Below are 115,343 nucleotides of genomic sequence, written 5' to 3'. Positions count from 1 at the left end.
GGCGGCGAGCACGAGCAGCACCAGCCCGAGGAACCAGAGCCGCTCCAGCGCGCCCAGCGGCACGTTGAAGACCACCAGCTCCGGTGAGTCGTCGAAGACGATCCCGGGCAGTTCCAGCGGCGGCACGTTCCGGCCGTTGAAGCCGCCGGTGACGCTCTCGGCGTTGAACAGCACGTGCTGCCCGATGAAGATCAGGGCGAGCGACGCGATGCCGAGATAGGTGCCGCGCAGCCGTCCCGCGATCGGGCTGAACAACCCTCCCGCGATCCCGGCCATCACCACCGCGCCGACGAACGCGACCGGTGTGGGCAGCCCGAGCCCGGTGAGCTTGGTGTCGGAGTCCGCCGCCAGGAACACGTATCCGTACGCGCCGACCGCGAGGAAGAACGCGTGGCCCAGGGACAGCTGGCCGGTGGCTCCGGTCAGCAGGTTGAGCCCGATCGCGCCGATCGCCGCGGAGATCGCGAACAGACCGGTCTGCAGCCAGAACGAGTCGAGGTAGAACGGGAAGGCGAGCAGGACCGCCGCACCCACCACCGCGAGCGGGAAGGCAGGCCTGCGGAGGGCCGCCAGCCGGTCAGGTGAGGCCGGCCCTGCCTGTGCAGCGTCAGACACGGGTCAGCTCCCTCGTCCCGAAGAGCCCGGCGGGCCGGATGAGCAGGATCGCGAGCATCACCAGGAACGGCGCGACCTCGCCGATGCCGCGGCCCATGAAGGCCAGGTCACCCTGGTAGCCGGTGACCAGCGACTCGGTGAGCCCGATGATCAGGCCGCCCGCCAGCGCCCCGGTGGTGGAGTCGAGCCCGCCGAGGATCGCGGCCGGGAAGGCCTTCATCGCCGCGAACGACGTGCTGCGGTCCAGGCCGGGTGTCGGGAAGACGGTCAGGAACAGCGCGGCCACGGCGGCCAGGGCACCCGCCACCGCCCAGGCGCCCAGCGACACGCGGGAGAGCCGGATGCCCATCAGCGCCGCCGTCTCGCTGTCCTCGGCCGCCGCGCGCATCGCCACGCCCCACGAGGTGTAGCGGAACGCGAGCAGGAATGCCGAGATCAGCACGGCCGCGGTGACCAGTGCCGCGATCCGGGTGTGCGCGATGCTGACCCCGCCGACGGTGTAGATCCCGTTCTGCCAGGGATCGCCCAGCGTGAGGACCTCGGTGCCGATGCGCCGGGTCAGCTCGGTGGTGAGCATGATGTCGACGCCGATCGTGACGATCGCCAGCACGGCGTGGTTCTCGACCGCGGCGCGGCGCAGCACCAGGAACTCCACCAGAGCGCCCACGACGGCCGCGGTCGCGATTCCGGCGACCAGCGCGAGCAGGAACCCGATGTCGTCGTGCAGGATCGCCGTCACGTATCCGCCGACCAGCAGCAACGACGCGTGCGCGAAGTTCACCACCTCGGTGGCCTTGAAGATGATCACGAACCCGAGGGCGATCAGCGCGTACACCGATCCCACCGACAGCCCGTTGACCACCAGCTCAATGAAGGTCGTCAAGCCCGTTCCTCTGCTTTCTCCTGCTCGGCGCCTGGTTTCCGCTGCCCGGCGCCGGCCGTCAGGTCCGCTGCGTCCGCCGTCAGGTCCGCGGCGTCGACGGTGTGCGCGGCGCCGAGATAGGCGCGGATCACCGCCGGGTCACGCTGGACCTCGTCCGGCGTGCCGTCGGCGATACGACGGCCGAAGTCCAGGACCGTCACCCGGTCGGCGAGCTTCATGACCATGCCCATGTCGTGCTCGACGAGCAGGATCGACAGGCCGAGGTCGGCCCGCGCGGCGACGATGACCTCGGCCATCCGGCGCCGCTCGTCGCCGTTCATCCCGGCGACCGGCTCGTCCAGCAGGAGAAGCCGCGGTTCCATGGCCAGCGCCCGGGCCAGCTCGACCCGCTTTTGCACGCCGTACGGGAGCATCCCGACCGGGGCGTCCAGATACTCGCTCACACCGACGAACCGGGCAATCTCCCGGACCCGTCCCCGGTGCCGGGCGTCCTCGCGCCGCGCATGGGGCAGCCGCAGTCCCGCCGAGGCGAACCCCGCCCGGGTCAGCCGATGGCGCCCGAGCATGAGGTTGTTCTCCACGTTCTGCAGTGACGACAGCGCGATGTTCTGGAACGTGCGGGCCACACCCAGCGCCGCGATCTTGTGCGGCGGCAGCGTGGTCAGCTCGGCATCTCCGAACCGCACGCTGCCCTCGGTGGCGCGGTAGACGCCGGACAGCACGTTGAAGCAGGTCGACTTGCCCGCCCCGTTCGGCCCGATGACCGCGTGCACGCTGCCCTCCGGCACCGTAAAATCGACCGCGTCCAGCGCCGTGAGCCCGGCGAACCGGACGGTCAGCCCGTCAACGATGAGCTCGCTCACCCGACCCACCTCTCCAGCGTGGGCGGCCGTTCGAGCCGCAGCTTTTCGCCGGCATCCCCGTCGCCGCCTTCTCCTCCGATGGCGACGCCGAGGTAGCGGCGCCGGATCTCGTCGCTGGCTGCCAGCTCGGCGGCCTCGCCGTGCAGGGTCACCTCGCCGACCTCCAGGACGTGCGCGGTGGTCGCCAGCTCCAGGGCGAGCGCCGCGTTCTGCTCGATGAGCAGCACGGCGGTGCCCTGCCGGTTGATCTCAGTGATCGTCTCGCTGATCCGTTCGGCCATCAGCGGCGCCAGCCCGAGCGTCGGCTCGTCCAGGAGCAGCACCTTCGGCCGGGCCATGAGCGCCCGGCCGATGGCCAGCATCTGCTGCTCCCCGCCGGAGAGCAGTCCGGCCCGCTGCTTGGCGCGTTCGCCCAGCACCGGGAACAGCTCCAGCACCCGTCCGCGCGATTCGGCCACACCCGACCGGTCCGGTGCGCCCAGCGCTCCCGCCTTGAGGTTCTCCTCGACGGAGAGCCGCCCGAACACCCGCCGACCCTCGGGCACCTGCACCACCCCGGCCGCCACCACCGCCGCCGGGCGCAGTCCGCTCAGGGGGCGGTCGCCCAAGCTGATCCCGCCGCTGTCCACCGTGCCGCGATGGAAGGGCAGCGTGCCCGAAATGGCCCTGAGCAACGTGGTCTTGCCTGCTCCGTTGGCCCCGAGCACGGCCGTCACCGACCCTTCGGGCACCTCCAGGGACACCCGGCTCAGCGCCCGGACGGCCTTGCCATAGCTGACCGAAAGATCGCGGACAGCGAGCGCTCCGCTCGCCATAGGCGCCTCCCATCGTCGTGTGGCAGGCACCACAACATGGGACACCGGACACCGTCCATGGGGCGGAGCCAAGTCGGGGCGGGCGTCCAATGGAACGGCATTCGGGTTGTGCGGAGCGCACAGCATGTGGGCGAATCCGCCCTGACACCTAGTGATTTCACGGCAACTCATGCCACAGTGATGCGGATCACTCATGGGAGGACGTCATGCCGCCTACCAGCACCGATGCCCTCGCACCGCGCGTCCAGGACCCGGGTCTCAAGGCCGCCAACGCCCTCGCGGCCTCGGCCACCGGCGCCCTCCTGCTGCGCGTGCCCGACCTCACCGACCGCCTGGTCGCGGAGGTCCTGGCGGAGGACCCGGCCTACGGGGAGTTCGTGCCCAAGGACGAGTTCTGGGAGTCGGTCCGCGACAGTCTGGAAGCCGGCATCGAGCAGATGCGGCGGAAGGCCGCCGGTGAGCGCGAGGACCTCTCAGTGGCCGAACGCACCGGACGGCGCCGCTGCGAGCAAGGGCTCCCGCTGGAATCCCTCCTGCGCAGCTACCGGATGGGCGGCCGCATCATCTGGGAGGCCCTGATCCAGGTCGTCTCCGAAGAGGACCCCGACTCCCTTCAGGTGCTGCTCCGCTACGCGAGCACCGTCTGGCACACGATCGAGCTGCAGTCCACCGTCGTCGCCGAGTCGTACCGCCGCACGGAGTCCGAACTCCTCAGGCGCAGCAGCGAACGCGTCCAGGCACTCCTGGATGCCCTTCTCGACGGCCGTGGCGCCGATCCCGGCCTGGCCAAGGCCGCCTCAGCGGCGCTCGACCTCCCCGAACACGGCCGCTACGCCGTCGTCGTCCTGCGGGTGTCCACGCGCGACAGCGGCTTCGAACGCCCCGAGGAGATCGGCGGGCTGCGCTTCGTCTGGCGGATGCGCACCGACGCCGAGGTGGGGGTGGTGTCCCTTGGAGAACACGACGTCGAGGACGTCGTCACCGCCCTCCAGCCCCTGGTACGCGGCGAGGCAGGGGTCAGCGCGGTCATCGACGGCCTGGCCGGACTCGGCCGGGGCCGCTGGCTGGCGGAGGTCGCCCTCGGCACCTGCCGTCCGGGCGATCATCGGATCGTCCGGCTCGACGGCAACCTCCCGGCGGCCCTCGTCGTCGCCCAGCCCGAGCTCGGCGACCTGCTGGGCTCCCAGGTCCTCGGCCCACTGGCCGACCTCGACCCGACCGACCGGGAGATCCTGCTGGAGACCCTCGCCACCTGGCTGGACTCCGAGGGCTCGGCCATCCACACGGCGGGCCGCCTCTACTGCCACCGCAACACGGTCTTCAACCGCCTCCGCCGCCTGGAGCAGCTGACCTCGCGCTCGCTGCACCGCCCGAGGGACGTCGTGGAGCTGGCCCTGGCCCTGGACGCGGCCCGCCTGGTCCTCCCGCGCCAAGGGTGATGTAGCGGGCTTGGCGGGCGGCCGGATCGGCGCCCGGAACGCCGAGGAGCGCGCGTTCGAGGGCGGCGGCGGCACGGCGGCAGAACCGCTCGGGTTCGTCGGCTGCGTCCGGATGTTCGCCGACCAGCTCGTCGACGATGCCCTCACGGAGCAGGTCGGCCGAACGGACGCCCTGAGCCTCTGCCATTTCCGGGGCACGGCCGGGCGTCCGGTGCACGATGATCGAGGCTCCTTCGGGCGGCAGCGGCGACAGCCAGGCGTGGCGGGCGGCCAGCACCCGGTCGGCGGGGAGGAGGGCGAGCGCGGCGCCGCCCGTTCCCTCCCCCAGGAGAAGGCACAGGCTGCGGGCAGGAAGCGTGATCATGTCGGCCAGGCAGCGCGCGATCTCGCCTGCCAGCCCGCCCTCCTCGGCCTCCGCGGAGAGCACCGCGCCGGGGGTGTCGACCACGGTGACGAGCGGGAGGCCCAGCTCGGCCGCGAGGCTCATGCCGCGGCGTGCGACGCGAAGCCCGGCGGGGCCAAGCGGGTGGCCCGTGCGCTGGCTGTGGCGATCCTGGCCGACCAGGACGCAGGGCACCGAGCCGAACCTGGCCAGAGCGAGGAGCAGACCCGGATCCGCTTCGCCCTGGCCCGTGCCGGAGAGGGGCGTGACCCTGGTGGCCCCGTACCGGAGGAGCTCCCGGACACCCGGCCGGCCTGGCTTGCGGGAACGTTCGATGGAGTCCCAGGCCGAGGTCTCCACCGGTTGGGCGGGCGCCTCGGCGATCAGCTCGGGATCGGCGAGCGGACGGGTGCAGAGGACGTCCAGGGCGTCGGCCGCGATGTCCGCCAGCTCGTCCACCCCGACGACGGCGTCGACCAGGCCTTTTGCCGCGAGGTTCTCAGCGGTCTGGACACCGGCCGGGAACGGCTCCCCATGCAGCCCTTCATAGACGCGGGGGCCGAGGAACCCGATCAACGCGCCGGGCTCGGCCGCGGTGACATGGCCGAGGGACCCCCAGGATGCGAAGACGCCGCCGGTCGTGGGGTGTCGCAAATAGACGAGATAGGGCAGTCCGGCGGCGCGGTGCCGCGTCACGGCGGCAGTGATGCGGGCCATCTGCACGAACGCGATCGTGCCCTCCTGCATCCGCGTCCCGCCGGAGGAGGGCGCGGCGAGAAGCGGCAGGCCGGCGGCGGTGGCGCGTTCGATGGCGGCGACGATCCGATCGGCGGTCGCGAGCCCGATCGACCCGGCGAGGAAGCGGAACTCCGACACCACGCAGGCCACGCGGCGACCCCGCAACAGGCCCTCGCCGGTGAGGACGGCCTCGTCGCATCCACTGCGTTCGCGGGCGGCGGCGAGGGCGGCGGCGTACGCGGACCCCGGCGCGGCGACGTCGGCGAGGTCGGTGTCCCAAGACGTCCAGCCGTCCTCGTCCAGTACGCGGCGCAGCAGGTCACGCGCACCCACCCGGTCCGCCCCTCCGGTCATGCCCACATCCTGTCAGCGGGCGCGCACACCTTGGCACCCCGGTCGGAGACAATGACCATGACACCTGCTCAAAGCCGTCTCGATCGAGAGGGACGCCCGTGACCGCTGAGCTCCACTTCGCCTCCGCCCGTGACCTCGTCCGCCGGATCCGCGCCCGGGAACTGTCAGCACGCGAGGTGACCGAGGCGCATCTGGCCCAGATCGAACGCACCAACCCGCAAGTGAACGCGATCGTCACGCTGCTCGCGGAGCAGGCTCTGGAGCAGGCGCGGGCCGCCGACGAGGCCCTGATGTCCGCAAGCTACGCGGGCCGGTTGCACGGGCTGCCGGTAGCGCACAAGGACACCCACGAGACGGCGGGGATCCGGACCACCTGGGGCTCGCCGCTGCTGGCCGAAAACGTGCCGGTGCGCGACGAGCTGGTGATCGAACGGATGCGCGCCGCCGGGGTCATCACGCTCGGCAAGACCAACGTGCCCGAGTTCGCCGCCGGGTCGCACACGTTCAACCCGATCTTCGGGGCGACGCTCAACCCGTACGACCCGGGCAGGTCCGCGGGCGGGAGCAGCGGGGGCGCGGCAGCCGCCCTGGCCTGCGGCATGCACGCCGTCGCGGACGGCAGTGACTTGGGCGGCTCGCTCCGCAACCCCGCCTCGTTCTGCAACGTGGTCGGGCTGCGCCCGTCGCCCGGGCGCGTTCCGTCGTGGCCCGCCCTGGCGAGCTGGGCCACGATGGGTGTGCAGGGGCCGATGGCCCGCAGCGTCGGCGATGTCGCCCTGTTGTTGTCGGTCCTGGCCGGGCCCGACCCGCGCAGCCCGATCGCGCTGGAGACCCCCGGCGAGGTGTTCACCCGGCCCCTGGAACGTGACATGACCGGTCTGCGTGTGGCCTGGTCACCCGACCTCGGCGGGCTCGCGCCGGCGGACCGGGAGGTCGTCGAGACCCTCGGGGCCGCCGTGAAGGTCTTCGCCGACCTGGGCTGTGTCGTCGAGGAGGACTGCCCGGACCTGGCGGGCGCGGACGAGGTCTTCCGCACACTGCGGGCGTGGCAGTTCGAGCTCGCCCTCGGCACGCTGCCGCAAGCCGGGCTTAAGCGGTCGCTCGTGGACAACATCGAGGTCGGCCGCGCGCTGACCGGGCCCGACATCGGCCGGGCGGAGGTTTTGCACACCCGGCTGTTCCACCGGGTGCGGGAGTTCTTCGAACGGTACGACGCGTTGCTGCTGCCGGTCAGCCAGGTCGTCCCGTTCGACACCGGGCTGGAGTACCCGGCCGAGGTCGCGGGCCATCAGATGCGCGACTACCTGGAGTGGATGGCCTCCTCGTATCTCATCTCGGCGACGGGGTGCCCGGCGCTGGCGGTGCCGGGCGGCTTCACCCCAGGCGGGTTGCCGGTCGGCCTGCAGATCGTCGGCCCGCATCGGGCGGACTTCGCCGTTCTGCAGATCGGCCATGCCTTCGAAGAGGCCACCCACCACGCGGCCCGCCACCCGGCCCTCTCTGAGCAGCACACCTAGCGACACCTAGCGGCCTTTCAGCGGCAACCGCAGAATCAGCCGGGCACCCCCGTTGCTGTCGGCCGCCTCCAGCGTGCCGTCGTGCGCGGTGGCGATCTCCCGGGAGATCGGCAGGCCCAGCCCGGTGCCGCCGCGGTCGCGCTTCCGGCTCTCGTCCAGGCGCTGGAACCGCCGGAACACCCGCTCACGATCCCGGTCGGGGATGCCCGAACCGTCGTCGGCCACCTCCAGCACCGCCATGTCCTCCTCGGCGCGCACCGTCACCCGCACCAGCGTGGCGGCATGCCGTTCGGCGTTGTCGAGCAGGTTGGTGAGCAGCCGGACCAGGTGCATCTGGGTGCCCTCGACGATGATGCCCTCGTCCGCGTCCACCTCGATCGGCACGCGCCGGCGGCGCCGCGCCGCCTCGGTGTGCGCGAGATCGCCCAGATCGACCGGCCGGCGAACCAGTTGCAGCCCGGCCTCCAGCTTGGCCATGATCAGCAGGTCGGTGACGATGTTCTGGAGCCGGTCGGCGTCGGCGAGCGCGGCCCGGGCGACCGCCGGCCAGTCCTCGTCCTCGGGATGTTCCAGCGCCACCTCCAGCTGGGCGCGCAGGCCGGTGAGCGGGCTGCGCAGCTCGTGCGAGACGTCCGCGACGAATCCCTGCTGCCGCTCGACCACACCCTCCAGCCGGCGCAGTGTCCGGTTGATCGATTCGGCCAGCTCGGACACCTCGTCGCGGCTGTCGGGCACCGTCACCCGACGGGGCTGTTCGCCCCCGGTGATCGCCGCCAGCTCCGCGCTCATCACGCATACGGGCCGCGTCGCCCGCCGGACCGAGCGCCGGACGGCCACGCCGACCACTACGGAGATCAGCACGACCGCGACGCCGAGCGCGCCCGTGAAGAATCCCCGTGCATGGTCCAGATCGGCCATCGGGGTGCCGACGTGGATCGTCCGCCAGCCACCCGGGGCCCGCACGCGCTCGCTCACGACATAGACCTGGCTCGACACGCCCGGCACGGTGATGGTCCGCGACAGGCGCTTGTTCGCCTCGGCCGGGCGGTGCGCGGTCATCGCGGGGTGGCCGGCGAGGATCGGGCTCGACGCGACGACCACACCCCGGTCGTCCACCACCTGGATCAGGGAGAATCCCGGCACGTCCGGGGTCAGCACGGCCGGCGGATCGGTCCGATGGAGGTCGTCCTCAAGCAACTTGATGGCCACGGCACCGCGCTCGTGCAGCCCGTCGTAGAGCGCCTGGCGCACTGCGAAGTAGAACGCCGTGACGCCGAGGACCAGCAGGCTGCCCGCGACGGCGATCGACACCGCCGTCACCCTGGTCTGCAGTGACCATTGCGACGGACGCCAGCGCAGCCTCTGGACGGGCATTCCCGCGGCGACCCCCTCCCCGACAGCACGCCATACAGCGTCCACGCGGGGGGCCTGCGCGGATTGAACCTGTAAAACGATCAGCCCAACTGGTTCTTACCGAACGGTGCCGGGCGAAACCTGAGCCGATGTCCGCGCGTGCGGCGCCTCCCACCCCTGGGGTGCCGTCCGCGCGGACATCGCCTTCGGTGCCGCCAACCGTTCCCGGCCCCGCCCGCCGAGGAGGGTCCGGCGGGACCGGCCCGGTTGCCGATCTGCTTAGTACTCTGCACGCCGTCTATGCACAGGGTGAAACATCAAAGTAAAGATCACGTTTCCTGTCGCACGGCGGCGGCTCCGGCGCAGGTCAGTCGAGTGTGACGGTGCCCACAGGCCCGTCCAGGCGGGCGATCAGGGCGATTCCCGGCCCCTGCCGGACGGTCAGCCGGGCCCCGAGTGCGTCCAGCGCGCCGCGCACGGAGTCCGGATCGGGATGGACCGCCTCGAACGAGAGCAACGGCACCACCGGCAGCGCACCCGCCGGATGATCCGTCTCACCCCAGTCGATCAGAAACGGCAGCACGCCCGTCCGCGGCGGGGTGAGCCGCCAGCTCAGCAACTCGCCGTCGGGCCGCAGCCGGGACATGCCGGCGGCCGATCCGGGGTCGTGTCCCGCCGCCCGCGCCCGTTCGATGCTCGCGTCCAGCTCGGTCGTGCCCGCCGCCCACGCCACCAGAGCAGGAGCGGTGAGATCGTCGATCCCGAACGGCCGAGGCCCTGCTTTTCTGGGGGGCGCCCCCCAGACCCCCGCGGTTTCCCCATCACGCCTTGCTTCGCGGCGGCGTGCGGGGCCCCTGGGTTCGGGCTGGTCCGGATCCGGCCCGATGACTTCCAGATACGCGTTGCCGCCGAGTCCGAGCAGGTGGTTGCGGGTGCCGAGACCCGGATGGGGGCCGCCTTCGACCGGCGTCACGCCCGTGCGGGCCGCGATGTCCGACACCGCCGCCTTCAGATCCGGGGTCGCGTAGACAAGGTGGTCAAGGACGAGATCCGTCATCGTTCTCCACTCAGGTACGCCAGATGAACGCTCAGGTAGGCCAGTTGATCGCTCAGGTACGCCAGATGAGGACGAGGGCGCAGTCATCGTCGCGGGCGGCATGCATGCGTTCGACGAGCTCCCTGGCGCCCACGCGGAACCCCTCGGGGACCAGCCGTTCGGCCTCGCCCAGCAGCCGGTCGATGCCCGCGTCCAGGTCGCGGCCCGGAGTCTCGACCAGGCCGTCGGTGTAGAGCAGGAGCGCGTCACCGGGGCGGAGCAGGCCCCGCTCGGGCTCGGAGCGCAGGTCGGGAACGACCCCGAGCACCACGCCCTTGGCGGAACTGACCTGCCATGTGCCGCTGCCCGCATCGAATTGGACGGCGGGAGGGTGCCCGGCGGATTCGACGCTGTACTCGCCGGTGGTCAGATCGATCACCAGGTGCACCGCCGTGACGAAGCCCTCATCCCAGCGCTGCCGCTGCAAATAGGCATTGCACGCCGGAAGGAAACGGTCTCTCTGGATCGATCCAAGCAATCCGCCGAAAGCGCCGGACAACATCAGCGCGCGGGTACCGGCGTCGGTGCCCTTGCCCGAGACGTCCACCAGCGCCACTTCGAGGGTGTCGCCATCGCACGTGGAGACCACGAAGTCGCCGCCGAACGACGACCCACCGGCCTGCAACATCACCACCTGCGCGTCCCAGCCCTCAGGCAGCTCGGGCATCTCGCCCTGCCGCCGTAGCCGGTCGCGCAGCTCAAGCAACATGGAGTCGCCGCGCAGCCCCTGCACCCCGAGCTGCTGCCGGGTGCGGGCGAGCGTGACGGCGAGCACCGTGGTGATGACCAGCGTCGCGATCATCCCCGGCCCGACGGCCGAACGGTCGTCCCATGCGTTGTAGACCACCATGACCAGGACCACGCCGAGCAACGCCAGCAGGGTGCGCACCTTGAGAAGCAGACCGCCGCCGAGCACGGTCAGCACGAGCGCACCGGACGGCGCCCACGCGCTCGACTCCGTGGCGGCGAGCCCCACGACCATCGTGAGCACCGCGAGCGCCACGAACACGTAGCGTTCCCGGGTCAGTTTTCCTTGCCTGAGCCACCTGTAGATGCGCACGAGTATGGGAATCCTGCGCAGGAAGGCACGCACTCGCGGCGGAAGCAGGTGGACCAGACGTTGCAGCATGACTCCGGAACTGTATCGAGCATCCGTGCCGATCGAAGGGCATCCGCGCCACCCATGACTCTTTGCAACGATTCAGCGACGTGAAGTCAGTGATTCGCGACTCGCTCTTGCGCCGGACCCCGCTCCGTAGTGTCCAATGGTGTTCTGAGTGACCGGGAGGTGCGCCACATGGGTCAACCTGGCATGCGGATCACTGTCGACGCGGCGATGCGGGCACGGGATGTGTCCAGGCCGCGCGCCGAGGGCGAGGAACCGCCCCCGAACGCCGCCGGCGCGCCGAAGAACGCCGAAGGCGCCAAACCCGCCAAGCCTCCGAAGGGGGAACGCCGCCGGCTGGGCAAGCGCGGCGCACCTCCTCCGCGCACCTGACCTCTCGCGTCAGCTTTCGCTTGGTAGCGGCGGAAGCTTGCCGGTGTCCTCGTACTCGCTGAGCATCGTGATGCGGCGGGTGTGCCGCGGCTCCTCGGAGTAGGGCGTGCCGAGGAAGATCTGGACGAACCGGGTCGCGGTGTCGTAGTCGTGCTGGCGTGCGCCGAGGCTGATGACGTTGGCGTCGTTGTGCTCGCGGGCGAGCTTCGCGGTCTCCTCGTTCCAGACCAGCGCGGCGCGGACGCCCTTGACCTTGTTGGCGGCGATCTGCTCGCCGTTGCCCGAGCCGCCGATCACGATGCCGAGGCTGCCCGGCTCGGCGGCGACCTTCACCGCGGCCCGCAGCACGAACGGCGGGTAGTCGTCGACGGCGTCGTAGAGGAACGCCCCGCAGTCGACTGCCTCGTGGCCGTTCGCCTTCAGCCAGGAGACCAGGTGCTCCTTCAGCTCGAAACCGGCATGGTCGCATCCAAGAAACACGCGCATGGAGCCGATTCTCCCAGGCGGTCCGGGCGGCCCGGCGCCCGGGTCACCGCGGCGGTTGCAGCCCGTCGTCCGTCCTGGTCTCGGTGCTCAAGGGAGGCGCTTGCCCGGGCGCCTTGGGCTCGTCCTCCGCCGCCTCAGCGCGTTCCGGCGTGTCGTCGGCGGGCTCGGGCTCCGGAGTGTCCTCGGCGGCCTTCTCCGGCTCCGCAGGCGGTGTGGAAGGCGTGGGAGGCATGGGCGGCTCAGCGGCGGGCTGCTGCGGCTGGTAGCCGGGCTGCTGGGCGTATCCAGCATGCCCGGCGGGGGCGGCGGCCTGTCCTGGACCGCCGGCCCACGGCTGCTGCGGCTGGCCGGACGCGTACGGCTGGCCCTGCCCGTAGGGCTGGCCGGGCGCGTAGGGCTGACCAGGCACGCCTGGCTGACCTGGCATCCCAGGCTGACCGGGCACCCCGGGCTGGCCGGGCATGCCCTGCTGACCTGGCGCGTATGGCGACTGAGCGGGCGGCACGTATGGCATCGCGGCGGGATGACCTGCCGGGATCGGTTGCGGTGCTCCCGGCGCGCCGGGAGCACCTGGAGCGGGCTGGCCGAACTGACCCGGCTGCATCGCGCCCGCACCTGCCTTGGGGCGGGTCACCTGGTAGCCCACCAGCGCGCCGGCACCCGCCAACCAGCCGTACAGCAGGCCGAACGTCCCGCCCTGCACCATCATCAGCCAGTAGACGGAGGAGTTGCCGAAGTCGGTCGGGTAGTCGAGCACCATCTTCTGGAGCACGCCGTTCACGAACCCGGAAAAGCCACCGGCGACCACCGTCGCCCACCAGCCCAGCACCACCACGTGCACGGCGCCGCGGTCGGGGTTGAGCGTCCGGGCGGCCCCGAAGACCAGGGCCGCCAGCACCACGAACATCAGCAGGATGCTCAGGTCCTGGACCGCGACCCACGAGAAGTCCCGGAACCGGCCCTGGGTCGTCAGCCGCCAGTGCGGATAGAGCAGCCAGTTCAGCAGCGGGCCGAGCGTGTCGTTGTCGCGTGCCAGGTCGGACCTGAAGATCTTGTCGTAGACCCACTGGTTCCCGAGGAGAAGAGCGATCAGGGCCATCGGGCCCACCGCGCCGATGAGGGTTCCCAGCACCCGCCGCGTCGTCATGGCGCGCAGGTTAATCGGGATCACGCAGCGTCGCTAGACCCCACTCTCACACCAGCAGGCCAGGAAAGCGGAACTCCGGGTCGACCTGTGTCTCCAGATCCTCGCCCACGGCCCGGTTGGCCCAGCTGCGCGCGTTCTTGACGTGGAAATCGACGGCCTGCCGCTGGAACTTGCCCCAGTCCTTCGTGCGGGCGTCCACCGCCTCGCGCATCCGGCCGAGCGCCAGCTCGTTGTCCGCCTCCAGGCCGACGCCCTCGCGTCCCTGTTCGAGGGCGCGGACGGCGCTGGACTGGCCGAGCCAGGTCAGCAGATCGTCGCCGACATGCTCGCGCAGGTACGCGACGTCTTCGTCACTCTGCACCTTGTTGCCGACGACGGCGATGGCGACGTCGTAGTCGCGCGCGTATTCGGTGTACTGCTTGTAGACGCCGACGCCCTTCCGGGTCGGCTCGGCCACCAGGAACATCAGGTCGAACCGCGTGAAGAGCCCGGAGGCGAACGTGTCGGCGCCCGCCGTCATGTCCACAACCACGTACTCCCCGGGCCCGTCGGCGAGGTGGTTGAGGTAGAGCTCCACAGCGCCGGTCTTGGAGTGGTAGCAGGCCACCCCGAGGTCGTCGTCGTTGAACGGGCCGGTCGCCATCAACGTGACGCCGTAGGCGGCGTCGTCGCCGCCACCGCCCACTCCGATGTCCTGGCCGAGGGCGTGGATCGGATCGTCGCCGCCCAGGCTCAGCAGCCGCGAGCCCCTTCCGGCCGGGGTCGTCTTCACCATGCTGGTGGCGGACGCGATACGCGGGTTGTCGCCGCGCAGGTACTCCTTGATCTCGGTGAGCCGCTCACCCATGGCCGGGATCTTGGCCGCGCGCTCCTCGTCGAGGCCGAGCGCCACCCCGAGATGCTGGTTGATGTCGGCGTCGACCGCGACCACCGGCAGCCCCTGGGCGGCCAGATGCCGCACGAAGAGCGACGACAGGGTGGTCTTGCCGCTGCCACCCTTGCCCACGAACGCAACCTTCACGAAAGCCCCCGATTCCGGATATGAAAACCGTTGCCAATTTCAGGAATCACGAGTCTTCCGAAGAGGCGAGATGGAAGCAAGCAGAATCCCCACTTTGCTTTCTTTACACAGTCAGTGGTGGCGGACCGCGGGATCGAACCCGAAGGGCAGCTCCAGCCGGTGCGCGGCCAGCAGATCCTCGTCGGAGAGGAGCCCCAGGGTCGGCCCATCCGCGACGATCACGCCGCCTGAAAGGATCAGCGAGCGGGGGCAGAGCTCCGCCGCGTACGGCAAGTCGTGCGTGACCATCAGGACGGTGACGTCCAGGCCCAGCAGGATCTCGGCGAGCTCGCGGCGGCTGGCCGGGTCGAGGTTGGAGGACGGCTCGTCCAGGACGAGGATCTCCGGCTCCATGGCCAGCACGGTCGCGACGGCCACCCGGCGGCGCTGGCCGAAGCTGAGGTGCTGCGGAGGCCGGTCGGCGACGTCCTGCATGCCGACCCTGCTCAGCGCGCCGGCCACCCGGCGGTCCAGCTCGGCACCGCTTATGCCGAGGTTGGCCGGGCCGAACGCGACGTCCTCGCGGACCGTCGGCATGAAGAGCTGGTCGTCGGGGTCCTGGAAGACGATGCCCACCCGGCGCCGGATCTCCCGCAGGCCCCGCTTGTCCTTGGGGTCCACCGGGAGCCCGCCGACGTGGACGCTGCCGAGGCCGCCGTGCAGGATGCCGTTGAGGTGCAGGACGAGCGTGGTCTTTCCCGCGCCGTTGGGGCCGAGCAGCGCCACCCGCTCGCCGCGCCGGATCGTCACGTCCACGCCGTACAGGGCCTGCGTCCCGTCCGGATAGGCGTAGGCGAGGCCCTTGATCTCAAGCGAGGCGGCGGTCGTCACGGCGCCAGTATCCAGGAGGCTGCGGCGATCAAGGCCGCCGCCCCGGGCAGCACGGCCGCCGCCGTCCACTGGCGGAGCGTGGCCGTGCCCTCGTTGAGGACGGGCATACGGCCGTCGTAGCCACGGCTCACCATCGCGAGATAGACGCGTTCGCCGCGTTCGTACGAGCGCAGGAAGAGGGCGGCGACGGAGCGGGCGAGCACGGTGACGTCCCGGAGGCCTCGCGCCTCGAACCCCCGGGACGCCCGCGCCACCCGCATCCGCCGCATCTCTCCCACGATCACATCGAGGTAGCGGAGCATGAACGTGGCGATCTGGGTGAGCAGGGCGGGCATCCGCAGCCGCTCCAGGCCGAGCAGCAGCGCCCGCGGCTCGGTGGTGGCGCCCACCACGATCATGGCCACGGCACCGAGGCTGGCCTTGGCGAGGATGTTCCACGCCGACCACAGCCCGCTTTGGCTCAGCTCCACGCCGAGCACCTCGACCCGCGGGCCGTGCGCCACGAACGGCAGAAGCAGAGCGAACGCGACGAACGGCAACTCGATCGCCATCCGGCGCAGGACGAAGCCTGGCGGCACCCGGGCGAAGGCGGCGACGAACGCGAGCAACAGCGCGTACAGGCCGAACGCCCACATCTGCTCCTGCGGCGTCGCCACCACGGCGAACACGAACGCGACGACGGCGACGAGTTTGCACTGCGGCGGCAGCCGGTGAACGCCCGATGTGCCCGCGCGATAGAGCGGATGCGCGTGCCCGGCGCCCACTAGTCGGCCGACGACCGGCGGCGGACGACCCAGAACAGGCCACCGCCCACGGCGAGCGTCAGCCCCACGCCGATGACTCCGGCCAGGCCGCCCGACAACCTCTCGTTGTCGACGCCCTTCACGCCGTAGTCACCGAACGGCGAGTCCTTGAGCTGGTGGTCCTTCTCCTGGGACGCGAAACCCTTGTCCTCGGCGACCTTGGTGAGGCCGTCGGGAGAGGCGCTGGCATAGAAGCTGACGAACCCGGCGATGATCACCGCCACCAGCAGGAAGACGAAGAAGAAACGTTTGGTCATGCCGAGACACCTCCGGTGGCGGGCGTGTCCACGGGCGAGCCGGTGTCGTTCCGCAACTGGAGCGGCGCCTCGGACGTGAGGTCGACGCCGTGCACGAGGTCGGGCCGGACAGCCGCGATCGAGCCGACCGTCACGGCTGTGATCACGCCCTCGCCGATGCCGATCAGGACGTGCACGCCGAGCATGGCGGTGGCCACCGCACCCAGCGAGAGATCGGCGGTGCCTCCGAGGGCGAAGAGGCCGACGAAGGCGAGCGCGGACGCGGGCACCGACACCAGGGCGCCGGTGAACGAGGCGATGGTGACGCTGCCCCGGTTCTTCGGCAGGACGGCCATGAGCAGGCGGAAGATCCCGTAGCCGACGGCCACGCTGACGATCCCCATGAGGGTGACGTTGATGCCGTACGCGGTGAGGCCGCCGTCAGCGAAGAACATCTGTATCAGCAGGACCACGGATATACAGAGCACGCCCGTATACGGCCCCACCAGGATGGCCGCCAGCGCGCCGCCCATCAGATGCCCGCTGGTCCCGGCGCCGACCGGGAAATTGATCATCTGCGCGGCGAAGATGAACGCCGCTGTGAGACCCGCCAGCGGAGCCGTGCGGTCGTCGAGTTCGCGGCGGGCACCCTTGAGGCAGAGCCCGATGCCCGCCGCGGCCACGACACCGGCGCCGATCGAGACCGGCGCGTCGAAGAATCCGTTCGGTACGTGCACGCACCTCACCGTCCTACCCGTTTACGTAGATAGGACCAGTTTGAGGGCGCACCCGTCGCAGTTGCAAGTTCGTCGCAACAACAAGGTTGGCGCGAAAAGGCCGAGATCAAATCAATCCAGGGCCTTCGCTCAGTCGAAGCACGCCGCACTCAGTCGAAGCACGGCGCCTTCACTCAGTCGAAGATCGGGTCCCGGGTCCGCGTGCGCTTCAACTCGAAGAAGCCGTCGGTCTGCGCCACCGCGAGCACGCCGTCCCACAGCTTCGCGGCGGCTTCACCGCGCGGGATCGGGGTCACCACGGGGCCGAAGAAGGCGTGCCCGGCCACCGAGATCACGGGCGTGCCGACCTCTTCGCCGACCCGGTCGATGCCGTCCTTGTGGGAGGCGCGCAGGGCCGTGTCGTACTCGGTGGAGTCGGCGGCGTCGGCCAGCGCCGGGTCGAGACCAGCCGCGGTCAAGGCTGCCTCGATGGTCTCGCGGTTGTACTCCTGCTTCTGGTTGTGGCGGCGGGTGCCCAACTCGGTGTAGAGGCGCCCGAGCACCTCCGGGCCGTACTTCTGCTCGGCGGCGATGCAGACCCGCACCGGACCCCAACCCGTAACCAACAGGTCCTTGTACTTCTGCGGCACGTCCTTGCCCTCGTTGAGGACGGACAGGCTCATCACGTGCCAGCGCGTCTCAATCTGCCGGAGCTTCTCGACCTCCAGCACCCACCGCGAGGTGATCCACGCCCAGGGGCACAACGGGTCGAACCAAAAGTCCACTGGCTCACGGGGTTCGTTCGTCAACGCCATCTCTCCTCAGGGCAGATCATCGTTTACCAAGCTCAACCCTGGAAGACAGCTGTCGATTCCCCCTCGAAAACCCTTTCCCGCCAAACCTAAAACCCGTTCCCACCAAACCTATGGCCGTGCCAGCCCCACCTGCCCCCCGGCAGGTTGGTAGACATGGAGGAACCAGGTTTATGACGACCAAGGAGTACATGTGGCAGGCAACCTCACGCGCGACGAGGCGCGGGAAAGGGCCCGGCTGCTCACCGTCGAGTCGTATGCGGTGGAGCTGGACCTGACCACGGGTGAGGAGCGCTTCGGCTCCACTACCCAGATCCGGTTCGGCTGCGCCGAGCCGGGCGCGTCCACTTTCGTCGATCTGCACGGCGCCGTGGTGCGTGAGGTCACGCTCAACGGAACCGCGCTCGACCCGGGCACCTATGACGCCGAGAAAGGCCGCATCCCGCTGCCCTCGCTGGCCGCCGACAACGAGCTGCGCGTCGTCGCCGACGCCACGTACTCCCGCTCCGGCGAGGGCCTGCACCGCTTCGTCGACCCTGTCGATCAGAGCGTGTATCTCTACACGCAGTTCGAGACGGCCGACGCGCACCGGATGTACACCTGCTTCGACCAGCCCGACCTCAAGGCCACGTTCGAGCTGAACGTGACCTCCCCGTCCGGCTGGCAGGTGATCACGAACGAATCCTTCGATGTCAACGGGGTGCGCACGGGGGCGTGGCACTTCCCGCCGACGCCGAAGATGTCGACCTACATCACCGCGTTGATCGCCGGGCCCTACCACGTCGTCACCGACGAGTACCGGCGCTCGGACGGCAGTGTCATCCCGCTGGGTGTCTTCTGCCGGGCCTCGCTGGCCGAGCATCTGGACGCCGACGCGATCATCGACGTCACCCGGCAGGGCTTCGACTTCTTCGAGAAGGTCTTCGACCAGCCGTACCCGTTCAGCAAGTACGACCAGCTCTTCGTGCCCGAGTTCAACACGGGCGCGATGGAGAACGCCGGCGCCGTCACGTTCCTGGAGGACTACGTCTTCCGGTCGCGCGTGACGGACGCGGCGTACGAGCGGCGCGCCGAGACGATCCTGCACGAGATGGCGCACATGTGGTTCGGTGACCTGGTCACCATGCGCTGGTGGGACGACCTGTGGCTGAACGAGTCGTTCGCCACGTACATGAGCGTGCTCTGCCAGTCCGAGGCCACCAAGTGGACCAGTTCCTGGACGACGTTCGCCAACCTGATGAAGGCCTGGGCCTACCGGCAGGACCAGCTGCCGTCCACGCACCCGATCTCAGCCGACATCCCGGACATCCGGGCGGTCGAGGTCAACTTCGACGGGATCACCTACGCCAAGGGCGCCAGCGTCCTGAAGCAGCTGGTCGCCTACGTCGGCCGCGACAACTTCCTGGAAGGCGTGCGGCGCTACTTCCAGCGGCACGCATGGGGCAACACGGTCCTGGCCGACCTGCTGGACGCGCTGGAGGAGACGTCCGGCCGCGATCTGGCCTCCTGGTCGAAGGAATGGCTGGAGACCGCCGGGGTCAACACGCTCCGCCCGGTGTACGAGGTCGACGGAGATGGCAACTTCACCTCGTTCGACGTCCTGCAGGAGGCCAAGGCCGACTACCCGACGCTTCGCTCGCACCGCGTCGCGATCGGCCTCTACGACCGTGTGGGCGATGGGATCATCCGGCGTGAGCGGGTCGAGCTGGACATCATCGGTGCCCGGACCGCCGTCGCCGAGCTCGTCGGCAAGAAGCGCCCGGACCTGGTGCTGGTGAACGACGACGACCTCACCTACGCCAAGATTCGGCTGGACGAGCACTCGCTGCGCACACTGGTCGAGGGCATCGGCGAGATCAAGGACGGGCTGCCGCGGGCGCTGTGCTGGTCGGCCGCGTGGGACATGACCCGGGACGCCGAGATGGCCACCCGCGACTACGTCAAGCTCGTCGTCAGCGGCATCCGCGGCGTCACCGACATCTCGGTGGCGCAGACGCTGCTCCGCCAGTCCCGCACGGCCATCGTGCAGTACGGCGACCCGGCGTGGCAGCCACAGGGCCTGGAGCTGATGGCCGACTCCCTCCTCGAACTGGCACAGCAGGCCGAGGCGGGCTCGGACTTCCAGCTCGCCTACGTGCAGGCCTTTACGGCGGTCGCGACGAACGACGCCCACCTGACCTATGTCGCCGGGCTACTCGACGGCTCCACGGTCCTGAAGGGGCTGAAGGTCGACACCGAGCTGCGCTGGGCGCTGCTCCGCCGTCTGGTCGTCAAGGGCAGGGCGGGCGTTCCGGAGATCGACGCCGAGCTCGCCCGCGACGCGACCGCGGCGGGCGAACGCCACGCGGCGGCCTGCAACGCGGCGATCAACACGGCCGAGGCCAAGGCGGCGGCCTGGGAGAAGATCGTCTCCGGCGACCTGCCGAACGCGGTGTTCCGGGCAACCTTGGGCGGGTTCACCGAGCCCGATCACGTGGAGCTGCTGCGGCCTTACCTGGACGGCTACTTCGCCGAGGTCGGCCGGATCTGGCAGGAGTGGAGCAGCGACATGTCCCAGACGTTCGCCGAAGCCGCCTACCCCTACCTGCTGGTCGAGCAGGGCACGATCGACAGGACCGACGCCTACATCGCCGAGAACACACCGCCGGCCGCATTGCTCCGGCTGCTCTCGGAGGGCCGCGACGGTGTCGCCCGCGCCCTGCGGGCCAGGGCCAAGGACGCGTCGGCCACCTAGTACGCGTCTGGTGACGCTAGGGAAACCCCTGTGATCATGCGATCGTTGCCAAGTCGAGGGCTTGGTCACAGGGGGTCCCGGGTGAAGGGGTGGATGTGGAGACTGCACGGGACGTTCTGAAGGTGCTGGCCGGCCGCTGCGCGTTCGGCGACATCGAGGCCCTCACGCCCTTGGCGTTGCCCAAGGAGCAGGTGGCGCCGCTGGCGGCCCTGTGCGCGTTCGGGCAGCGCGTCCTCGACCTGGACGCCGAGGACTTCGGCATGCCCGAGGACGTCGGCGAGGTGCCCAAGGACCTGCTGGACCGCGCGCGTGCCAGCAGGATGCCGCAGACGCCGAAGGAACAGCCGCGCGGGGCCCTGGCCAGCCTGCGGCCCGCGTACGCGCTCCTGCTGGAGGTCATCGAGATCCGGTGGCGCCGCCGGGAGATGGCCGCGCTCGTCGCGGCCGTCCACATCGCCAGTGAGTACCTGCCCATGCTCGCCTGGGAGCCGGTCCTCGGCCACGCCGGCGACCCGGCGCTGATCGGCGCTGCGGTGACCGGCGAGGGCAGCCGGTTCGGCGTCGCGATCGAGCCCGGGTCGGCACGGCTCTGCGACCACACCCGGCCGGAACGTTCCGCGTGCGAACGGACGCTGCGGGTCTCGAACGAGCCTGGCCCAGGGTGGCGCGCCTATCTGGACCGCCAGCACAGCCAGGTCTCCCAGGCCCTCGGCGACTGCGCCTCCCGCTGCCGTACCCCCTGCTCGGTGATGTCCCGGATCGACGAGCCGGTGCGGGCGCGCCTCACCGCCCGCTGCAAGCTCGCGGCCGACTTCACCGACAGCGCCCTGGTCAGGCTGCGGCATGCGGCTCCGGTCGGGCACGGCTTCGGGGTGCCGTCGCCGGAGGAGGTCGAGACGGCTTGGGCGCGCTCGCGCGCGTCGCTGCGCCATCAGCCCCTCGGGAAGGCGGCGCTCGACGGCGCGGCGGACGGCGGCTACCCGCTGCCCGGGCTGCCCGCGCTCTTCTCGGCGATCGCCGGGGCGGAGATCGTGCCGGACGGGCTGCTGCGCGAGGTCACCACGCGCATCACCGCCAGTCTCTGAGCGGTTCGATCGCGGCCTCGACGGCCGGATGCCCGGCCAGGTCGTCGATGTGGACGGGGTCGCCTCCGGCGCCGGCCAGGGGGACTCGCCAGTTGGGGTACTCGTCGGTCGTGCCGGGCTGGTTCTGGGTGCGGCGTTCCCCCACGGCGTCGGCGAGCGAGATCCCGAGGAGGCGGGCCGGCGTACGGGCCAGGAACCCGTGCAGCGCCGCCACCACCTGCTCGTCGTACTCGGTGGAGTCCTGGTCGAGCGCCTTCATGATCGTGGTGGGCGGCACCCGGAGCAGGCCCTCGGCGTGCAGCAGGCCGAGCCAGTCCGTGAGCCCTCGCCGGTGCTCGTCCTCCTCGACCTCCCGCGCCCTGGTGAGCAGGCCGAGGCGGTCACGGAGATCGAGGTGGTCGCCGTGCAGGATGCCCGTGATCGGCGGCATGTCGTGCGTGCCGACGGTGGCGAGGGAGAGCTCACGCCACCGCTCCGGCCGCCGGGGACGGCCGTCCCCGTCACGTTCGAACCAGAGCAGCGAGGTGCCGAGGATCCCGCGCCGGGCAATGTCCTCACGCAGGCCCGGCTCGACCGTGCCGAGATCCTCCCCGATGATCACGGCGCCGGTCCGGGCCGCCTCGGCGACAAGGCAGGCGAGCAGGGCGTTCCGGTCGTACGAGACGTACGTGCCCTCGGCCGGAGAGCGCCCCTCGGGCACCCACCACAGCCGGGACACCTGCATGGCGTGGTCCAGCCTCAGCCCGCCGCCGTGCCGGAGCGCCGCCGCCAGCATCTCGCGGAACGGGGCGTAGCCCGCTTCCGCGAGCCGCCTGGGATGCCAGGGCGGCTGGCCCCAGTCCTGGCCTCGCTGGTTGAACTCGTCGGGTGGCGCGCCGACGCTGATGCCAGGCGCGAACAGCGACTTGTACATCCACGCGTCTGCGCTGCCCTGGCTGACCCCAACCGCGAGATCGTGCACGATCCCGATCGGCATTCCGGCGGCGCGTGCCGCCTCTTGGGCGCGCCCGAGTTGCTCGTCGAGCTGCCACTGCAGCCACGTGTGGAAGCCGACCCGGCCGGCGAGCCGGTCGGCGGCCATGGTCACGGCCGGGCTGTCCGCGTCGCGCAGCTCTGCGGGCCAGCGGCGCCAGTCGGCCCCTTGCTCCTCGGCCAGCGCGCACCACGTCGCGAAGGCGGTCAGGGATGAGCCCTCACGTTCGCGGAACCGTTCGTACGCCTGCTGCCGGGAGGCAGAACGCGGCAGACCGTAGATCAGTTCGAGCGCCGTCCGCTTGGCCGCCCAGACGGCGTCGCGGTCGATGATCTCGCCGCGTTCGCCCAGGGCGGCTGCCAGGTGCGCGATGCGCTCCCGCTCCGGGGCGGGGAGGGCGCCGTATTCCGGAACGTCCTCCACCCGCAGGTAGAGCGGGCTGGCGAAGCGGCGGCTCATCGGCGAGTAGGGCGACGGGCCGATCGGCGGCGCGGGCTCGGTCGCGTGCAGCGGGTTGACCAGGACGAACCCCGCACCGAGCTCGCCGCTCCACGACGCGAGATCGGCCAGGTCGCGAAGGTCCCCCATCCCCCAGGAGCGGGCGGAACGCACGGAGTAGAGCTGCGCCGTGAACCCCCAGGCGCGCGGGGCCTGAGCAAGGCGTTCGGGCGTGGACGGCGGGGCGCCGGTAGCCGGCAGGGCGAAGGCCGCCGGAGAGGTGGGGGCGGCCGGCGAAGCGGAAGCGGCCGGCGAAGCGGAGGCGGCCGGCGAAGCGGAGGCGGCCGGCGAAGCGGGAGCGGCTCGTTCGTGCGCGGTCAGGCGCGCCAGCTCATCCCGTACTGCCGCCGGGGTCGACGCGTCCACCCCCAGGGCGGCCAGCACGGCCACGAGGGTGTCGCGGGAGACCGCGGTCTTGTCGCCGCGCCAGTCGGTGTAGCGAGTGGAGACGCTGTGCGCCTCGGCCAGGGAGTTCAGATCCTCGTCCACCACGCTCCGACCATTCCCCGAGAAGCCGGACAGATGCCCAGGACTTCAGGCCTCCCACAGTGCGGGTTTGCGGTCGATCCAGGGATGGGCCTCCTCCAGCTGTGCGGCGAGGGAGATCAGCGTGCCCTCGCCGCCGAGGCGCCCGGCGAGCATCACCCCGATCGGAACACCGTCGTTGGTCCAATGCAACGGAACGTTGACGGCGGGCTGGCCGGAGACGTTGTAGAGAGCGCAGAACGGGGTGAAGTGCTTCTGACGTTCGAAGTTCTCAGCGGGCTCCTGATCGTGGAAGTACCCGATGGGGGCGGGCGGCTGGGCGAGGGTCGGGTGCAGGATCGCGTCGTACTCGTCCATGATCGGGAACGCGACGCGGAGGGCGGCCTGGAGCTGGGCGTGCGCCCGGAAGAGATCGGGGGCGGACGTGGCGTTGCCGCGTTCGCGCAGCCAGCGGGTGAGCGGCTGCAGGAGATGCTCGGATTCGGGGGGAACGGGCGTGAGCGTGGCTATGACGCCCCACAGCAGTTCGAAGTGCGGCACGAGGTCGGGTCCGGGCACCGCAGGGAGCTCGACGACCTCGTGGCCGAGCTCGACCAGCAGCGCCGTGGCGGCTTCGTATGCGGCGACGCAGTCCGGATGGACCTCGACACCGGGGACGGCCGGCTCGATACTGCGGGCGATCTTGAGGCGGCCGGGCGGGCGGTCGGCGTACCCGAGGAACGTCCCCTCGGCTTCGGGCGCCCGGTAGAGGTCGCCGGGCATGGGGACGGCCATGACGTCCAGGAGCATGGCGGCGTCGCGGACCGTGCGGGCGATCGGGCCGTTCGTGGCCAGGCCGAACAGGTCCGGGACGATCGGGCCCTGCGAGACCCTGCCGCGGGTGGGCTTGATGCCGAAGAGCCCGCAGGCGCTGCTGGGGATCCTGATGGAGCCGCCGCCGTCGCTGCCCTGCGCGATCGGCGCCAGCCCGGCGGCGACCGCCGCGGCCGCGCCGCCGCTGGAGCCGCCCGCCGACCGGGACAGATCCCAGGGAGTGCGGGCGGGCGGTGCTACCGCATTTTCCGTATAACAGGGCAGACCGAATTCGGGTGTGGAGGTCTTGCCCAAAAGGACAGAGCCCGCTTGCCTGAGCAGTACCACAACATTATCGTCGGCGAAACCGGTCAGATCGGCAAAAACTTCCGATCCAAGGGTAACCCGGACGCCGTTTACCATGTTCAGGTCCTTCACGGGGATCGGCACCCCGTGGAAGGGCGGCAGCGTCGCCGGGTCCGCGGTGTCCATCACCAGCTTCTCGGCCCGGACGGCCTGCTCCCGCGCCAGCTCTGCGGTGACCGTGATGTAGGCCCCGACCTGGGGATTTACTCGCTCAATGCGTTCCAGGTAGTGATCGACGATCTCAACCGGGGAAAGATCCCGTACGCGGACGGCCGCAGCGAGTGCGTGGGCGGTGAGGTCATGGGTATTCGTCACACCGCCGAACGCTAGACGCTGGAAGCGCGAGCATCAAAGATGGCAACCAGAAGGTACGCCGAGGAAGAGGGGATAGAAACAAACCTACCCGGACACCGCACCCGTGAACCACCCAGTCGTGGCGACAAAAGTATTAACCCGACATGACTAGTCGCCAACCGCTGGAATGATTACTCTGCGCACAGAGGATCATGCTTCCCGTACGAAAGGAATACGGAGCGTAGCTCATGGCCATCATGGAGCGGGGCAATAGCCAGGAGGCTCGCGGTCAGCCCCATGAGACACCCCTCAAGCGCGGTGTCGACCAGCAGCCACAAACCTACGGTGACATGCTCAACAACCCCCAGATACGCCGATGGATCGAACGCGGCGTCGTCGCGTTGGTCGTCGGCGTGCTCTTCGCCGTCGTCTTCGACATCCGGATCGGGATCACCGCCGCGATCATGGCGGTCATCGTCGACACGGTCCGCAGGGCCCGCAAAAACTCCAGCGTCACGGCCTGGCAGAAGTCGTCAGCCGCCGAGCGGCGCACGGAGCGGCAGCTCAAGGCCCTGCAGAAGAACGGATACCTCGTCCTGCACGCGCGCGCCGTCCCCATGGACGACGAGGGCGTCAGCGACGGCCGGATCGATCATCTGGTGATCGGCCCGAGCGGCGTCTACGCCATCGACTCGGAGAAATGGGACAAGCGCCTTCCGGTGCGGACCCTCTCGCACCGCAAGCTCTTCCACGGGCCCTTCAACAAGAAGGACCGGCTGGACGAGGCGCGATGGGAGGCCGAGCAGGCGGCCAAGGCGCTCGAGGAGCGAGTCGGCTTCGAGGTGCCGGTGCAGGCGTCCGTGGCGATCTACGGCCCGTCCATCCCGTGGAAGGTCATGCGGGTCCGGGACGTGGACGTCTATGCGGGCAACCGGGCCAAGGGCTACCTGCGCCGGCGGCCCAAGGTCCTGACCGAGACCGACGTTCAGCGGATCTTCAAGGCCGCCGAGACGGCACTGCCCCCGAAATATCCACAAGAACACGAAGAAGCAGCCTGACCCGGCGCGGCCGGGCAGCCTGACGGACACGGCGCCAGCCGCGTCGGACGGCTCAACGACGAGCCCCCAGCGATCGGAACCCTGTGCGGGTACCGGAGCCGGAGGGGCACCTCGCACGGCGAGGTGCCCGCTCCACCTTCCTCGGTATTCGCATCTCCCAAACGCCGGCAGGGCGCGGCTCCCGCCCCCGGCGTTTCTTGTTGCCCCCGGTTGGTAAGCTCGCATGAGTCGACGCCGACCCCTCAGGACCTCTGCCGGGCCGGCTGGCAGCGCCGCGATCCGCCGCTGCGACACCCATCACAACCCCTGATCAGCGCATACGATCTTGGGTACGGCTCGCAGATGTTGGGAGAGGTCCCTATGCCCCCGCTCAAGTCACGTACGGTCACCCACGGCAGGAACATGGCGGGCGCGCGCGCCCTCCTCCGTGCCACCGGCGTAGCGCGGGAGGACTTCGGCAAGCCGATCGTGGCGGTGGCCAACAGCTTTACGCAGTTCGTCCCGGGCCACGTGCACCTGCGCGAGGTCGGCGACGTGGTCGCGGGCGCGGTCCGCGAGGCCGGCGGCATCCCCCGGGAGTTCAACACGATCGCGGTCGACGACGGCATCGCCATGGGCCACGGCGGCATGCTCTACTCGCTGCCCTCGCGCGAGCTGATCGCCGACGCGGTCGAGTACATGGTCAACGCCCACTGCGCCGACGCCCTGATCTGCGTGTCCAACTGCGACAAGATCACCCCCGGCATGCTCCTGGCGGCGCTCCGCCTCAACATCCCCACGGTCTTCGTGTCGGGCGGCCCGATGGAGGCCGGCAAGCCCGTCAGCGGCGTGCACAACGGCAACAAGCTCGACCTGATCGACCCCATGATCGCCGCCGCCGACGAGTCGGTGTCCGAGGAGACGCTCGCCGAGATGGAGGAGAGTGCCTGCCCGACCTGCGGCTCCTGCTCGGGCATGTTCACCGCCAACTCGATGAACTGCCTGACCGAGGCCATCGGCCTGTCCCTCCCCGGCAACGGCACGATCCTGGCGACCCACACCGCCCGCAAGGCGCTCTACCAGGACGCCGGCCGGGCCGTCGTCGACATCGCCCGCCGCTACTACGACCAGGACGACGAGAGCGTCCTCCCGCTCAACATCGCGACCAAGGACGCGTTCGAGAACGCCATGGTCCTCGACATCGCGATGGGCGGATCGACCAACACGATCCTGCACCTGCTGGCCGCCGCCGTCGAGGGCGGCGTCGACTTCGGCCTCAAGGAGATCGACGAGCTCTCCCGGCGCGTGCCGTGCATCTGCAAGCTGGCGCCCGCGACCGGCAAGTACCACGTCGAGGACTGCCACCGCGCCGGCGGCATCCCCGCCCTCCTCGGCGAGCTCGACCGGGCCGGTCTCCTGCACCGCCAGGTCACCTCGATCCACTCGTCCTCGCTCCCCGAATACCTGGCGGCATGGGACGTGCGTTCCCCGGAGACCACCCCCGAGGCCCGCGAGCTCTGGCACGCGGCTCCCGGCGGCGTCCGCAGCACCTCCGCGTTCAGCCAGAGCGCCCGCTGGGACGAACTGGACCTCGACCGCGAGAACGGCTGCATCCGCGACGCCGAGCACGCCTACACCACCGACGGCGGCCTGGCCGTCCTCTACGGCAACATCGCCCCCGAGGGCGCCATCGTGAAGACCGCCGGCGTCGAAGAGGAGCTCTGGACCTTCGAGGGCCCCGCCGTGGTCTTCGAGAGCCAGGACGACGCGGTCGAAGGCATCCTCGGCGACAAGGTCAAAGCAGGAGACGTCGTCGTCATCCGCTACGAGGGCCCCAAGGGCGGCCCGGGCATGCAGGAGATGCTCTACCCGACGAGCTTCCTGAAGGGCCGCGGCCTCGGCAAGGCCTGCGCCCTGATCACCGACGGCCGCTTCTCCGGCGGCACGTCCGGCCTGTCCATCGGCCACGCCTCCCCCGAGGCCGCCGCCGGCGGCATCATCGCCCTGGTCCAGAACGGCGACCGGATCGTCATCGACATCCCCCGCCGCGTCCTGGAGCTGGACGTCCCCCAGGACACCCTCGCCGCCCGCCGCGAGAAGCTCCTGGCCAACGGCGGCTACCGCCCCCAAAACCGCCAGCGCCCCGTCTCCGCCGCCCTCCAGGCCTACGCCGCCATGGCCACCTCAGCCTCAACCGGCGCCGCCAGAGACATCACCCAGCTGTACAAATAACCGAACGGGTGCCGCTGACCGTATCCTGGGCCCGTGCCACGTTATGACTACCGCTGCCGCGCGTGCGGGGCGACCTTCGAGGTGTCCCGCCCGATGATCCAGGCCTCCGACCCGGCGTCCTGCCCGGAAGGTCACGACGACACCGTCAAGCTGCTCTCCACGGTCGCCGTGACCGGCTCAGCAAAGGGAAGCGCGCCCGCGCCACGCCCCAGCTCAGGTGGCGGCGGTGGCTGCTGTGGAGGCGGCTGCTGCAGCTGACCTCAGCCTTCGCCACCCCGCGACGGCCCCAGCCCGCAAGCGAGCGCGCTAACGGGTCGTGAAGCGAGCCGAAGGCGAAGCTTCACGAGAGATCGCGAAGCGATGTCGCGCTCGCCGCTTTTGCGGTTCGGTGGCCGAGCCGCCAGGCGAGGACTCCGAGGCCGCGAAAGCTAGGCGGCAGGCTCAGTGACGTAGGCGGCCCATTGGGGGTCGCCGTCGTGGATGACGCCGATCAGGCGCCAGTGGGCGCCTCTGGGCACGCCAGGGGTGACGCTGAGGGTCCAGCCGAGCTCTTCGAGCAGGCGGTCGGCCTTGCGGTGGTTGCAGGACATGCAGGAGGCGACGCAGTTCTCCCAGACGTGCTTGCCGCCGCGGCTGCGCGGGTGGACGTGGTCGATCGTCTCGGCGCGGCGGCCGCAGTAGGCGCAACGGAAGTTGTCGCGCCGCATGAGGGCGGCCCGGGTGAGGGGGACGCGGGTGCGGTACGGGATGCGGACGTAACGGCGGAGCCGGATGACGGAGGGGACCTCGATCGACACCGTCGCCGCATGGAGGACCGCGCCCGAGATGTCGTGATGAACGACGTCGGCCTTCTCCCGGAGCACGAGGCAGACCGCTCGCCTGAGCGGAAGCGTGGTGAGTGGTTCGTACGTCGCGTTCAGGAGGAGGACTTGTCGCATCAGACGCCCTCCACCGGGGCGTGCTTCCCTTTGGCCTCGGTGGACGCGCTCCTGCGCGCCTCGCACCGAGGCCCGATTATTGTCTCCGGCACCTGCGCACCCGTCATGAGGACCTCCCCAGGGGCGAACCGAACCCGAAATCAGTGTGGCGCCTGAGAAGGCCGTCCGCTACCCCAATAATCCCCAATCGTGCACGAGATCGAACGCACGAGACTCCCTCCACCACAGAAAGTAATGGCGGGATCCCCGAGTGGGTACACAGTACGCGTTCGTGAGGGTCCGCTTCGCGCCCCCTACCTCACTGAGGTGCGGCGACGGGTGCGGGCGTGTTGGGCTGCCCCGCTGGAGGCGGCGTGTTGGGCTGCCCGGCTGGGGGCGGCGTGTTGGGCTGCCCCGCTGGGGGCGGCGTGTTGGTGGCCGGAGCGTCGGCGGGCGGCTGAGTGGCCCCGGTCTTGGGGGTCTGTTCCGCGGCCGGGCCGTGGTGCCAGGTCACGCGGCCGTTGATCTGCACGTTCCCCGAGGCGTCCGGCGGCAGTTCGGCCGCCAGCGTGCCCTGGCGCTTCTGCCCGGCCTTCAGTGTCCCGTACCGGCACCGGATCGAGGTCTCCGTGACCTCGCAAGGCTTTTTTACCGACCGGATCTTCAGTTTCGGCGTAAGCCGGTGCGTGAGCACCACCTTTTCGGCGCTCTCGCCGCCGGTGTTCTTGATGGTCCAGCGCCAGGTGACCGTGTCGCCCGCGTCGGCGACGTCCGGTGCCGAGTAGTTGAACACGATCTTTCCCGTTCCCGCGTCCGCAGGCATGGCGGTGACCAGCAGCGACATACCCGTCGCCGCGCTGACAGCGGCGCGCGCCGACCAGTGGTGCGGCCTGATGATGCCCTTCATCTCAACCCCCGTTTGGAAGAGCTCAATGATCACCGCCACTTCTACCGAAATTGGCCAGCGCGTTCATCTCGCCACACGTGACAACCGGAGACCCCGCTCGCGCGACACGTATCTGATATGGATACTTGCCACTTCATTCCAACCATCCGGAAAGGGCTTCCCGTGCGACGTTTCTCCGCCCTCACGATCGCCGGTCTGGTCGCCGTCTCCCTCACCGCCTGCGGTGGCTCGGACTCGGCGGGCTCGGGCTCGGGAACACCCGGCGCCAAGGCCTCCGCCTCGACCGCTCCGAAGACCCTCGCCCTCGCCGAGGTCGCCGGTCTGGTGCACAACCAGTTGAAAAACAAGAAGTCAGTCAGGATGAACGTCGACTCCGGCGACGGCTCGCCGGCATCCGTTGTGGTCAGCAACGAGAACGGCACGCCCGCGCTCGAAATCAAAATGACCTCCGAAGGTAAGGCGTTGCGGCTGATCAAGATCAAGAACGACGTCTTCATGGAGGAGAAGGACCCCGAGGCGCAGGTGGCTCCCGGCAAGACGTTCACCCGTTTCGCCGCCGACTCCAAGAACCTGCTCGCCAAGCTGATGGTGGCCCTGGTCGGCGCGATGAGCAGCATCGCCGACACCGGGCAGCACAGGGCGCTGATGACCTCCGGTGGCACGCTGGCCGGACCGGTCCCCGACAAGGTCGTCGACACCCCCGCGCAGCGGTACACGGTCAGCATCGACATGGCCAAAGCGCTCGAGACGATCGACCTGCGCAAATATCTCACCTCGAACGTCGCGCTGGCCCGGGAGGTGACCAAGGGGCTGGGCGTCAAGAACGACCCGGCCTTGGACAAGCTGGCCAAAATGAGCGACGCTGATCTCGCCAAGCTGAAGGCCAACATGCTCAAGGCCGTCGAAGGAAGGCCCCTCACCTACGAGGTCTGGGCCGACGCCCAGAACGTACCGGTGAAGTTCAGCGTGGAGGCCCCCACCAAGACGCGCGACAAGACCACCGTCACCCTTTTCGATTGGGGCATCTCGCCAGTCAATGCCCCGCCCGCCGAACTGGTCGCCGACATGCCCGATCTCCCCCTCAACTGACGGGGCTCTTCCGCACCCGCCAAGTCCCTTCGCGGATATCGGGCAGCCGGTAAGGCGCGGCGGGCCGGTACATTGCCTGCCATGAGCCGACCGCAGTACCCGTCCGCGCAGCGCCAGGAAATCGTCGATGACCTCTTCGGCCACCGGGTGCCCGATCCGTACCGGTGGCTGGAGGACCGGCAGGGCGAGGATACCGAGAAGTGGCTGGCGGAGCAGGACGACCTGTTCCACCGTACGGTCGATGAGCTTCCCGGGCGGGATGCGCTGCGCCGCAGGCTCGGTGAGCTGCTCGCGGCGGGCAGCGTGGGCTCGCCGGTGTGGCGGGGCGAGCGGCGGTTCTTCACCCGGCGCACGGCCGACCAGGAGCACCCGGTGCTCTACACGGTGGATCCGGACGGCGCCGAACGACCCCTGCTCGATCCGATGGAGCTCGACCCGGCGGGGACGACCACGTTGGACGGGTGGCAGCCGGACAAGGAGGGCCGGCGGCTGGCCTACCGGGTGTCGCACGGCGGCGATGAGGAGTCGCTGCTGTACGTGATCGACGTCGCTTCTGGTGACGTGGTGGAGGGGCCGATCGACCGGAGCCGCTACTCGTCGACCGCGTGGCTGCCCGGCGGCGAGGCGTACTACTATGTGCGCCGCCTGCCCGCCGACGGGGTGCCCGAGGGCGAGGACCAGTATCACCGGCGGATCTACCTGCACCGCGTCGGCACCGATCCGGACACCGACGACGTGCTGGTCTTCGGCGAGGGGATGGACAAGACCAACTACTACGGCGTCTCGGTGAGCCGGGACGGCCGCTGGCTCACGATCAGCTCGTCCCAGGGCACGGCGCCGCGCAACGATCTGTGGATCGCGGACCTGTCGGCGTCACCGCCCGAACGCCCCGCGCTCCGGGCCGTCCAGGAGGGCGTCGACGCCGAAACCGGTCTCTACGTCGGGCGCGACGGCCGCGCGTACATCTTCACCGACCGCGACGCGCCCCGGTCCCGGCTCTGCGTCGCCGATCCCGCCGACCCGTCGTTCGAGAACTGGCGGGATCTCCTCCCGCAGGATCCCGAGGCGGTGCTCAGCGACTACGCGATCCTCGACGACCTGGACCGGCCGATCCTCCTCGCGGGCTGGACCCGGCACGCGATCAGCGAGATCACCGTGCACGACCTGGCCACGGGCGAACGGATCGGCGAGGTGCCCACGCCCGGTCTCGGCTCGATCGGCGGCATCATCGAACGGCCCGAGGGCGGCCATGAGGCGTGGTTCGGCTACACCGACAACGTGACGCCGTCGTCGGTCATGCACTACGACGCCCGCACCGGCGAGACCACCCTGTGGGCGTCCGCGCCCGGCACGGTCAGCGTTCCCGAGGTCGAGGCCCGGCAGATCACGTACGAGTCGTACGACGGCACCGAGGTCCGCATGCTGGTCCTCGCCCTGCCCGGCGCGTCCGGCCCGCGCCCGACGATCCTCTACGGATACGGCGGCTTCAACGTGCCTCTGACCCCCGCGTACTCCGCGGGCGTCCTCGCCTGGGTGGAGTCCGGCGGCGTATACGCGATCGCCAACCTGCGCGGCGGCTCCGAAGAGGGCGAGGAGTGGCACCGCGCGGGCATGCGCGACAAGAAGCAGAACGTGTTCGACGACTTCCACGCCGCCGCCGAGAAGCTGCGCGCCGACGGCTGGACGAGCAAGCTCGCGATCTCCGGCGGCTCCAACGGCGGCCTGCTCGTCGGCGCGGCCCTGACCCAGCGCCCCGATCTCTACGACGCCGTCGTCTGCTCGGCCCCCCTGCTCGACATGGTCCGGTACGAGAAGTTCGGACTCGGCGAGACCTGGAACGACGAGTACGGCACCGCCACCGACCCCGCCGAACTCGAATGGCTCCTCTCGTACTCCCCGTACCACCACGTCAGCAAGGGAGTCGCCTACCCGGCCACGCTCTTCACGGTCTTCGACAGCGACACCCGCGTCGACCCGCTGCACGCCCGCAAGATGTGCGCGGCACTCCAGCACGCCACCTCCGGCGACGCACCGATCCTTCTCCGCAATGAGGCGGAGGTCGGCCACGACGCCCGCTCAGTCACCCGTTCCATCGGCCTGATGGTGGACACGCTGTCGTTCATGGCCGCCCGGACCGGGCTCGTGCCGTCAGTCACATCCGGACCCTGACCATGGCCGGACCCAATTGACCCGTGGTCGAATAGGCATGTGACCTCAGTGCTGCGTCCCAGCGTCCAGGAACGTGTCCGCGCTCTTCTGGAGTCGCCGCCTGACCCGCACGCTGGCTACCACGACGGCTACCTCGACGTGCTCGGCCCCACCGCCGAGCCCACTCCGACCGTCGCCCAGCGGGTGATGCAGTCGACCTTCCTGCCCCAGATCTATGAACGTGTCTGGCGGCCGGTCGGCTTCAACCTCGCCAAGGGCTGGCCGGTGGGCCCCGACACCGCGGCCGAACACACCCTCGCCCGTGACTGGCTCGGCCTCGCCCAGCCCGGCGACGTGCACAAACCCGCCGCCACCGTCCTCGACGTCGCTTGCGGCCCGGGCAACGTCACCCGTGCCCTGGCCGCCGGCGTCGGTGAGAACGGACTGGTCGTCGGCCTCGACGCGGCCCACGGCATGCTCGCCCGCGCCGCCGGCGACAGCTCCGGAGACGTCGCCTACGTCCGTGGCAACGCCGTCGACCTCCCCTTCCGCGCCGACACGTTCGACGCGGTCTGCTGCTTCGGCGCCCTCTACCTCTTCGACGACCCCTGGGCCGCCGTCGACAGCATGGCGCGCGTACTCAAGCCGGGCGGGCGCCTCATCATCCTCACCACGCGCCGCCCGTCCCTGCCCGTGAGCCGCCTCAGCAGCGAACTCCTCGGTGCCCTCTCCGGTGTCCGCATGTTCGGCGACCGCGAAGTGACCCGCGCCCTCACCGACCGGGGTTTCACCGACGTGAAACAACGCCGCTACCCCCTGATGCAGCTCGTGGCAGCGTCGTACTGATCTGGCGCCGGACACCTGCTGGTGGAGACAATTTGAGCCGCGGTGGACCCCTGCCGGGCCGCGCCGCCGGGTGGGATGACCACCGCGGCTCATCCGCTGTTCCCCTCAGCGGAGTCATTGAGGCCGAAGAGCGTCAGCGCAGCCTTTTCTCCAGGTAGATGTTGACGATGCCGCCGATCACTTCGCGGCGGGTCTCCTCCCAGCCGAACTTGCGGTAGAGCTCAAGCGCCGGGCCTTGAAGCTCGGTGGTGTCGGCTCGGAGGACGCGGTAGCCGAACTCGGCGGCGCGTTGCTCCAGGGCGCGCACGATGGCGGCGCCGAAGCCGCGGCGTTGTACGCCGGGGCGGACGCGTAGGCGGACCATCTCGACGGCGTCGAGGTTGGGTGCGCCAGGGGCGTACCCGCCGAACGCACGTGCGCTGCCCCCAGGAACAAGGTCGGCGCGGCGGAGGCCGCCCATGGCGACGATCGTGCCGTCGAGCTCGCCGACGATGAACTCCCCGTCGTTGCGGAGATAGATGTCCTCCATTCGGAAGAAGTCGTGGTCGTAATAGACGCCGTCGCCGGGGCGCAGGCCCACCTGGGCCAGCCCCTCTCGATGGAGTTCGAGGACGGTGGCGTGGTCGGAGGCAAGGTACCGACGGATGCGCAGGCCGCCGAAGGCCCAGACAGGCGGCTCCTGCTGGAGCCGGACCAGACCTGCGCGGGTGCTGTCCACTCCCCCAGTGGTGAACTCGGGACGGCTTGGCCGGGGGGCGCCGTCCTGCGGTGCCATGACGCCGCTCAGACCTGCTCGGAGGGGGGGACGGCGGGCGTTTGCTTCGTCGGGCTCTTCACCGAGGGTGCGGCGAGCGACTCGTAGAAGTCCTTGAGTGCCGCGATCTCTCCGTGTTTGGCGTTGACGGCCGCACCGAGCTGGCGCGCGCGGTGGACCAGGATGTCGGAGCGGTGCTCGGCGGGCAGCTCCTGGATGGCGTCCCGGCCCGCGTTCAGGGCGGCTTCGGGGTGGCCCGCGTGCAGCTTGCAGGCCGCCCGGTCGAGCCGTACGAGGGTCATGTCGACCCAGTCGGTGGCCGAGTACAACGTGAGGGCGTAGCTCAACACCTCGTCGCCATGTTGGTGGTCGCCGAGATTAGTGAAGGTGTCGCCCTCGTAGAAAGCCATCTGCCGGTCGGTGAACCCGAACGCCAGATCGCTGGTCTGCGTCTTCGAAAGCTGGTCGAAGACGGAACGCCCGCGCACGAGAGCACGCCGGGCGCTGGGGGCGGCATCGCTGCGGCCGCGCAGCGCCAGCTGGCCGAGCGCGCGCGCCTCGACCGCAGGAGCCATCGCCGCCGCCACACCGGGCGTGCGCCCGGCGAGGTCCTGCGCCTTGCGCGCCAGGTGAAGCGCCTCACGCGGGTCGCCGTAGTACATCGGCACCAGGGACTCACGCACCGTCACCCACGCGCGCAGTTGCCGGTCACCCGTCTCGTCTGCGGCGGTACGCGCGGTGCGGAAGAAGGACCGGGCCAGCCGGTGGTCACCCAGATTGATCATGATGAGACCGGACAGCCCCGACAACTGGGCGGCGATCCGGCAGAGCCGTTCCTGGAGCTCGACCGGCTGCCGCTTGTCGCACATGCGGCGTACCTCGCTGAAGTCCAGCAGTACGTCGCACAACATTCGCAGTGACGGAGTGGCCTGGTATTGCTGACCGTAGCCCAGGGTCGTCTCCTCCCACTGATCGAGCATGGTCGGTGACACCGTGGCGCTGACCAGGGTGTCGTCCATCTTGCGACGAAGGTTGTCCACCGCCCCAAGGAACTGCCCGTCGAGCGCCACGCCCGCTCCGGCCAGCAACTGCAGAAGGGTCCTACGAAGCACGATGTCCTCCTCTCCTACATCGACAGAGATGGGGGCTTCGGCGCGGTCATGCCCCCGCATTTCGTTGACTGAGATCCACTGACGGTCGTCCGGCCTGGGCACCACGACCGACCCCACGAGCGGGGCGGGCTCCTCCGGAACCCGCCGGTCGGCCGCCGTCCGATCCGCCGGCCGCGCGGGCCCCGACCCGCCCGGCCGGTCCACCGCACGCCCGTTCGCGCCTGCGGCTGCATCGGGACGGGTCGCATGCCCGTGACCGCAGATGCAGGGACTCCGGTAACCGAGGTCGTCGGGTTCGACCCGGTAGACGGCGCAGAGGTAGTGCAGGTACTCCGGGCCGGGACGCTTGTAGCCGCTTTCGTACGCCGACAGCAGTGTTTCCCCCAGGCGGGGACACGGCTTGCCGTCGACCTCGTACAGCGCCCGGACCTGAGCGACGATGTCGGACAGCGCGACACCATGGGAAAGGCGGTGTGCCTTGACCCGGCTGGTGCCGAAAAGAGGCCCGCACTGATCGTGGATCTCAGCCGCGATCTCCACGGGGCAACGTCCTCGAGCCAGACCATGCGCGCGTATTCTGCGAGCTATGTCCGTTTCTTTCCGAGGGGGGTCCGACATCGGTTCCGGCCTCCTCACCGCTGAGCCCGGAAACAGGCCCTTTTAAAGGGGAAGGGGCCCGCGTCCGGCCACGGCGACCGGTGCTAGATGGACACGACAGATAATCTCTCGCGCACGCAGCGTAACTCTCGCAACGGGGCAGGCCAAGCCATTGTCATCGAAAGGGATGGGCACACCGGGCAGGCTTAGACCTCGGGTAGAGAATCCTCCACCGCAGTGGGGTGAACCTACCCCTGAGGTGGGGCAATCCCGTACTTCAGCGGGCGGACCCCCTCTTGACCCAGCACCGTGAGAGTTGCGATTCTCGCCGCGAGTAACGAAGTGCATTCAGAGAGTTCGATCACGGGAACGTCCGAGCAGTCCTCGCAGCACGATCGACGGAGGGGGTGCGCAGGTGGTCAGCGACAGACGCGTCGGCTACCTCGAGGAGCTGGAGCACGAACTTGACACGCGCGGCCTGGTGGCCCGTGTGGTCAGGACCCGCTCGGGTCCGGCCTTCCTACGGGTCGTCAACCCGGAGGCCGCGAGCCTGGCGGAGGACGTCACGTGCGCCCCCGCTCCGGAATCGCACGACCACTACTTCTGGTGGTCTTGGGGGGAGCGCATGCACCGGGTGGACGACCCGGAGGGCGCCGCGGTCAAGCTGGCGCACGTCCTGCAGGCCTACCGCCGCGAGACGCGCACCCTCGAACACCACGGCGTCGACACCCGCGGCCGCGGCGTGCAGGGTCGCGAGGCCCACGCGCCCATGACCGCGAGACAGCGGCCGCCAGGCCACCGATGAGCCGGGCGTGTCCCGTGGGGTCACGGCCGGAACGGCGCGGCAGCCGGGCCCCACGGGACACGTTCGTCCTCCGGTGCATGCACGGGACACGACCCGCGGCCATCCGGGTCGGTGGAGGATTCACCACCTGTGGATTGAAGGATCCAGTACCGGGTGGTTGAGGGTCGCCAGTACCGGGTGGTTGAGGGTCGAGGGCGGGATTGGTGCGGTGCCCGTGGCGTTTCACCGTTGATCACAACTGAAGGCGGCCGCGGATCCGGGACCCCACGCCCGTGCCCGGATTCGCGGCAAAGGGTCAGTCCCTCCCCGGCCAGGTCCCGCCATCCCGCCGGCGCCGTACGAACCGCTCATCACCGTCCCCTACGATCGGCTCGTACGACCGCCGCAGGTCCACGGCGACATGGCGGACATCCACAGCCGGCCGGGGAGGGTCTGCCACATGCCGCTCGCTCAGACGGCTCTCACCCTTGGGTCATCGCTGCCCTGGCAGCAGCAGGTTACGCCGGAGCAGGCGTGCGACACTCCCAACCCCAGCGTCTCGTGCCGCTTGGTGTGGAACATCACGAACGACGAGCGCTTCACGCTTTTCTTCAAGACGTGGCTGGACACGCCGCTCAACGTCTTCTTCTGGATCGTCGTGACGCTGGTATTCGCGCTGATCCTGCGCAGCATCGCGCTCCGCGCGATCACCAAGGCCACGCTCCGCATGGCCGAGGGCACCATGTCGGAGAAGATCCGTGAGCGGACGCGGACGTCCTTCGAAGGCAGCCCCGCACTGCTCAACCAGCGCCGTGCCCAGCGCGCCAAGACGCTTGGATCGGTGCTGCGGTCGATCGCGTCCATCCTGATCATGGGGACCGCGGCGTTCAGCGTGCTGGGTGAGCTCGGCCTCAACCTGGCTCCCATCCTGGCCAGCGCCAGCGTGATCGGCGTGGCCGTGGGTTTCGGGGCACAGAGCATCGTCAGGGACTTCCTGGCCGGGCTGTTCATGCTGCTGGAGGACCAGTACGGGGTCGGCGACTTCATCGACGTCGGCACCGCCAAGGGCACGGTCGAGGCCGTCACCCTGCGGGTGACGCGCATGCGCGACGTCGACGGCGTGGTCTGGTACGTGCCGAACGGCGAGATCAAGAAGGTCGGCAACGAGTCCCAGAACTGGGGCCGCGCCGTGCTCGACATCCCGGTGGACATCCACGAGGACACCGAGCGGGTCAAGGAGATCCTCCAAGTGACCGCGGACACGATGGCCGCGGACGCCGACTGGAAGGAACTGGTCCTCGAGGAGCCGTCCGTCTGGGGCGTCCAGGCCCTCGCCGGCGACGCCGTGATCGTCCGGGTCGTGATCAAGACGGCGCCGGGCAAGCAGGCCAGCATTGCCCGTGAGTTGCGCGAACGCGTCAAGAAGGCGTTCGACGAGGCGGGCATCTCCGTGGCCACCCCGGGCGCGAACGCCTGACCCTGCCCCGGGCGCGAACGCCCTAACCCGGGTCGTCACTTGATCAAGGTGAGCTGTCACACACCGAGGGCGGCGAGCTCTCGCATAGGGTGGGGAGCGCCATGACACAACAGGTGACCTTCTACGAAGCGGTCGGCGGCGAGGAGACCTTCCGTCGCCTGGTTCACCGCTTCTATCAGGGTGTCGCTGACGACCCCCTGCTCCGCCCGCTCTATCCCGAAGAGGACCTCGGACCCGCCGAAGACCGGCTGCGGCTCTTCCTCATCCAGTATTGGGGCGGCCCCAACACCTACAGCACACAGCGCGGGCACCCCCGATTGCGCATGCGGCACGCCCCGTTCGTCATCGGCGAGGCGGAGCGCGACGCGTGGTTGCGGCACATGCGCGACGCCGTGGACGAGCTTGAGCTTCCGGAGCAGCTCGACACGATGCTCTGGAACTACCTCACGATGGCCGCACAGAGCATGGTGAACGCTCACACCTGAGCGGGTAGATCGCCGGTATGACGCGATCCCCCTGGTGGCGTGATGCCGTCGTCTACGAGGTCTATGTCCGCAGCTTCGCCGACTCCGACGGGGACGGCGAGGGCGATCTGCAGGGCGTCCGCTCCCGGCTCGGCTACCTGCGCGACCTCAGTGTGGACGCGCTGTGGCTCACCCCGTTCTACCGTTCTCCGCTGGCGGACGGCGGATATGACGTGGCCGATTACCGTGACGTGGATCCGCGGTTCGGCGGGCTCGGCGACTTCGACGCGCTGGTCGCCGACGCGCACGCCCTCGGGCTGCGGCTGATCGTCGACATCGTCCCCAACCACACATCCGACCGGCATCCTTGGTTCCGGGAAGCGCTGGCCGCACCGCACGGGTCTCCCGCACGAGAGCGCTATCTCTTCCGCCGGGGCCGTCCAGGTGCAGGATCGTCCTCCAGCGTCACCCTCGGTGGAGGTTCTTCCACCGAGGTGGAGAAAAACCCCGAATCGGTTGAAGGTTCCTCATACCGCGAAGGTGCGGAGGGGCCGCCGAACGACTGGCCGTCGGCGTTCGGAGGACCGGCCTGGACACGCCTGCCCGACGGGGACTGGTATCTCCACCTGTACGCTCCCGAGCAGCCCGATCTCAATTGGCGCAATCCGGAGGTACGGGCGGAGTTCGAGGACATCCTGCGCTTCTGGCTCGACCGCGGCGTCGACGGCTTCCGGATCGACGTCGCCGCCGGTCTCTTCAAGGACGCCGCGTTCGCCGACCTCGCGGGCCGGAGCCGCCATGTCGTCAGCGGCCCCATCTACAGCCGCCCCGAGGTGCACGAGGTCTACCGCGACTGGCGCCGCATCCTCGACGGGTACGCGGGCGAGCGGATGGCGATCGGCGAGGTCTGGACCGAGAGCGCGGAGGACCTGGCGCTGTTCCTGCGACCCGACGAACTCCACCAGGTGTTCCAGTTCGATCTGCAACTCGCCGGGTGGTCCGCGGAGTCGTTCCGCCAGGTGGTCACCACGGCACTGGCCGCCGTCGCGCCCACGGGTTCGGCGCCGACGTGGGTGCTCTCCAGCCACGATTCCGTACGCCACGTCACGCGGTACGCACCGCCTGGCGGCACGCGGAACGTACCGCCTGGCGTCACGCGGTGCGCACGGCCCGGCGGGCCCTATGCTTCCGGGCTGGCCCGGGCCAGGGCCGCGCTGCTGTTCATGCTGGCGTTGCCGGGTTCCGCGTACCTCTACCAGGGCGAGGAACTGGGCCTCCCCGAGGTGGTCGACCTCCCCGATGCGGCCCGCCAGGATCCGGTGTGGACGCGCTCCGGCGGCACGCGACCCGGCCGGGACGGTTGCCGGGTCCCGCTGCCCTGGTCTGGGACGAACGAGCCGTACGGCTTCTCCCCCAACGGCAGCGGCACCGGACCGTGGCTCCCGATGCCCTCGGCGTGGGCACAGTTGACCGTCGAGGCGCAGCAAGCCGACCCCGGCTCGACCCTCTCGTTCTACCGGCGGGCCTTGCAGCATCGCCGCGACCTGCACCTGCCGGAGTCGCTCGATTGGCTTCCGGCGGACCAGGATGTGGTGGCGTTCACCCGCGGGCCGCTCACCTGCGTGCTCAATTGTGGTGAACGGGCCGTGCCGCTGCCCGTCGGCGTCGGCGAGGTCTTGATCAGCAGCGCGTTGGCCGTTCAAGAACCTGCCGTTCAGGAGTCGGCCGTTCAGGATCTGCTGCCCGCCGACACCTCCGCATGGCTGCTGCGCGCTCCGCAGTCGTCCTGATCAGGTGCCCGGAGGCCGCACGTTCCGAAGGTCACCCGAATGCTCAGCCCGCCGTCCGGGTTGGCCTGCGCGACCGCCTCTCCGCCGTGCGCGCGGGCGATCGAGTCGACGATGGACAGTCCAAGACCGGTGCCTTCGCCGCGCGCGTGACGGCGCGGGTGCAGGCGGCGGAACGGTTCGAAGAGGTGCGGTACGACGTCGGAGGGCACCTCCGGGCCGGTGTTCCTGACCTTGAGCCCTTCGTCGTCCAGATGCACGAGGATCTGCCCACCGGGGACGTTGTAGCGGAGGGCGTTCTCCAGGAGATTACGGACCAGATGCCTGAAGAGGGTCGGATCTCCCTCCAGCCGTACGGGCTCGATCTGCGATTCGACCGTCACATCTCGATCGCGGGCCTCGGCGGCATGCTCGGCCACGATGCCCTCCACCATCTCGCCCGCGTCGATCGGCTCGGGCCGGTCCAGCCCCTGATCGCTGGCTGATAGCAGCAGCAGTCCTTCGATGAGCCGCTCGCTGCGGTCCGCCACGTTCAGCAGTTTGGAGCGGACGCGCGCGACCCTCGCCGGGTCGGGGTCGGCGAGGCCGATCTCCAGCGCGGCGCGCTGGACGGCGAGCGGAGTCCGCAGCTCGTGGGCGGCGTTGGCGACGAACCGTCGCTGCGCGGAGACCAGGCTTTGCAGCCGGTCGAGCATGGCGTCGAACGTGTCGGCGAGGTCCTTGAGCTCGCCCGGCGGGGCCGCGAGGGCGATGCGTTCTTCCAGATTCTCGCCGGAGAGGCGCCGGGCGGTGGCGGTGATCGTGTGCACGGGACGCAGCACGCGGCCGGCCATCCACCACGCGAGGAACACCGACACGACGGCGAAGATCGCGAGCGCGATGAGCGAGACGATCAGCAGCTGCTCGTAGGTGGTGTCCTCGGCGGCGGTCGTGGCCCGGACGAGGGTGACGGCTCGGCCGCGCGCCGCCTCCGCCGTCATGCCCGGGACCGCCTCTGTACCCAGGGCCGCCTCTGTATCTGGGACCGTCTCTGTATCGGGGAGCGCCCCTTTGCCCTGGGTCGGCTGCGTGGGCTTCGCCGCCACTGCGGGCGCCCAGCCGGCCGGGACCGCCGTGGTGATCGCAGCGGGCAGGCGGTCGGCAAGGGACTTCCTCATCAGGAAGTAGACCGACGCGACGAGTCCACCGCCGGCGACGAGCAGCAGGCCTCCGTATAGGGCCGTGAGCCGGGCCCGGGCAGTGATCCTCATCCGCTCGCTCTCATCCGCTCGCCCGCATCTCCGTTCGCCCGCATCCGGTAGCCGGAGCCCGACACGGTCTCGACCACGGACGGCTGGCCGAGCTTGGCCCGCAGCTTGCTGACGGTCACCCGTACGGCGTTGGAGTTGTAGCTGATGTGCTCCTCCCAGACCTCTTCGATCAGCTCGTCGGTGCCGACCACCGCGCCGTCCGCGCGCATCAGTGTCTCCAGGACCGCGAACTCCTTGCGCGAGAGGTCGAGGCGGCGGCCGTCGCGATACGCCTGGCGGCGCGGGATGTCGAGGACGACCCCGGCTCGTTTCAGGACCGGCGGCAGCGCGGGGCGAGCCCGCCGCCCCAGTGCCAGCACGCGGGCGACGAGTTCCTCGTAGGAGAACGGCTTGGGCAGGTAGTCGTCCGCCCCCAGCCCGAGGCCCTCGACGCGGTCGCGGACGGTGCCGGACGCGGTCAGCATCAGGATCCGCGTCAACCGCCCGCTGTCCACGATCTGACGGCAGACGTCGTCGCCGTGGACCTCGGGCAGGTCCCGGTCCAGCACGACCACGTCATAGTCCATCGCCTCGAACCGGCGCAGCGCCTCCGCGCCGTCATGGGCGACGTCCGTCGCGATCGCCTGGGACCGGAGGCCCTCGGCGATCAGTTCCGCAAGGTAGTCCTCGTCCTCCACCACCAGCACGCGCATGCTCCTAGGTCTACCTGACCTGCCATTTCGAAAAGATAAGCGCCCAGGCCCCACCCGGATTAAGGAAAGGAAACACCCAGCCCGGCCACCCTCAGGGACATGGCCGGGCCGATCGGGGTCCGACCCCGACCGGGAGGACGTCCCATGATCACCAGTCGCCATCGGCTGCGTGTGCTCACCGCCGCCTCGGCCCTGTCCGCCCTGGCCTTCCTCGTCGCCGCCTGTGGGGGAGATGCGGGCGGCAAGAACGCAGGCGGCGACGGCAAGGGGGGCTCCTCTGCCTCCGGCTCCGCCCCCGGCGGCAAGACCGGAAGCAACCGGGCGCCGTCGATGGACCAGCAGCTCAAGCTCGCCAAGTGCATGCGCGAGCACGGCGTCGACATGCCCGATCCCAAACCCGGCGAGGCCTCCCAAGGCATCGCCATCGGCGGGAACGGCGCGAGCCCGGAGAAGATCGAGAAGGCCCTGAAGAGCTGCCGGAACGTCGCGGGGATCCCGGAGCCGCAGCCGATCTCGCAGGAGCAGAAGGACAGGATGCTCAAGTTCGCCCGGTGCATGCGCCAGCACGGCGTCAACATGCCCGACCCGAAGTTCAACGGCGGCGCAATGGCCGCCCAACGGGCTCCGCGGAGCGAGGCCGAGAAGGAGAAGTTCGAGAAGGCCAACAAGGCCTGCGGCGCCGCGTTCGGATGATCCCCCATCACACGGACGCGAGGGGACGCAGACCATGAAGCGAAAGACGATCATCGGCGCCGCGGCGGCCCTGGTCGTCGCGGCCACCGGAGCGGGGATCACCGTCAACGCGACGGCTGACGGTGGCGGCGGGGACGAGCGGCGCGGTGCGGGGGCCGCCATGACCACCGCCCCGGTGGAACGCGGCGACCTGAGCGACAGCAGCTCCGTCCAGGGAACGCTCGGCTACGGGGGCGAACGCAAGCTGAAGGCGGGCGCCGGCGGGACCGTGACGTGGGTCAAGAGCCCTGGCTCCACCGTCCGTCTGAACGGCAGGCTCTACGAGCTGGACGGACGGCCCGTACGGCTGATGTACGGGACGCGCCCGATGTACCGGACGCTCAAGACAGGCGACGAGGGACCAGACGTACTGCAGCTTGAAAAAAACCTCAGCGCCCTGGGCTACAGCTTGACCGTGGACCAGAAGTACACCGCGGCCACCGCCGACGCGGTCAGGCGCTGGCGGAAGGCCCACGACGACAAGGCCAAGGGAACGGTGGGCCCGGACGCGATCGTCTTCGCACCCGGACCGGTCCGGGTGAAGAGCCGGGACGCGTCGGCGGGCGACCGCGTCGCCCCCGGGAGCCCGGTGGTGACCTCCTCCGGCGCCGAACAGGTCGTCAACCTCAAGCTCGAAGTCGATCAGGCGAGCACCCTCAGGAAGGGCACGAAGGTCACCGTCGAGCTGCCCGGTGGCCGCACCGCGAGGGGCGCCGTACGCAGCATCGGCACCACGGCCGCCAAGGACGGCGGCGGGGGCGAAGGCGGGGGTGACGAGGGTGAAGCCAAGGTCGACGTCGTCATCAAGCTCGACGACCCGAGGAGGGCGGGTGGCCTCGACCAGGCCCCCGTCACCGTGAACATCACGACCCAGACGAGTAAGGACGTTCTCTCCGTCCCCGTCCAGGCTCTGTTGGCATTGCCGGGCGGCGGCTATGGCATCCGGGTGGTCGCCCCGGGCACGCCTCGTACGGTCAAGGTCGAGCTCGGCGTCTTCGGCGAAGGCCGCGTAGAGGTGACCGGCCAAGGCCTGAACGAGGGTATGAAGGTCGAGGTGCCCAAGTCATGACCCCGCGAGTCGTTGAGCTCGTCGGTGTGCGGAAGGAGTATCCGGGGGGTGTCGCCGCGCTGGCCGGTGTCGATCTGACCGTCCAGCGCGGCGAGCTGGTGGCGATCGTCGGGCCGTCCGGGTCGGGCAAGTCCACGTTGCTCCACATCATCGGCAGTCTGGATCGCCCGTCCGCAGGCATGGTCCGGATCGCCGGGCATGAGGTGGCGAACCTCTCCGATCGCGAGCTGTCGGCGCTGCGCGCCCAGCACCTGGGGTTCGTGTTCCAGTCGTTCCACCTGGCCGCCGGGATCTCGGCGCTGGACAATGTGGCGGACGGGCTGCTCTACAGCGGCCAGCCGCTACGCGTCCGCCGCCGCAAGGCGGCGGACGTGCTGGCACGGGTCGGCCTCGCCGACCGGATGACGCACCGGCCGCATGAACTGTCCGGCGGCCAGAAGCAGCGAGTCGCGATCGCCCGCGCGATCATCGGCGAACCCGCGTTGCTGCTGGCCGACGAGCCGACCGGCGCGCTCGACACCACTTCCGGCGACACCGTGCTGGCACTGCTCCGCGATCTGAACGCCGAGGGCGCGACGATCGCCGTGATCACGCACGACAACGAGATCGCCGCGGCACTCCCCCGGCAGATACGCCTCCGCGACGGCCTGATCGTCTCCGACACGCAAACGCCAATGCAGGCAGGCGCCAGATGAGAGGCGGACGTGTGAAAGGGCAGAGGTTGGTGCCGGCGCGGCTCCCGGTTGGTGATGTGCTGCGGGTCGGGGCGGTGGGGTTGCGTACTCGGCCGGTCCGCGTTGTGTTGTCCGCGCTCGGCATTGCGATCGGCATCGCGACGATGATCTCCGTGGTGGGGATCTCGGCGTCCGGCAAGGCCGACGTGTTGCGGCAGCTTGATGAGCTCGGCACCGACTTGCTGGTGGCTGGTCCTGGCGAGTCGATGTTCACCGGGAAGAAGACCAAGCTGCCCAAGGGCGCGGAGAAGATGGTGCAGCGGATCGACGGCGTCGAGCAGGCGGCGGCCACCGGCTCGCTGCGGGACACCGTCCGGCGCTCCGACAAGATCTCCAAGGAGGAAACCGGCGGGATCGTCGCACAGGCGGCCACCGAGGAGCTGCTCAGGACGCTGCGCGGCAAGGTCCGCATCGGTACCTGGCTGAACGCGGCCAACGGGCGCTTCCCGTCCGTCGTCCTCGGCTCAGTGGCGGCGGAACGGCTGGGCATCACCGAGATCGGCCAGCAGGTCTTCGTCGGCGACCGCTACTTCATCGTGATCGGGATCCTCGACCCGCTGCCGCTCGCACCGGAGATCGAACGTTCCGCGTTGACCGGCTGGACGGCGGCGCAGCGGTATCTCGGGTTCGACGGCCATCCGACCTCGATCTACGAACGTTCCACCGACGTGCCGCGAGTGCGCGGGCTCCTGCCGCGCACGATCAACGCGGAGAACCCGCAGGACGTCACGGTCACCGATCCGTCGGCGGCGCTGCAGGCCAAGGCCGCCGCGGCGGGCGCGTTCACCGATCTGCTCCTCGGGCTGGGCGCCGTCGCGCTCCTCGTCGGCGGCGTCGGCGTCGCCAACACGATGATCATTTCGGTGCTGGAACGGCGGCACGAGATCGGGCTCCGCCGTTCACTCGGTGCGACCCGCGGGCACGTCCGGCTGCAGTTCGTGACCGAGTCGCTGCTGCTGTCCGGCCTGGGCGGAGCCGCCGGGGCGGTGCTGGGCACGCTGGCGACGTTCGGGTACGCCACGTCCACCGGCCTGCCTCCCGTGGTGCCCCTCTGGTCGATCGCGGGCGGCCTCGGCGCGACGCTGGTCATCGGCACCATCGCGGGCCTCTACCCGGCCGTCCGGGCCGCCCGTCTCTCGCCCACCATCGCCCTCCAGGCCGTCTGATCGGGTCCCGCGCCGCAGGCAGGCTGCGGCGCGGGACTCGTGCCGGGTTACAGCGGGGGACGGCCCTGGAGGATCAGGGGGTCGATGGCGTCGGACGGCGTGGTGGTCAACGTCTGCGCCTGCGCGGGCACGTTCGCCCAGCGGAACAGGTCCGCGATCGCCTTGGCGCGCTGCGCAGCAGGCAGCTTCTCGATGAGCTTGCCGCTGTGGTTCATGCCGGGGGCGGTGTAGACAGCCGAGTCGCGGGTGCCCTTGCCGAGCCTGAACCGCTCAGAGCCCCACGGGTCGTTCGCCCCGTACAGGAACATCAGCTTGCTGCCGCGCGAACGCACCCAGCTGTCGATGTCACGCATCGCCTTGCCGCCGTCGAACCGCATCCGGATGTTGCGCGGCACGTACGTCCGCGGCTGGTAGCTGCTCTCGTACCGCAGCAACGGCCGCAGGTTCTTGAACTGCGGCGTGGGCCAGCCCAGCTGCGTGCCCGCCTGGTAGTAGTACGGGATGTACGGCTGCAGGCCCTGGTCTGTGTAGAACGAGATGCCCGCGATCGAGTCGAGGCTCTTGTAGAGCACGTCGTCCGAGGCGTTGAGGGCGGGCAGGGACGTGCAGTCGGACTGCAGGGCGTACTGCCAGAAGCCCCATTCGTAGTCCATGACCGAGTTCTCGAACGCGCGGTCCGGTGTGCGCAGGATCGTGAACGTCCAGCCGTTCTTGGCGGCGTCGGCCTTGAAACGCTGCAACATGGCCGGGCGCCGCTTGAGGAGCTCGCGGGCCAGGCGCTTCACGTGCGTCCGGCACAGCGGGTCGGTGCCGACCGTCGCGAAGAACCGGTCGTACCGGCTGTCCTCCTTGTTGTTGACGTCGTTCGGCGCCACATAGACCACGCTGCCGTCGACGTCACGCGGATAGAAGCGCTTGTGGTAGACGACCGTCATGCCGCCCTTGCTGACCCCGGTGGAGATCCAGCGCTTCTTGTAGATCTTCTTGAGCGCCTGGATGATCCGGTGCTCGTCGGTGGCGGCCTGCCAGATCGTGTCCTTCGTCCAGTCCGCCGGCTGCGGCCTGGACGGCGTGAAGTAGCGGTACTCGATCGAGATCTGGTTGCCGTCCACGAGCGCCGTCGGCTCGGTCTTGAACATGACCTCGGGCGTGTTGTAACCGCTGGTGTACCGCACCATCGGCCGGTCGAGCGACGTGTGCTGGAGCATGATCCGCTGCTCGAACCACCGGCCCTTCGGGCGCCGGTGGTCGACCGGCTGCCGGTACTTGAGCCAGAACCAGCGGTAGCCGGGCATGGTGGAGGTCTTCTCCTCCACCGTCATGCCCTTGATCGCCTTGAGCCGCGCCGCGAGGTCCTCCTGCGGTTGAGCGGCGGCCCGCGTGCCCGGGGTCGCTCCGGCCGCGGCCTGCGCGGTGGCGATGGCACCGGTGCTCGCGACCATCCCGGCGGCGAGCAGCAGGGCCATCGACCCTCTGGAAACGTTTACCATCGTCCGCCCTTCGTGTGGGGTCTCCACAATTCGCGAAGGCGACATTAGAGGGATAGATGAGACATAAGTGGATTCATGTTTTGCTTGTTATCCACCCGTGACACCCGGTTTGCCCACCACGTCAACACCCTCGGCGTTGTCATGCGATTCGGATGGGCATAATGTCGGCCCTAGGAGTGTCTTTCCGTAGCCACTCCGTTCCGAACAGTGATCTTCGCGGGGGGATGCAAATGTTCATTCAGATCATCCAGGGCAGGGTCAGCGACGCCGCAGAGGTGAAGGACGCACTGGACCGCTGGGTCCGCGACCTCGCCCCAGGAGCGAACGGCTGGCTCGGCAGCACCGCCGGAGTCACCAACGACGGGACGTTCGTCACGTTCGCCCGGTTCGAGAGCCGGGAGGCGGCGCGGCGGAACAGCGACCGCCCCGAGCAGGGCCAGTGGTGGATCGAGACCTCCAAACTCTTCACCGCCGAAGTGACCTTCCACGACTGCACCGAGACCGCCACCTGGCTCGACGGCGGCTCGGACCAGGCGGGCTTCGTCCAGATCATGCAGAACCGGGTCCGCGACTTCGCGGGTCTCGTCAACTCCATGAGGCAGGAGGACAACACGGCCATACGCACGTTCCGGCCCGAGATCATCGGAAGCGTCATGGCGGTGCACGAGGACGGCATCGGCATCAGCGAAGCCGTCTACTTCACCTCGGAGGCCGAGGCGAGGGCGGGCGAAAGCAAGGAAATGCCCCCTGAGTTGCGGGGCCAGTGGGAGCAGATGATGCGCTTCTACGAGGGCGAGTTCACCTACCTCGACCTGCACACCCCCTGGCTGTACTCGCCCTGAGCACGGATCGGGTGCAGCGCGTACCCGTTCGTCGTGCCAGCGGCCGTCCACATGGATGCGCCGGCCGTGGCGCCACGTGCCAGCACGCGTTGCGACCTGCCGTACGGCCTCGGTCGCAACCCAGTAGCAGCTCTGCAGCGGCCCTTGTTGAGCGTGATCCTCCCGGCGATCTCTCCGTTCTCGAGGATCACGCCCGGCCAGGCTTGGGTCGCGCACGTTCGCCGCTGACCCTCCACCCGGTTGGCCAGATAGAGCCCGGCAAGCTCTTCCGCGTCATCCGACAGTGACCCCGGGTCGATCAGGGTCACCGGTCCGCCGGTGGCATATAGCGCCCGATGAACTCCCGTTCCTCCGGCGTGAAACGGCGCAGCCGATTGCCCTCCACGTCGAACGCGACGAGCGTTGAGGTGGCGGTGGCGTACACGTTCTCGTCGTCCCTCACCTCGTAGGCGAGCTTGAACGAGGCGGCACGCGCCTCGGTGACCCACGTCTCCACGCGCACCGGATACACGGTAGGCAGCAGCGGCAGCTTGTAGTCGATCTCGTGCCGGGAGATCACCATGCCGCGCACGGGCTGCTCCCCCTTGCGCACCGGGTCACCGTGGAACATCTCCAGCCGCGCGTCCTCCAGGTAGCCGAGGAACTTGACGTTGTTAACGTGCCCCTGCGAGTCGATGTCGCCGAACCGGAGATAGAACTCGTACACGTGACGGAAGTCCGCCGGGGGCAGGTTCTTTCGCTGCATGTCCTCGCCTGGGTCGAGTGCGAACGCCGAAGTCCTCCATGCCGACCGCCGGGTCGGATCTGGAACAAGCCGATGCTATCCGCCAGCACCATCCGCCCCGTTCGAGACCCTTGACCCGTAACGAGCACTTTACTCAGACCGCCCCCGCACCTAAGCCCTCAACAGCGGCACGCGGCCGCTCGACACGGCCACCGACCGGATCGGCAAGGCCCCGGGCTGACCGCCGAGCGCACGTGCCAGTTGGAGAGCCGGACACGGGAGCGGTGCGCGACAGACGACGCAGAGCAGCACGGTGCGCGACGGCCGACACGGGTCAGCACCACCCAACAGACATGCACGACGCCCGGCGCGGATGCGACGGCAAGCGGCGCGGATACGACGCGGAGCAGCGCGGATGTGCGGTGGCCGGCACGAGCGTCATCCAGAGATGCGCGCCGCCCGGCGCGGGGTGCGGCGGGCGGCGTGGGTGGGACAGCTGCGGGGGTGGTCAGTCGCGGGTGAGTTTGCGGTGGGTGACGCGGTGCGGGCGGGCGGCGTCGGCGCCTAGGCGCTCGATCTTGTTCTTCTCGTAGTCGGCGAAGTTGCCCTCGTACCAGAACCAGCTGGAGCCCTCTTCCCACGCCAGGATGTGGGTGGCGATGCGGTCGAGGAACCAGCGGTCGTGCGAGGTGATCACGGCGCAGCCGGGGAATTCGAGGAGCGCGTTCTCCAGGCTGGACAGCGTCTCGGTGTCGAGGTCGTTGGTCGGCTCGTCCAGCAGCAGCACGTTGCCGCCCTGCTTCAGGGTGAGCGCCAGGTTGAGCCGGTTGCGCTCACCGCCCGACAACACGCCCGAGGCCTTCTGCTGGTCCGGACCCTTGAAGCCGAACGCCGCCACGTAGGCCCTGGACGGCATCTCGACCTGGCCGACCTTGATGTGGTCGAGCCCGTCGGAGACGACCTCCCAGACGTTCTTCTTCGGGTCGATCCCGCCGCGGCCCTGGTCGACGTACGAGATCTGGACCGTGTCGCCCAGCCGCAACTGCCCGGAGTCGGGCTGCTCGTCGCCGATGATCATCCGGAACAGCGTGGTCTTGCCCACACCGTTCGGGCCGATCACACCGACGATGCCGTTGGGCGGCAGGTTGAACGAGATTTTCTCCATGAGGAGCCGGTCGCCGAAGCCCTTGGTCAGGTTGTCCGACTCGATCACCAGGTTGCCCAGGCGCGGGCCTGGCGGGATCTGGATCTCCTCGAAGTCGAGCTTGCGGGTCTTGGCCGCCTCGGAGGCCATCTCCTCGTACCGCTGCAGACGGGCCTTGCTCTTGGTCTGCCGCGCCTTGGGGTTGGACCGGACCCACTCGAGCTCGTCCTGCAGGCGCTTCTTGCGCTTGGCGTCCTTGTTGCCCTCGACCTTGAGACGCTCGGCCTTCTTCTCGAGGTACGTCGAGTAGTTGCCCTCGTACGGGAACAGGCGCCCGCGGTCGACCTCGCAGATCCAGCCGGCCACATTGTCGAGGAAGTACCGGTCGTGGGTGACCGCCAGCACAGTGCCCTCGTACTTCTCCAGGAACTGCTCCAGCCACTGCACGCTCTCAGCGTCCAGGTGGTTGGTGGGCTCGTCCAGAAGCAGCAGGTCGGGGTGCTCCAGCAGCAGCTTGCACAGCGCCACACGCCGCCGCTCACCACCCGACAGATTGGTCACGGCGAGGTCCCCGGCCGGGCACCTCAGCGCGTCCATCGCCTGCTCAAGCTGGCTTTCGAGATCCCAGGCGTTGCGATGGTCGAGCTGCTCCTGCAGCTTGCCCATCTCCTCCATGAGCTCGTCGGAGTAGTCCGTCGCCATCTTCTCGGCGATCTCGTTGAACCGGTCGAGCATGCCCTTGGTCTCGGCCACGCCCTCCTCGACGTTGCCGAGGACCGTCTTCTCCTCGTTCAACGGGGGTTCCTGCTGCAGCATGCCGACGGTGTAGCCGGGCATGAGGCGGGCTTCACCGTTGGACGGCTGCTCCAGACCGGCCATCATCCGCAGCAGCGTCGACTTGCCCATGCCGTTCGGACCCAGGACACCGATCTTGGCTCCGGGCAGGAAGCTCATGGTGACGTCATCAAGGATGACCTTGTCGCCGTGCGCCTTGCGCACACGCTGAAACGTGAAGATGTACTCCGCCATATCGTCAAGCCTAGGGGACCCGGACCACCATTCGTTGCAGCGTCAGCCGACTGCCTCCGTCCCGCCATGGCAGGAAGCCGGGAAATGGCCCACCCGCCGGACCCAGCAGGAACGCACCAGCCCGCTGGCGGCGGCGGCGCGCGAGAACGCATCCACCCACCCCTAGACCACTAGTTGTCGGTGGGTTTGGGGCCTTCGATCGCTGGGAGGCAGACTCGGTCGCGGCCGGACTCTTTGGCTCGGTAAAGGGCCAGGTCGGCGGCGGCGAGGAGCTCGATGAGGTCCTCTCCGTGCATGCGGAAGAGGGAGACGCCCACGGAGATGGTGACGCCCACGGTGCCTTCTTCGGCGGGGACCGCCAGGCGGCGGACTCGGCCTCGGAGGCGTTCGGCCACGCGGCAGGCCTCCACGGTGTCGGCGCCGGGGAGGAGGACGACGAACTCCTCGCCGCCGAAGCGGCCTACGACGTCGTAGTCGCGGAGCTGACTGCAGAGCGTGCTGGCCACGCCGATGAGGACCTGGTCGCCCACCAGGTGGCCGTGGGTGTCGTTCACCCGCTTGAAGTGGTCGATGTCGATGAGGAGGAGCGCCAGGGGATCATGGGAGCGCTGGGCGCGGGACAGCTCGGTGTCGGCCTCGCGTTGCCAGGCGGCGGCGTTGAGCAGGCCGGTCTTGGCGTCGGTGCGGGCGGCGGCCTGGAGCTGCTGGTGCATCAGGCTGCGCTGGAGGAGGACGACCGGCGGCAGGGCCAGCAGGAGGAGGAACGGGGAGAGGGCGCTCGTGATGGCCACGAGGACGCCGACGCAGAGCTCGACGACGTCCAGCAGCAGGCTCTCGCGGTTCCAGAGGACGTCCCGCCAGTTGCTCTCGGGATTGGCGGCGTGAGCGGCGATGGCGACGATGGCCGTGTTGACCACCGTGAACAGGGCCGCACACGCCACGGCGACCGGGATGCCCGGATAGCCGTCGACCACCCAGGTGGGGTCGCCGCCCAGGGGATCGGGGACCACCAGGTGGAAGACGACCGAGGCGGACGCCCCGGCCAGGCCAAGGGCGGCGGTGACCAGGACCCGGCGGTAGAGCAGGGTGCGGCGGACCCGGAACTGCAGCAATATCTGAAGCGGGATCGGGATGAGGAGGGCGTAGACCGGAGGCAGCAGGAGGGCCACCGGCAGCCACCATGCCGAGAGGAGGTCCCGTGCCACGCCGGCGGGCATGCCGAGCCGTCGGGACGCTTCGATGCAGACCGCGCCACAGGCCAGCAACGCGGCAAATGTCAGTAGATCATTGAGCCGGACCGGGGTGCGCGCCAGGCCGGCCAGGGTCAGCACGAGGTGCAGGGCGCCGACCGCGGGCACGTAGACGGCCAGCAGGGACAGGCGCCCGGGAATGCCACGGCGCCGGGGCCTGCGGGCCAGGTCCCCACCTCGGTCCTCGGCGGACGACTGCACTGCCGTCATCCTTCCCCCTTACGACTCACGTTGTGTAACACGATAGTTGCAACGTGTGCGGAACGGGTCGGAAAACGGTACCTTCGATAGCGCACATGTAGGTGACCGCTCGGTCCCTACGGGCGGGGCCAGCGGACACGCTGTCCTCAGCACCACCGGAGGGGGAAGGAACCATGCGCGGCGTTTCCTGGATATAAGGCGGCCCGCAAACCCCTACGGCCGGGGGCGCCGACCGGCAGGTCGGCCGGCTGCCGACGACGCCCCCGCAACCGATGGGTCCCGGATCAGCCATCGGGGGGCTGGTCCCTGCCCATCACCTTGATCGACAGAGCGTGCACATCCTGGTCGAGCGTTCGCACCTGCTCCTCCACCCGGTTCAACCGGGCATCCACCCGATCCAGCCGGGCATCGACTCGCCCCAGCCGGACATCGACCCCGTCCAGGCCGGCGTCCACCCCGTCCACTCGAGCGTCGAGCTGGTCGAACCGAACGCCCATCTCGCCACGGAGACCCTCGAACAACGCCCGCATCTCGTTGCGCTGGCCCTCGAACAACGCCCGGTACTCCGCCCGCTGGCTTTCGAGCATGACCGCGTTCTGCTCACGGTGCCCCGCCAGCATGGCTGCGTTTTCCGCGCGCTGGCCCTCGAACAACGCGCTGCACTCGGTGCTCTGGCCCTCGAACAACGCCCGGTGCTCGGTGCTCTGGCCCTCGAGGAGGGCCGAGGTCTCCGCGCGCTGGTCCTCGAACAATGCCCGGTATTCGGTGCGCTGACCGGCGAACAACGCGCGGTACTCCGCACGTTGCGTCTCGAACATGGCCGTGTTTTCCGCATGTATGCCATCGAACTGCGCCTGCGTTTCGCTACGGATGCCCTTGAACTGTGCCTGAGTTTCACTACGCATGCCCTCGAACCGAGCCTTCGCCTCGCTGCGAATCCCCTCGAACTGGGCGTTGGTCTCGCTGCGCATGCCCTCGAAGAGCGCCTTCGTCTCGCTGCGCACGCCGTCGAGCGTCGCATTGGTCTCGCTGCGGAATCCGGAGACCTCAGCTTTCATCATCCGGACGGCGAATCCGATCATCGCCATCATCGCGGTAGCGAAGAGGGTGAGCGCGCCCCAGGACTGATTCACAGTCACAGAGAGTACGCCTCCTTCCACTGTGACGGGCGATATCCGCGCACTCTGCGCCTGCGAGCGGACACCTTCCGTGATGGTGGACCTCAGGCAGCCTCCGTCTGGAGATCGAGGCTTTCCTTGGCGTCCTCGCCGTCGTCCTCGCCGCGTTCGGTGCCGTCGACCTCCGTCGTCGACTGGCCCGCAGGCGTGGTCGCCTGGCTCGCAGACACGGTCGCCTGACCCGCAGGCGTGGTCGCCTGGCTCGCAGGCTCGGCGGGCTCAGGGGCGGTGAGGGGGCCTGAGACCGCCCACTGGTCCGCGGCGTCCTGGGCCACCTGGCGATCCTCCTCACTGAGGGCACCGGTTCGCTGAACGGGGCGGAAGTCGGCCGTGCCACGGGACAGATCGTGGCCCAGGGTGCTGGCCTCGATCTCGGCGGAGAACCGGTATTGCCCGTCCTTCTCGTACTGCCGGATGCGCAGCCTGCCGGTGACGACGACGGGGTATCCGCGTTTGAACTCCGACGCGTTGACGTTGTCGGCGAGCTGGCGCCAGCAGTTGACGGTCAGGAAGAGCGCGTCGACGTCCTTCCAGAGCCCGGACTGCCGGTCGAAGCGGCGCGGGGTGCAGCCGACCCGTAATGACAGGAACGGGGTGCCGTTGCCTGTGATCGTGTAGAAGGGCTCCGCGGCGATCCAGCCGACGACGGTGATCTGGGCCTCGTTCACATGTCCTCCACTTCGGTCGTCGCACGGAGCCTTCATCGCTCCGTACGACCACCACGGTGGCCCATGCTCACCCTCCGTGAGAAGCCCCTCACGAAACTGTGGATAACTAGCTGCGGACGGCTTCCACGTTGTCGCGGAACCGCGCGTAGGCGTCGAGCTCGGCGGCCACCGGCGTCAGGACCATCTCCTCGGCGACCACGGCGATGCGCTCCCGCATGTGCTGTTCCATGCGTTCACCGTGCTTGGACGACTGCAGCGCGACCATGTTGCGGCAGGCGGACGAGGTCAGCGCGCCCATGCCCATCGTGCAGACGACGAGGATCGCGACGTACGGGATGAGGCCCGCCTCGCCGATCAGGGCGTCGGGGGCGTCACCGAGGTCGAAGATGCTGTACGCGAGCAGGAGGCCGATCCAGGCGACACCCAGGATGGAGATCAGGACCAGGAAGTACTGCCAGGTCTTGACCAGCCACCACCAGCGCGGGATCTGGTTGAACGTGGGGAGCGCCTCCTTGAGCGACTCGCCGAGGGCCTCGGGGAGCTCGGCCGACCGGGAACGGGCCGCGGCGCGGACCGAGCGGGCCCATGGGCCGGGCAGGTCGGCGACCACCCCGTCGGTGACGCCCTGGAGGGCGGTGTCGACGTCGCCCTGCTGGGCGCCGATGGGGCCGGTGAACGCACCGCGCAGCTCGTCGCGGAGCTCGGTGAGGCGCATGCGGCGCAGGGGGTCCGAACGAAGGCGGGTGATCAGGGCGCTGACCGGCCAGCCCACGAAATCGGCGGCGCGCAGCTCGTACGCGCTCTCCATCGCCTCGGCGACGGCCGGCGCGCCGGCGGCGTCGGTGAGGGCCTGGACGAGCTCGGTACGGCTTGCCTCGTCGACGCCCGTGGGCGGCTCGGCGGCGCCGCGGAACTCGATGAAACGTTCGGAGACCTTGTCGACGTCGGCGGTCAGCCGTTCGGAACGCGCGCGGCGGGCGGCGACGGTGTCGACCAGCACCCCCCGGAAGCCCGCGACGCCCTCCTCGCTGACCGCGGACGTGGTGACGATCCGCGGGTCGGCCAGGCCCTCGGCCTCCAGGAGGCGGCGGAGGTCGGCCACGCAGTCGTCGACCTCGGCGGGCTGCAGCTTGTCGACCTGGTTGAGGACGATCAAAGTGACCCCGGCATGGCGGGCGAACGGGACGATGTAGTTGCGGTGCAGCGCCGCGTCCGCGTACTTCTGCGGGTCGACCACCCACACGAGGAGGTCGGCGATGGTGACGAAACGGTCGACCTCGGCGCGGTGGAGAGCCTGGATGGAGTCGTGGTCGGGCAGGTCGAGCAGGACGAGGCCCTGCAGCGAGCTGTCGGCGCGTTCCAGATCGAGTGCGCTGGCGCGGGCGTAGCGGTGGCGCTTGTCGACGTCGAGCCAGTCGAGGAGCGGGCCCGCGCCGTCGAGGCCCCAGACACAGGCGTGCGCCTTGGAGGTCATGGGCCGCCGCACGCCGGTGGGCGACAGCTCCAGCCCGCAGATGGCGTTGAACAGGGACGACTTGCCGCTTCCCGTTCCGCCGGCGAGCGTGACGACGGTGTGCTCCCCCGATAGGCGCAGCCGCTGCCCGGCTCGGTCGAGGAGCACTGCGGCTTCCGCCAGGATCGGCGCGTCGAGCCGGCCGCTGCCGAGCTCGACCAGCTGGTCGAGCCGGTCGAGCCGGTGGGTGAGCCCGGCGGCGCCGTCGAGGGCGTCCGCCGCGGGGATCGGGATGCCGCCGGTCCCCACCGGGGACTTCGCGGGAATGGCCGAGGTTGTCATCGGGCGACCTCGAGGTTGTACGTGGCTTGGTAAAGCTGGACGGGGGTCGTTTCGTCGGGGATGCCGGCGGCGTCGAGGACCTGCCCGTACCGCAGGGCCTCTTCGTCGAACAGCATGCCGATGCGGCTCCGCAGGTCGGCGCGGGCCTTGGCGCCCATGCCGCGCAGCGACTCCGCGCCGAACAGCGCCTTGAGCAGCCGCTGCGGCACGGCGCTGGTGCCGCCCTCGACGGCGACATCGGAGGTGCCGTAGCCGAGCAGCCCGATCATCAGGACCAGCGACAGCGCCTCCTCGTCGAAGGAGACCAGCTTGGCGACCGAGCGCTTGGTGACGCCCTCGGTGCGGATCAGTTCCTGAACGTGGTCCTGCCAGGAGCTGACGGCCCGGGTGACGCGGCGCGACAGCTCCGGCGACGCCTGCCCGAGGCCGGTGGCCGGGCGGGCGAGGACCTGGCCGCCCGCCGGATGCGCCCGCCACCGGACGAGCACTTGCTCGGCGGCGTGCTCGGCGGACACGGTGATCAACGATTCGAGCCCGCTGCGCAGGGCGCTCTTGAGTGCGCGCACACGGGCTGGGCTGCGGCGCCGGCGGCTGGAGCGCCGTCCCGGCCGCCCGCGTTGAACGTGGAGAGCGCGTAGGAGATCACCCGTTCCGGCGAAGTCCTGCCAGCGGGCCAGCACCTCGCCGCGCAGCAGCGAGCCGTTGCGGGTGTCCTCGTCGAGCTCGGCGAGCGCCGTGCCGTACGCGGCCTCGACCTCCTGGGCCAGCTCGCCGCGCTGCTCGACCTGGACCTCGACCTGCTTGGCCAGCTCAGGCACGCGGATGCGGAGGCTGTCGAGCACACCGCCGAGGGTGTCGCCGATCACGATCTCGCGGTCTTCGGCGTTCTCGGCGACACCGACCAGCCAGGACCGCACGCCCTCGGCGGCCTCCTCCGGCAGCCGGCTGTCCTCGATCTTGGTCTCCGGGATGGTGAACCGGCGGGCGTCACCGACGCCGTGCTCGGTGAGCATCTCGGCGAAGTGGTCGACGACCTCAGAACCCGCGCCCTGCGGCACCCGCGAGAGCACGACCCCGATGGTGGCGCCGTTGTCCTTGGCCCGCTGCAGCATCTGCCACACCTGGGCGTCGGCGTACCGCGCCGCCGTGGTGACGCACAACCACAGGTCGGCGGCGGCCATCAGCTTGGTCGCGAACTCGAAGTGGTCTTCGAAGACCGAGTCGAAGTCCGGGCTGTCCAGCAGCGCCAGCCCCGGCGGGATCGCCTCGCTGGGAATGATCACCAGCTGGTCGCCCGCGATGGCGTCCGGCGCCGGGCCGGGAACGCGTCCCATGCCGGGCAGCAGCGGCCCCTCCAGGAACCAGTCGTTGTGGTCGGGGTGGCACACCAGGATCGGGCTGCTGGTGGTCGGCCGCAGCACGCCGGTGGCACTGACCCGCGACCCCACGAGCGTGTTGACCAGGGTCGACTTGCCCGCCCCGGTCGAACCGCCCAGCACCACGAGCATGGGCGCGCTCGCCGCCTGGATGCGCGGCAGCACGTAGTCGTCAAGCTGCGCCTTGATGTCGAGCTGCGCCGCCCGCGCCTCCTCCACCCCGGGCACGTCGAGCACCAGCTCGAACGCCGCGAGCTGGTCGCGCAACCCGGTCAGGGCCCTGGTGAGCGCCCCCTTGTGCACCGGTCCACGCGCGGTCACCGGCTCCGGCCGGCGCCCCGAGAGCGCCTCCGTCCCGGCAAGATCAACCGCCCCAGGCGGCAACCCGCCCGCCGCCGGCCCACTGGACGGCTGATCACCAGACGACCCCCCGCCAGACGCCCGTTCACTGGACAAAGGATCACCAGCCGACCTCCCGCCAGCCGATGGCACGCCGAACGGCTGCTCGGCGGACGACGGCACGCCAGACGGCCGCTCAGCGGACGAACGCTCACCCGACCCAACGCCAGACGACGACTCAACGAACCATGGCTGTTCGCCAGACGGCCGCCCGACAGATGACGGCGCGCCAGACGGCCGCCCAGCGGACGAGCGCTCGCCGGACGACCCAGCACCAGACGACGACTCTATGAACGATGGCTCTTCGCCAGACGCCCGCCCGACGGATGACGACTCGACAGACGACGGCGCGCCAGACGGCCGCTCAGCAGACGAACGCTCGCCGGACGACCCAGCACCAGATGACGACTCTGCGGACGATGGCTGCTCGCCGGACGTCTGCCCGGCAGATGACGACTCGACAGACGGCCGCTCGCCAGACGGCTGCTCAGCGGACGAACGCTCGCCCGACGACCCAACGCCAGACGACGACTCCGCGGACAATGGCTGCTCGCCAGACGCCCGCTCGCCGGATGACCGCTCTCCAGCCGACGGCGCGCCAGACGACGACTCCGCGGACGACGGCTGCTCGCCGGACGGCCGCTCGGCGGATGACGACTCTGCGGATGAACGCTTACCGGACGGTCGCCCGCCGGAAGATCGCTTGACGGATGACGGCTCACCGGGCGATCGCTTGCCAGACGACCGCTTGCCGGACGGCCCCTGGCTGGACGAGCCCTCGCTGGATGGTGGCCTCTCGGTGGACGACGGCTCTGCGGATGAGCGGTCGCCGGACTGGCCCTTGCCGGACGGTGGTTCGGCGGACGGCCCCTCGCCGGAGGACGCCTCGCTGGCAGACGGCTGGTCCACGGACGGCTCCTCCGCGGACGGCGGCTCGGCGGACGCCCGTTTGGTGGCCGGGCGCTTGCGGGGTGATCGTTTGCTGGCCGGACGCTCGGCGGACGAGCCCTTGCCGGACGATCGTTCACCGGCCGGGCCTTCGCCGGACGGCCGTTCGCTCGACGGCTGCTCGGTGGGGGCCGGTTCCTTCACGGGCCCTGTGGAGGGCCGGGCGGGCTCGGGTACGGCGCCGGTGCCGGCGCGCTCCGGGCCGGCACCCGCCTCCTCGTCATGGACCGCGCTCTGCTCTGCCGGGGGTGTCACGGATCCCGTCCCATGTCCGCTCGAATCATGTCGATCTCTCGTGCCACATTGACCACGTCGCCCACGACCACGATCGCGGGTGGCCGGACTCCGGCGGCCGCCATCTCGTCGACCACAGTGCCCAAGGTGGCCGTCAGCGCCCGCTGTCCCGGGAGGGTGCCGTCCTGAACCACGGCCACCGGCGTGTCAGACGACCGACCATAGCGCATGAGGGTGTCGGCGATGAGGCTCATCCGCTCCACCGCCATGAGCAGCACCAACGTGCCCTCTGACCTGCCAAGAGCTGCCCAGTCGACGGTCGACGCCGGAGTGTCGGGGGCGATGTGGGCCGAGACGACGTGGAAGTCCTGGGCCACGCCCCGGTGGGTCACGGGGATGCCGGCCGCGGCGGGCGCCGCGACCGCGCTGGTGACGCCAGGCACCACGGTCACGGGGATGCCGTGCTTGGCGCAGTGCAGCACCTCTTCGGCACCGCGGCCGAAGACGAACGGGTCGCCGCCCTTGAGCCGCACCACGAACCGGCCCTGCCGCGCGTGCTCGACCAGGTAGTCGTTGATGCGCTCCTGCGTCACCGTGCGCCCGTACGGGATCTTGGCTGCGTCGATCACCTCGACGTCCGCCGGGAGTTCGTCGAGCAGCTCGCGCGGGGCCAGCCGGTCGGTCACGACGACGTCGGCCTGAGCCAGCAGCTGCCGCCCGCGCACCGTGATCAGTGCGGGGTCGCCGGGCCCGCCGCCCACCAGCGCCACGCCCGTCGGCTTGTGCCGTGAGTGCCGTGCTTCCAGGGTCGCGTCACGCAACCCGTCGACGACCGCGTCGCGGATGCCCGCCGCGCGCCGCGGGTCGCCGCCCGCCAGCACGCCCACGGTGGTCTCACCGACCTGCCCGCTCGCGGGGGTCCAGGCTGCGGAGGCGTCGGCGTCATCGGCGCGTACGCACCACACCCGGGCGTTCTCGGCCTCGGCTGCGACCGCCGCGTTGACCTTGCCGTCGTCGCTCACGGCCTGCACGAGCCAGGCCCCCGCGCAGTCGCCGCGTTCGTACTCCCGCTGGAGCCACGTCACCCGGCCGTCGTCGATCAGTCCCTCCAGCGAGGGCGTGACCTCAGGTGCGACGAGCACGACGTCGGCACCTGCCGCGAGCAGCGCCGGTATGCGCCGCTGGGCGACCCGGCCGCCGCCGACGACGAGGACGCGCCGCCCGCTGAGTCGCAGGCCTAGCAGGTACGGGGGCAATGCATTCTCTCGATCAGGACGCGGGTGACTGACATGTGCCTTTGCGGACTAAAGGTACCGGGGTTGCGGAGCCCATGGAGAGTGCTCTCCCCCAGTCGATAGCCGAGCGTGACTCAACCCGTGATCAGCTCGTTACGGAGTCGACTTCCGTTTTACCGCTCACTCCCGCGGAGTCGAAGGTCGCGACCTCGTGCATGACTCGTACCGCGCTCTGGACGAGTGGCAGCGCCAGAAGGGCTCCCGTCCCCTCACCCAGCCGCAGTTCGAGATCGACCAGCGGCCGGAGGCCGAGGTGCTCGACGGCCGCGGTGTGGCCCGGCTCGGCCGACCGGTGCCCGGCCACGCAGGCACCGAGCACGTCCGGGCACATCGCCGCCGCCGCGAGGGCCGCCGCCCCGGCGATCACCCCGTCGAGCACGACCGGCACGTGCAGCGCCGCGCCGCCGAGGATGAATCCGGCCAGCGCTGCGTGTTCCAGCCCCCCGACCGCCGCCAGGACATCCAGCGCCGCCGGGCCGACCAAGCGCCCCGAGCCACTCAGGGGCGCTGGTTCCTCCGAGGGCGCTGGGTCCTGCGAGGGCGAGAGGGCCTCCGAGGGCGAGGGGGCCTCCGAGGGCGCCGGGACTTGCGGTGGCGTTGGGTTGGATGGCAGAAGGTCGTGGCGGGTGAGGGCCGCGCGGACTACGTCGATCTTGTGGGCGTGCGTCGCGTCGTCGATGCCGGTGCCGCGGCCCGTCACCTGCTCGGGAGGCAGGCCGGTGAACGCGGCGATCAGGGCGGCGGACGCCGTCGTGTTGGCGATCCCCATGTCACCGGTGATCAAGCAGCGGGCGCCCGCGGACACCAGGTCGCGGGCGACCTCGATGCCGGTCTCCACGGCCTGGACGACCTGGTCAGGGGTCATCGCCGGGCCCTGTGTCATGTCGGCGGTGCCCGGGGCGACCTTGCGGGGCAGCAGGCCCGGCGCGGGGTCGAGCGCGGCGGCGACGCCGATGTCCACGACGCTGACCTCGGCGCCCACCTGGCCCGCGAACGCGTTGACCACCGCGCCGCCTGCCAGGAAGTTGGCGACCATCTGGGCGGTGACCTCCTGTGGCCACGGAGTCACCCCTTGGGCATGCACGCCTTGGTCCGCAGCGAAGATCGCGACGGCGGCCGGCTCGGGCAGCGGCGGCGGGCTTTGCCCGGCCAGCCCGGCGAGCCGGACCGCCACCTCCTCCAGGACGCCCAGCGAGCCGGGCGGCTTGGTGAGCCGGGCCTGGTGATCGCGGGCGTCCCGCATCGCGGCCTCGTCCAGCGGCTCGATCGCCGTGATGGTCTGCTCGATCAGGTCCACGGGTGCCTCCCCTGGCAGCCTGCGCCGCCCGTACGTCTCGTCGTGGACCGCCCACGCGAGCGGGCGGCGGCGTGCCCATCCCGTCAGCGCCAGCTGCGGCGCGGGCGGGAACTCGGTGACATGGCCCACACACAGGTATGCCACGACTTCGACATGGGCGGGCAGGCCCAGCTCGGCGGCCAGCTCGCGTTCGTCGAAGAAACTCACCCACCCGACGCCCAGTCCCTCCGCGCGGGCCGCAAGCCACAGGTTCTGCACGGCGCAGGCGACCGAGTAGGCCGCCGTCTGCGGCTGGCTGTGCCGGCCGAGGGGATTCCGGCCGCCGCGCGTCGGGTCGCACGTGACGGCGATGTTGACCGGCGCCTCGCGGATCGCCTCGACCTTGAGGTGGTCGAACCGTTCTGCCCTCGGACGCGTCAGGCTCGCGGCATACGCGGCGCGCTGCCGGTCGGCGAGCCCGCGGATCCGGTCCCGCCGGGCCGGATCCCGGATGATCAGGAAGTCCCATGGCTGCGTCAGCCCCACCGACGGCGCCCGATGGGCCGCCTCCAAGATCCGCGTCAGCACCACATCGTCCACCGCATCGGGCAGAAATCCATCGCGCACATCCCGCCGTTCCGCGATCACCCGGTGAACAGCACCCCGCTCCACATCCGTAAACCTCCCAGCGCCCCGGACCACCCCGAACCGCTCGGTGGAATCAGATGCCGAGGTCACTTAGGACCTCCAGTAGGGCGTTGTTGGAGGCGCGGTCGCGGACTGCGACGCGCAGCCAATCCGGGCCCAGACCAGGGAACGTGTCGCCGCGCCTTACGGCGTAGCCTCGCTGGCGCAACAGGGCACGGATGCCCAGACCGTCGGGCACGCGCAGGCAGAGGAACGACGCCCGGGCGCCCGGGACCACGTACACCCCTCGGGACGTCAGCTCCGTCGCCAGGCGGCTGCGCTCCTCTCCCAGCTCGATGGCCCACTGCTCCGCCTCGTTCAGCGCGTCCGGCTCGCAGCAGGCCTCGATCGCGACGAGAGCGGGCGTGGAGAGCGCCCACAGCGGCTGCGCAGCGGCAAGGCGGGCGGTTAGCTTGGCCTCGGCCAGCAGGTATCCGGCCCGCAGGCCCGCCAGACCCCACGTCTTGGTCAGGCTGCGGATCACGACGAGCCCCGGCCCCGGCACCCCCGCCAGGCTCTCCGGCTCGCCCGGTACGCAGTCCATGAACGCCTCGTCCACCACGACCGTGCGGCCGGGGCGGGCCAGCGCGGCGACGGCGGCCTCGGGGTGCAGCACCGAGGTCGGGTTGGTCGGATTGCCGATCATCACCAGGTCGGCGTCCGCCGGCACGGCCTCCGGGTCGAGGGTGAAGTCCTTGTCGAGAACGACCCGTTCGACCTCGTGCCCGGCTGCCCGCAGCGCCGCCTCCGGCTCGGTGAACTGCGGGTGCACGACCACTGCGCGACGCGGTTCCAGCACCCGGGCCAGCAGCACGAACGCCTCGGCGGCACCGGCGGTGAGCAGCACTTCGTCGACCGCCCGGCTGTGCCGGCGCGCCACCGCGCACCGCGCCGCGCCCGGATCCGGGTAGGCGGCCAGGTCCGCGATCGAGGCCCGCAGCCGGGTCGCCAGCCACTCCGGCGGTGTGTTGGAACGCACGTTCACGGCGAAGTCCTCGAGGCCGTCGCCGACCTCGGCGTCACCGTGGTGCAGCAGGTCCGCCTCTTCGATCTCCTGCGGTTCGGTCACAAAACCACTCCCTCGTAGAACGGCGGTGTGAAGGGGGTTCTGGCAGCTCAGTGTGGATGAGCATGTCCGTGGCCGTGCCCGGCCGGATCATCCGGGTGGTGGTGCGGGAGTTGCGGGGCCCCCACGCGGTCCTCGAATCCTGGCATCGCGATCCGGTAGACGCATGTGTCGCAATTCATCCGGATGTCACCCAGGAGAGCCTCCTCGTACCGTTCGACCACCAGCCCGGCCAGCCCGTCGCAGTCGCCGATCACCTCGGCGCAGCGCACGTCCAGCTCACGATGGTCGCCCGCATAGGCGCGCGCCTCCGTCACCACCCGATCCGGCAGAATGCCCGAGAACAGGAAGTACGGCAGCACCACGATCCGCCGCGCGCCCAAGCGCCGGAGCCGGTCCAGGCCCTCTTCGACGCTCGGCCTGGCCAGCGAGATGAACGCCGGCTCCACAGCGGTCAGCCCAAGCCCTTGATCAGGCCCGGACGCCCCGCGCCCTTCCCAGAACAGCCGCGCCACCTTGTGGACCTCGGCGTTCGCGTCGGGATCCGTCGATCCCCGTCCCACCAGCAGGACCGCCGTCTCCCCCGGTTCGGCCCCGAGAGCCGCTCTGAGCCGTTCTTCCAGCAATCCGAGGAGGGTCGGATGAGGTCCCAGGGGCCTGCCATAGGTGTACGAGAGACCCGCGTGCCGCACGAGCTCGCGGGACATCGCACCCGGAATGTCACCTTTGCCGTGCCCGGCCGCGACCAGCACCAGCGGCACGGCGGCGACCCGCCGGTGGCCGGCCGCGTAGAGCTCCGCCACCGCCTCGGTCAGCGGCGGCGGCGACAGTTCGATGAAGCCTCCCGCCACCTGGACGGGCATCCGGGCGCCCAGCCGCGCCACGAACCTGCCGAACTCCGCGACGCCCGGCTCGTCCCGGGTGCCGTGCCCGACCACCAGCAAGGGCGGCTTCAACGTTGATCTCCCTCGTGGTAGAGCAGCGCGTTGCAGGCGGCCGCGGCGACCGCCGACCCGCCCTTCTCGGAGTAGTTGCTGAGCTGCGGCAGCCCGCTGGCGCGCAGCGCCTCCTTGGACTCAGCGGCGTCCACGAAGCCGACCGGCAGCCCGATGACCAGCGCCGGCCGCACCTTCTGCTGGATCAGCTCGAACAGCGCCGTCGGGGCGCAGCCCACCACCCAGACCGCGCCCGGCCCCACCTCCGAGTACGACAGCCGGACCGCCGCCGCCGAACGGGTGATCCCCGCAGCCCGGGCCATCCGCGCCGCCGCCGGGTCGCTCACATGGCAGAGCGTCTCGCGGGCGGTGATCCCGGCCGCGACCATCTCGACGTCGGTGACGATCGGGGCACCCTGTATCAGCGCCGTCCAGCCCTGCCGGAGGGCCTCCTCAGTGGTCACCAGGTCCACCGCGTACTCCAGGTCGGCGCTGGAGTGGATCACGCGCTCGGCCACCGCGCGCCACAGCGGCGGCATCGGCGACAGGTCCACGCGCGACCGGAGGATCTCGTACGACCGCACCTCGATCGGGTGTGGCTGGCGAACGGTCACTTGATCGCGCATGAACTCTCCTCGATCACGCATGGACTCTCCTCGATCGTGCCCGGCTTCTCCTCGATGGCCTTCTCCTCAATGGCATCGACGGGGCACACCTCGATGCACTCCCCACAGCCGGTGCACAGCTCATCGAGGACGAGCAATGGCCGCCCGTGCGGTCGGATCGCGTGTTCGGGGCAGGTCAGCAGGCACGCGCCGCACCCCTGGCACCGGTCGGTGACGATCACATTAAGGTCGGTACGGACCTTGGAGACTATGCCCACCGGTACCCCCGTGGAGTGACAAAGCGCCCAGCCACCGCACGGCTGACACTCGACCCGACCAGGACCACGGTGAACATGTCCACCTGCGCCGGGTCCACCTCCGCGAGCGTGCTCAGCGTCGCCGTCTCGTCCGGGCGGGAGGCGTTCCGCACGAGGCCCACGGGCGTCTCGGGGGGCCGGTGCTCGGCCAGGATGCTCAACGCCTTGGGCAGCTGCCAGTCCCGGGCCTTGCTGCGCGGGTTGTAGAAGCACACCGTGAAATCGCCCTCGGCGGCCGACCGTACACGGCGTTCGATGATCTCCCAGGGGGTGTGCAGGTCGGAGAGGGAGATGTAGGCGTGGTCGTGGCCGAGAGGCGCGCCCAGCAGGTTCGAGGCTGCGATCGCCGCCGTGATCCCCGGCACGCCTTCGACCTCGATGTCGTACGAAGCGAACTCGAGCGCAGGACTCGCCATCGCGTAGACACCGGCATCGCCCGACCCGATCAGCGCGACCGCGTTCCCGCGCCCGGCCTCCTCGACGGCCGTACGAGCGCGCTCCTCCTCCTGGCCCAGCCCGCTCTCCAGGACCCGCGTCCCCGGGCGCAGCAGGTCGCGCACCTGATCCACGTACTGATCAAGCCCGACCACGACCGCCGCCCGCCGCAGCGCCTCGACCGCCCGTGGTGTGACCAGGTCGCGTGCGCCGGGCCCCAGTCCGACGATGCTCAGCCGTCCCTTCGGGGCGAGCCGCGCGACCGCGACCGTCGCGTTCGCCGACTTGCGCTTCTCAGCCACGAGTTCGCCACTCCGCCCGTACGAGCGGGCGGCATGCAGCGCGGACGCCTCGGCGACGCTCGGCGTCCCCACCTCCGCGCGCACCACATCGGAGGGGTTGGGCACCTCGACCTCTGCGAGCACGTCCGCCGGAAACGTGATCACCTCCCAGCCGCGCTCGCGTGCCGCCGCCAGGATCCCCTCCTCGTCCGCCTTGAGATCCACCGTCGCCAGGCACCGCACCGACTCCGGCGCGAGCCCGGCCTCGCCCAACGCCACGTCGATCAGCCTCGAGACCTCCTCCGCCGACACGCCGCGCGCCGACCCCACCCCGACGACCAGCGACGGCGGCCGGTAAACCAGCCGACTCCCAAACCAGCCTTCATGGCACATACACGTGAGCTCAGCCGCGTCCGACACGAGGATCCCTGCCGAGAACTCTCCATCCGAGAACTCTCCGTCCGAGGACCCCGCGTCCGGCCGTACGTTCGGCGGCAGCGCGGGCAGCGGCCAGCCCTCCGCGCCTTCGATCAGCACCGGCTCGCCCGACAACACCGCCGCGCCGACGTGCGCGAGCATCTCGCGGTTGTGGACGGTAAAGCCCAGCTCGGCGCCGTACGAGTCGAGCGGCGTGATGTTGCTCTGGTCGCTCGCGGTCGTCACGACGGGCTCGCACCCGAGCACGCCCGTGAGCCGCCGCGCCAGCAGGTTCGCGCCGTGATGACCGCCGAGGACCGCCACCGCGTACTGCATGCTCTCGTCCACGCACACCACGGCCGGATCTGCGGTCTTGTGCTCCAGCAGCGGCGCCAGCACCCGGACGGTCGCCCCCACCGCGAGGAAGCTCACGATCGCGTCGCAGCTCGCCCACGCCTCGCGCAGGCCGTCGCCCACCTTGCCCTCGGTGAACAGCCGCACCTCGTCCGGCCACACGTCAGCCAGCGTCGCCGCCGCCGTCCGGCCGCTCGCAGTCGCCGCGACAACCCCGATCACTTGGCGCCCCCCACGTTCTCGCCGGGCAGCGGAGCGATCTCCGCTCGCCGCTCGTTCGGCTCCTCCGGTGCCACTGGGAGCGGCGGCTCCTCCCGCATGCCCCACACCAGGTAGACCGGGTTCGTGGCCGCGAACCGGTGGACGTCGCCCGGCATCGGTGAGAGCCGGCTCGCCTGCAGGTGGACGGCGTCGACGATGAGTCCCTCGGCGCGCAGGGCGTCCAGCGTCGGGCGCACCCGTTCCACCGCGATCAACGTGACCACCACGGAGCGCAACGCCCGCGCGGCACACGCCCGGACGACCTCCGGGCCGCCGCCGCCCACGAAGACGGCGTCCGGGTCGGGCAGGTGGTCCAGGGCGCCGGGTGCCTCGCCGCGTGAAACGGCGACCTTGACCCCGTACGCGCGCACGTTGGCACGGATGAGCTTGCACAACGCCTCGTCCCGTTCGAGCGCGACGACGGCGGCTCCGAAGCGGGCGCATTCGATGGCCACGGAACCGCTGCCCGCGCCCACGTCCCACACCATGTCACCGACCCGTGGCCCCAGCTTCGCCAGCGCGAACGCGCGAACCTCCGGCTTGGTGATGAGCGACTCGCGGTGCTTGAACGCCTCCTCAGTGAGCCCCCAGCCCGCCGGACCAGCAGGCGTGCCCGCGATCCAGCCGCGCTCGCCGACGGCGCGCCGGGAGTCCAGCACGAGCACCACGTTCGGGTCTCGCCAGGGCCGTGTCGTTGCCTCTGCTGGGCGAACGTGCACCACCCGCTCGTTCGGCCCGCCCAGGTCCTCACACACGACGAAGGAACGCGGCGTCTGCGGGAAGAGCTCCCGGGCCAGCTCGGCCGGTCCCGCCCCCGGCGCGGTCAGCACCGCGACCTTCGGGAACGCCCGGCAGGCGTTCACGGCTCGTCGCAGCTCACGTCCGTGCGCGGACACCACCACCGCGTCGTCCCATGGCAGCCCGGCGCGCGCGAAGGCCTGCGCCACGGACGACACCGCCGGGATCACTTTCGGCGTGTGACCGCGCTCGCGCAGCGCCCGTACGATCCCGAAGAACCCTGGATCACCGCTCGCCAGGACCACGACATCGCCGCCGCCCTCCATGGCATCGATCTCGTCCAGCGCGGCCGTCACGTTCCCCATCACGATGGCACGGGCGCCCGGCGGCACCGCGACGGCTTCCAGATGCCGCGCTCCGCCCACGACCAGCACCGCCTGCGCCAGGCGTTCGCCCGCCTCACCCGCGAGGGGCGTCCCGTCGTACCCGACCACCGTGATCATGTCAGCGCGCCATCCGGCCGTACATGCCGACCATGCGCTCACCGGTGAAGTCGACGAGCACGACCTGCGCGGCCACCTCACCGCCCGCCTCCTCGACCGCGAAGCGCTCCAGCACGCCCGCGACGCGGCGGCAGAGCTCCCGGCCGCAGGGACCGAGGATCCCAGCGGCCTCCCACAGCTCGTACGCGTGGCGTGCGGTGTTGGCCTGGGCCACTTCGGCGGCCAGCTCCGCGGAGCCGCCCATGTCGGTGGTGATCACGCCGAGCAGTTCGGTGTTCACCTTGGAACGCGTGTAGTGCGTCATCAGCACACCCGCGGCCAGCTTGGTCAGCTTGCCCGCCATGCCGACGAAGACCACCTGCTTGACGCCGTGCTCGACCGCGCGGCGCAGCGCCGCACCGGTGAAGTCACCGACCTCGACGAAGCACACGTCGGGAAGCTTGGGCAACATCTTCATGGCGCCCTTCTCGGTACGGCCACCGGTGCAGAGCACAAGGGTCGTCTCGCCCTGCGCCGCCATGACAGACACGGCCTGCTCCACACTGGCACGCCAGGACGCCGTCGAGAACGGGCGCACGATGCCGGTGGTTCCGAGGATCGAGATGCCGCCCAGGATGCCCAGCCGCTTGTTGGTGGTCTTGCGCGCCATGATCTCGCCATCGGGCACCGAGATGACGACCCGGAGGCCCCGCCCGGATGCCGGGTCGGTGACGTCCGCGGCCTCCGGCGTCTCGTCGAGCGGCGCCTCGAAGACGGCCTCGGCGACCGCATGCGTGATCATCTTGCGCGGTACCGGGTTGATGGCCGGGCCGCCGAGCTCCAGGCCGAGCCCCGGCCTGGTGACCACGCCGACGCCCTCACCGCCGTCGAGCTCCAGCCCGGGCCCGTCCCGCCACGACACGTCGGCCGTGATGTGCGCGCCGTGCGTGACGTCGGGGTCGTCGCCCGCGTCCTTGACGACCACCGCCCGCGCACGGTCGTGTGCGTTGTCGACGACCGTCTCCTCGACCTTGAACGTCACACGGTTGCCCGAGGGCAGCGCGATCTCCACGTATCCCGGCAGGTCCTCACCGCGCAGTAGCAGCGTGGCCGCCTTGGCCGCCGCCGACGCGCAGGAGCCGGTCGTCCAGCCAGTGCGCAGGGCCTTCTGCCGCACCTTCATCGTGCGCGGCAGATCAGGCTCCCGCAGCGGTGTCTCTTCAGCAGCCGGCGGTGTCTCTTCGGTAATCGCCGGTGTCTCTTCGGTAATCGGCGGTGTCTCTTCGGTAATCGGCGGTGTCTCTTCGGTAATCGGCGGTGTCTCTTCGGTAATCGGCGGTGTCTCTTCGGTAATCTCGGGGTCTTCGGTCATCTGGGTGCCTCACTTCCTCGTCGCGTCCTCAAGAAGAGCGACGAGCTTCGCGGAGGCGGCGCCGGGCTGCGGGCTCGGCACGCCGGAAACCGTGGAAGTGACCCGGATGATAGAGATGCGACCGCGTGCCGCCGGCGGCCAGAGCCGGGCCCACCAAGACGAGCGTGTGCTTCCACAGCTTGTGGGTCTTCACGGTCTCCGCCAGCTCACTGAGGGCGCACCGCACGATCAGCTCGTCCGGCCAAGTGCACTGGTACGCGACGACGCACGGGGTGTCTTCGGGATAGCCGCCTTCGAGGAGTTCCTCCTGGAGCTGGCCCGAACGAGCCGCCGACAGGAAGAGCGCCATCGTCGTGCCGTGCCGGGCGAACTCGCGGACCTCCTCGCCCGGCGGCATGGGCGTCTTGCCGCCGCCCAGCCGGGTGAGGATGACCGACTGCGCCACCTCGGGGATCGTCAGCTCGCGTTCGACCGCCGCCGCGACCGCGCTGAAGCTGGAGACGCCCGGCACGACCTCCACGTCCAAGCCCATGTCGCGGCACCGGTCGAGTTGCTCCTGCAACGCGCCCCACAACGCTGGATCACCCGAGTGGATCCGGGCGATGGTCAGGCCCTCGGCGACCGCGCGCTCGTAGTACGGCAGCACGCCCTCCATTGGGAGCTGCGCCGAGTCAACGATCTCCGCGTCCGCGCGGGCGTGCTGGAGCACGTCGGGATGGACCAGGCTGGCCGCCCAGATCACCACGTCGGCGTCGGCGATCGCCTTCGCCGCCCGGAACGTCAGCAGGTCGGCGGCACCCGGCCCGGCCCCCACGAACAACACACGACCCGTCACAGCTTGCCTCCTCGCGTGGTGCGGCGACCCGGCACGATCAGTGTCGACAGGTAGGGCACGGCACCGGTGATCTCCCGGGCCGGCCGCACGTCCTCACCCGCCAGGCCGAGCCGTGCCCCGTAGACCGCCTCCTCGAGCCGTCCCGCGTCCTTGAGCACCTCGACGACCTCTGCCGCCACCGAGCCGACCTTGTACGCGACGACCGTGTCGCCGGTCTCCAGCGCCGCCCGGAAGCCTGACACTCCAGCCGTCAGCGGCACCAGCGCGAGCGACTCGGCGCCCTCGGTGAGGACGGTGCCGGAACGCGCGGCGAGATCCTGCATGGCGGTGATCCCGGGCACGGTCTCCACGGCCACGTCGGCACGACGCTCCCGAACGCTCTGCGCGAGGTAGGTGAACGTCGAGTAGACGTTCGGGTCGCCGATCGTGGCGAAGGCAACCGTGTGAGCACCTTCCTCGAACGCCCGCACGACCCGTTCGGCAGCACCGTCCCAGGCAGCGGCTCGTTTGCCGGTCACGCCGCCCCGGTCGTTCAGCGCGAAGACGACGCGTTCGGCCTTGCCCGTGTACGCGCGCACGACCGACTCGGCGCGGCCCTCCTCGTCCAGCGCCATCACGGGCACCAGCACGACGTCGGCCTCGCGCAGGATCCGGACGGCCTTCGCGGTCACCAGTTCGGGGTCGCCCGGCCCGACACCGATCCCGACCAGTCTCGGCGGACCGGCTTCAGAACGGTCGAGATCGGCGGCGAGGAGACTGAAGACGAACTGGTCGCGGTTGACGCCCTCCTCGCGTTCACCGCCACGCGCGACGCCTTCGCAGACGTAGCCGGCCTTCTCCGCGACACGAACCGACTCGATGGTCGCGGCGCGGAGCTCGATGCGGTGCAGGCCGCAGTCGCGCAACGCCCATCTGGAGATCAACCGCAGCGCTTCGGTCGCATAGCCCCGGCGTCGCGCTCGCGGCCGTGTGCCGTAGCCGACCTCGCAGGTGAGCTGCGTCCAGTCCACCCGGTAGAGCCCGATGGTGCCGACGAAGGCGCCGCTCTCCCGGTCGAGCACCGCGAGATGGATCGCCGCGCCGGACCGCTGCGGCTGGTGGACGCCGGTGTTCAGCCACCAGGCCAGGCGCTCGGCGTCGAGCCTGCGCGGGAAGTTGTCCGGCAGGAAGTCCTCGCCGGCCCGGATGATCTCGATGAGCGCGGCGGCGTCGTCGATCGAGAACGGCCGCAGCTCGACCCGTTCACCGCGCAGCAACACGGGGCCGCAGAAGGTGCTCTCGCTCATCGGCAGGCCTCCACGAATCGCTGCGCGAAGCCGGGCGACCCGGCCCAATGCAGATGCAGGTACGAGGCGACACAGTGGCCCTGGACGAAACCCGCCGGGCCGTCGATGGACCATTGCCAGGCGGCGGTCGTGCCGTGCGCCGGATCCGTGACGGTCCGGTGGAACTCGTGCCCGTGCACACGTTCTCCCGCACGGGCCACGACGGAGTCGGACACGGCCACGGCCGCGCGATAACCGAGCGTCAGCCGTTCGGCCATGGTCGCGGTCACGCTGGCCAGCACCCCGCACATCGGCTTGCCGTCAAGCTCGCGAGCCAGATAGAGGAGGCCCGCGCACTCGGCGTAGACCGGACCGCCGAACGCGGCGACCTCCTTGCGGAGCGGCTCGTTGGCCGATAGCTCCGCCGCGTACACCTCGGGGAAGCCGCCGCCGATCACGATGCCCGCCGTCCCCTCAGGCAGCCGTTCGTCGCGCAACGGATCGAAACGGACGACCTCAGCTCCGGCCGCCGCGAGCAACTCCTCGTTCTCGGCGTATCCGAATGTGAACGCCGAGCCGCCCGCCACCGCCACCCGCACTCGCGGCGCTTGCGGCGCTCCCGCTGGCAGATCAGGGGCCCAGGGCTCGGCGCACAACGCCGGGGCGCTGCGGGCCAACGCGAGGACCGCGTCCAGGTCACAGGACTCGGCGATGAGCGCTCCCAGGCGTTCGACCGTGGCCACGGCTTCGGCGCTGCGTTCGGCGACCGGGACGAGCCCGAGATGCCGGGACGGCTTGGCGATGTCGTCGTGCCGCCGGAGCGCGCCCAGCACGGGGATCCCCAGTTCCTCGACGGCCTCGCGGCACAGGCGTTCGTGACCGTCCGACCCGATCCGGTTGAGGATCACGCCCCCGAGCCGCACCCCCTCGCCGTACGAGCGGAAGCCGTGCACGGTGGCCGCCACCGAACGTCCCGCAGCCGCGGCGTCCACGACGAGGATCACCGGCGCGTCGAGCAGCGTCGCCACATGCGCGGTGGAGGCGAAGTCCCCGGCGCCCGAAGCCAGAGGGACCGGAGCCCCGTCGTACATGCCCATGACGCCCTCGATCACGGCCACGTCGGAGCCGTCGGCGCCATGCCGGAAGAGCGGCGCAACGAGATCCTCTGACGTCAGCCAAGGGTCGAGGTTGCGGCCGGGGCGACCTGTGGCCAGCGCGTGATAGCCAGGGTCGATGTAGTCCGGCCCTACCTTGTGCGGCGAGACCCTCAGGCCGCGCGCCGCGAAGGCCGCCATCAGCCCGGTCGCCACGGTCGTCTTGCCGCTCCCCGAGGCGGGCGCGGCGACGACGACACGGGGAACAGCGACACCGGGAACGGTCACCACTCGATGCCCTTCTGGCCCTTCTGGCCGCGGTCCATGGGGTGCTTCACCTTGCCCATCTCCGTCACCAGGTCGGCGAACTCCACCAGCCGCGGATCCGCGTCCCGTCCGGTGATGACGACGTGCTGCGCGCCCGGACGGTCCCGCAGCGTCGCGATGACGTCCTCGACGTCCACCCAGCCCCATTTCATCGGGTACGTGAACTCGTCCAGCACGTAGAAACGGTACGTCTCGGCCGCCAGATCACGCTTGATCTGTTCCCAGCCCTCGCGGGCGTCCGCCTCGTGATCCTCCTCCGAGCCCGGCCGCTGGATCCACGACCAGCCCTCGCCCATCTTGTTCCAGCTCACCGGGCCGCCCTCGCCGGTCTCACCCAGAACGCGCAGCGCCCGCTCCTCGCCGATACGCCACTTGGCGGACTTGACGAACTGGAACACCCCGATGGGCCATCCCTGGTTCCAGGCACGCAGCGCCAGCCCGAACGCGGCGGTCGACTTCCCCTTGCCGGGACCGGTGTGCACGACCACCAGCGGCCGGTTACGGCGCTCGCGGGTTGTCAGCCCGTCCTCCGGCACGTACTCCGGCTTGCCCTGCGGCATCTCACGCAGTCCTTTCCTTGCCCGCCCGCCATCCCCCATCAACCGACGCCGCCCCTCGTGCCGACCGGACGACACCGGCGAGCGAGTCCGCGGCGAGCTCGTCCAGCCGGACTGACTCGGCACCGAGATGACCCGCCAGCCTCTGCGCCAACCCGAGCCGTACCGGCCCCGACTCGCAGTCGACGACGACCGATGCCATGTCGGTCCGCATGCCCGCCAGCAGCCCCGCAACCGCCGCCGGGTCGGGCCCGTGGGTGGCGCGGCCGTCGGTCACGACCACGAGCAGCGGGCGGCGCGCCGGATCGCGCAGCCGCTCGACGCGCAGCACCTCCGCGGCGCGCAGGAGCCCGGCCGCCAAGGGGGTACGGCCGCCGGTCGCGAGCCGCTCCAGCCGCCGCGCGCCGGCCTCGACCGAGGACGTCGGCGGCAGCGCCAGCTCGGCGTCCGTCCCCCGGAACGTGATCAGCCCGACCTTGTCGCGCCGCTGGTAGGCGTCCAGCAACAGGCTCAGCACCGCGCCCTTGACCGCGCGCATCCGCTGCCGCGCCGCCATCGAGCCGCTCGCGTCCACGACGAAGAGCACCAGGTTGCCCTCGCGCCCCTCCCGTACCGCCTCACGCAGGTCGCCGGCGGTGACGACCAGCCCGGGGCCGCTGCGGCCACGCGCGTGCTGGTGCGGCGCGGCGGCGCGCAGGGTCGCGGCGAGGTGCAGGCCGCGCGATCCGGGCTGCGCGCCTGAGACGCGGCCGTACGGGCTCCGTGCCTTGGAACGGCGGCCGGGCGCACCCATGCCTGTCCCGGGAACGGTGAAGAGCCGGGGCTTGTACGCGGCGTCGGCGGGAGCGGGCTCACTCGGGGCCGCAGACGGTGCCGGTGCCTCTGACGGTGCCGGTGACTCCGACGGCGACGGTGCCGGAGCCTGTCCGTTCGGCTGCTGTTGCTCGTGCTCGCTTCCGGACGCCTGCGGCGGGACGGGACCGTCGCCGTCCTGAGGAGGAGGCCCATCGCCGGGCCCTCCTGGATCGTCATCCGGGGGCTCCGGCTCGCCGTGCTCGCCGTGCTCTTCGAGGACATCGTCGAGCTTCTGCCTGTCCAGGCCGGGGGCGTCGAACGGGTCGCGGCGGCGCCGATGCGGCAGGGCGAGACGCGCGGCCGTCCGTACGTCCTCGGAGGTGACCTCTGTCCGGTCGTGCCAGGCGGCCAGCGCGATCGCGGCGCGGGCGGTCACGAGGTCGGCGCGCAGGCCGTCCACCTCGAACGCGGCGCACACGGCGGTGATCTGACGGAGGGCGGCGTCGGTCAGCTCGACCCCCGCGAGCCTGCTCTGCGCGGCAGCGATCCGTCCGGCCAGCGCGGCCTCGGCCTCGGCCCAGCCCGCAGCGAAGCCCGCCGGGTCGTCCTCGAACCGCAACCGGCGCCGGACGACCTCGGCACGCTCATCGGGATCACGCGTGGCCGCCACCTCGACCGTCAGCCCGAACCGGTCGAGCAGTTGCGGCCGCAGCTCGCCCTCCTCCGGGTTCATGGTGCCGACGAGGAGGAACCGCGCCGCGTGCCGTACGGAGACGCCCTCGCGTTCGACGTACGACTCGCCCATCGCGGCGGCGTCGAGGAGCAGGTCGACGAGATGGTCGTGCAGCAGGTTGACCTCGTCGACGTAGAGCACGCCGCGATGCGCCGCTGCGAGGAGGCCGGGTTCGAAGGCCTTCACGCCCTCGGTCAGCGCCCGTTCGATGTCGAGGGAGCCGGTGAGCCGGTCCTCCGACGCGCCGACCGGCAGCTCCACCAGCCGCGCGGGCCTGCGCTCCGCCGGGTCGCCGGCGTGCGGGCCGTCGGGGCACTCCGGATCGGGATCGCCCGGGTCACAGGAGAAGCGGCAGCCCGGCACGACGCCGACCGGCGGCAGCAGCCCGGCCAGAGCGCGCACGATCGTGGACTTCGCGGTGCCCTTCTCGCCGCGCACCAGCACGCCGCCCACACCGGGCGACACCGCGTTGACGAGAAGGGCCAGTTTGAGATCGTCCATGCCGACGACGGCGGAGAACGGGTACCGGGCGCCGGCGTTCCCGCGGCGGCTCATCGGCACATCAGACAGAGCGGCATGCCACATCGTCCTTCCCTCGGGTGTCCACGCCCGTGGCGGTCTCATCCGACGGTCGGAGTCTCCTGGCTCCCGGATCAACATTCCCCCTCAGCCTTCCAGCGTTGCCGCCGTGGCGCGCGGAGAGGGAACTCCCCTGGTCACAGTTGCGGGACAGCCCCGGAATTGGCGCCGATCGAGTCGGCCCAGCCGCACCGGGTTCCTCCGCGTCCGTCGCAGGCAAGGATCGCACACCCTCGGGGACCGCCCAAGTCGCGGTGGGGTGACAGGCCTATTGGCGGTATGCCAATAACGTGCTCTACTGGTGTCATGCGACGAACCGGTGGACTCCCGTTCCGTCCAGGCGACGTCTCCTGGACGGTCATGCGCGAGCCGGTGCTCGGCCTCGGCGCCGCTCCGACCCTCCTCCTGCAGGTGACCCACCCGCTCGTGGCCGCGGGGGTCGAGCAGTACTCCGACTTCGAGAACGACCCGTTCGCCCGGCTGTGGCGGACGGCCGACATCATGCTCAAGCTCTCGTTCGCCGAGCCCGAGGTCTCCGCCCGCCAATCCGTCAAGCTGCGCCGCATGCACGAACGTGTCAGCGGCGTCTCGGACGAGGGTGTCCGCTACCGCGCCCTGGACCCCGACCTCCTGCTCTGGGTCTGGGCGACGCTGGTGCACAACGGGCTCGATCTCTACCAGCGCACGTTCGGACGGCTGCCGTCGGGCGAACGCGAACGCTTCTACCAGGAGCAGAAGCTGATCGCGTACGCGTGCGGGGTACCCGAAGGCCACTGCCCTGTCGTCTACGAAGACTTCCGCGCTTACTTCGACCGGGTCGTCCGGGAGGAACTGCGCCCGACCACCGTCTCGGCCAAGCTGCTCGACACCCGCCGCAGGCTGCCCATGCCCTGGCCGCTCGGCCCCGCGTACCTCCAGCTCAACCTGCTCGCCGCCGGAGCGCTCCTGCCACGCTCGCTGCGGCGTGAGCTGGGCATCCCGTGGAGCCGGTCACGGTCCCTCGCGTTCGCCTCGCTCGTCGAGGCCAACAAGACGGCGTCCAAGGTCGTGCCCGCGTCCGTACGGCACCGCCCCACCGACTATCTCGTGGCCCGGGAACGGCCTCTGCGGCTCTTCGGGCAAGGCCGGCGCCGGGCGGCATAGGCTGCCTGCGTGCCCTCTCCGTCTTCACGCCGTCCCTCCAGGGCGGGCTATCAGCGGCTTCCCAGGGATGAACGGCGCGACCAGATCCTCGGTGTGGCACGCCGGATGTTCACGGAAGTCCCGTACGCCGACGTCTCCACCGCCGCGATCGCACGCGAGGCAGGTGTCCAGCGCGGGCTGATCCACTACTACTTCGGCACGAAACGTGAGCTCTTCCTGGAGGTCGTGCGCGGGCTCACGGTCAGCTACGCCGGGCAGGCCCCGCCTGCCGACCCCACGCTGCCGCTGGAAGAGACGGTCGACCTGTGCGTCCACCTGTTCCTGGACGCAGCCGAGTCCAACGCCGACACCTGGCTCGCCGCTCTCGACGCGGAAGGCTTCGGCCAGGACCCGGAGCTCCGGCGCATCGTCAACAAGACCCGCGACGCCACCGTCGAGCACATGCTCACGTTGCTCCACGTCCCTGAACCGACCGACACCCTGCGCGCCGTCCTCCGCACGTACTCCGGGCTGGCCGAAGTCGCGACCCGGCAGTGGCTCCAGGAGAAGACGCTCAGCCGCGCCCAGGTCCACAAGTTGCTGGCCGGCTCGCTGCTCGTCCTCGTCAGAGAAATCGCACCCGCGGTAGAACGGGCCTGAGCCCGACCCACCGCCAGGCAGCGCCCGCCACAGCCGACACTCAGCCCAGCCAACGCCTAGCTCAGCCGACAACCGGCTGCCTCAGGCGACGCCCGGCTGGGGTGGGGCGTCGTCTGACGAAGTCGTCGGGCCCGACGGGCTCAGGAACGTGGCTGCGGCGGCGGGCACGGGGACCGCGAACCAGACCGCCTTGCCAGGGACCGGAGGACCCAGCCGGGAGAGGGTGTGGAGCACCCCCCAGCGGCCCTCGGACAGCTCACGGACGATGCTGAGGCCGCGGCCGCAGTCGCCGGACGTCCATGAATAGCCGGGCAGGCGCGCGTCGGCATGGCCGTCGAAGACGGCGCAGCGGACCTCGCGCACGGCCGGCGGGGACGCCGTGGTGGGAGCGATCCGGGCACCCGATCGTTCACCCAGATAGAGCCAGAGCTCGTGCGGCCCGTAATCGGCCGCGTGCTGATGCGCGTTGGTCACCAGCTCGCTCACCATCAGCTGGGCGTCACCGACCATGCCCCGGTCGACCCCGAAGGTGGTGAGCGCTTCGGCCAGCACCGACCGCGCGTATCCAGCACATCCAGGGCCACGTGGGAGCGCCCAGACCCATCCAGGGAGCTCCGTATCATCGTCCGTGAACTCAGGCGAAGCCTTCACGGGTCCTCCCGCGGTTACGTTCCGAATTGCGCGGCCACGTACTGCTCCGTTACTTTCCGTCCCCGAACGGTCACGTTTTCAGCGTCGCGTGAGATTCTCATCCCCGCAACTCTCTTCGCGAGATTGCTCTTACCGGCTTCCGCAATCACGTTGTACTGGACCGTCCGGATACGGGACTCTCACCTCTATGACCTACCGGCCCACGGTGCGCGGCCGCCGGCTTGCACGGGAGCTTCGCAGGATGCGGGACGAGCAGGGACTCACCCTGCAGGACGTGGCCGACCGGCTCGGCTGGTCGCGGGCCACGGTCTCGCGACTGGAAACGGGGCAGACCAGGCCACGGCACGGCGACATCGCCGACATCCTCGATCTGTACGGCGTGCCCAGCCCCGACCGCGACGCCTACATCAACCTCGCCAAGGAGGCCGGCCAGCGCGGCTGGTGGACCGCCTACGCGGACGTCTTCGCCGGCAGTTACGTGGCACTGGAGGACGAGGCGTCTCAGATCTGCTCGTGGGACGCCCAGCTCGTCCATGGTCTGCTGCAGACGGAGGACTATGCCCGCGCGGTCATCACCGCCGGCCGGATGCTCCCGAACAGTACCGAGATCGAACGCCGCATCGCCGCCCGCAAGGCCCGGCAGGCCCTCCTCAACCGCGCCAGCGCGCCGCGCCTCGACGTCATCCTGGACGAGGCGATCCTCTACCGCCCGATCGGCGGGCAGAGCGTCATGACAGCGCAGCTCGAATCGCTCGCCGAGTCGACCCGGCGCCCCCAGGTGACGATCCATGTGCTCCCGCGCAGCGCGGGCGAGCACGCCGGGCTGGACGGCCGTTTCACGATCCTGTCGTTCCCGGACCCCGCCGACCCTGATATCGCCTACGTAGAGGGCACTATGGGTGACGTTTATCTCGAAAGCGCGGAGGCAATAGCCCAACATAGGGCCAGATTCGACCGCGTCACCGCCCTGGCCCTCTCCCCGGAGGAGTCCGCACGCCTCCTCCACGAGGCAGCAAGGAGCGGCAGCACGTGAACCAGCAGCACGTGAACCAGGCGTCCACCGAACTCGCCAATGCCACCTGGCACAAGTCCTCTCACAGCGGAAGCGGCGACCAGTGTGTCGAGATCGCCGCGCTGTCCGGCGGCCGCCGGGCTGTCCGCGACTCCAAGGACCCCGAGGGTCCCGCGCTGGTCTTCTCGGCCACCGGATGGATCGCGTTCCGCAGCATGATCTCCTAGCCCGACCTCGAGTCCGACCACCGGCCCAATCACCTGTCCGCCAGGGTCACCCTTCCGGCGATACTAGAACGTGTTCTAGTATCGCCGGTGCGTTCCCGAATCCCGGAGGGTGACCCGTGACCGCAGAACTCAAGCTCGGCATCAACGTCGGCTACTGGCAGCGCGACCCCGACGACCAGACCGAGACCGTGCTGGCGGCCGAGCGGCTCGGGTACGACTCGGTCTTCACCGCGGAGGCGTACGGCTCGGATGCCTTCACCCCGCTGACCTGGTACGCCGCCCGTACTTCAAGGATCAAGCTGGGTACCGCCGTGGCGCAGATGTCGGCCCGCACGCCCGCCGCGACCGCGATGCACGCGCTGACCCTCGACGCCCTGTCCGGCGGCCGGGTGATCCTCGGGCTGGGCGCGTCCGGGCCGCAGGTGGTGGAGGGCTGGTACGGCGTGCCGTTCCCCAAGCCGCTCGCCCGCACCCGCGAGTACCTCGACATCGTCCGGCAGGTGTGGCGCCGTGAGGGCCCGGTGACGAACGAGGGCCCGCACTACCCGCTGCCCTACCCGGGTGGCGCGGGCCTCGGCAAGCCGCTCAAGTCGATCGTGCATCCCGTACGGCCGGAGATCCCCATCTATCTGGGCGCCGAGGGGCCGAAGAACATCGCGCTGGCCACCGCGAACACCCAGGGCTGGCTGCCGCTGTTCGTGGACCCCGAGCAGATCGACACGCTCTTCGGCGAATCGCTCGCGGGCCGTCCAGGCGGCTTCGAGATCGCCGCGACCGTCACCACCATCGTGACCGACGATCTCGACTCCGCCCTGGAGTTCGCCAAGATCCCGCTCGCGTTCTACATCGGCGGGATGGGAGCGCGCGACCACAACTTCCATCTCGACCTGATCGGCCGCCTCGGTTACGCCGAGCAGGCCAAGCGCGTGCAGGAGCTGTTCCTGGACGGCCGGCGGGACGAGGCGATCAAGGCCGTGCCGGCCGAGCTTGCCGACTCCATCTCGCTGCTCGGCCCGATCGGCCGCATCAAGGAACGCTTGCAACTGTGGCGCGGCAGTCCCGTCACGACCCTGCTCATCGCGGGCGTCCGGGACGAGCCGACGCTGCGCGAGATCCGCGACCTCGTGCACGCCTGACCCGGAGACCGGTCTCCCCGTACCCCCACTGAGTGCGTCAGAAGGGGTACGGGGCGATCTCGCTGCGCATCGTGACCCACTGTGTCTCGGTGAACGCCTCGATGTTGGCGTCCGGCCCACCGAAGCGGGATCCGTTGCCTGAGGCGGCGAGCCCGCCGAACGGCACGATCGGCTCGTCGTTCACCGTCTGGTCGTTGATGTGCACGAGGCCGGTCGGCACGGCGTCCGCCACGCGCATCGCCTCGCCGACGTCGCCGAGGATCCCCAGTGCCAGGCCGTACTCGCTGTCCGCCGCCAGCTCGATCGCGTCGTCGATCGTGCTGAACGGCACGACGGGCGCGACCGGGCCGAACACCTCCTGGGCGTACGCGGGCATGTCCGGCGTGACCTCTGCCAGGACGGTCGGCCGGTAGAACAGCCCCTCGTGCGTGCCGCCCGCCGCGAGCCGCGCGCCGGCCGCGACGGAGTCGCTGACAAACCGGTCGATCTGTGCGAGCTGCGACTGATCGATGATGGGGCCGAGCGCCACCTCATTGCGGGCCGGGTCGCCGACCGGCAGTTTGTCGGCCTTGTCGGCGAGCGCCGCCACGTACTCCTCGTGCAGGCTCTCGTGCACCAACTGGCGGCCGGTCGTCATGCAGATCTGGCCCTGGTGAAGGAACGAGCCCCACGCGCCGGCCGACACCGCCTTGGCGACGTCGGCGCCAGGCAGCACGATGAGCGCGCTGTTGCCGCCGAGCTCCAGATGGACGCGTTTGAGCAGCCGCCCGCACGCCTCGCCGATCCGGCGGCCCACCTTGGTCGATCCGGTGAACGAGACGACCCGTACCTCCGGTGCCGCGATGACGGCCTCGCCCACGTCCGCCCCGCCCGGCAGCACGTGCAGCAGCCCGGCGGGCAGGCCTGCCTCCTCGAAGATCCGCGCGACCGCCACCCCGCCGCAGACGGCCGTCCGGGGGTCGGGCTTGAGCAGGACCGCGTTGCCGAGCGCGAGGGCCGGCGCGACCGATCGCATCGAGAGGATCAGCGGGACGTTGAACGGCGCGATCACGGTGACGACCCCGGCCGGACGCTGCCGGGCCAGGCTCCAGCGAGGCTGCGCCGACGGCAGGACCCTGCCCTGCGGATGCGAGGCGAGGGCGGCTGCCTCGTAACAGAGGTCCGTCGTGAACTGCGTCTCCAGCTGCGCCTTGGGCGGGATCGACCCCGCCTCTCGGATGATCCAGCCCTGGATCTCCTCGGCGTGTTCCTCGAAGAGCCGTCCGGCATGGCGGAGGACGGCGGCCCGTTCCTGGTAGGTCCGCGCAGCCCAGTCACGCTGCGCCGCCGCGGCCCGGGTCGCCGCGGCCGCCACGTCCGCGGTGGTCGCGCGGCCGAGCCTTCCCAGCGTGGTGCCGGTCGCCGGCTCGACGACGTCGTACGCGCCGTCCGCCGTGCCGGTCCACTCCCCGTTGAAGATCTTTTCGGTCCAGGTGCCTGAGTCGAGCAGCGTCATGGTTCCTCCTCGGCGCGCGTGCCGCGGACCCGGGGCAGGGTGGCTGCGGGTCTCCCGCGATGGTGCTCCCCAAGGGGATGTCAGGCCACCGACCTTTCCACTGAACGGAAGGCCAGCCAGATACACCTGGTGGGTCACACCCCGTGGGGTACACCACTCGGTGCAGTGGAATGCCCGAGGCCATCCGGGCGCTACATCGGATGTCCACAAGACTTGATCTAAAGAAGCTCCTTGGAGAGGGACACACGATGTCCAGCCCGCAGGTCGACGCCGCCCGGTTGCTCGTTCGCGCACTCGAAGCCGAGGGGGTCGAGTACGTCTTCGGGATTCCCGGCGAGGAGAACATCCACTTCGTCGACGCCGTCAACGACTCCTCGATCCGCTACATCCTCGTCCGCCACGAGCAGGGCGCGGCGTTCATGGCGGAGATCTACGGCAGACTCACCGGCAAGGCGGGTGTGGCCTCCGCGACGCTCGGCCCCGGCGCGATCAACTTGCAGCTCGGCGTCGCCGACGCGACCACCAACAGCACCCCGGTCGTCGCCATCTCCGCCCAGGTCGGGCTGGACCGCATCTACAAGGAGTCGCACCAGATCGTCGACCTGGTGTCCCTCTTCCGGCCGATCACCAAGTGGGCCGAGCTGGCGCCGACCGCCGAGGCGCTCCCGGAGATGATCCGCAAGGCGTTCAAGACCGCCCAGACCGAACGCCCCGGCGCGGTCTACCTGGCGATCCCGGAGGACGTCGAGGCCGCCAAGGTCGCCGGCGACCTCAAGCCGCTGCCGGTCAACGTCGTCCGCCCGCAGGAGCCCTCCCCCGCGCAGGTCGCCCGCGCCGCCGACGTCATCGCGCTGGCGAAACAACCCATCGTGCTGGCCGGTCACGGTGCCACCCGCGCCCGGGCGAGCCAGGCGCTGATCCACTTCTCCGAGCAGGTCGGCTTGCCGGTCGCCACCACGTTCAACGGCAAGGGCGTCTTCCCCGACGACCACCGCAACGCGCTCGGCGCGGTCGGCTTCATGCGCCACGACTACGTCAACTTCGGCTTCGACGAGGCCGACGTCATCATCGCGGTCGGCTACGAGCTGCAGGAGTTCGACCCGGTCAAGATCAACCCCAAGGTCGACAAGAAGATCATCCACATTCACCAGTTCCCGGCCGAGGTCGACGACCACTACCCGGTCGAGGTCGGCATCCAGGGCGACATCTCCCGCTCACTGCGCGCCCTCGCCGAGTCCGTCCACCGCCGTTTCGATGTCAACGGAACGGGCCGCAAGATCCGCGACCTGATGGCCGAGGAGCTCCGCGAGGGCAGGTCCGAGGACGGCTACCCGCTCTCACCTCGCCGTATCGTCGCCGACATCCGCGAGGCCATGGGCCGCGAGGACATCGTGCTCGCCGACACGGGCGCGGTGAAGATGTGGATGGCCCGCATGTACCCGACGTACGAGCCCAACACCCTGCTGGTGTCCAACGGCCTGTCGTCGATGGGCTTCGCGGTGCCGGGCGCGCTCGCCGCCAAGCTCGCCCACCCCGACCGGCGCGTGCTGGCGGCCACCGGCGACGGCGCGTTCCTCATGAACTCCCAGGAGCTCGAGACCGCCGTCCGCGAGAACATCCCGATCACCGTCCTCATCTGGGAGGACGACGCGTACGGCCTGATCGAATGGAAGATGGACCTGGAGATGGGCCGCAACTCCAACATCAAGTTCGGCAACCCCGACTTCGTGAAGTACGCGGAGAGCTTCGGCGCCAACGGCTACCGCGTCACGACCGCCGCCGACCTGCTGCCCACCCTCCAGAAGGCGTTGGACGAGGACGGTGTCTCGGTCATCACGGTCCCGGTCGACTACTCCCACAACCTCCAGCTGACCGACAAGCTGGGCGAACTGACCGACGCCCTGTGAAAGAACTCCATGAGTTAACGGCATAGATACACGCCGCCTCCGAGTCTGTACGGGAGGCGAACCCCGTGGACCGGAGGCGACGTGTACGAAGGCAATCCCCATTCGGCGATGGGCCGCGTCCTGCGCTGGCTGACGACCAGGCCCGAGCACGACGACTGGCTGGACCCCGGCTCGGACACGGACACGAGGGCCGAGCTGGCAGCAAAGATCGAGGCCCTCGAAGCCGAACTGGCCGCCCTCAACCGCCGATCGTCATGACCCGGCGGCTCGTCATGACCCGGCGGCGAACGCCCGCAGGAACGTGTCGACGGCCGCCGCCGCGATCTCCCGCGCCTCCGCTTCCGGGATCTCCCGCGTGCCGGACCGGCTGCGCCGGTCGAGCGGCCCCATGAGCAGACCCGCGAGGTGTTCCGCCGCAAGGAGCGGATCGGCCGCCCGGAGCCGCCCGGCCAGGGAGAGTCGCGCCAGCCGGTCGGCCAGCGACTCCATGACCTTGTCCGCGACGCGGCCCTGGACGACATCCAGCAGATCGGGGAACTGGGCGACCTCGGCCGCGAGCAGGCGCCGCAGCGCCCAGGACTGCTCGTCGCAGTAGCACCGGATCAGCGCGTACCCGACCTCTTCCAGCATCGTGCGCAGGTCACCTTGCGTGGAGAGCCGTTCCACGGCGGCCATGTTGCGGGCCAGCGCGTCGTCGGCGACCGCGCTGAACGACGCGCGCAGCAACGTCTCCTTGTCGCCGAAGTGGTTGTAGACCGTCGCCTTGGCAACCCCTGCCTCCGCGGCGATGACGTCTACCCCCGCCTGCGCGTATCCCTCCCGGGCGAAGACGGTGTAGGCGGCATCGAGGATCGCCGCCCTCTTGTCGATGCGCCCGCGCGCGGCACGCGTTCCGCTCATGCCTCCGATCATACGGCCAAACTGGACTGGTGAGTCCAGTCAAATGGTCCAGCTTGCCCAATACTGATCAGTCTTCTAAATTGAACTCGCTAGTCTATTTTGTGAGTGAGGAGACGCCATGACGCATGACGAAGACCGTCTGCGATGGTTGATCGGGGTGATCCTGCTGGGTGGGATCATGGGCATCCTTGACGGCACGATGGTGGCCGTCGCCGCCGACACCCTGACGGTGGAGTTCGGCAGCTCGCTGAGCGCGGTCGGTTGGGTGTCGACCGGCTACCTGCTGACGCTCACGGTGACCATTCCGGTCACCGGCTGGGCCGTCGGCCGGTTCGGCGCCAAGCGGCTCTGGCTGGCGGGTCTGCTGCTCTTCCTGGCCGGGTCGCTCGCGTCCGGGATGGCGTGGAACGTGGGCAGCCTCATCGTGTTCCGCGTGGTGCAGGGGCTCGGCGCGGGCATCCTCGATCCGCTCGTACTCGTCCTGCTGGCCCGGGCCGCGGGACCGGCGCGCGCCGGCCGGGTCATGGGAACGATGGCGGCGGTCCTCTCCCTCGGCCCGGTACTGGGCCCGGTCGTGGGCGGGCTCGTTCTCGACGGCCTCGGCTGGCGGTGGATGTTCCTCATCAACCTGCCGATCGGCATGGCCGCGTTCCTCCTGGCCCTCCGGCTGATCCCGGCCGACGAGCCCGCCACCAGGCGCACCCCGCTCGACGTGGTCGGCCTAGCCCTTCTCGGCCCCGGCTTTGCAGCCGCCGGCCTGGCCCTGTCGCAGACCGCCGAGCAGGCACGCTTCACCACCTGGCAGACCCTCACTCCGCTGGCCGTGAGCCTCGTGCTGCTGGCCGCGTACGCGCCGCACGCCCTCCGGAGCAGGTCGCCGCTCGTCGATCTGCGGCTCTTCGGAAGCCGCGGCTTCGCCGCGAGCGTCGGCGTCATGGCGCTCACCGGCGTCGCGATGTACACCGTGCTCTTCGTCCTGCCGCTGCACTTCCAGCAGCAAGGCCACGGTGCCCTCACCGCCGGTCTCCTCGTCGCCCCGCTGGGTCTCGGCGCGGCCGCGGCCTCGCCCATCGCCGGGCGGTTCAGCGACCGGATCGGCGGCCGCACCCTGGTCCGTGCCGGGGCGCTCGCCGCCACGGCCGGCACGCTGGCCCTCATCCGGGTCGGACCGGACGACCCCGTCCGCTGGCCCGCCCTCGCCGGGCTCGTGATCGGACTTGGCCTCGGCTGTGTCGGCGCCCCCACGATGGGCGCGCTCTACCGGACACTCCCAGCCCCGCTCGTGCCGCAGGGCAGCTCGGTGCTCTACATGCTCAACCAGCTGGGCGCCTCGGCCGGCATCGCCGTCGTCGCGCTCATCATCGAGACCGTCGGCCCGTCGACCGGCTTCCACCGGGTGGCCGTGTTCGGCGCCGCCGTGACGGCCGTCATCCTCCTCGCCGCCGCCCTCCTGCCAGGACGTCCGGCACCCGAATTCACCAACCCACCCGCCGAGGCGGTCACCGAAGGAGCCCTCCGTTGAAGACAATCGTGATCACTGGCGGAACCGACGGCATCGGCAGGGCACTCGCCCGCACCTACCTGGACCGGGGCGACACAGTCGTCATCGTCGGCCGGAACGCCGCCAAAGCCGATGAACGCGCCGTCTTCGTCCAAGCCGATCTGAGCCTCCTCGGCGAGACCAGGAAGGCCGTCCAAGAACTCGAAGCGAGGTTTCCCGTCATCGACGCGCTCATCCTGTGCGCGCGCCACTTCCGCTCACGCCGGTACGAGACCGCCGAAGACATCGAGGAGAACTTCGCACTCTTCTACTTGAGCCGTTATCTCCTCTGTCACGGCCTCGCCGCACGACTGGAGGCGTCCGAACGCCCCGTCATCATGAACGTGGCAGGCCCAGGCGCCGACCTCTCCCTCGTTCACTGGAACGATCTGGAATTCACCGAGGACTACAACGGAGTCTCGGCGATGTTCCAAGGCGGCAAGCTGAACGACCTGCTGGGAGAGTCCTACGCCGAAAGCCATCCCCGCGTCAGCTATGTGCTGTTCCATCCCGGAATGACGGCCACGGGCCTCTCCGGCGACTACGACGCGGCGGACGCGGCTCACATGCTTTCGATGAAGAAGTTCGGCAAATCCGTCGCTCAGAGCATCGCCCCGATCGTTCCCCTGATCGACACACCGCCCACCGAAGCGTTGACAGCCTTCATCGAGGGGAGGCGCATCACTCTGCCCGACGACAAGGCCGCCGCGGCCCGGCTCGACGACCTCACGAGGAAATACTTGCCGCCCGCCGCGCAGAACCACGCCGCCATATGAAGCGATGAGTTTTCAGGCGCCGCCTGGTCTACACGTCAAGGCAACCGATCCGATGAGGAGACCTCCATGACTCCGGACCTTGGACCCGCCACCGAGCGGCTCTCGGAAGTTCTCGTGAACGTGACCGACGACCAGCTCACGCTGCCGACGCCGTGTCCCGCGTACACGCTGGGAGACTTGATCGACCACATCAACGGGCTGTCGCTGGCGTTCACCGTCGCCGCCGCGAAGGGCACGCTGCCCGGCGGGTCGCAGGGCCCGTCCGCCGACGCCTCACGCCTGCCGGATGACTGGCGGGAGAGCCTCCCGCAGCGCCTTGCCGGGCTCGCCGAGGCGTGGCGCAAGCCGGACGCCTGGGAAGGGATGACCCAGGCCGGCGGGATCGACCTGCCGGGCCAGGTGGCCGGGCTGGTGGCGTTGAACGAGGTCGTTGTGCACGGCTGGGACGTCGCCCGGTCCATCGGGCAGCCGTACGAGAGCGCGCCGGAGGCGGTCGAGACCTGCCTGGACTTCCTGTCCCAGGCTCCGCTGGGGGATTCGAGCGACGGCCCGTACGGCCCTCCCGTCGCCGTCCCCGCCGAGGCCCCGGCCCTCGACCGTCTCGTCGGCCTGACCGGCCGGGACCCCGCCTGGGGCACGTCGTGACCTATGGGTTCAGGGGCGGCAGGACTCAGGGCGACTGGACTCAGGGGCGGCAGATGATCTCCCCGTGGGGCACGGCGAACCAGCCGTCCTCGGCCGCGGCCCAGGCCTTCCAGCCGGTGTAGATGCGGTGCAGGTCGTCGCGGGTGGCGTGGCCTCCGGCGATGGCGTGGTCGGCGACGGAGGAGTGCAGCAGGCGTCCGCCCCAGGACTCGCTCCACCACTCGCGTTCTTCGGGCGTGGAGTAGCACCAGATGGAGGCGGTCGCGGTGATGTCGGCGAAGCCCGCTTCGCGTGCCCATGACATCAGGCGGCGGCCCGCATCGGGTTCACCGCCGTTGCGGCGCGCGGTCTTGTAGTAGATCGGCATCCACTCGTCCATGCCGGGCGGGCTCGGATGCCAGACGAAGCCGCCGAAGTCGGCATCCCGCGCCGCGACGACGCCGCCCGGTTTGCAGACGCGCCGCATCTCGCGCAGCGCCTGGACCGGGTCGGCCACATGTTGCAGGACCTGGTGGGCGTGCACGATGTCGAACGTGTCGTCGGCGAAGCTCAGCGCGTGCACGTCTTCCACGAAGAAGCTGACGGTGTCCACGCCGCGCCCGGCCGCCTCCCGCGCGGCCTGCTCCAGCACCTCGTCCGACGCGTCGATGGCGGTGACGCGGCCGTGCGCCACGCGTTCGGCCATGTCCGCGGTGATGGTCCCCGGGCCGCAACCGATGTCCAGGACCGAGGCCCCGGCGCGCAGGTGCTCGATCAGGTAGGCCGCGGAATTCTCCACTGTGCGCCAGGTGTGCGAGCTCAGCACCGACTTGTGAAAGCCGTGCGTGTAGGTCCCCTGTGCCGACATCGAAGACACCTCTCTCCCTCACGGCGTCGTCGCCGTGGCCGATGCCCATCACCATAGACAGTCTTCTCATAATTTGAGAATAGTGTCTTGCAATATGAGACACCGTGATCGGGTCCTGCGAAGGAAACACGACTTTCAGGTTCGGCTCACGGGACCTCCAGGTTGACTGATCAGCCTCGGGCGGCATGGGATTCCGGCATGCCACGCTGCGCTCAGGTGTCGCCGCCGTCACCACGATCGCGATGGTGGGCCTGACCGTGCACGAACAGCCTGACAACGCTCCGATGGCCTCGACTCCGCGGCCACCGGCCACCGCTGGGCCTGCGCCGGCGGTCACGCCGGCGCCTGCGCCGACCGCCACTCCGCCGTCGGCGGTGCCGGGGCGTGAGCGGGCACGGGTGTCACGAGCGATCAAGAGGTATCTGGACGATCGGCCCGGGCGGGTGTCGGTGGCGGTCCGGGATCTGGAGACGGGCGCCACGTACTCGTACGGGAGCAAGATCCGGACGGCGACGGCCAGCATCGTCAAGGTCGACATCCTCATGGCGCTGCTGCTCCAGGCACAGCGCGCCGACCGCGGGCTCAGCCCGTACGAGAGGTCGCTCGCCGCCCAGATGATCCGGCACAGCGACAACGGCGCGGCGTCGGTGTTGTGGAACTCGATCGGCGGCGGGAGCGGGCTGGACAAGGCCAACCGCAAGCTCGGCCTCAGGCACACCACCGCCGGGCCAGGCGGGGCATGGGGCTCGACAACGACGAGCGCCGCCGACCAGGTCCGGCTGCTCGGCGCGCTGACCTCGAAGAAGAGCCCGCTCACGGCGAAGCACCGAAGCTACGTGCTGAGCCTGATGAAGGGCGTCGTGGACGACCAGGCCTGGGGCGTCAGCGCGGCCGCGGAGCGGGCCGAGACGGTCGCTCTCAAGAACGGCTGGTTGCCACGCCAGGTCGACGGCGGCGCCTGGACGGTCAACAGCATCGGCCGGATCAACGGCGGCGAGCACGACTGCCTGATCGCCGTCATCTCGGCCGGCCATCCCTCGCTGTCGGCCGGGGTGGCGACGATCGAACGCGTCGCCACCCTCGCGGCAAGGGCCGTGCACCCTGGAAAGGGCGACGGGTAGGCGTTATGCGGCCACGGGGACGCGGTGCGGCACCAGCGGGCGGTATACGGGAAGAGGCTCGACCGCGGCGAGCGCGGCGACGGTCACCTCGGGCTCAGCGACATCCATATAGGTGTTGAGGGCCAAGTTGGTAGGGGTGTGGGTAAGCCACGGCTCGACAAGGGTCCGCTCTGCGGGCCCGTCCAGCCTTGGGCGGGAAAGGTGATGGAACGCGGCTTCGTTCACTGCAGCTACCCCTTCCTGCTTCACCGGCGGAGCGCCGGTCGGGATACCCGGAGGTACGCACCGAACAAGCTCCCTGGTTCGATTGATATTCCCCGGAGTCCCCCGAGTCACGCTGCGAACTTACGCCTCGCCTCTGACATTTTTTCGAACGCGCGTTCGTTCAGAGGAGGCGATACATGATGTGGAGGCCGACATAACCCCTGGTCGGGTGACAGAACCCTTCCTTCAGGGTCGCCACGACCTCCATGCCGAGGGAACGCCACAGGTGCACGGCACGCTCGTTGGTCTCCACCACGGCGTTGAACTGCATCGCGCGATACCCCTCGGCTCGCGCCCAGTCCATGACGTACTCCCCCAGCGCCCGGCCCACGCCGCGGCCCGCGTGCTCGGGCGCGACCATGAAGCTGGCGCTCGCGATGTGCGAGGCGGGCCCCATGTGGTTGGGGTTCATGTTGGCCGTGCCGAGTACGACGCCCTCGCTGCCGACGGCGACGACCGTACGGCCGGGCGGCTCCTTCATCCAGAACGAGCGGGCGCGCTCCTCGCCGATGTCGCGCGGCCAGGTGAACGTGTCACCGGCGGCGACGATCTCGTGCAGGAACGGCCAGATCGCCGGCCAGTCCGCGACCTTCGCCTCCCGGATCTCCATGCCCACAGCATGCCGGTCCCAGCAGCGCGAACGCGACGCAATTTCGGGCGGACCCCCTCGCAGGACCCGCGTGGAGCCCCACCCGAAACAGCCCACCCGAAACAATGCGTCCCTCAGTCGGGGCGTGGTGCCGGGTCGGCGGTGACCGAGCGCAGCAGCGGGCGGCTCAGCGCGCCGGCGCCGATGATCCCGGCGAACCCGAGCACGACGAACGCCACCAACGTCAGCGCGCCCGAGAACCCGAATCCCGCCGCGAACGGAGAAGCGAAGAACAACCCGGTCAGCAACGACCCGCCGCCCATGATGGCGAGCGGGATCAGGGTCTCCTGCCGCCGCGCCCTGTCGAGCACCTCCAGCGGCGTGCCCGCCAGGCGCAACATCGCGTACGTCTGGCGCCGGTCGAGCACGGCCGACGCTCCGGTGATGCCCGCGCTGGTGATGGCGATGAGGAACGACACCACGAGGACCGTGAGCGCGCCGGTACGCAGGTCCGCCAGCAGGTACAGCTCCGCTCCCGAGCCCGCCGGGGGCGTGGGGGACGTGCCGGGGACGACGCCGTGCAGCGCCGTGCGGGCCCGGTCGACCGCGGCGTCACCTCCGGGCACCGTGATCTGCAGCGTCCGTGAGTAGTCATCGGACCTGGCCTCACCCACCGTCACCTTGGCCGGGATGCCGGCGAGCCGCTCCTTGGCCTGGTCCGCCACCGCGGTCGCACGCGCTTTCGCGACGGTGAGCTCCATCCGCTCCTTGGCGTCGGCGCCCGGCATCGCGGCAGGATTCATCAGCGAGAGGAAGCCCGCGACGAACCCGGTCAGCGCCACCCCGGCGACCGTTCGCCACGCGGAGCGCGGGTCGTCGATCAGGCGGCGGCCCGCCAGCAGCCGGGCGGGCCCGCGCGCCGTGCCGGCCGTGATGCGGCCGATCAGCGCGACCACCCACGGCCCCACCAGGTTGATCGAAAGGAAGCCGAGCGCGAGGAAGACCACGAGGAGGACGGCGCCCGTCCTGCCCATCGACGTGAGGTTCCCGCTGATGATCCCGAAGGCGACGACGATGGCGCCGAAGACGACCAGCCGGATCGCCTTCATGCCGGGCGGCGTCTCCCGCTTGGCCACCCCGAGCGGGCTGACGACCACGCGGCGCAGGCCCACGATGGCGCTGACGCCGACCAGTACGGGCACCGCGACGAGCACGGCGGCGAGCGGCAGCAACCCCGGCCACAGATCGCTCGCGAACCAGGTGCCCCCGCCGATCGTGATCTGCGTGAGCGCGGGGACCGCCGCGACATAGAGCAGCGCTCCGGCGACCGCGCCCGCCGCCGCGGTCAGCACCGCCTCGGCGGCAGTGATCGCGACGACTTGCCCTGGCGTGGCGCCGACCAGGCGCAACGCGGCCAGCCGCTGGTCGCGCCGGGCGACAGTGAGCCGGGCGGCGGCACCGCCGAAGACCAGCAGGGGTACGACCATCAGCACCGAAGCGATGATCGCCAGTATCTGGTAGACCTGCGGGATCGTCGACACCGCGCCGGTGGCGTAGTGATCGATCGGCGCCGGGGACTCGGTGGTCTCCGCGCCCGCCGTGTCGCTCCGCTCGGCGGTCATGGCCGGGTCGGACGGCTTGTGGCCGGCCACCGCGACCAGTTCGCCGGGATGGACGAGCGCCTCGTCCCCCAGGATCCCGGTCGGCGCCCCGGCGCGGAACCGCTTCGCCAGCTGGTCGGCGGGCAGCTTCTTGATCATGTCGGCGAGCGCGGGCGAGACCCAGAGCTCACCCGGCTTGGGGAACGCCTTCATCCCCGGCGGCACCGGAGCCTGCCTGCTCCCCGGCCCGCTCCCCGACTCGCTTGCCGACCCGGTCGTGGCGGCGAGGTCGACGATCGTGATCGGCGTGCCGCGTACATAGTCGGTGTCCAGCGCCTGGACGGCGGTCGCGGCCCCCTGCGTACCGGCCACCTTGGCGGGATGCCGCCACGCGTCGGCGTCGGCCCGCTGTGAGAAGGCGTGGTTGGCGCCGACGGCGAAGAGCAGCAAACCGGTGGAGACCGCGACCGCGGCCAGCGTGAGCAGCGAGCCCAGCAGCCCCCGGCGGCCACCGCCACGCAGCAGCCGCCAGGAGAGTTCGAGGGTCGTGTGCATCACACGACACCGCCGGCGGGCACCAGCAACTGCCCGTCACGGACCTCGACCGTGCGGTCGCACCAGCGCGCGACGTTGGGGTCGTGCGTCACCACCACCAGCGAGGCGCCGTTGTGCTTGGTCGCCTCGACCAGCAGCCGCATCGTCTCGTGGCCGGTGTTCTGGTCGAGGGCCCCGGTGGGCTCGTCCGCGAAGACGACCGCGGGCTTGGACACCAGGGCGCGGGCGATCGCCACGCGCTGGGCCTGGCCACCGGACAGCTCACCCGGCCGCCGGCCCTCCATCCCGGCGAGCCCGAGCGGCCCGAACCAGCCGCGTGCGGCCCGGACGGCCTCGCCGCGCGGGACGCCGCCGAGCATGAGCGGCAGCGCCACGTTCTCCTCGGCGGGCAGTTCCGGCAGCAGCTGGCCGAACTGGAACACGAAGCCGAACCGGGTGCGGCGCAGCTCGCTGCGGCGGCGCTCCCCGAGCGAGTCGATGCGCTGCCCGAACAGCAGCACCTCCCCCGCGTCCGGCTTCATGATCCCGGCCAGGCAGTGCAGCAGGGTGGACTTGCCGGAGCCGCTCGGCCCCATGATCGCTACAGCTTCGCCCGCGGCGACGGCGAGGTCCACCCCGCCGAGGGCGACGGTCGGCCCGAACCGCTTGGCCAGGCCGTGTCCAGAGAGGACAAGCTCGTTCACGCTGCAACCTTTCGGTGGTCGTCGGAGGAGGGGCTGAAGCAGAGGACGTCGGCGCCGTCCGCCGGCTCGTCCGGGCCGCGTGGCTCCTGGCGGTCCCGCCACGACTCCGAGATGTCCCTGGCGGGCATGATCAGACCCGCGTAGATCACGAAGACGGCGAAGAGGACGGCGATCGGGACGTAGATCAGGTACATGGCGTTCATGTCTCAAGCGTGCGGGAACGGCCAGATCGGCCACATCGGACACAGGGCCGGTCGTCACACGCCGAGATCGGCCGAATGGTCGATACGCACGTCCAGCCAGGGTCGTAGCCTGCGTTGTCATGACTGATCCGGGCGCGCGGCTGGACCGCATCACGTCGCTGGGCGGCTGCCTCGTGCGCGGCACCGCCGGCGCGCTCGCAGCCCTCTTCCTGGCCCTGTGCCTGGTCAGCGCCGGCGGCGAGACGGGGGGCGGCGACCTCTCGACGTACCTTGTGTTGATCGTCATCGCGGCGGTCTGCGCCTGGGCGGCCCTGGCCACCAAGCGGTTCCTGTTCTGGACCCTGGCCGCCGCGTCCATGTCGATCCTCTTCACGGTGTTCGCGGCGCTGGCCCAGCCGCCGATCGACAACCCGAGCATGCTGCTGGAGTTCGCCGGGCTGCTGGTCCTGGTCGCCCGGGTGATCTGGCGGCAGCCGCGCGAACGCCTCGTGCCGCTGACCGTCGTGGTCGGCGGCGCGGCGGTGTCCATGCCGGTGCGCGGCGGCTCGGCCGTCAGCCTGCTGCTCTTCACCGCGCCGCTGGCGGTCCTGGTGGCGGTCGCGATCGGCGCCGGGCTGTGGCTGCGGGCGATCGACGCGCGCCGGGCCCGCGCGCTGGTGGCCGCGCGCCGCGACGAACGCCTCGAACTGGCCCGCGACCTGCACGACTTCGTCGCCCACCATGTCACGGGCATCGTCGTCCAGGCACAGGCCGCCCGGTTCATCGCCGGGTCCGGCGCAGCGCAGAGCCCGGAGCAGCTCGACACGATGTTCGCGGGCATCGAGAAGGCGGGCACCGAGGCGCTGACGTCGATGCGGCGGATGGTCGGCCTGCTGCGCGAGGCCCAGGACACCGGCGCGGACGGCGATTCCAAGACCCGCCCGGTCGGCGATCTCAGCCAGGTGGCCGAGCTCGTCGCCGGGTTCACCGACCCGCCCGCGTCCCTGGAGGTCGCCGGCGATCTGGGCGTCCTGGCGCCCGAGGTGACCACCTCGATCCACCGGATCGTCCAGGAGGCGCTGACGAACGCGCGCAAGCACGCCGCCTACGCCACGGCCGTCCGGGTCGGCATCGGCCGGACGGCGCGGGGCGTCGAGGTGACCGTGCGCGACAACGGGCGCGGGCCGTCCCAGGCGGCCCGCCGCCGGCTGCCGTCGGGCGGGTACGGGCTGGTCGGGCTGGGCGAACGCGTCGAGGCGCTCGGCGGCCAGGTCTACGCCGGTCCCCGCCCCGAGGGTGGCTGGGAGGTCGTGGCGGTGCTCCCCGATCCCGATCACCTGCCACAATCGGGACCGTGACCATCCGTGTACTCATCGCCGACGACCAGCAGATGGTCCGGACCGGATTCCGGATGATCATCGACTCGCAGCCCGATCTGGAGGTGGTCGGCGAGGCTGCCGACGGCGCCGAGGCGGTCGAGCTGGCCCGGCGGCTGCGGCCCGACGTCTGCCTGTTCGACATCCGGATGCCCAAAATGGACGGGTTGGCGGCGACCCGCCTGCTGGCCGGGCCGGACGTGGCCGAGCCGCTGCGGGTGGTCATCGTCACGACGTTCGACATGGACGAGTACGTGTACGGGGCGCTGCGCGGCGGCGCGGCGGGCTTTCTGCTCAAGGACAGCGGTCCCGCGCTCCTCGTCGAAGCGGTGCGCGCGGCGGCCAACGGCGAGGCCCTGGTCTCCCCCTCGATCACGGTCCGGCTCTTGGAGAACCTCGCCAAGCCCCCCGTGGCCGCCGCTTCCCCGCCCGGCGAGCCGCTCACCGAACGCGAACTGGACGTCGTCCGGCTCGTCGCGCGCGGCCGGACGAACGAGGAGATCGCCGCGGAGCTCTTCGTCTCGCTCTCCACGGTCAAGACCCACCTGGGCAGCGTCCAGCGCAAGCTGTCCGCCCGTAACCGCGTGGAGGTCGCCGCCTGGGCCTGGGAATCCGGCCTTGCCCGCTGAGCGACTCCGCACGGCAGTCACTGCGGCGCCAAAGGTCGCGGCTTGCTGAACAGCGGCATTCCCGTCACCGTGCTGGCGGTGTGGATCGTCGCGGCCACCGGCTGGGGCGCGGTGGCCGGCGGGTTGCGTCGCGGCCTGTCCGGCTACACCCGCCGTCTCACCCTGCTCGCACACGTCCTGGCCCTGCCCGCGGTGGTGCTGTTCCCCTCCATCCTGGGTTTCGGTTTCCTGTACCTCTCGATCGCGGTCGCCGCCGAATGGTGGGCGCTGATCCTGGTGACCCGGGGCCGTCCCGAACGCCTCGTTCAGCAAGGTGACCTGCGGCGGCTTGCGGCGTGGCTCACCCTCACCGCCACCGCCACGGTGATCACCACCAGCATGATCCTTTGAAGGGGCCGCCGGACGGCCGTTGGTCAAGGGGTGGCAAAGCTACGTAGTATCCGTGGCAACGGAGGGCAAGTCGTCTCGGAAACGGTCTCGGAGGTGCGGGCAATGCCGTGTGCTCTGTGCGGCGACATCATCCCGGCCGAGGTCGTACGCTGCCCGGCCTGCGGGGCGTGGGCGCGGCGCCGGGACTTCAGGGCCGTGGGCATCGCCGTGTTCATGTTGCTCGGCTTCAACGCGTTCGTCGCGCTCGGCTCCGGCATCAGCCTGCTGCGGCTGATCGACCCGCTGCACGACGCCACCCACGACACCTATGATCCGGCCACGACCGGCAAGGCGCTCGGCCCCTACGCGGACGTCTTCCTGATCTGCGGGGTCATGGCGGTGATCACCGGCCTGCTGTATCTCGGCTGGTTGTGGCGGGCCTACCGGCAGTCGGCCGGGCCGCACCGGCACCGCCAGGCCTGGGTGGTGTTCGGCTGGGTCCTTCCCGTGGTCAACCTGTGGATGCCGCCGCGGCTCGTCTACGACATCTGGGTCAGCAGCGGCCGCTATCGGACGGCCGAACGGCACGTGGTCGGCCTGATCGTGGGGGGCTGGTGGGCGTGCGTGCTGCTGGGCATCGGCCTCTCCAAACTGTTCGCGGGCAGCAGCGTCAACACGCTGGCCGACGCCCGCTATTCGGTGCACCTGGGCGTGGCAGCGGCCGCCTTCCAGGCCCTCGCCGCCGCCCTTTGCATGATGAACGTGTTCCAGATCACCCGCCTCCAGGTGCGTTCCCCGGCTCTGCACTGATCTGGCCCCAGCCCCCGAGCTCGCCCCAAAACCACCGAGATCAGCCTGAGCTGCCGCCGCTGGCGTGCCAGAAACGGCCGGGAGGCCGCTTGACGGCATCGCCCGCATGGCCGATGTCGGCATACGGGGACATCGCGAAACCGTTGGCGTAGATGATCCGGCCCACCGGCCGCGGTCCGGCCCCCGTCCGGTCCGCTGCCGCCATCAGCTGCTGCACGGCAGGCAACCCGCCCCGGCGCCACTCCTCGTACAGGCTCACCAAATCCCAGCATGCGGTGGCGTTGAGCGTGACCGCCCGCGGGCCCGTACGCCGGACCCGGCCGCGGATCACCAGCAGCCAGGAGCCGAAGACCGTCGCAGCGCACCGGTCCTGCACCGACTCGAAGAACGTGGCGTCCACCGGCCCGGTCGCGTCGTCCACCGTGGCGAAGATGACACGCTGCCCGGACCGTACCGCCGGGGTCTGGGTGGCGACCTTGACCCCCGCCACCAGGATCTCGGCACCCGCCCGCTGCCCGGTCAGGTCCCGGGCGCGGACGACGCCGAGCGCGTCGAGCAGCCCGTCGTAGAAGCTCAGCACGTGGCGGCTCACGTCCATGCCCAGGATCGCGAGCTCCGCCTCGACCACCTCGGCAGGCGTCATCTCGGGCAGTTCCCCCGCGGGGATCTCTTCGACGAACTCGTCCCCCTCCAGCGGCAGCTGACCCTCCAGCACCCGCACCGCCGCAACACCCGCCCGGTCCAGCGCGCCCACCCGGCACAGCAGATCGCGCCGCGACACCCCTTCGCCATGCAGGTCGTCGAAGGCACCCGCCATGACCAGGCGTTCAGCGATGGGCCGGGAGACGTGGGCACGCCGCCAGAAGTCGCGCAGGGAGGAGTAGGGCCGGTCGCCGCGTTCCCCGACGATGCGTTCCACCTCGGCCTGGCTGATCCCCTTCACCTCGCTCAACGCCACCCTGATCCCCGCCGCCCCTCCCTGCGCGACCGCCCCACCCTGCGCGACCGCCCCACCCTGCGCGACCGGCTCGACGTGCCAGGTCTCGGCGGAACGGTTCACGTCCAGCGGCAGGATCGGGACGCCGAAGTGCCGGGCGTCGTCGAGGATGGCCCGCTTGGGATACATGCCGGGGTCGTGGGTCAGCACCCCGGCGTAGAACGCGGCCGTGTGGTGCCGCTTCAGCCATGCCGACTGGTAGGTGGGCAGGGCGAACGAGGCCGCGTGGGCCTTGCAGAAGCCGAACGCGCCGAACGCCGTGAGCATGCGCCACACCCGTTCGACCGTAGGCTCGTCATAGCCGCGCGCCAGGGCAAGCTCCCGGAACCACGCCGACACCTGCTCCTGGCCCGCCTCGGTGACCAGGCTCCGCCGCGCCGCCTCGGCATCGGAGAGCCCGCATCCGGTCATGACGTCGAACACGCGCAGCACCTGTTCGTGGAAGACCACCACTCCGAGGCTCTCCTGCAGCACCGGGATCAGGTCAGGATGCGGATAACCGGGCTGCCGCAGGCCGTGCCTGCTCTCCAGGAACGGGCTGACCATGTCGGCGTTCACCGGCCCCGGCCGGAACAGCGAGATGTCGATCACCAGGTCGGCCAGGTTGCGCGGCTGCAGCTTGCCGACCAGCTCGCGCTGCCCCGGCGACTCGATCTGGAAGCAGCCGAGGGTCCGGGAGGTACGGATCATCTCGTACGTGGGGCCGTCGTCGTGCGGCACGGCCTCCAGGTCCACCCGCTCCCCCGTCACGCGGGCGATCTCCGCCACCGCGTGCGCCATCGCCGACTGCATGCGGACCCCGATGACGTCGAGCTTGAGCAATCCCATGGCCTCGACGTCCTCCTTGTCGAACTGGCTCATGGGGAACCCGGCCAGGCTCTGCTCCACGGCCGTGCGGTCCCGCAGCGTCGCGTTCGACAGCAGGACGCCGCAGGGGTGCATCGCGATGTGGCGGGGCAGCCCGTCCAGCCGTTCGGCGATCCTGAAGATCACGTCCAGATGCCCCTGAGCCAGGTTGCTCTGCCGGAGCTCTGGCAGCTCATGGAGGGCGGTGCGGATCTGCCGGGCCTGGATCTGCGGGAACGCCTTGGCGATGGCGTCGATCTCGTGCGGCGGCAGCCCGACCGCGTTGCCGACGTCGCGGAGGGCACTGCGGGCCCGGTAGGTCTCCATCATCGAGACGCACGCGACGTTGCCATGGCCGAAACGTTCGAAGAGCGCCCTGTACGCCTCCAGCCGCCGCGCCGACTCCACATCCAGGTCGATGTCCGGCAAGCCGGGGCGGCTGTCGGCCAGGAACCGTTCCATCACCAGGTCGTGCCGCAGCGGATCCAGATCGCCGATGCCGAGCAGGTAGTTGACCAGGCTGCCCGCCCCCGACCCGCGGATCGCGCACCGGATGCCACGCGACCGGATCAGTGCGGCGGCGTCGGCGACCGTCAGGAAGTAGGCGGCCAGGCCCCTGCGCTTGATGATGCCCAGCTCGTGGTCCAGGCGCGCTCTGACCTCCGACGGCGAGTGGCGGGGACTCGGGCCCGGGCTGCCCCGCGCCAGGTCTCGCCGCACCAGGCCGTCCTCGCAGCGGGTGACGAGCCGTTCATACGGGTCGCCCGTCACGTCCGGCAGGTGGACCCGGTCCATGCCGAGGTCGCGGGCGGGGTCGAGAACGCAGCGTTCGGCCAGCTCGCGGGTGGCCGCCAGCAGCCGGTCGACCTCGCCCGCCGCCGCGCCGGGACCGCAGGTCAGCTCCGCGACCTGGCGCATCTCGGCCTCGGACTTCAGGTAGGCGTGGCCTGTCTGGTCGTCGAGGTGGCGCCGGTTCAGCGGTACGAGGCGCCGGGTCACCTCCAGCACCTGCGCGACCGGATGGTCCGCAGGCCCCAGGTAGCGCACCGCGTTGCCCAGGACCGCCGGCACCCCGGCCTCACGGGCGAGAGCGAGCATCCGGGCGGCGCGGTGGCCGTCCCCGGCACCGTGGTGGTTGACGATCTCGACCACCACCTCGGCGCTCTCCCGCCAGGCCGCGAGCCGCCGCGCGGCCAGGTCCGGAAGGCGATCGGCGATGGCCTGCCCCACGTCCGAGGCGGGGCCCAGCAGGACCACCAGACCCGCGGCGTGCGCGCCGATCAGCTCACGGCTCGTGACCGGCTTCCCCCGCGCGGCGCCGTGGGCGGCGGTCACCAGGCGGCACAACGACCGCCAGCCGGTGCCGCCCACCGCCAGCACGATGGCGCGCCGCTCATCGGGCATCGTCAGATCGGCGCCGAGAACGGGGCCGATCCCGGCGGCACTGCAAGCCCGGACATGCTTGACCGCCCCGTAGAGACCGTCGCGGTCGGTCAGTGCGAGGCTCCCCATGCCCAGCTCGGCCGCTCGTTCGGCCAGCGCCTGCGGCGTCGCGACGCCGTGCCGCAGCGAATAGGCCGAAGCAACATGCAGATGCACGGCCACATCAGTCCCATACCCGCGAAAGCATCCAGTCACCGGTCGCGGTGTCGTGGCGCAGCTCGTAGACGCCGATCTCGGTGTCCGGAGTGGCCTCGACCCGCCAGAACTCCCGTTCCCCGGCCAGTTCCTCCTCGGGCTGCTGCTCCCGCCACCAGTCGCGGGTGGTGACCCAGTGCTCCAGCACCCTTCGAACGGTGTAGAGCCGCCCCCTCCAGACGAACCTGACCGGACGTCCATCGGTCACCCAGACGTCCACGGGATCCCCGAATACGCGAGTCATCTGCCTCCCCCGGCCCTAGATCATGTGATCGCCGCACGGGGGAAGGCATGCAGCCCGATTCGAACATACGTTCGTCACGAGTCTAGGGAAGGCGCTCGGGCAGAGGCAAGGCGGGGTCACCCGGCGGGCGTCCAGAAGCGGGATTACCGGCGGGTCGGCCGGGGTTGTCCTGGATGGACCGGCCGATCTCTCAAGCCGTGAACGCTCAGGTGAGGATGCGGACGAGCCTGTCGGCGACCCTGGTGACGTTGCCGACGTCGGCGATGCCGCCGCCGGTCCAGAGATACGACCAGCCGTCACCGGAGGGAGTCGCGACGACCATCACCTGTCGCCGGGTCACCGGGTGGGCGACGCCGAGCACCGACTCCTCGGGGCCGGCCAGCCGCCATCTGAGACCGCGCGCCTCGGCCTCGTACGCGAGCGCGGCGAGATGATGCCGCCGCAACTCGGCGATTTCCTGCGCACCGACAACAGACACCGCGATCAGCCGCCTCGTCAGGGGTGTGGAGCACCGGCAGCCCGACGACCTCTGGTGATCGAACGTGAACAACCTGTGACCCTCATCAAGCATGGCCCCAAGAAATGATCACCGCAAGGAATCCCCAAAGAGTCGAGCAACCTCTTCCTGCCCGGGCAGCCTGCCTCGCGTACGTGACGGAGGGGCACTCCATGCTTACATACCGATTCGAAGGTGGAACCCGGCGGACTCTGGCGCGGCGTCCCCACCGTTGGGCCGTCCGCGAAACCGCGCGCCGTGATAAGACCCTTTAGGCGCCGATCCGGCCGAGCTCTGCTCGTCCCTTCCACGACAGGAGACCCGACGATGACCGTAGCCGCCGGCGACGGCCGCGCTCTCTCGGAAGCACACGCTCTCTCAGGAACACTGGACGGCCTCCGCGAACGCAAGAAGCAGCGGACCCGGCTGGCCCTCATCGATGCCGCCCTCGACCTGTTCCTCGCCAAGGGATACGAGGCGACCACGATCGACGAGATCGTGGCCGCCGTGGACGTGTCCCAGCGCACGTTCTTCCGCTACTTCGCCACCAAAGAGGACGTCGTGATGGACACCATGGTCCAGTACGACCAGATCATGGTGGAGGCGGTGGCCGCCCGCCCGCCCGGCGAGAAGCCCCTCGCCGCGCTCTTCGCCTCCCTGCGCGTCGTCCTGCAGAACATCGCGGAGAGCGGCCCGGACGAGAGCGCCCGGTTCCGCAAGATCCACCAGGTCGTGGAGACGACGCCCGCCCTCGTGCACGCCCACATGGCCCGCCACAAGGAGACCGAGAAGGTGCTCGCCGGCGTGGTCGCCCGCCGGCTCGGCGTGGACCCCGAGACCGACCTGCGCCCGCGGCTGATCGTCGCGTTCCACGCCGCCTCGGTGCGGGTGGCCTTCGAGGACTGCGCCCGGCACGAGGTCTGGGACGCCCCCACGGTCGCGGCCAGGGTCGGCGAGAACATCACCCTGGCCCAGGAAACCCTCCGCGACCTGATCTGACCCGCAACCTGATCTCACGCTGAGGCCGGAATAGGATCCGCCGTGACCGGGTTTGGCCGGTGTCACAGATGACCGACCGGAGGAGCTTCAGCATGCGCGCGATCGTCGTCGAGAGCCCGGGCGGCCCCGAAGTACTTACCCTTGCCGAGCGCGAGGACCCGGTGCCCGGTCCGGGCGAGGTCCTCATCGACATCGCGGCGAGCGGCGTCAACTTCATCGACATCTACTTCCGGACCGGCGCCTACCCGCAGCCGACGCCGTACGTCCCGGGCGTCGAGGGCGCGGGCACCGTCGCGGCCGTCGGCGACGGCGTGACCGAGTTCGCGGTCGGTGACCGCGTGGCGTGGGCGAACGTGCCGGGATCCTACGCCGAACGTGCCGCCGTCCCCGCCGACAAGGTCGTCCCGGTGCCGGACGGCGTGAGCCTGGAGGACGCGGCAGCCGCCCTTCTCCAGGGCATGACCGCCCACTACCTGACCCGTTCGACGTACGAGGTCAAGGCCGGCGACACCATCCTCGTGCACGCGGCGGCCGGCGGCATGGGGCTCCTGCTCACCCAGCTCGGCAAGCTCTTCGGCGCCAGGGTCATCGGCACCGTCTCCACCCCGGAGAAGGAGAAGCTCGCGCGCGACGCCGGGGCCGACGAGGTGATCGGCTACGACGGCTTCGCCGACGAGGTGCGGCGGCTGACCGGCGGGGAGGGCGTGCCCGTCGTGTACGACGGCGTCGGCGCGCCCACGTTCGACGGCAGTCTGGCCAGCGTGCGGCGGCGCGGCCTCCTCGCGCTGTACGGGGCAGCCGGGGGCAAGGTGGAGCCGTTCGACCCGCAACGGCTTAACGCCGCGGGCGGCGCCTTCCTCACCCGGCCTTCCCTCGGGCACTACACGGCCACCCGCGAGGAGCTCCTCCAGCGGGCCTCCGAGGTGTACGGATGGGTCGCGGCGGGTGATCTGCGCCTGCACATCGGGCGACGCTACGACATCGCCGACGCCCGTACCGCGCACGAGGACCTGGCCGGTCGCCGCACTACCGGCAAGCTGATCCTGACGCCGTAGAGGGGACGCTAGGGTGTGCTTTCAGCACAAACCCCCACACCCTCACAGACCCCACACCCCCCAGGATCACGATGACCACGCACGCAGGAGAGAACTTCGACTCCCTCCAGCCGGACGATCCCCGGGAGCTCGGCCCTTACCGGCTGCTCGCCCGGCTCGGACGGGGCGGCATGGGAACGGTCTTCCTGGGCGAGGACCCGTCGGGCCGCCGCGTCGCGGTCAAGGTGATCAACCGGGAGCTGGCCGGCGAGGCGGCGTTCCGGGAGCGGTTCCGCCGCGAGGTGACGGCGGCGCGCCAGGTCCGGCGGTTCTGCACCGCGCCGGTGATCGGAGCCGAGCTCGACCGTGACCCGCTGTACGTGGTCACCGAGTTCATCGAGGGGCCGAGCCTGGACCGGACGGTCGGCGACCGGGGCGCACTGCCCGGCTCCGATCTGGAGGGCCTCGCCGTCGGCGTCGCCACCGCGCTGGCCGCCATCCACGGCGCCGGGATCGTGCACCGCGACCTCAAGCCCGCCAACGTGCTGCTGTCCACGACCGGCCCGCGCGTCATCGACTTCGGGATCGCCCGCGCCCTGGACGCCGCCGACGGCCCGACCCGCACCGGCCAGCTCGTCGGGACCCCCAACTACCTGCCGCCCGAGCTGCTGCGCGGCGAGCCGATCACGCCGGCCTCCGACGTGTTCTCCTGGGGCTGCGTGGTCGCGTTCGCGGGCACCGGCAAGGCCCCGTTCGCCGGCAACACCGTCCCGGAGATCTTCTACCGGGTGGCGCATGACGCTCCCGTCCTCGACGGGCTCGACCCCGGCCTGCGCGACCTCGTGACCGCCGCGCTCGACAAGGACCCGCGCAACCGCCCGACCGTGCAGGATCTGCTGGCCCGGCTGGTCGGCCACGCCGACGTCAACCCCGCCCGGCTCGCCGAGAGCGTCCAGGCGTCGTGGCACGGCCCGCAGCCCGCCGGCCCCGGCTCCGCCACCACCCGGGTCGCCCCGTCGCCGATCCTGGCCGCCCCGGGCACTGAGACCACCCGCCGTGACGCGCCGCACGGCTTCCCGCCGCCTCCACCCGCCCCGGTCGCGCCGCCCGCCGGGGTCGCGCCGCCGACGCAGGGCCCGGGCGGCGGTGGCGGTGGCGGTGTCCCGCGGAAGCCGATGATCATCGGTGCCGCCGCCGTCGCGGGCGTGCTGGTCGTCGGCTTGGGCGTGTGGTCGCTGCTCGGCCCGGACGGCCCACCGGACAAGCTCGCCTCGACGTTCAGCGACACCTTCGCCAGCGCCGACTCCGGGTGGGGTGGCGGCACGTTCACCAGCCAGTACGGCTACTTGCAGGGCAAGTACCGGCTGGAAGCCGACTCGTCCACGCCGTTCCGCGGGCGCTGGTCGCCCAAAGAGGGCAAGGACATGCCCACGCGGGTGCTCGTCACGGTCACGGTCACGCTGGTCGCGGGTCCCAACGACGCCCAGGCCGGGCTCTCCTGCCGGGCGAAGGACCAGGGCGAGACCCAGTACGTCTTCAAGGTTCGCAAGGACGGCAAGGGCGCGCTGCTGGTCAAGGGGGGCGGCGACATGGGCACGAAGAACCTGGCCACCCCCGACTCGGTGCCCGGGTTCAAGGGCAAGGGCGCCCCCAACAAGCTGCAGATCGCCTGCGAGGAGCAGGACAAGGGCAAGAAGGTGCGCCTGCGGCTCTGGGTCAACGGCGAGCAGGTCATCGACGCGACCGACGCCGACCAGCCGCTGGACAACGGCACGGCCGGGCTGGACGTCTCGGCCGGCGGCAACACCTCGGTCAAGGCCGTCGGCGACTTCGACGACTTCGACATCTCCAAGATCGTCGGCTGAACACCCGGGACACCTCGCCCCCCGACGCTCCCGCCCGCCCCCGCTCCGCCCCGCCCCCGCTCCGCTCCGCCCCGCTCCGTGTCACGGTGTGGGCAGGTGGCCGATCATCCAGCGGGTGAGCTCGGCGAACACCTGGTCACGGGCGGGCTTGGGGGACAGGACAAGATCGTGCAGGCCACCGTCGATCCGGACGAGGGTGACGTGGCGGCCGAGCCGCGGCGCCCAGCGCGCCATGTGCTCGACGTCCAGCACCGCGTCGGCGCTCGAGAGGTCGGCCACCGCGAGCTTGGGCTTGGGCCGGACACTGCGTACGGAGGACATCACCAGCACGGGCACGTCGATGTCCAGCCCGGCGTGCAGGCGCAGCTGACCTCGGCGGATGGCCGCCAACCAGGCCGCACGGACGGGGAAGCCAAGCAGGGGTTTCCACGCCAGGTCGAACTCCCACTCCCCGTCGTGATCGCGGTGCAGGCTGCGCGCATACCGGTCCGAGACGGCCGCGGGCAGCTTGGCCAGCGGGAACCGGCGGCGCAACGCCCGCGCGATCCCGGCGCCCACCTTGCGCATGACCAGCGGCTCGGCGATGTCGAGAAACGGGCTGTTGAGGAAGATCCCGTCGACCAGTCCCTGGTCCTTGACCCGATCCGCCCAGAGGGCCGCGATCAGGCCGCCGGTCGAGTGCCCGTTGAGCAGGAGCACGTCGTGCCCGTCCTCCTCGCGGACGATCCGGACCGCCTCGTCGATCTCCGGGTAGTAGTCGGACAGGCTCTGCACGAAGTTGGGCGTCTGGTGGGGCCGCAGCGACCGGCCGTACTTGCGCAGGTCGAGGGCGTAGAAATCGAATCCCTGATCGATATAGAAGTCGGCCAGATGCCCCTGGAAGAAGTAGTCGACGAACCCGTGCACATAGAGGACGGCGCGCCGCGACGGCTCCGTCCCCGGGCGCCGGCGCCGCACGAGGGTGGCCACGACCTCGCCCTCGACATCGTTCCCGAGGGGCAGTTCGATGGCCTCGTAGCCGGGGCCGAGGACGTCCTCCGTCGCTTTCATGGCGGTCAGCGTACGGCGTCCGGAACGCGCTTGATCGGGCGGGCATCCAACTGGAAGCGTGTATCTTCTCAAGGCGCCAGGAAATGAAGCCCCAGGAAATGAAGCCCCGGGAAATACGACGTCCCAGGAAATGCGAGGAGCATTGATGTCCCCCGAGCCCTTGCGATCAGCCGACCCCACCCGGCTCGGGTCGTACCGCCTCACCGGCAGGCTCGGGCGCGGCGGCATGGGGACGGTCTACCTGGGCGAGACCATGCAGGGCCGGCCGGTCGCCGTCAAGGTGATCAACGCCGAGCTGGCCGACGACCCCGCGTTCCACGAGCGGTTCCGGCGCGAGGTCACCGCCGCCCGGCAGGTCCGCCGGTTCTCCACGGCCGCCGTGCTGGACGCCCAGCTCGACGGCGAACCGCTGTACGTGGTGACCGAGTACGTGGACGGGCCGTCGCTCGACCGGGCCGTCGGGGAGAACGGCCCGATGCACGGCGGCGCGCTCGAAGGCCTGGCCGTGGGCATCGCGACCGCGCTCAGCTCCATCCACGCCGCCGGGATCGTGCACCGCGACCTCAAGCCCGCCAACGTGCTGCTGTCCACGACCGGCCCGCGCGTCATCGACTTCGGGATCGCCCGCGCCCTGGACGCCGTGGACGGCCCGACGCGCACCGGCCAGTTCGTCGGCACGCCCGCGTACATCGCTCCCGAGCTCATGCGCGGCGAGGAGGTCACCCCGGCCGCCGACGTCTTCGCCTGGGGCTGCGTGGTCGCGTACGCCGGTACGGGACATGCGCCGTTCTCGGCCGCCACCGTTCCGGCGACCCTCTACCGCGTGGCGCACGACCCGCCCATGCTCGACGGCCTCGACCCCGATCTGCACGATCTGGTGGCCTCCGCCCTCGACAAGGACCCTGCGCGCCGCCCGTCCACACAGGACGTCCTGGCGCGGCTCGTCGGCCACGCCGACCCCAACCCGGGCCAGGTCGCGGACACGCTCCAAGCCTCCTGGCAGCAGACCGCGCCCCAGGACCGCAGGACCTGGGCCGACCAGCAGGGGCCGCCGCCTCCCGGCCCGCCTTCGACTCCTGGTCCGCCGCCAACCTCGGCCGGGCCCGTGCCGTTCACGCAGGCGGCACACCAGAGCCCGCCCGGGATGCCGCCCACGATGCCGCCTATGTCTACGCCGCCGCCGCAGAGCGCCGCGCCGCCCCACGCCCGTCACCCGCGGTCGAAGCGCAGAGCGTACTCCGCGATGGCCTGTGGCAGCCTCGGAGTGATCGCCGCCGTGGTCCTGGCGATGAGCTTGGCTCCGGACGGCTCGTCCAAGGGCTCGTCGACGGGCAACCCGAGTACCGGCGGCCCGCCCACCGCTTCGCCGTCCGGCGGCTCGTCGTCCGATGCGCCCAAGGACGGTGCCGAGATCGTCGCCCGCCAGCGGTTCGACAGTGCCACGCCTGGCTGGGGGGTGAATCCCCCCGGCTGCGGTGAGGTCGCCGACAACGCGTTCCGCATCAGCGCCGTGCTCACCGACGACTCGAAGTACTGCACCGTGCCCGGGCTGCAGCCCAGGCCCTCCAATCGCTACCTGCACGATGTGAAGATCAAGTTGCAGTCCGGGCCGGCGAACAAGCGGTGGGAGGCGGGGATGCTCCTCGCCGGCAACGGCACCGACGGCTACGCGGTCGTGATCGGGCCCGATCACAAGGTGAGCATGCGCAAGCAGACCGGCGGCAAGACCGGCCTGACCCTCGAGAGCGCCGATATCGAGGACTTCGAGACCGACGGGTTCAACCGGCTCCAGGTCCTGCTCGATCTCAGCGGGGCCAGCACCGTGATCAAGGTCTGGGTCAACGAGGAACCGGCTTTCGCGTACACCGACACCCAAAACCCCCTGAAAATGGGCACCAGCGCCCTCATGGTGTACCGCCCCCACGTGGCCGCGCAGAACACCGACGCGGTGGCGTTCTTCGACGACTTCTCGCTCACCGAGCCGAAGGTCGAGGGGTAGGGCACCCGCCCCCTCCACCGGTCACCAGCGAGATCTCTCTGCGTCCCTCGTGAACGTGGATCTTCCCTTTCGCATCTCATGATTGTGGGAGGGAAGATGCCAACGACCCCGGTCCGGCCGAACGATCCTGAACGGCTCGGGCACTATCGCATCACCGGCCGGCTCGGTCGCGGCGGGATGGGCACGGTCTATCTCGGCCTCGACGAGGCGGGCCGCCGGGTGGCCATCAAGGTCATCAACCTGGAGCTGTCCGACGACGACGCGTTCAACGAACGGTTTCGGCGCGAGGTGACGGCCGCACGGCAGGTGCGGCGGTTCTGCACCGCGGCCGTGCTGGACGCGCGGCTGGACGGCGAGCCGCTGTACGTGGTGACCGAGTACGTCGACGGACCCACGCTGGAACAGGTCATCCGCGCCGAAGGGCCGATGAGCGAGGGCGCCCTGGAGGGGCTGGCGGTCAACATCGCAACCGCGCTGGGCGCCATCCACGGCGCCGGGATCGTGCACCGCGACCTCAAGCCGTCCAACGTGCTGCTGTCCTCGACCGGCCCGCGCGTCATCGACTTCGGCATCGCCCGCGCCCTGGACGCGCTCAGCGGGGGGCTGACGCGGACCGGCCAGTTCGTCGGCACGCCGTCGTACATCGCCCCCGAGCTCATGCGGGGCGGCGCGCTCACTCCGGCGGCCGACGTGTTCTCGTGGGGCTGCGTCATGACGTACGCGGGCACCGGGCACGCCCCGTTCAGCGGCGGCACGATCCCAGAGATCATCCACCGTGTCGTCAACGAACCGCCGGCCGTCGGTGACCTGGACCCGGACCTGCGCGCCCTGGTGATCCGCGCCCTGGACAAGGACCCGGCCCGCCGGCCGGACACCGCCGAGCTCGTCCGCGAGCTGACCGGTCTCCGCACCCCGTCCACCACCGAACCGTCGACCGAGCCCGATCACAAACCACAGCCTGCCCCTGCCGCCGCCCCCGCACCGGCACCGGCACCGGCACCGGCAAGAGTGGCAACGCCGCCACCCGTACCCGGGCCGCCGGTAATGCCGACACCGCACAACGAGCCCCCGGTTCCTGCCCCCGCCCGTTCCCCATCCCCATCCCCTTCCCCATCCCCGCACGAGAGCGTTCCCGGGGCACCGCTGATACCACCGACGGCTCCAACGCCCACGGAGACCGCACCGCCCGGCAGCCGCAAGCCGCCGCCATGGCGGCCGCGCAATCTGGCGATCGGGGCGCTGGTGCTGGCCGTGGCCGCCGTCGCCATCGTCCAGCCGTGGCGATCGAACGGGGCACGTCCACCGACGTCCGGTGACGGGCCGCCCGCCGCCGGAGCCGCAGTGCTGAAGGACGATTTCGGCGACACGTCCACCGGCTGGCCCAACGGCTCGGGTGACTGCGCGGGCTATCGCGACAGCGCGTTCCTCCTGGACATCCTGGCCCAGGCGGGCAACACGGAGACGTGCACGGCGACCAGGCAGGCCACGGTTCCCCGGCACTCCATCGTGGACGTCAAGGTCCGGCTCAACCCGGTCCAGACGAACGTCAACTGGGCCGCGGGCGTGCACCTGCTCAACACCAACGACGACCGGTACGACGTCGTGCTCCGGCCGGACGGCACGGCGCGACTGGAGAAACTCGTCGGCGGCCAGGGGACCGAGCTCGCCACCGCGAAGATCCCCGGGTTCAAGGCGAGCGGATACAACCGGCTCCAGGCCGAGCTGGATCTGCGCGGCACCGCGACCCGCATCCGTCTCTGGGTGAATGGGAGCAAGATCTTCGAACGCTCCGACACCGCGCAACCGCTGCGTCAGGGATCGACCGGGCTGGTCCTCTTCGACGCCGGAGCCAAGGAACGCGTCAGCGCGTCGTTCGACGACTTCACGCTCAGCCAGGTCAAGGCGTGACGGTCACTCACCGCCCTCCAGGTCGCCTTCGAGCTGGAGGTACGTCTCGCGGAGGCGATCCAGGACGTCGGGGTCGGGCTCGGCCCAGAGTTCACGGTCGGCGGCCTCAAGGAGCCGCTCGGTGATGCCGCGGAGCGCCCACGGATTGGACTGCTCCATGAACGCGCGGGTCTCCTCGTCGAAGACGTACTCCTTGGCGAGCGACTCGTACATCCAGTCGTCCACCACCCCCGCGGTCGCGTCGTACCCGAACAGGTAGTCCACGGTCGCGGCCAGCTCGAACGCGCCCTTGTAGCCGTGCCGCCGCATCGCCGCGATCCAGCGCGGGTTGACCACACGGGCGCGGAAGACACGATGCGTCTCCTCAGCAAGAGTCCGCGTCTTGACCTGCTCGGGAAGAGCCGAATCCCCCACATAGGCGGCCGGGCTGTGCCCCTTCAGCGTGCGGACCATGGCGACCATGCCGCCGTGGTACTGGAAGTAGTCGTCGGAGTCGACGATGTCGTGCTCGCGGGTGTCCTGGTTCTTGGCGGCGACCGAGATGCGCCGGAACGAGGCCTCCATGTCCGGACGCGCCTCGCGCCCGTCGAGCCCGCGCCCGTACGCGAAGCCGCCCCACACCGCGTACACCTCGGCGAGGTCACGGTCATCGCGCCAGTTGCGCGCGTCGATCAATGGCAGCAGGCCCGCGCCGTACGCGCCCGGCTTGGAACCGAAGATCCGCGTGGTGGCGCGCCGCCAGTCGCCGTGCGCCGCGCGATCTTCGAGCGCGTGCCGCCGCAGGAAGTTCTGCTCACCCGGCTCCTCCAACTCGGCAACAGCCCGGATTGCGTCGTCGATAAGCCCGATGACGTGGGGGAACGCGTCGCGGAAGAACCCGGAGATCCGCAGCGTCACATCGATGCGCGGCCGCCCCAGCTCACTCAGCGGCACGACCTCGAAGCCCGTCACACGCCGCGACGCGTCGTCCCAGGTGGGGCGGCAGCCGATCAGCGCGAGGATCTCCGCGATGTCGTCGCCCTGCGTGCGCATCGCCGACGTTCCCCAAACAGTCAGTCCGACGCTCGACGGGTACTCTCCCGTATCCGCCAGATGGCGCTCGATGAGCGAGTCGGCCAGCGCGACGCCGACGTCCCAGGAGTTGCGCGACGGGATCGCCTTCGGGTCGACCGAGTAGAAGTTGCGCCCGGTCGGCAGCACGTTGACCAGGCCACGCGTCGGCGAGCCCGACGGCCCGGCGGGCACGTACCCGCCGTCCAGCGCGTGCAGCACGGCCCCGATCTCATTGCTCGTCGCGTCCAGCCGCGGCACCACCTCCGCCGCGCCGAACTCCAGCAGCCGCAAAACATCAGGCACTTCACGGCCGAGCACCTCCACACAGACCGTCTTGGCCTCCGCCACGCTCCAACCGCCGCGCTCCATGCCCTCGACCAGCCGGCGTGCGACCATCTCCAGCAGATCGATCACGTCGGACGCGGTACGAGCCGGGCCGTCGGCGAGCTCGGTCAGCCCACCCGGATCCACCACCGCACCGGGATCCGCGAGGAGCACCTTCTCGTCCAGCCCATGCAGCGCAGCGAGCGCCGCACGCAGGCCCGGCATCGCACCGACCACACCGCCCCACACCTGCGAGGCGCGCAGCACGGCCAGCACGAGATTGACCCGCGCCTCGTCCTCCGGCGCCTGGCCGAGGATGTGCAGCCCATCGCGGATCTGAACGTCCTTGATCTCACACAGATAGCCGTCGATGTGCATGACGAAGTCGTCGAACTCGTCCTCGCCCGGCATCTCCTCCTGGCGAAGGTCATGATGGAGCTGAGCGGCCTGGATCAACGTCCAGATCTGCGCCCGCACGGTCGGCAGCTTGGCGGGATCAAGGTCATTGACGGTCGCGTACTCATCGAGCAGTTGCTCCAGCTTGGCCAGATCACCATAGGTATCGGCACGTGCCATAGGCGGCACCAGGTGGTCGACGACCGTGGCGTGCCCGCGCCGTTTGGCCTGCGTCCCCTCGCCGGGATCGTTCACGATGAACGGGTAGACCAGCGGCAGATCACCCAACACCGCATCGGGTGCACACCCAGCCGACAGCCCGAGCCCCTTGCCCGGCAGCCATTCCAGCGTGCCGTGCTTGCCCAGATGCACGACCGCGTCCGCACCGAACTCCTCGTCCAACCATCGGTAGGCCGCCAGATAGTGATGCGAAGGCGGCAGATCCGGGTCGTGGTAGATCGCGATCGGGTTCTCACCAAAGCCACGCGGCGGCTGGATCATCAAGACGACATTCCCGAACCGCAGCGAAGCGAGCACGATGTCATCCCCGTCAACATAGAGCTCGCCCGGCGGCTCACCCCAATGCCGCCGCACACCTTCCCTAAAGGCCTCCGGCAACGCCGCAAACCAGGTCTCGTACGCCGCCAGAGAGACCCGAGCCGGAGCCTGCCGCAACTGGTCCTCGGTCAGCCACTCCACATCGTGCCCGCCCGCCGCGATCAGGGCGTGAATCAGCGCGTCCCCATTGTCGGGATCGGCCCACAAGGTGGAGTCATCTCCCACCCGATACCCCGCCTCCGCCATCTCCCGCAACATCCGTACAGCAGAAGTAGGCGTGTCGAGACCCACCGCGTTACCGACCCGGGCGTGCTTGGTCGGGTATGACGACAGCACCAGCGCGACCTTCTTCTCCGCGTTCGGCACATGCCGCAGCCGCGCGTGCCGGACCGCGATCCCCGCCACCCGCGCGGCCCGTTCGGGATCCGCCACGTACACCGGGATCCCGTTGCGCCCTTCCTCCTTGAACGAGAACGGCACCGAAATGAGCCGCCCGTCGAACTCGGGGATCGCGACCTGCATGGCCGCGTCCATCGGCGACAGCGCCGCGTCCGATTCTTCCCAGACCGCCCGGGACGACGTCAGGCACAGCCCTTGAATCACCGGAACGTCCAAACGCGCAAGCGCGCCCGCATCCCAGGCGTCCTCATCCCCGCCCGCACTAGCGTCGCTCGCCACCGCCCCGCCCGCCGCAAGCACGGTTGCGATCAGCGCGTCCACCCCGCCGAGGAGCTCCAGCAACCCCGCATCAGCCCCCCGCAACGATCCACAGAACACAGGCAGCGCGTTAGCCCCCTGCGCCTCGATCTGCTCGCACAAGACATCAACAAAGCCGACATTGCCCGACAGCTCATGCGCCCGGTAAAACACAACCCCAACCGTCGGCCTGTCGCGAACTTCATAATCCCCATGCACCCCGAACGAGGGCATCTTTATCGGAGGCGCGAACCCCTCCCCCGTCAGCAGCACCGTGTCGGACAGGAAACGGGCCAGCTCCCGCAGGTTGGCGACCCCGCCCTCCCGCAGATAGTCCAAGGCTTCCGCCGCCACCCCCGCAGGAACGGTCGACAACGCCATCAATTCAGCGTCCGGGTCGGCCTCCCCACCCAGAAAGACCACCGGCAACCCACTGCCCCGCAGCCGTTCCACGCCCTCCGGCCAGGTCTTGCGCCCGCCCAGCAGCCGCACGACCACCAGATCGACGCCCTGCAGGTCGAGCTCATCTCGCACCGGATTGGCAGTCGCAAAACCTGCATCAGCCGCAGCAAGCAGCTCGGTATCGGCGGTGGACAGCAGCAGAGCACGCATCAGCACGCCTCCTCCGGGGTCCGCGCCCCGGCTAGGGGAAGAGGTACGCGCCGGCCGGGAGTCTCCTGGCTCCCGGATCACCGCCGTGCCCCCGGCCTTCCAGCGTCACCGCCGTGGCCGTACCTGGGGGCGGACTCCCCGGTCACAGTTGCGGGACAGCCCCGGAATCACACCGGGTTCCTCCCCCACCGTCGCGAGGCTCAGTCTACGTCGGCGAGGATGCCATCCAACTGCCGCAACACCCGCCTGATCTGGATGCCACCGAGGCGCGGCTCGGCCTGGCGCTGTGTGAGGCCTACCAACTCTTCGGGCACCGCACCGACCTGACCAGCCTGCAAGATGTGCTGCTCAGCCCAGCTGATCTCGGAGTCAAAGAGCACGCCCTCGTCTTTCGCGTCGAGAACCAGGCCGTCGTCTCCTGGGGCATCCAGACTTGGATCAGCCGGATCCGCCCGTGTTCCTCCGCATGGACCTGGCGGACAAGAGCGCCGAGCGCTGGGAGGGCTGGCTCGATCGGTTCTCGCAGGCCCGCCTGACTACCCGACGTCTCAAACCACGGCTCCAGCGGTCCGCTGGTTCGCCGGCCCGGATCTCATCATCCGCGACGACCAGCGCAACTGGATCTGGGTCCGCGCTCGAACCGCTGAAGCACTCGACCAAACCTGCCCGGCGAATGGCTGATGGACTCCAACTGAGCCCTGCACCGCCAAACAAGCCCCGGGCGCATGATCTGGTTCCACCCGCGTGGGGCCAAGGCTCGTCGACATGGCGACATCACTCCTGCGCAGGTCGGCGTGAGCAGCGGCAGTCGTCGGTCAAGCCGACTGCCGCCATGGATCGTCCGAGCGGTTTAACCACTCGGGATCTTTGGGGCGTTCTTT

Annotated in this window: 100 protein-coding genes, 1 pseudogene and 2 riboswitches (1 of these 103 running past the window's edge); of the genes and pseudogenes, 40 read left to right on the top strand and 61 right to left on the bottom strand. The window is 70.3% G+C overall.

All coding sequences use genetic code 11. From position 1 onward, the window contains the following. The 4 genes in view from ACH34W_RS29435 to ACH34W_RS29420 are tightly spaced (each overlapping or abutting the next) and all read right to left on the bottom strand, a layout consistent with a single transcriptional unit that may run on beyond the window. A protein-coding gene (locus ACH34W_RS29435; protein WP_395964359.1) for a branched-chain amino acid ABC transporter permease crosses the window boundary here: on the bottom strand, positions 1-615 show its 5' portion. The gene continues 531 nt to the left of window position 1, outside the view; 615 of the gene's 1,146 nt are visible here — the first part of the coding sequence; the start codon lies at positions 613-615; the stop codon falls past the left edge of the window. Then, entirely contained in the window at positions 608-1,498 is an 891-nt protein-coding gene (locus ACH34W_RS29430) for a branched-chain amino acid ABC transporter permease (RefSeq protein WP_395964358.1), read from the bottom strand. Before ACH34W_RS29430 ends, ACH34W_RS29435 begins: the two co-directional genes overlap by 8 nt. Beyond that, positions 1,495-2,361, bottom strand: a complete 867-nt coding sequence (locus tag ACH34W_RS29425) for an ABC transporter ATP-binding protein (RefSeq protein ID WP_395964357.1) — start codon at positions 2,359-2,361, stop codon at positions 1,495-1,497. The genes ACH34W_RS29430 and ACH34W_RS29425 overlap by 4 nt, the downstream gene beginning before the upstream one ends. After that, positions 2,358-3,176: an ABC transporter ATP-binding protein gene (locus tag ACH34W_RS29420; protein WP_395964356.1), complete on the bottom strand. Its 819-nt coding sequence runs from the start codon at positions 3,174-3,176 to the stop codon at positions 2,358-2,360. Before ACH34W_RS29420 ends, ACH34W_RS29425 begins: the two co-directional genes overlap by 4 nt. A 206-nt stretch (positions 3,177-3,382) precedes the next feature. On the opposite strand from ACH34W_RS29420, the gene ACH34W_RS29415 reads away from it, so the two are divergent. After that, positions 3,383-4,615: a PucR family transcriptional regulator gene (locus tag ACH34W_RS29415; RefSeq protein WP_395964355.1), complete on the top strand. Its 1,233-nt coding sequence runs from the start codon at positions 3,383-3,385 to the stop codon at positions 4,613-4,615. Here the strand turns inward: ACH34W_RS29415 and ACH34W_RS29410 are convergent. Beyond that, entirely contained in the window at positions 4,497-6,089 is a 1,593-nt protein-coding gene (locus ACH34W_RS29410; protein ID WP_395964354.1) for a carboxyl transferase domain-containing protein, read from the bottom strand. The genes ACH34W_RS29415 and ACH34W_RS29410 overlap by 119 nt on opposite strands. Positions 6,090-6,187: 98 nt before the next feature. Between ACH34W_RS29410 and ACH34W_RS29405 the strand changes: the two genes are divergently transcribed. Beyond that, positions 6,188-7,606 (top strand): amidase, encoded by a 1,419-nt coding sequence (locus ACH34W_RS29405; RefSeq protein WP_395964353.1) that lies wholly within the window; start codon positions 6,188-6,190, stop codon positions 7,604-7,606. A 6-nt stretch (positions 7,607-7,612) separates the two neighbouring features. Here the strand turns inward: ACH34W_RS29405 and ACH34W_RS29400 are convergent, their stop codons facing one another. The 3 genes from ACH34W_RS29400 to ACH34W_RS29390 form a co-directional block, all read right to left on the bottom strand. Continuing rightward, positions 7,613-8,980, bottom strand: coding sequence for a sensor histidine kinase (locus ACH34W_RS29400; protein ID WP_395964352.1), 1,368 nt, complete (start codon positions 8,978-8,980; stop codon positions 7,613-7,615). Between the two features lie 346 nt (positions 8,981-9,326). Further along, positions 9,327-10,016, bottom strand: a complete 690-nt coding sequence (locus ACH34W_RS29395) for a VOC family protein (protein ID WP_395964351.1) — start codon at positions 10,014-10,016, stop codon at positions 9,327-9,329. A gap of 52 nt (positions 10,017-10,068) precedes the next feature. After that, complete coding sequence (locus tag ACH34W_RS29390) at positions 10,069-11,184, bottom strand: PP2C family protein-serine/threonine phosphatase (RefSeq protein ID WP_395964350.1); 1,116 nt, start codon at positions 11,182-11,184, stop codon at positions 10,069-10,071. 168 nt (positions 11,185-11,352) lie between these two features. Here ACH34W_RS29390 and ACH34W_RS29385 point away from each other — a divergent pair, with 168 nt between their 5' ends. Beyond that, on the top strand, positions 11,353-11,553 hold the full coding sequence (locus tag ACH34W_RS29385; protein WP_395964349.1) for a hypothetical protein: 201 nt from the start codon (positions 11,353-11,355) through the stop codon (positions 11,551-11,553). Positions 11,554-11,562: 9 nt separating this feature from the next. On the opposite strand, the gene ACH34W_RS29380 is transcribed toward ACH34W_RS29385, so the two are convergent. From ACH34W_RS29380 to ACH34W_RS29345, 8 genes are all read right to left on the bottom strand, one after another. Then, positions 11,563-12,039, bottom strand: a complete 477-nt coding sequence (locus ACH34W_RS29380; RefSeq protein ID WP_395964348.1) for a ribose-5-phosphate isomerase — start codon at positions 12,037-12,039, stop codon at positions 11,563-11,565. A gap of 43 nt (positions 12,040-12,082) precedes the next feature. Next, entirely contained in the window at positions 12,083-13,186 is a 1,104-nt protein-coding gene (locus tag ACH34W_RS29375; RefSeq protein ID WP_395964347.1) for a hypothetical protein, read from the bottom strand. A gap of 46 nt (positions 13,187-13,232) precedes the next feature. Next, complete coding sequence (locus ACH34W_RS29370) at positions 13,233-14,207, bottom strand: ATP-binding protein (RefSeq protein ID WP_395964346.1); 975 nt, start codon at positions 14,205-14,207, stop codon at positions 13,233-13,235. 111 nt (positions 14,208-14,318) lie between these two features. Further along, complete coding sequence (locus tag ACH34W_RS29365; protein WP_395964345.1) at positions 14,319-15,077, bottom strand: energy-coupling factor ABC transporter ATP-binding protein; 759 nt, start codon at positions 15,075-15,077, stop codon at positions 14,319-14,321. After that, positions 15,074-15,841, bottom strand: coding sequence for a cobalt ECF transporter T component CbiQ (gene cbiQ / locus ACH34W_RS29360; RefSeq protein ID WP_395964344.1), 768 nt, complete (start codon positions 15,839-15,841; stop codon positions 15,074-15,076). Before cbiQ ends, ACH34W_RS29365 begins: the two co-directional genes overlap by 4 nt. Further along, positions 15,841-16,137, bottom strand: coding sequence for a PDGLE domain-containing protein (locus ACH34W_RS29355; protein ID WP_395964343.1), 297 nt, complete (start codon positions 16,135-16,137; stop codon positions 15,841-15,843). Before ACH34W_RS29355 ends, cbiQ begins: the two co-directional genes overlap by 1 nt. Continuing rightward, positions 16,134-16,853, bottom strand: a complete 720-nt coding sequence (locus tag ACH34W_RS29350) for an energy-coupling factor ABC transporter permease (RefSeq protein WP_395964342.1) — start codon at positions 16,851-16,853, stop codon at positions 16,134-16,136. The genes ACH34W_RS29355 and ACH34W_RS29350 overlap by 4 nt, the downstream gene beginning before the upstream one ends. Positions 16,854-17,026: 173 nt before the next feature. Continuing rightward, positions 17,027-17,647: a disulfide bond formation protein DsbA gene (locus ACH34W_RS29345; protein ID WP_395964341.1), complete on the bottom strand. Its 621-nt coding sequence runs from the start codon at positions 17,645-17,647 to the stop codon at positions 17,027-17,029. Between the two features lie 190 nt (positions 17,648-17,837). Between ACH34W_RS29345 and pepN the strand changes: the two genes are divergently transcribed. Continuing rightward, positions 17,838-20,378 (top strand): aminopeptidase N, encoded by a 2,541-nt coding sequence (gene pepN, locus ACH34W_RS29340; RefSeq protein ID WP_395964340.1) that lies wholly within the window; start codon positions 17,838-17,840, stop codon positions 20,376-20,378. Positions 20,379-20,473: 95 nt separating this feature from the next. Continuing rightward, entirely contained in the window at positions 20,474-21,463 is a 990-nt protein-coding gene (locus tag ACH34W_RS29335) for a hypothetical protein (protein ID WP_395964339.1), read from the top strand. Here ACH34W_RS29335 and malQ read toward each other — a convergent pair. Next, a complete protein-coding gene (gene malQ, locus ACH34W_RS29330) occupies positions 21,447-23,426 on the bottom strand; it encodes a 4-alpha-glucanotransferase (RefSeq protein ID WP_395964338.1) in 1,980 nt (659 codons plus the stop codon). The two genes, ACH34W_RS29335 and malQ, sit on opposite strands and share 17 nt — an antisense overlap. A gap of 42 nt (positions 23,427-23,468) precedes the next feature. Beyond that, positions 23,469-24,893 carry an amidase gene (locus tag ACH34W_RS29325; protein ID WP_395964337.1) on the bottom strand — a complete coding sequence of 475 codons (1,425 nt, stop codon included), beginning with the start codon at positions 24,891-24,893 and terminating at the stop codon, positions 23,469-23,471. A 227-nt stretch (positions 24,894-25,120) separates the two neighbouring features. Between ACH34W_RS29325 and ACH34W_RS29320 the strand changes: the two genes are divergently transcribed. The 3 genes from ACH34W_RS29320 to ACH34W_RS29310 all read left to right on the top strand — a co-directional run bounded on the left by ACH34W_RS29320 (position 25,121) and on the right by ACH34W_RS29310 (position 28,399). Then, positions 25,121-25,930 carry a nuclease-related domain-containing protein gene (locus tag ACH34W_RS29320; protein ID WP_395964336.1) on the top strand — a complete coding sequence of 270 codons (810 nt, stop codon included), beginning with the start codon at positions 25,121-25,123 and terminating at the stop codon, positions 25,928-25,930. A gap of 360 nt (positions 25,931-26,290) precedes the next feature. After that, positions 26,291-28,141 carry a dihydroxy-acid dehydratase gene (ilvD, locus tag ACH34W_RS29315; RefSeq protein ID WP_395964335.1) on the top strand — a complete coding sequence of 617 codons (1,851 nt, stop codon included), beginning with the start codon at positions 26,291-26,293 and terminating at the stop codon, positions 28,139-28,141. A 33-nt stretch (positions 28,142-28,174) separates the two neighbouring features. Then, positions 28,175-28,399 (top strand): zinc ribbon domain-containing protein, encoded by a 225-nt coding sequence (locus ACH34W_RS29310; RefSeq protein ID WP_395964334.1) that lies wholly within the window; start codon positions 28,175-28,177, stop codon positions 28,397-28,399. A 170-nt stretch (positions 28,400-28,569) separates the two neighbouring features. Here ACH34W_RS29310 and ACH34W_RS29305 read toward each other — a convergent pair whose 3' ends face one another. Next, positions 28,570-29,079 carry an HNH endonuclease gene (locus tag ACH34W_RS29305; protein ID WP_395964333.1) on the bottom strand — a complete coding sequence of 170 codons (510 nt, stop codon included), beginning with the start codon at positions 29,077-29,079 and terminating at the stop codon, positions 28,570-28,572. A 298-nt stretch (positions 29,080-29,377) separates the two neighbouring features. Next, entirely contained in the window at positions 29,378-29,965 is a 588-nt protein-coding gene (locus tag ACH34W_RS29300; protein ID WP_395964332.1) for a hypothetical protein, read from the bottom strand. A 162-nt stretch (positions 29,966-30,127) separates the two neighbouring features. Here ACH34W_RS29300 and ACH34W_RS29295 point away from each other — a divergent pair, with 162 nt between their 5' ends. The 3 genes from ACH34W_RS29295 to ACH34W_RS29285 all read left to right on the top strand — a co-directional run bounded on the left by ACH34W_RS29295 (position 30,128) and on the right by ACH34W_RS29285 (position 34,048). Then, the gene (locus ACH34W_RS29295; protein ID WP_395964331.1) at positions 30,128-31,054 is read left to right on the top strand and encodes a hypothetical protein; all 927 of its coding nucleotides are present in this window, start codon (positions 30,128-30,130) and stop codon (positions 31,052-31,054) included. Positions 31,055-31,135: 81 nt separating this feature from the next. Beyond that, positions 31,136-33,223: a prolyl oligopeptidase family protein gene (locus ACH34W_RS29290; protein ID WP_395964330.1), complete on the top strand. Its 2,088-nt coding sequence runs from the start codon at positions 31,136-31,138 to the stop codon at positions 33,221-33,223. Between the two features lie 39 nt (positions 33,224-33,262). Then, the gene (locus ACH34W_RS29285; RefSeq protein WP_395964329.1) at positions 33,263-34,048 is read left to right on the top strand and encodes a class I SAM-dependent methyltransferase; all 786 of its coding nucleotides are present in this window, start codon (positions 33,263-33,265) and stop codon (positions 34,046-34,048) included. A 133-nt stretch (positions 34,049-34,181) separates the two neighbouring features. Here the strand turns inward: ACH34W_RS29285 and ACH34W_RS29280 are convergent, their stop codons facing one another. Then, positions 34,182-34,823, bottom strand: coding sequence for a GNAT family N-acetyltransferase (locus tag ACH34W_RS29280; RefSeq protein ID WP_395964328.1), 642 nt, complete (start codon positions 34,821-34,823; stop codon positions 34,182-34,184). 8 nt (positions 34,824-34,831) lie between these two features. Beyond that, the gene (locus tag ACH34W_RS29275; RefSeq protein WP_395964327.1) at positions 34,832-36,454 is read right to left on the bottom strand and encodes an XRE family transcriptional regulator; all 1,623 of its coding nucleotides are present in this window, start codon (positions 36,452-36,454) and stop codon (positions 34,832-34,834) included. 472 nt (positions 36,455-36,926) lie between these two features. Here ACH34W_RS29275 and ACH34W_RS29270 point away from each other — a divergent pair, with 472 nt between their 5' ends. The 4 genes from ACH34W_RS29270 to ACH34W_RS29255 all read left to right on the top strand — a co-directional run bounded on the left by ACH34W_RS29270 (position 36,927) and on the right by ACH34W_RS29255 (position 41,026). After that, a complete protein-coding gene (locus ACH34W_RS29270) occupies positions 36,927-37,316 on the top strand; it encodes a hypothetical protein (RefSeq protein ID WP_395964326.1) in 390 nt (129 codons plus the stop codon). A gap of 439 nt (positions 37,317-37,755) precedes the next feature. Next, on the top strand, positions 37,756-38,772 hold the full coding sequence (locus ACH34W_RS29265; RefSeq protein WP_395964325.1) for a mechanosensitive ion channel family protein: 1,017 nt from the start codon (positions 37,756-37,758) through the stop codon (positions 38,770-38,772). 101 nt (positions 38,773-38,873) lie between these two features. After that, positions 38,874-39,257, top strand: a complete 384-nt coding sequence (locus ACH34W_RS29260) for a globin (protein ID WP_395964324.1) — start codon at positions 38,874-38,876, stop codon at positions 39,255-39,257. 17 nt (positions 39,258-39,274) lie between these two features. Further along, positions 39,275-41,026 (top strand): glycoside hydrolase family 13 protein, encoded by a 1,752-nt coding sequence (locus tag ACH34W_RS29255; protein WP_395964323.1) that lies wholly within the window; start codon positions 39,275-39,277, stop codon positions 41,024-41,026. Here the strand turns inward: ACH34W_RS29255 and ACH34W_RS29250 are convergent. Continuing rightward, positions 40,966-42,273 carry a sensor histidine kinase gene (locus ACH34W_RS29250; protein WP_395964322.1) on the bottom strand — a complete coding sequence of 436 codons (1,308 nt, stop codon included), beginning with the start codon at positions 42,271-42,273 and terminating at the stop codon, positions 40,966-40,968. The two genes, ACH34W_RS29255 and ACH34W_RS29250, sit on opposite strands and share 61 nt — an antisense overlap. Further along, positions 42,270-42,965: a response regulator transcription factor gene (locus ACH34W_RS29245; RefSeq protein WP_395964321.1), complete on the bottom strand. Its 696-nt coding sequence runs from the start codon at positions 42,963-42,965 to the stop codon at positions 42,270-42,272. The genes ACH34W_RS29250 and ACH34W_RS29245 overlap by 4 nt, the downstream gene beginning before the upstream one ends. Positions 42,966-43,109: 144 nt before the next feature. Between ACH34W_RS29245 and ACH34W_RS29240 the strand changes: the two genes are divergently transcribed. The 4 genes from ACH34W_RS29240 to ACH34W_RS29225 all read left to right on the top strand — a co-directional run bounded on the left by ACH34W_RS29240 (position 43,110) and on the right by ACH34W_RS29225 (position 46,666). Further along, positions 43,110-43,658: a hypothetical protein gene (locus ACH34W_RS29240; RefSeq protein ID WP_395964320.1), complete on the top strand. Its 549-nt coding sequence runs from the start codon at positions 43,110-43,112 to the stop codon at positions 43,656-43,658. A gap of 34 nt (positions 43,659-43,692) precedes the next feature. Beyond that, complete coding sequence (locus tag ACH34W_RS29235) at positions 43,693-44,766, top strand: HlyD family efflux transporter periplasmic adaptor subunit (RefSeq protein ID WP_395964319.1); 1,074 nt, start codon at positions 43,693-43,695, stop codon at positions 44,764-44,766. Beyond that, the gene (locus ACH34W_RS29230; RefSeq protein ID WP_395964318.1) at positions 44,763-45,461 is read left to right on the top strand and encodes an ABC transporter ATP-binding protein; all 699 of its coding nucleotides are present in this window, start codon (positions 44,763-44,765) and stop codon (positions 45,459-45,461) included. Before ACH34W_RS29235 ends, ACH34W_RS29230 begins: the two co-directional genes overlap by 4 nt. A 74-nt stretch (positions 45,462-45,535) precedes the next feature. Then, positions 45,536-46,666 carry an ABC transporter permease gene (locus tag ACH34W_RS29225; RefSeq protein ID WP_395964317.1) on the top strand — a complete coding sequence of 377 codons (1,131 nt, stop codon included), beginning with the start codon at positions 45,536-45,538 and terminating at the stop codon, positions 46,664-46,666. 47 nt (positions 46,667-46,713) lie between these two features. Here ACH34W_RS29225 and ACH34W_RS29220 read toward each other — a convergent pair whose 3' ends face one another. Beyond that, positions 46,714-48,132: an aminopeptidase gene (locus ACH34W_RS29220; protein ID WP_395964316.1), complete on the bottom strand. Its 1,419-nt coding sequence runs from the start codon at positions 48,130-48,132 to the stop codon at positions 46,714-46,716. A gap of 254 nt (positions 48,133-48,386) precedes the next feature. Between ACH34W_RS29220 and ACH34W_RS29215 the strand changes: the two genes are divergently transcribed. Beyond that, on the top strand, positions 48,387-48,998 hold the full coding sequence (locus ACH34W_RS29215) for a hypothetical protein (protein ID WP_395964315.1): 612 nt from the start codon (positions 48,387-48,389) through the stop codon (positions 48,996-48,998). A gap of 304 nt (positions 48,999-49,302) precedes the next feature. Here ACH34W_RS29215 and ACH34W_RS29210 read toward each other — a convergent pair whose 3' ends face one another. From ACH34W_RS29210 to ACH34W_RS29110, 21 genes and pseudogenes are all read right to left on the bottom strand, one after another. Then, positions 49,303-49,743, bottom strand: a complete 441-nt coding sequence (locus tag ACH34W_RS29210) for a thioesterase family protein (protein ID WP_151562296.1) — start codon at positions 49,741-49,743, stop codon at positions 49,303-49,305. 487 nt (positions 49,744-50,230) lie between these two features. Then, positions 50,231-51,895 (bottom strand): energy-dependent translational throttle protein EttA, encoded by a 1,665-nt coding sequence (gene ettA / locus ACH34W_RS29205; RefSeq protein ID WP_395964313.1) that lies wholly within the window; start codon positions 51,893-51,895, stop codon positions 50,231-50,233. 170 nt (positions 51,896-52,065) lie between these two features. Further along, positions 52,066-53,355 carry a GGDEF domain-containing protein gene (locus ACH34W_RS29200; protein ID WP_395964312.1) on the bottom strand — a complete coding sequence of 430 codons (1,290 nt, stop codon included), beginning with the start codon at positions 53,353-53,355 and terminating at the stop codon, positions 52,066-52,068. Positions 53,356-53,630: 275 nt separating this feature from the next. Next, complete coding sequence (locus ACH34W_RS29195) at positions 53,631-54,485, bottom strand: hypothetical protein (RefSeq protein WP_395964311.1); 855 nt, start codon at positions 54,483-54,485, stop codon at positions 53,631-53,633. An 83-nt stretch (positions 54,486-54,568) separates the two neighbouring features. Continuing rightward, a complete protein-coding gene (locus tag ACH34W_RS29190) occupies positions 54,569-55,192 on the bottom strand; it encodes a single-stranded DNA-binding protein (protein ID WP_395964310.1) in 624 nt (207 codons plus the stop codon). A gap of 106 nt (positions 55,193-55,298) precedes the next feature. Beyond that, positions 55,299-56,987, bottom strand: a complete 1,689-nt coding sequence (locus ACH34W_RS29185; protein ID WP_395964309.1) for an ABC transporter — start codon at positions 56,985-56,987, stop codon at positions 55,299-55,301. Further along, positions 56,984-58,684 carry an AAA family ATPase gene (locus ACH34W_RS29180; RefSeq protein WP_395964308.1) on the bottom strand — a complete coding sequence of 567 codons (1,701 nt, stop codon included), beginning with the start codon at positions 58,682-58,684 and terminating at the stop codon, positions 56,984-56,986. Before ACH34W_RS29180 ends, ACH34W_RS29185 begins: the two co-directional genes overlap by 4 nt. 1,277 nt (positions 58,685-59,961) lie before the next feature. Continuing rightward, the gene (cobA, locus tag ACH34W_RS29175; protein ID WP_395964307.1) at positions 59,962-61,200 is read right to left on the bottom strand and encodes a uroporphyrinogen-III C-methyltransferase; all 1,239 of its coding nucleotides are present in this window, start codon (positions 61,198-61,200) and stop codon (positions 59,962-59,964) included. Positions 61,201-61,324: 124 nt separating this feature from the next. Next, positions 61,325-63,196, bottom strand: a pseudogene (gene bluB / locus ACH34W_RS29170) (5,6-dimethylbenzimidazole synthase); the annotation flags it as partial. A 40-nt stretch (positions 63,197-63,236) separates the two neighbouring features. Next, complete coding sequence (cobC, locus tag ACH34W_RS29165; protein WP_395964306.1) at positions 63,237-64,271, bottom strand: Rv2231c family pyridoxal phosphate-dependent protein CobC; 1,035 nt, start codon at positions 64,269-64,271, stop codon at positions 63,237-63,239. 47 nt (positions 64,272-64,318) lie between these two features. Next, positions 64,319-65,224, bottom strand: a complete 906-nt coding sequence (locus ACH34W_RS29160; protein ID WP_395964305.1) for a sirohydrochlorin chelatase — start codon at positions 65,222-65,224, stop codon at positions 64,319-64,321. After that, entirely contained in the window at positions 65,221-65,829 is a 609-nt protein-coding gene (locus ACH34W_RS29155; RefSeq protein WP_395964304.1) for a precorrin-8X methylmutase, read from the bottom strand. The genes ACH34W_RS29160 and ACH34W_RS29155 overlap by 4 nt, the downstream gene beginning before the upstream one ends. Continuing rightward, entirely contained in the window at positions 65,814-66,050 is a 237-nt protein-coding gene (locus tag ACH34W_RS29150) for a 4Fe-4S binding protein (protein ID WP_395964303.1), read from the bottom strand. Before ACH34W_RS29150 ends, ACH34W_RS29155 begins: the two co-directional genes overlap by 16 nt. A gap of 26 nt (positions 66,051-66,076) precedes the next feature. Continuing rightward, entirely contained in the window at positions 66,077-67,834 is a 1,758-nt protein-coding gene (gene cobJ, locus ACH34W_RS29145) for a precorrin-3B C(17)-methyltransferase (protein ID WP_395964302.1), read from the bottom strand. Beyond that, on the bottom strand, positions 67,831-69,114 hold the full coding sequence (cbiE, locus tag ACH34W_RS29140; protein ID WP_395964301.1) for a precorrin-6y C5,15-methyltransferase (decarboxylating) subunit CbiE: 1,284 nt from the start codon (positions 69,112-69,114) through the stop codon (positions 67,831-67,833). Before cbiE ends, cobJ begins: the two co-directional genes overlap by 4 nt. 1 nt (position 69,115) lies before the next feature. Then, positions 69,116-70,465 carry a cobalt-precorrin-5B (C(1))-methyltransferase gene (locus tag ACH34W_RS29135; RefSeq protein WP_395964300.1) on the bottom strand — a complete coding sequence of 450 codons (1,350 nt, stop codon included), beginning with the start codon at positions 70,463-70,465 and terminating at the stop codon, positions 69,116-69,118. A gap of 28 nt (positions 70,466-70,493) precedes the next feature. Further along, positions 70,494-71,300, bottom strand: coding sequence for a precorrin-4 C(11)-methyltransferase (gene cobM / locus ACH34W_RS29130; RefSeq protein ID WP_395964299.1), 807 nt, complete (start codon positions 71,298-71,300; stop codon positions 70,494-70,496). Next, the gene (gene cobI / locus ACH34W_RS29125; RefSeq protein WP_395964298.1) at positions 71,297-72,586 is read right to left on the bottom strand and encodes a precorrin-2 C(20)-methyltransferase; all 1,290 of its coding nucleotides are present in this window, start codon (positions 72,584-72,586) and stop codon (positions 71,297-71,299) included. Before cobI ends, cobM begins: the two co-directional genes overlap by 4 nt. Continuing rightward, positions 72,583-73,947 carry a cobyrinate a,c-diamide synthase gene (locus ACH34W_RS29120; RefSeq protein ID WP_395964297.1) on the bottom strand — a complete coding sequence of 455 codons (1,365 nt, stop codon included), beginning with the start codon at positions 73,945-73,947 and terminating at the stop codon, positions 72,583-72,585. The genes cobI and ACH34W_RS29120 overlap by 4 nt, the downstream gene beginning before the upstream one ends. Further along, positions 73,944-74,546 carry a cob(I)yrinic acid a,c-diamide adenosyltransferase gene (gene cobO, locus ACH34W_RS29115; protein WP_395964296.1) on the bottom strand — a complete coding sequence of 201 codons (603 nt, stop codon included), beginning with the start codon at positions 74,544-74,546 and terminating at the stop codon, positions 73,944-73,946. The genes ACH34W_RS29120 and cobO overlap by 4 nt, the downstream gene beginning before the upstream one ends. Position 74,547: 1 nt before the next feature. Continuing rightward, entirely contained in the window at positions 74,548-76,626 is a 2,079-nt protein-coding gene (locus ACH34W_RS29110) for a putative cobaltochelatase (protein WP_395964295.1), read from the bottom strand. 79 nt (positions 76,627-76,705) lie between these two features. After that, positions 76,706-76,852: riboswitch (cobalamin riboswitch) on the bottom strand. A 104-nt stretch (positions 76,853-76,956) separates the two neighbouring features. Between ACH34W_RS29110 and ACH34W_RS29105 the strand changes: the two genes are divergently transcribed. Continuing rightward, on the top strand, positions 76,957-77,793 hold the full coding sequence (locus ACH34W_RS29105) for an oxygenase MpaB family protein (protein WP_395964294.1): 837 nt from the start codon (positions 76,957-76,959) through the stop codon (positions 77,791-77,793). Between the two features lie 9 nt (positions 77,794-77,802). Then, entirely contained in the window at positions 77,803-78,432 is a 630-nt protein-coding gene (locus ACH34W_RS29100; RefSeq protein WP_395964293.1) for a TetR/AcrR family transcriptional regulator, read from the top strand. A gap of 81 nt (positions 78,433-78,513) precedes the next feature. On the opposite strand, the gene ACH34W_RS29095 is transcribed toward ACH34W_RS29100, so the two are convergent. Next, positions 78,514-78,984, bottom strand: a complete 471-nt coding sequence (locus ACH34W_RS29095; RefSeq protein WP_395964292.1) for an ATP-binding protein — start codon at positions 78,982-78,984, stop codon at positions 78,514-78,516. A gap of 286 nt (positions 78,985-79,270) precedes the next feature. On the opposite strand from ACH34W_RS29095, the gene ACH34W_RS29090 reads away from it, so the two are divergent. The 3 genes from ACH34W_RS29090 to ACH34W_RS29080 all read left to right on the top strand — a co-directional run bounded on the left by ACH34W_RS29090 (position 79,271) and on the right by ACH34W_RS29080 (position 81,458). Then, a complete protein-coding gene (locus tag ACH34W_RS29090) occupies positions 79,271-80,116 on the top strand; it encodes a helix-turn-helix domain-containing protein (RefSeq protein ID WP_395964291.1) in 846 nt (281 codons plus the stop codon). Then, on the top strand, positions 80,113-80,322 hold the full coding sequence (locus tag ACH34W_RS29085; RefSeq protein ID WP_395964290.1) for a DUF397 domain-containing protein: 210 nt from the start codon (positions 80,113-80,115) through the stop codon (positions 80,320-80,322). Before ACH34W_RS29090 ends, ACH34W_RS29085 begins: the two co-directional genes overlap by 4 nt. A gap of 116 nt (positions 80,323-80,438) precedes the next feature. Beyond that, positions 80,439-81,458 (top strand): LLM class F420-dependent oxidoreductase, encoded by a 1,020-nt coding sequence (locus tag ACH34W_RS29080; RefSeq protein WP_395964289.1) that lies wholly within the window; start codon positions 80,439-80,441, stop codon positions 81,456-81,458. A gap of 37 nt (positions 81,459-81,495) precedes the next feature. Here ACH34W_RS29080 and ACH34W_RS29075 read toward each other — a convergent pair whose 3' ends face one another. Further along, complete coding sequence (locus tag ACH34W_RS29075; RefSeq protein WP_395964288.1) at positions 81,496-82,953, bottom strand: benzaldehyde dehydrogenase; 1,458 nt, start codon at positions 82,951-82,953, stop codon at positions 81,496-81,498. Between the two features lie 248 nt (positions 82,954-83,201). Here ACH34W_RS29075 and ACH34W_RS29070 point away from each other — a divergent pair, with 248 nt between their 5' ends. After that, entirely contained in the window at positions 83,202-84,860 is a 1,659-nt protein-coding gene (locus ACH34W_RS29070) for an acetolactate synthase large subunit (protein ID WP_395964287.1), read from the top strand. A gap of 81 nt (positions 84,861-84,941) precedes the next feature. Then, positions 84,942-85,118, top strand: coding sequence for a hypothetical protein (locus tag ACH34W_RS29065; protein ID WP_395964286.1), 177 nt, complete (start codon positions 84,942-84,944; stop codon positions 85,116-85,118). Positions 85,119-85,130: 12 nt separating this feature from the next. Here ACH34W_RS29065 and ACH34W_RS29060 read toward each other — a convergent pair whose 3' ends face one another. Further along, positions 85,131-85,760 carry a TetR/AcrR family transcriptional regulator gene (locus ACH34W_RS29060; protein WP_395964285.1) on the bottom strand — a complete coding sequence of 210 codons (630 nt, stop codon included), beginning with the start codon at positions 85,758-85,760 and terminating at the stop codon, positions 85,131-85,133. 118 nt (positions 85,761-85,878) lie between these two features. Here ACH34W_RS29060 and ACH34W_RS29055 point away from each other — a divergent pair, with 118 nt between their 5' ends. The 3 genes from ACH34W_RS29055 to ACH34W_RS29045 all read left to right on the top strand — a co-directional run bounded on the left by ACH34W_RS29055 (position 85,879) and on the right by ACH34W_RS29045 (position 88,721). Then, positions 85,879-87,282 carry a DHA2 family efflux MFS transporter permease subunit gene (locus ACH34W_RS29055; RefSeq protein ID WP_395964284.1) on the top strand — a complete coding sequence of 468 codons (1,404 nt, stop codon included), beginning with the start codon at positions 85,879-85,881 and terminating at the stop codon, positions 87,280-87,282. Continuing rightward, a complete protein-coding gene (locus tag ACH34W_RS29050; RefSeq protein WP_395964283.1) occupies positions 87,279-88,076 on the top strand; it encodes an SDR family NAD(P)-dependent oxidoreductase in 798 nt (265 codons plus the stop codon). The genes ACH34W_RS29055 and ACH34W_RS29050 overlap by 4 nt, the downstream gene beginning before the upstream one ends. 66 nt (positions 88,077-88,142) lie before the next feature. Next, positions 88,143-88,721 (top strand): TIGR03086 family metal-binding protein, encoded by a 579-nt coding sequence (locus tag ACH34W_RS29045; RefSeq protein WP_395964282.1) that lies wholly within the window; start codon positions 88,143-88,145, stop codon positions 88,719-88,721. Positions 88,722-88,761: 40 nt separating this feature from the next. Here the strand turns inward: ACH34W_RS29045 and ACH34W_RS29040 are convergent, their stop codons facing one another. Next, on the bottom strand, positions 88,762-89,568 hold the full coding sequence (locus tag ACH34W_RS29040; protein WP_395964281.1) for a methyltransferase domain-containing protein: 807 nt from the start codon (positions 89,566-89,568) through the stop codon (positions 88,762-88,764). Positions 89,569-89,753: 185 nt separating this feature from the next. Here ACH34W_RS29040 and ACH34W_RS29035 point away from each other — a divergent pair, with 185 nt between their 5' ends. Continuing rightward, a complete protein-coding gene (locus ACH34W_RS29035; protein ID WP_395964280.1) occupies positions 89,754-90,689 on the top strand; it encodes a serine hydrolase in 936 nt (311 codons plus the stop codon). 3 nt (positions 90,690-90,692) lie between these two features. Here ACH34W_RS29035 and ACH34W_RS29030 read toward each other — a convergent pair whose 3' ends face one another. The 5 genes from ACH34W_RS29030 to ACH34W_RS29010 all read right to left on the bottom strand — a co-directional run bounded on the left by ACH34W_RS29030 (position 90,693) and on the right by ACH34W_RS29010 (position 94,584). Continuing rightward, the gene (locus ACH34W_RS29030) at positions 90,693-90,914 is read right to left on the bottom strand and encodes a hypothetical protein (protein ID WP_395964279.1); all 222 of its coding nucleotides are present in this window, start codon (positions 90,912-90,914) and stop codon (positions 90,693-90,695) included. A gap of 160 nt (positions 90,915-91,074) precedes the next feature. Then, on the bottom strand, positions 91,075-91,563 hold the full coding sequence (locus ACH34W_RS29025; RefSeq protein WP_395964278.1) for a GNAT family N-acetyltransferase: 489 nt from the start codon (positions 91,561-91,563) through the stop codon (positions 91,075-91,077). A gap of 113 nt (positions 91,564-91,676) precedes the next feature. Then, positions 91,677-93,698 (bottom strand): ABC transporter permease, encoded by a 2,022-nt coding sequence (locus ACH34W_RS29020; RefSeq protein WP_395964277.1) that lies wholly within the window; start codon positions 93,696-93,698, stop codon positions 91,677-91,679. Beyond that, positions 93,698-94,381, bottom strand: a complete 684-nt coding sequence (locus tag ACH34W_RS29015) for an ABC transporter ATP-binding protein (RefSeq protein WP_395964276.1) — start codon at positions 94,379-94,381, stop codon at positions 93,698-93,700. Before ACH34W_RS29015 ends, ACH34W_RS29020 begins: the two co-directional genes overlap by 1 nt. Next, complete coding sequence (locus ACH34W_RS29010; protein WP_395964275.1) at positions 94,378-94,584, bottom strand: hypothetical protein; 207 nt, start codon at positions 94,582-94,584, stop codon at positions 94,378-94,380. The genes ACH34W_RS29015 and ACH34W_RS29010 overlap by 4 nt, the downstream gene beginning before the upstream one ends. A gap of 119 nt (positions 94,585-94,703) precedes the next feature. Between ACH34W_RS29010 and ACH34W_RS29005 the strand changes: the two genes are divergently transcribed. From ACH34W_RS29005 to ACH34W_RS28990, 4 genes are all read left to right on the top strand, one after another. Beyond that, positions 94,704-95,921, top strand: coding sequence for a sensor histidine kinase (locus ACH34W_RS29005; RefSeq protein WP_395964274.1), 1,218 nt, complete (start codon positions 94,704-94,706; stop codon positions 95,919-95,921). Beyond that, a complete protein-coding gene (locus tag ACH34W_RS29000; RefSeq protein ID WP_395964273.1) occupies positions 95,918-96,568 on the top strand; it encodes a response regulator in 651 nt (216 codons plus the stop codon). Before ACH34W_RS29005 ends, ACH34W_RS29000 begins: the two co-directional genes overlap by 4 nt. Positions 96,569-96,610: 42 nt before the next feature. Then, entirely contained in the window at positions 96,611-96,958 is a 348-nt protein-coding gene (locus ACH34W_RS28995; protein ID WP_395964272.1) for a hypothetical protein, read from the top strand. 102 nt (positions 96,959-97,060) lie between these two features. After that, the gene (locus tag ACH34W_RS28990) at positions 97,061-97,747 is read left to right on the top strand and encodes a DUF4328 domain-containing protein (protein WP_395964271.1); all 687 of its coding nucleotides are present in this window, start codon (positions 97,061-97,063) and stop codon (positions 97,745-97,747) included. 40 nt (positions 97,748-97,787) lie between these two features. Here the strand turns inward: ACH34W_RS28990 and ACH34W_RS28985 are convergent, their stop codons facing one another. The 3 genes from ACH34W_RS28985 to ACH34W_RS28975 form a co-directional block, all read right to left on the bottom strand. After that, positions 97,788-101,189: a DNA polymerase III subunit alpha gene (locus ACH34W_RS28985; protein ID WP_395964270.1), complete on the bottom strand. Its 3,402-nt coding sequence runs from the start codon at positions 101,187-101,189 to the stop codon at positions 97,788-97,790. A gap of 7 nt (positions 101,190-101,196) precedes the next feature. Further along, entirely contained in the window at positions 101,197-101,472 is a 276-nt protein-coding gene (locus tag ACH34W_RS28980; RefSeq protein ID WP_395964269.1) for a DUF6504 family protein, read from the bottom strand. A 205-nt stretch (positions 101,473-101,677) separates the two neighbouring features. Continuing rightward, a complete protein-coding gene (locus tag ACH34W_RS28975; protein WP_395964268.1) occupies positions 101,678-101,950 on the bottom strand; it encodes a hypothetical protein in 273 nt (90 codons plus the stop codon). 345 nt (positions 101,951-102,295) lie between these two features. On the opposite strand from ACH34W_RS28975, the gene ACH34W_RS28970 reads away from it, so the two are divergent. From ACH34W_RS28970 to ACH34W_RS28960, 3 genes are all read left to right on the top strand, one after another. Further along, complete coding sequence (locus ACH34W_RS28970) at positions 102,296-102,967, top strand: TetR family transcriptional regulator (protein ID WP_395964267.1); 672 nt, start codon at positions 102,296-102,298, stop codon at positions 102,965-102,967. Positions 102,968-103,059: 92 nt separating this feature from the next. Beyond that, positions 103,060-104,022 carry a quinone oxidoreductase family protein gene (locus ACH34W_RS28965; RefSeq protein ID WP_395964266.1) on the top strand — a complete coding sequence of 321 codons (963 nt, stop codon included), beginning with the start codon at positions 103,060-103,062 and terminating at the stop codon, positions 104,020-104,022. A gap of 71 nt (positions 104,023-104,093) precedes the next feature. Then, positions 104,094-105,866, top strand: a complete 1,773-nt coding sequence (locus ACH34W_RS28960; RefSeq protein WP_395964265.1) for a serine/threonine-protein kinase — start codon at positions 104,094-104,096, stop codon at positions 105,864-105,866. A gap of 81 nt (positions 105,867-105,947) precedes the next feature. Here the strand turns inward: ACH34W_RS28960 and ACH34W_RS28955 are convergent, their stop codons facing one another. Then, positions 105,948-106,916: an alpha/beta hydrolase gene (locus ACH34W_RS28955; RefSeq protein WP_395964264.1), complete on the bottom strand. Its 969-nt coding sequence runs from the start codon at positions 106,914-106,916 to the stop codon at positions 105,948-105,950. Between the two features lie 145 nt (positions 106,917-107,061). On the opposite strand from ACH34W_RS28955, the gene ACH34W_RS28950 reads away from it, so the two are divergent. Next, positions 107,062-108,915, top strand: coding sequence for a serine/threonine-protein kinase (locus ACH34W_RS28950; protein WP_395964263.1), 1,854 nt, complete (start codon positions 107,062-107,064; stop codon positions 108,913-108,915). A gap of 96 nt (positions 108,916-109,011) precedes the next feature. After that, positions 109,012-110,823 carry a serine/threonine-protein kinase gene (locus tag ACH34W_RS28945; protein ID WP_395964262.1) on the top strand — a complete coding sequence of 604 codons (1,812 nt, stop codon included), beginning with the start codon at positions 109,012-109,014 and terminating at the stop codon, positions 110,821-110,823. A gap of 3 nt (positions 110,824-110,826) precedes the next feature. Here the strand turns inward: ACH34W_RS28945 and cobN are convergent, their stop codons facing one another. Together cobN and ACH34W_RS28935 are read right to left on the bottom strand one after the other, a co-directional pair. After that, on the bottom strand, positions 110,827-114,462 hold the full coding sequence (cobN, locus tag ACH34W_RS28940) for a cobaltochelatase subunit CobN (RefSeq protein WP_395964261.1): 3,636 nt from the start codon (positions 114,460-114,462) through the stop codon (positions 110,827-110,829). A 37-nt stretch (positions 114,463-114,499) separates the two neighbouring features. Next, positions 114,500-114,683, bottom strand: a riboswitch (cobalamin riboswitch). After that, the gene (locus ACH34W_RS28935) at positions 114,663-114,842 is read right to left on the bottom strand and encodes a hypothetical protein (RefSeq protein WP_395964260.1); all 180 of its coding nucleotides are present in this window, start codon (positions 114,840-114,842) and stop codon (positions 114,663-114,665) included. Its footprint overlaps the riboswitch before it by 21 nt. Positions 114,843-115,343 lie beyond the last annotated feature (501 nt).

The sequence above is a fragment of the Actinomadura sp. 6N118 genome, assembly GCF_044326415.1.
GTDB lineage: Bacteria > Actinomycetota > Actinomycetes > Streptosporangiales > Streptosporangiaceae > Spirillospora.
This window is presented reverse-complemented; position numbering and strand designations above follow the sequence as displayed.

Coding starts and splice junctions, on each gene's coding strand:
- ACH34W_RS29420 (WP_395964356.1), bottom strand. CDS start 3,176: ATGGCGAGCGGAGCGCTCGCTGTCCGCGATCTTTCGGTCAGCTATGGC.
- ACH34W_RS29415 (WP_395964355.1), top strand. CDS start 3,383: ATGCCGCCTACCAGCACCGATGCCCTCGCACCGCGCGTCCAGGACCCG.
- ACH34W_RS29410 (WP_395964354.1), bottom strand. CDS start 6,089: ATGACCGGAGGGGCGGACCGGGTGGGTGCGCGTGACCTGCTGCGCCGC.
- ACH34W_RS29400 (WP_395964352.1), bottom strand. CDS start 8,980: ATGCCCGTCCAGAGGCTGCGCTGGCGTCCGTCGCAATGGTCACTGCAG.
- ACH34W_RS29395 (WP_395964351.1), bottom strand. CDS start 10,016: ATGACGGATCTCGTCCTTGACCACCTTGTCTACGCGACCCCGGATCTG.
- ACH34W_RS29390 (WP_395964350.1), bottom strand. CDS start 11,184: ATGCTGCAACGTCTGGTCCACCTGCTTCCGCCGCGAGTGCGTGCCTTC.
- ACH34W_RS29385 (WP_395964349.1), top strand. CDS start 11,353: ATGGGTCAACCTGGCATGCGGATCACTGTCGACGCGGCGATGCGGGCA.
- ACH34W_RS29380 (WP_395964348.1), bottom strand. CDS start 12,039: ATGCGCGTGTTTCTTGGATGCGACCATGCCGGTTTCGAGCTGAAGGAG.
- ACH34W_RS29375 (WP_395964347.1), bottom strand. CDS start 13,186: ATGACGACGCGGCGGGTGCTGGGAACCCTCATCGGCGCGGTGGGCCCG.
- ACH34W_RS29355 (WP_395964343.1), bottom strand. CDS start 16,137: ATGACCAAACGTTTCTTCTTCGTCTTCCTGCTGGTGGCGGTGATCATC.
- ACH34W_RS29345 (WP_395964341.1), bottom strand. CDS start 17,647: ATGGCGTTGACGAACGAACCCCGTGAGCCAGTGGACTTTTGGTTCGAC.
- ACH34W_RS29320 (WP_395964336.1), top strand. CDS start 25,121: ATGGCCATCATGGAGCGGGGCAATAGCCAGGAGGCTCGCGGTCAGCCC.
- ilvD (WP_395964335.1), top strand. CDS start 26,291: ATGCCCCCGCTCAAGTCACGTACGGTCACCCACGGCAGGAACATGGCG.
- ACH34W_RS29305 (WP_395964333.1), bottom strand. CDS start 29,079: ATGCGACAAGTCCTCCTCCTGAACGCGACGTACGAACCACTCACCACG.
- ACH34W_RS29300 (WP_395964332.1), bottom strand. CDS start 29,965: ATGAAGGGCATCATCAGGCCGCACCACTGGTCGGCGCGCGCCGCTGTC.
- ACH34W_RS29290 (WP_395964330.1), top strand. CDS start 31,136: ATGAGCCGACCGCAGTACCCGTCCGCGCAGCGCCAGGAAATCGTCGAT.
- ACH34W_RS29280 (WP_395964328.1), bottom strand. CDS start 34,823: ATGGCACCGCAGGACGGCGCCCCCCGGCCAAGCCGTCCCGAGTTCACC.
- ACH34W_RS29265 (WP_395964325.1), top strand. CDS start 37,756: ATGCCGCTCGCTCAGACGGCTCTCACCCTTGGGTCATCGCTGCCCTGG.
- ACH34W_RS29260 (WP_395964324.1), top strand. CDS start 38,874: ATGACACAACAGGTGACCTTCTACGAAGCGGTCGGCGGCGAGGAGACC.
- ACH34W_RS29255 (WP_395964323.1), top strand. CDS start 39,275: ATGACGCGATCCCCCTGGTGGCGTGATGCCGTCGTCTACGAGGTCTAT.
- ACH34W_RS29250 (WP_395964322.1), bottom strand. CDS start 42,273: ATGAGGATCACTGCCCGGGCCCGGCTCACGGCCCTATACGGAGGCCTG.
- ACH34W_RS29245 (WP_395964321.1), bottom strand. CDS start 42,965: ATGCGCGTGCTGGTGGTGGAGGACGAGGACTACCTTGCGGAACTGATC.
- ACH34W_RS29240 (WP_395964320.1), top strand. CDS start 43,110: ATGATCACCAGTCGCCATCGGCTGCGTGTGCTCACCGCCGCCTCGGCC.
- ACH34W_RS29235 (WP_395964319.1), top strand. CDS start 43,693: ATGAAGCGAAAGACGATCATCGGCGCCGCGGCGGCCCTGGTCGTCGCG.
- ACH34W_RS29230 (WP_395964318.1), top strand. CDS start 44,763: ATGACCCCGCGAGTCGTTGAGCTCGTCGGTGTGCGGAAGGAGTATCCG.
- ACH34W_RS29220 (WP_395964316.1), bottom strand. CDS start 48,132: ATGGCCCTGCTGCTCGCCGCCGGGATGGTCGCGAGCACCGGTGCCATC.
- ACH34W_RS29215 (WP_395964315.1), top strand. CDS start 48,387: ATGTTCATTCAGATCATCCAGGGCAGGGTCAGCGACGCCGCAGAGGTG.
- ACH34W_RS29210 (WP_151562296.1), bottom strand. CDS start 49,743: ATGCAGCGAAAGAACCTGCCCCCGGCGGACTTCCGTCACGTGTACGAG.
- ettA (WP_395964313.1), bottom strand. CDS start 51,895: ATGGCGGAGTACATCTTCACGTTTCAGCGTGTGCGCAAGGCGCACGGC.
- ACH34W_RS29200 (WP_395964312.1), bottom strand. CDS start 53,355: ATGACGGCAGTGCAGTCGTCCGCCGAGGACCGAGGTGGGGACCTGGCC.
- ACH34W_RS29185 (WP_395964309.1), bottom strand. CDS start 56,987: ATGACAACCTCGGCCATTCCCGCGAAGTCCCCGGTGGGGACCGGCGGC.
- ACH34W_RS29155 (WP_395964304.1), bottom strand. CDS start 65,829: ATGCGCGATCAAGTGACCGTTCGCCAGCCACACCCGATCGAGGTGCGG.
- cbiE (WP_395964301.1), bottom strand. CDS start 69,114: ATGATCACGGTGGTCGGGTACGACGGGACGCCCCTCGCGGGTGAGGCG.
- ACH34W_RS29135 (WP_395964300.1), bottom strand. CDS start 70,465: ATGACCGAAGACCCCGAGATTACCGAAGAGACACCGCCGATTACCGAA.
- cobI (WP_395964298.1), bottom strand. CDS start 72,586: ATGAGCGAGAGCACCTTCTGCGGCCCCGTGTTGCTGCGCGGTGAACGG.
- cobO (WP_395964296.1), bottom strand. CDS start 74,546: ATGCCGCAGGGCAAGCCGGAGTACGTGCCGGAGGACGGGCTGACAACC.
- ACH34W_RS29110 (WP_395964295.1), bottom strand. CDS start 76,626: ATGAGCCGCCGCGGGAACGCCGGCGCCCGGTACCCGTTCTCCGCCGTC.
- ACH34W_RS29105 (WP_395964294.1), top strand. CDS start 76,957: ATGCGACGAACCGGTGGACTCCCGTTCCGTCCAGGCGACGTCTCCTGG.
- ACH34W_RS29090 (WP_395964291.1), top strand. CDS start 79,271: ATGACCTACCGGCCCACGGTGCGCGGCCGCCGGCTTGCACGGGAGCTT.
- ACH34W_RS29075 (WP_395964288.1), bottom strand. CDS start 82,953: ATGACGCTGCTCGACTCAGGCACCTGGACCGAAAAGATCTTCAACGGG.
- ACH34W_RS29070 (WP_395964287.1), top strand. CDS start 83,202: ATGTCCAGCCCGCAGGTCGACGCCGCCCGGTTGCTCGTTCGCGCACTC.
- ACH34W_RS29060 (WP_395964285.1), bottom strand. CDS start 85,760: ATGAGCGGAACGCGTGCCGCGCGCGGGCGCATCGACAAGAGGGCGGCG.
- ACH34W_RS29055 (WP_395964284.1), top strand. CDS start 85,879: ATGACGCATGACGAAGACCGTCTGCGATGGTTGATCGGGGTGATCCTG.
- ACH34W_RS29045 (WP_395964282.1), top strand. CDS start 88,143: ATGACTCCGGACCTTGGACCCGCCACCGAGCGGCTCTCGGAAGTTCTC.
- ACH34W_RS29040 (WP_395964281.1), bottom strand. CDS start 89,568: ATGTCGGCACAGGGGACCTACACGCACGGCTTTCACAAGTCGGTGCTG.
- ACH34W_RS29035 (WP_395964280.1), top strand. CDS start 89,754: ATGGGATTCCGGCATGCCACGCTGCGCTCAGGTGTCGCCGCCGTCACC.
- ACH34W_RS29025 (WP_395964278.1), bottom strand. CDS start 91,563: ATGGAGATCCGGGAGGCGAAGGTCGCGGACTGGCCGGCGATCTGGCCG.
- ACH34W_RS29020 (WP_395964277.1), bottom strand. CDS start 93,698: ATGCACACGACCCTCGAACTCTCCTGGCGGCTGCTGCGTGGCGGTGGC.
- ACH34W_RS29010 (WP_395964275.1), bottom strand. CDS start 94,584: ATGAACGCCATGTACCTGATCTACGTCCCGATCGCCGTCCTCTTCGCC.
- ACH34W_RS29005 (WP_395964274.1), top strand. CDS start 94,704: ATGACTGATCCGGGCGCGCGGCTGGACCGCATCACGTCGCTGGGCGGC.
- ACH34W_RS28990 (WP_395964271.1), top strand. CDS start 97,061: ATGCCGTGTGCTCTGTGCGGCGACATCATCCCGGCCGAGGTCGTACGC.
- ACH34W_RS28980 (WP_395964269.1), bottom strand. CDS start 101,472: ATGACTCGCGTATTCGGGGATCCCGTGGACGTCTGGGTGACCGATGGA.
- ACH34W_RS28970 (WP_395964267.1), top strand. CDS start 102,296: ATGACCGTAGCCGCCGGCGACGGCCGCGCTCTCTCGGAAGCACACGCT.
- ACH34W_RS28965 (WP_395964266.1), top strand. CDS start 103,060: ATGCGCGCGATCGTCGTCGAGAGCCCGGGCGGCCCCGAAGTACTTACC.
- ACH34W_RS28960 (WP_395964265.1), top strand. CDS start 104,094: ATGACCACGCACGCAGGAGAGAACTTCGACTCCCTCCAGCCGGACGAT.
- ACH34W_RS28955 (WP_395964264.1), bottom strand. CDS start 106,916: ATGAAAGCGACGGAGGACGTCCTCGGCCCCGGCTACGAGGCCATCGAA.
- ACH34W_RS28950 (WP_395964263.1), top strand. CDS start 107,062: ATGTCCCCCGAGCCCTTGCGATCAGCCGACCCCACCCGGCTCGGGTCG.
- ACH34W_RS28945 (WP_395964262.1), top strand. CDS start 109,012: ATGCCAACGACCCCGGTCCGGCCGAACGATCCTGAACGGCTCGGGCAC.
- cobN (WP_395964261.1), bottom strand. CDS start 114,462: ATGCGTGCTCTGCTGCTGTCCACCGCCGATACCGAGCTGCTTGCTGCG.